At 49.5% G+C, this 115,343-nt stretch carries 100 protein-coding genes, 1 tRNA gene, 2 other RNA genes, 4 pseudogenes and 1 other annotated feature (1 of these 108 running past the window's edge); of the genes and pseudogenes, 18 read left to right on the top strand and 89 right to left on the bottom strand.

From position 1 onward, the window contains the following. The first annotated feature begins 1,186 nt into the window (after positions 1 to 1,186). Both FD32_RS01440 and FD32_RS01445 read left to right on the top strand, forming a co-directional pair. Positions 1,187 to 1,582: a hypothetical protein gene (locus FD32_RS01440; RefSeq protein WP_047769397.1), complete on the top strand. Its 396-nt coding sequence runs from the start codon at positions 1,187 to 1,189 to the stop codon at positions 1,580 to 1,582. A gap of 347 nt (positions 1,583 to 1,929) precedes the next feature. Further along, a complete protein-coding gene (locus FD32_RS01445; protein ID WP_053003065.1) occupies positions 1,930 to 2,481 on the top strand; it encodes a hypothetical protein in 552 nt (183 codons plus the stop codon). A 281-nt stretch (positions 2,482 to 2,762) separates the two neighbouring features. Here FD32_RS01445 and ssrA read toward each other — a convergent pair. From ssrA to cdaA, 10 genes are all read right to left on the bottom strand, one after another. Further along, positions 2,763 to 3,138, bottom strand: a transfer-messenger RNA (tmRNA) gene (gene ssrA / locus FD32_RS09700). Between the two features lie 82 nt (positions 3,139 to 3,220). After that, a complete protein-coding gene (apf, locus tag FD32_RS01455) occupies positions 3,221 to 3,817 on the bottom strand; it encodes an aggregation-promoting factor (RefSeq protein WP_047769393.1) in 597 nt (198 codons plus the stop codon). 317 nt (positions 3,818 to 4,134) lie between these two features. After that, positions 4,135 to 4,941: a Cof-type HAD-IIB family hydrolase gene (locus FD32_RS01460; RefSeq protein ID WP_047769391.1), complete on the bottom strand. Its 807-nt coding sequence runs from the start codon at positions 4,939 to 4,941 to the stop codon at positions 4,135 to 4,137. Next, on the bottom strand, positions 4,938 to 5,288 hold the full coding sequence (locus FD32_RS01465; protein ID WP_047769389.1) for a MarR family transcriptional regulator: 351 nt from the start codon (positions 5,286 to 5,288) through the stop codon (positions 4,938 to 4,940). The genes FD32_RS01460 and FD32_RS01465 overlap by 4 nt, the downstream gene beginning before the upstream one ends. Before the next feature lie 12 nt (positions 5,289 to 5,300). Continuing rightward, on the bottom strand, positions 5,301 to 7,136 hold the full coding sequence (locus FD32_RS01470) for an acyltransferase family protein (RefSeq protein WP_047769387.1): 1,836 nt from the start codon (positions 7,134 to 7,136) through the stop codon (positions 5,301 to 5,303). 191 nt (positions 7,137 to 7,327) lie between these two features. Beyond that, the gene (locus FD32_RS01475) at positions 7,328 to 7,639 is read right to left on the bottom strand and encodes a hypothetical protein (protein WP_047769386.1); all 312 of its coding nucleotides are present in this window, start codon (positions 7,637 to 7,639) and stop codon (positions 7,328 to 7,330) included. Positions 7,640 to 7,880: 241 nt separating this feature from the next. After that, on the bottom strand, positions 7,881 to 9,701 hold the full coding sequence (gene glmS, locus FD32_RS01480; protein WP_047769384.1) for a glutamine--fructose-6-phosphate transaminase (isomerizing): 1,821 nt from the start codon (positions 9,699 to 9,701) through the stop codon (positions 7,881 to 7,883). Between the two features lie 302 nt (positions 9,702 to 10,003). Next, on the bottom strand, positions 10,004 to 11,359 hold the full coding sequence (gene glmM, locus FD32_RS01485) for a phosphoglucosamine mutase (protein ID WP_047769382.1): 1,356 nt from the start codon (positions 11,357 to 11,359) through the stop codon (positions 10,004 to 10,006). A 16-nt stretch (positions 11,360 to 11,375) separates the two neighbouring features. After that, positions 11,376 to 12,218, bottom strand: a complete 843-nt coding sequence (locus tag FD32_RS01490; RefSeq protein WP_047769378.1) for a CdaR family protein — start codon at positions 12,216 to 12,218, stop codon at positions 11,376 to 11,378. Next, positions 12,205 to 13,056: a diadenylate cyclase CdaA gene (cdaA, locus tag FD32_RS01495; RefSeq protein ID WP_047769376.1), complete on the bottom strand. Its 852-nt coding sequence runs from the start codon at positions 13,054 to 13,056 to the stop codon at positions 12,205 to 12,207. Before cdaA ends, FD32_RS01490 begins: the two co-directional genes overlap by 14 nt. Before the next feature lie 99 nt (positions 13,057 to 13,155). On the opposite strand from cdaA, the gene FD32_RS01500 reads away from it, so the two are divergent. Beyond that, a complete protein-coding gene (locus FD32_RS01500) occupies positions 13,156 to 13,812 on the top strand; it encodes a DUF1361 domain-containing protein (RefSeq protein WP_053003064.1) in 657 nt (218 codons plus the stop codon). Positions 13,813 to 13,864: 52 nt separating this feature from the next. On the opposite strand, the gene rbsK is transcribed toward FD32_RS01500, so the two are convergent. Together rbsK and murB are read right to left on the bottom strand one after the other, a co-directional pair. Further along, a complete protein-coding gene (gene rbsK, locus FD32_RS01505; RefSeq protein ID WP_047769372.1) occupies positions 13,865 to 14,788 on the bottom strand; it encodes a ribokinase in 924 nt (307 codons plus the stop codon). A gap of 152 nt (positions 14,789 to 14,940) precedes the next feature. After that, positions 14,941 to 15,834 carry a UDP-N-acetylmuramate dehydrogenase gene (gene murB, locus FD32_RS01510; protein ID WP_047769370.1) on the bottom strand — a complete coding sequence of 298 codons (894 nt, stop codon included), beginning with the start codon at positions 15,832 to 15,834 and terminating at the stop codon, positions 14,941 to 14,943. A gap of 126 nt (positions 15,835 to 15,960) precedes the next feature. Between murB and FD32_RS01515 the strand changes: the two genes are divergently transcribed. Both FD32_RS01515 and FD32_RS01520 read left to right on the top strand, forming a co-directional pair. Next, a complete protein-coding gene (locus FD32_RS01515) occupies positions 15,961 to 16,497 on the top strand; it encodes a 3'-5' exonuclease (RefSeq protein ID WP_047769368.1) in 537 nt (178 codons plus the stop codon). 12 nt (positions 16,498 to 16,509) lie between these two features. Next, a complete protein-coding gene (locus FD32_RS01520; protein ID WP_047769367.1) occupies positions 16,510 to 16,932 on the top strand; it encodes a PAS domain-containing protein in 423 nt (140 codons plus the stop codon). Positions 16,933 to 16,976: 44 nt separating this feature from the next. Here the strand turns inward: FD32_RS01520 and FD32_RS01525 are convergent, their stop codons facing one another. From FD32_RS01525 to FD32_RS01540, 4 genes are all read right to left on the bottom strand, one after another. Beyond that, positions 16,977 to 17,465 (bottom strand): GNAT family N-acetyltransferase, encoded by a 489-nt coding sequence (locus FD32_RS01525; RefSeq protein ID WP_047769364.1) that lies wholly within the window; start codon positions 17,463 to 17,465, stop codon positions 16,977 to 16,979. Next, positions 17,466 to 17,909 (bottom strand): tRNA (adenosine(37)-N6)-threonylcarbamoyltransferase complex ATPase subunit type 1 TsaE, encoded by a 444-nt coding sequence (gene tsaE, locus FD32_RS01530; protein ID WP_047769412.1) that lies wholly within the window; start codon positions 17,907 to 17,909, stop codon positions 17,466 to 17,468. It abuts the gene before it with no gap. Between the two features lie 156 nt (positions 17,910 to 18,065). After that, positions 18,066 to 19,037, bottom strand: a complete 972-nt coding sequence (gene pta, locus FD32_RS01535; protein ID WP_047769363.1) for a phosphate acetyltransferase — start codon at positions 19,035 to 19,037, stop codon at positions 18,066 to 18,068. 26 nt (positions 19,038 to 19,063) lie between these two features. Further along, positions 19,064 to 19,786, bottom strand: a complete 723-nt coding sequence (locus tag FD32_RS01540) for a uracil-DNA glycosylase (RefSeq protein ID WP_047769361.1) — start codon at positions 19,784 to 19,786, stop codon at positions 19,064 to 19,066. Between the two features lie 152 nt (positions 19,787 to 19,938). On the opposite strand from FD32_RS01540, the gene FD32_RS01545 reads away from it, so the two are divergent. Beyond that, a complete protein-coding gene (locus FD32_RS01545; RefSeq protein WP_047769360.1) occupies positions 19,939 to 20,484 on the top strand; it encodes an LURP-one-related/scramblase family protein in 546 nt (181 codons plus the stop codon). Positions 20,485 to 20,756: 272 nt separating this feature from the next. Here the strand turns inward: FD32_RS01545 and smpB are convergent, their stop codons facing one another. The 11 genes from smpB to gap form a co-directional block, all read right to left on the bottom strand. Then, complete coding sequence (smpB, locus tag FD32_RS01550) at positions 20,757 to 21,230, bottom strand: SsrA-binding protein SmpB (RefSeq protein ID WP_047769358.1); 474 nt, start codon at positions 21,228 to 21,230, stop codon at positions 20,757 to 20,759. Positions 21,231 to 21,248: 18 nt separating this feature from the next. After that, the gene (rnr, locus tag FD32_RS01555) at positions 21,249 to 23,618 is read right to left on the bottom strand and encodes a ribonuclease R (RefSeq protein WP_047769356.1); all 2,370 of its coding nucleotides are present in this window, start codon (positions 23,616 to 23,618) and stop codon (positions 21,249 to 21,251) included. Further along, a complete protein-coding gene (locus tag FD32_RS01560; protein ID WP_047769354.1) occupies positions 23,602 to 24,378 on the bottom strand; it encodes an alpha/beta hydrolase in 777 nt (258 codons plus the stop codon). The genes rnr and FD32_RS01560 overlap by 17 nt, the downstream gene beginning before the upstream one ends. A gap of 68 nt (positions 24,379 to 24,446) precedes the next feature. Beyond that, positions 24,447 to 24,686 (bottom strand): preprotein translocase subunit SecG, encoded by a 240-nt coding sequence (gene secG / locus FD32_RS01565; protein WP_047769351.1) that lies wholly within the window; start codon positions 24,684 to 24,686, stop codon positions 24,447 to 24,449. A 64-nt stretch (positions 24,687 to 24,750) separates the two neighbouring features. After that, a complete protein-coding gene (locus tag FD32_RS01570; protein WP_047769349.1) occupies positions 24,751 to 26,292 on the bottom strand; it encodes a ClC family H(+)/Cl(-) exchange transporter in 1,542 nt (513 codons plus the stop codon). A gap of 117 nt (positions 26,293 to 26,409) precedes the next feature. Continuing rightward, positions 26,410 to 27,792, bottom strand: coding sequence for an amino acid permease (locus FD32_RS01575; protein ID WP_047769347.1), 1,383 nt, complete (start codon positions 27,790 to 27,792; stop codon positions 26,410 to 26,412). A 193-nt stretch (positions 27,793 to 27,985) separates the two neighbouring features. Next, the gene (ptsP, locus tag FD32_RS01580; RefSeq protein WP_047769346.1) at positions 27,986 to 29,710 is read right to left on the bottom strand and encodes a phosphoenolpyruvate--protein phosphotransferase; all 1,725 of its coding nucleotides are present in this window, start codon (positions 29,708 to 29,710) and stop codon (positions 27,986 to 27,988) included. Between the two features lie 171 nt (positions 29,711 to 29,881). Then, positions 29,882 to 31,204 carry a phosphopyruvate hydratase gene (gene eno / locus FD32_RS01585; RefSeq protein WP_047769344.1) on the bottom strand — a complete coding sequence of 441 codons (1,323 nt, stop codon included), beginning with the start codon at positions 31,202 to 31,204 and terminating at the stop codon, positions 29,882 to 29,884. Positions 31,205 to 31,292: 88 nt separating this feature from the next. Beyond that, positions 31,293 to 32,045, bottom strand: a complete 753-nt coding sequence (tpiA, locus tag FD32_RS01590; RefSeq protein WP_047769342.1) for a triose-phosphate isomerase — start codon at positions 32,043 to 32,045, stop codon at positions 31,293 to 31,295. Positions 32,046 to 32,199: 154 nt separating this feature from the next. Then, positions 32,200 to 33,405: a phosphoglycerate kinase gene (locus tag FD32_RS01595; protein WP_047769340.1), complete on the bottom strand. Its 1,206-nt coding sequence runs from the start codon at positions 33,403 to 33,405 to the stop codon at positions 32,200 to 32,202. A gap of 85 nt (positions 33,406 to 33,490) precedes the next feature. Further along, positions 33,491 to 34,504, bottom strand: coding sequence for a type I glyceraldehyde-3-phosphate dehydrogenase (gene gap, locus FD32_RS01600; RefSeq protein ID WP_047769338.1), 1,014 nt, complete (start codon positions 34,502 to 34,504; stop codon positions 33,491 to 33,493). 251 nt (positions 34,505 to 34,755) lie between these two features. Here gap and FD32_RS01605 point away from each other — a divergent pair. Further along, positions 34,756 to 34,827, top strand: a tRNA-Arg gene (locus FD32_RS01605). A gap of 111 nt (positions 34,828 to 34,938) precedes the next feature. Here FD32_RS01605 and FD32_RS10400 read toward each other — a convergent pair. Continuing rightward, a complete protein-coding gene (locus tag FD32_RS10400; RefSeq protein WP_261313294.1) occupies positions 34,939 to 35,070 on the bottom strand; it encodes a hypothetical protein in 132 nt (43 codons plus the stop codon). Positions 35,071 to 35,714: 644 nt separating this feature from the next. On the opposite strand from FD32_RS10400, the gene clpP reads away from it, so the two are divergent. After that, positions 35,715 to 36,308, top strand: a complete 594-nt coding sequence (gene clpP / locus FD32_RS01610; protein WP_047769336.1) for an ATP-dependent Clp endopeptidase proteolytic subunit ClpP — start codon at positions 35,715 to 35,717, stop codon at positions 36,306 to 36,308. 67 nt (positions 36,309 to 36,375) lie between these two features. On the opposite strand, the gene FD32_RS01615 is transcribed toward clpP, so the two are convergent. The 24 genes and pseudogenes from FD32_RS01615 to FD32_RS01730 all read right to left on the bottom strand — a co-directional run bounded on the left by FD32_RS01615 (position 36,376) and on the right by FD32_RS01730 (position 66,025). Next, complete coding sequence (locus FD32_RS01615; protein ID WP_047769334.1) at positions 36,376 to 37,029, bottom strand: histidine phosphatase family protein; 654 nt, start codon at positions 37,027 to 37,029, stop codon at positions 36,376 to 36,378. A 24-nt stretch (positions 37,030 to 37,053) separates the two neighbouring features. Further along, the gene (fba, locus tag FD32_RS01620) at positions 37,054 to 37,920 is read right to left on the bottom strand and encodes a class II fructose-1,6-bisphosphate aldolase (protein ID WP_047769332.1); all 867 of its coding nucleotides are present in this window, start codon (positions 37,918 to 37,920) and stop codon (positions 37,054 to 37,056) included. A gap of 16 nt (positions 37,921 to 37,936) precedes the next feature. Next, positions 37,937 to 38,710 (bottom strand): triose-phosphate isomerase, encoded by a 774-nt coding sequence (gene tpiA / locus FD32_RS01625; RefSeq protein ID WP_047769329.1) that lies wholly within the window; start codon positions 38,708 to 38,710, stop codon positions 37,937 to 37,939. A 15-nt stretch (positions 38,711 to 38,725) separates the two neighbouring features. Next, entirely contained in the window at positions 38,726 to 40,501 is a 1,776-nt protein-coding gene (locus FD32_RS01630) for a right-handed parallel beta-helix repeat-containing protein (RefSeq protein WP_047769327.1), read from the bottom strand. Between the two features lie 22 nt (positions 40,502 to 40,523). After that, positions 40,524 to 42,905: a phosphoenolpyruvate synthase gene (gene ppsA / locus FD32_RS01635; protein WP_056962091.1), complete on the bottom strand. Its 2,382-nt coding sequence runs from the start codon at positions 42,903 to 42,905 to the stop codon at positions 40,524 to 40,526. A 348-nt stretch (positions 42,906 to 43,253) separates the two neighbouring features. Continuing rightward, positions 43,254 to 44,192, bottom strand: coding sequence for a DNA-binding protein WhiA (gene whiA, locus FD32_RS01640; RefSeq protein WP_047769323.1), 939 nt, complete (start codon positions 44,190 to 44,192; stop codon positions 43,254 to 43,256). A 14-nt stretch (positions 44,193 to 44,206) separates the two neighbouring features. Beyond that, positions 44,207 to 45,193, bottom strand: coding sequence for a gluconeogenesis factor YvcK family protein (locus FD32_RS01645; RefSeq protein ID WP_047769321.1), 987 nt, complete (start codon positions 45,191 to 45,193; stop codon positions 44,207 to 44,209). Positions 45,194 to 45,207: 14 nt separating this feature from the next. Beyond that, a complete protein-coding gene (gene rapZ, locus FD32_RS01650) occupies positions 45,208 to 46,077 on the bottom strand; it encodes an RNase adapter RapZ (protein WP_047769410.1) in 870 nt (289 codons plus the stop codon). A 77-nt stretch (positions 46,078 to 46,154) separates the two neighbouring features. Then, the gene (locus tag FD32_RS01655) at positions 46,155 to 46,670 is read right to left on the bottom strand and encodes a 2-thiouracil desulfurase family protein (RefSeq protein ID WP_047769318.1); all 516 of its coding nucleotides are present in this window, start codon (positions 46,668 to 46,670) and stop codon (positions 46,155 to 46,157) included. A gap of 75 nt (positions 46,671 to 46,745) precedes the next feature. After that, complete coding sequence (gene uvrA, locus FD32_RS01660) at positions 46,746 to 49,610, bottom strand: excinuclease ABC subunit UvrA (RefSeq protein ID WP_047769316.1); 2,865 nt, start codon at positions 49,608 to 49,610, stop codon at positions 46,746 to 46,748. Positions 49,611 to 49,624: 14 nt separating this feature from the next. Beyond that, positions 49,625 to 51,670, bottom strand: a complete 2,046-nt coding sequence (gene uvrB / locus FD32_RS01665) for an excinuclease ABC subunit UvrB (RefSeq protein ID WP_047769314.1) — start codon at positions 51,668 to 51,670, stop codon at positions 49,625 to 49,627. A 203-nt stretch (positions 51,671 to 51,873) separates the two neighbouring features. Next, on the bottom strand, positions 51,874 to 53,601 hold the full coding sequence (locus FD32_RS01670; protein WP_047769312.1) for a phospho-sugar mutase: 1,728 nt from the start codon (positions 53,599 to 53,601) through the stop codon (positions 51,874 to 51,876). Positions 53,602 to 53,936: 335 nt separating this feature from the next. Next, positions 53,937 to 54,869 (bottom strand): thioredoxin-disulfide reductase, encoded by a 933-nt coding sequence (gene trxB, locus FD32_RS01675; RefSeq protein ID WP_047769310.1) that lies wholly within the window; start codon positions 54,867 to 54,869, stop codon positions 53,937 to 53,939. Between the two features lie 135 nt (positions 54,870 to 55,004). After that, positions 55,005 to 55,913 (bottom strand): UTP--glucose-1-phosphate uridylyltransferase GalU, encoded by a 909-nt coding sequence (gene galU, locus FD32_RS01680; protein WP_047769308.1) that lies wholly within the window; start codon positions 55,911 to 55,913, stop codon positions 55,005 to 55,007. A gap of 62 nt (positions 55,914 to 55,975) precedes the next feature. After that, entirely contained in the window at positions 55,976 to 56,992 is a 1,017-nt protein-coding gene (locus tag FD32_RS01685) for an NAD(P)H-dependent glycerol-3-phosphate dehydrogenase (RefSeq protein WP_047769306.1), read from the bottom strand. Between the two features lie 16 nt (positions 56,993 to 57,008). Continuing rightward, positions 57,009 to 57,830 carry a prolipoprotein diacylglyceryl transferase gene (gene lgt, locus FD32_RS01690; RefSeq protein WP_047769304.1) on the bottom strand — a complete coding sequence of 274 codons (822 nt, stop codon included), beginning with the start codon at positions 57,828 to 57,830 and terminating at the stop codon, positions 57,009 to 57,011. After that, positions 57,830 to 58,783: an HPr(Ser) kinase/phosphatase gene (hprK, locus tag FD32_RS01695; RefSeq protein ID WP_047769302.1), complete on the bottom strand. Its 954-nt coding sequence runs from the start codon at positions 58,781 to 58,783 to the stop codon at positions 57,830 to 57,832. The genes lgt and hprK overlap by 1 nt, the downstream gene beginning before the upstream one ends. Before the next feature lie 13 nt (positions 58,784 to 58,796). After that, the gene (locus FD32_RS01700) at positions 58,797 to 59,153 is read right to left on the bottom strand and encodes a phage holin family protein (RefSeq protein ID WP_047769300.1); all 357 of its coding nucleotides are present in this window, start codon (positions 59,151 to 59,153) and stop codon (positions 58,797 to 58,799) included. Next, entirely contained in the window at positions 59,153 to 59,494 is a 342-nt protein-coding gene (locus FD32_RS01705; RefSeq protein WP_047769298.1) for a PspC domain-containing protein, read from the bottom strand. Before FD32_RS01705 ends, FD32_RS01700 begins: the two co-directional genes overlap by 1 nt. A gap of 56 nt (positions 59,495 to 59,550) precedes the next feature. Continuing rightward, positions 59,551 to 60,667, bottom strand: a protein-coding gene (prfB, locus tag FD32_RS01710; protein WP_420323856.1) for a peptide chain release factor 2 whose coding sequence is annotated in 2 segments (ribosomal slippage) — positions 59,551 to 60,594 and positions 60,596 to 60,667 — 1,116 coding nt in all. Because the reading frame shifts where the segments join, the coding sequence is not laid out codon by codon here. Between the two features lie 81 nt (positions 60,668 to 60,748). Next, positions 60,749 to 63,112: a preprotein translocase subunit SecA gene (gene secA / locus FD32_RS01715; RefSeq protein ID WP_047769290.1), complete on the bottom strand. Its 2,364-nt coding sequence runs from the start codon at positions 63,110 to 63,112 to the stop codon at positions 60,749 to 60,751. A 243-nt stretch (positions 63,113 to 63,355) separates the two neighbouring features. After that, positions 63,356 to 63,898, bottom strand: coding sequence for a ribosome hibernation-promoting factor, HPF/YfiA family (gene hpf / locus FD32_RS01720; RefSeq protein ID WP_047769288.1), 543 nt, complete (start codon positions 63,896 to 63,898; stop codon positions 63,356 to 63,358). A 132-nt stretch (positions 63,899 to 64,030) separates the two neighbouring features. Next, a complete protein-coding gene (locus FD32_RS01725) occupies positions 64,031 to 64,705 on the bottom strand; it encodes a ComF family protein (protein ID WP_047769287.1) in 675 nt (224 codons plus the stop codon). Then, positions 64,686 to 66,025: pseudogene (locus FD32_RS01730) on the bottom strand (ATP-dependent helicase ComFA). The gene FD32_RS01725 and the pseudogene FD32_RS01730 overlap by 20 nt, the downstream one beginning before the upstream one ends. Before the next feature lie 66 nt (positions 66,026 to 66,091). Between FD32_RS01730 and FD32_RS01735 the strand changes: the two are divergent. After that, positions 66,092 to 66,736, top strand: coding sequence for a YigZ family protein (locus tag FD32_RS01735; protein ID WP_047769285.1), 645 nt, complete (start codon positions 66,092 to 66,094; stop codon positions 66,734 to 66,736). A 46-nt stretch (positions 66,737 to 66,782) separates the two neighbouring features. Here FD32_RS01735 and FD32_RS01740 read toward each other — a convergent pair whose 3' ends face one another. The 5 genes from FD32_RS01740 to FD32_RS01760 form a co-directional block, all read right to left on the bottom strand. Then, on the bottom strand, positions 66,783 to 67,043 hold the full coding sequence (locus FD32_RS01740; RefSeq protein WP_047769283.1) for a hypothetical protein: 261 nt from the start codon (positions 67,041 to 67,043) through the stop codon (positions 66,783 to 66,785). 13 nt (positions 67,044 to 67,056) lie between these two features. After that, positions 67,057 to 68,895 carry an APC family permease gene (locus tag FD32_RS01745; RefSeq protein WP_047769281.1) on the bottom strand — a complete coding sequence of 613 codons (1,839 nt, stop codon included), beginning with the start codon at positions 68,893 to 68,895 and terminating at the stop codon, positions 67,057 to 67,059. Positions 68,896 to 69,083: 188 nt separating this feature from the next. After that, on the bottom strand, positions 69,084 to 70,703 hold the full coding sequence (gene groL, locus FD32_RS01750) for a chaperonin GroEL (RefSeq protein ID WP_047769280.1): 1,620 nt from the start codon (positions 70,701 to 70,703) through the stop codon (positions 69,084 to 69,086). Positions 70,704 to 70,762: 59 nt separating this feature from the next. Further along, on the bottom strand, positions 70,763 to 71,047 hold the full coding sequence (gene groES / locus FD32_RS01755; RefSeq protein WP_047769278.1) for a co-chaperone GroES: 285 nt from the start codon (positions 71,045 to 71,047) through the stop codon (positions 70,763 to 70,765). Between the two features lie 229 nt (positions 71,048 to 71,276). After that, positions 71,277 to 71,918 carry a redox-sensing transcriptional repressor Rex gene (locus FD32_RS01760; RefSeq protein WP_047769275.1) on the bottom strand — a complete coding sequence of 214 codons (642 nt, stop codon included), beginning with the start codon at positions 71,916 to 71,918 and terminating at the stop codon, positions 71,277 to 71,279. A 231-nt stretch (positions 71,919 to 72,149) separates the two neighbouring features. Between FD32_RS01760 and FD32_RS01765 the strand changes: the two genes are divergently transcribed. Beyond that, entirely contained in the window at positions 72,150 to 74,087 is a 1,938-nt protein-coding gene (locus FD32_RS01765) for an ABC-F family ATP-binding cassette domain-containing protein (protein ID WP_047769273.1), read from the top strand. A 76-nt stretch (positions 74,088 to 74,163) separates the two neighbouring features. Here the strand turns inward: FD32_RS01765 and FD32_RS01770 are convergent. Both FD32_RS01770 and FD32_RS01775 read right to left on the bottom strand, forming a co-directional pair. Then, positions 74,164 to 75,304, bottom strand: a pseudogene (locus FD32_RS01770) (aminotransferase class I/II-fold pyridoxal phosphate-dependent enzyme). A gap of 12 nt (positions 75,305 to 75,316) precedes the next feature. Further along, the gene (locus FD32_RS01775; RefSeq protein ID WP_047769272.1) at positions 75,317 to 76,102 is read right to left on the bottom strand and encodes a carbon-nitrogen family hydrolase; all 786 of its coding nucleotides are present in this window, start codon (positions 76,100 to 76,102) and stop codon (positions 75,317 to 75,319) included. Positions 76,103 to 76,304: 202 nt separating this feature from the next. On the opposite strand from FD32_RS01775, the gene proC reads away from it, so the two are divergent. Beyond that, positions 76,305 to 77,072 carry a pyrroline-5-carboxylate reductase gene (gene proC, locus FD32_RS01780; RefSeq protein ID WP_047769270.1) on the top strand — a complete coding sequence of 256 codons (768 nt, stop codon included), beginning with the start codon at positions 76,305 to 76,307 and terminating at the stop codon, positions 77,070 to 77,072. 101 nt (positions 77,073 to 77,173) lie between these two features. Here the strand turns inward: proC and tsaD are convergent, their stop codons facing one another. From tsaD to tadA, 19 genes are all read right to left on the bottom strand, one after another. Next, positions 77,174 to 78,199, bottom strand: coding sequence for a tRNA (adenosine(37)-N6)-threonylcarbamoyltransferase complex transferase subunit TsaD (gene tsaD, locus FD32_RS01785; protein ID WP_047769268.1), 1,026 nt, complete (start codon positions 78,197 to 78,199; stop codon positions 77,174 to 77,176). Positions 78,200 to 78,204: 5 nt separating this feature from the next. After that, positions 78,205 to 78,771, bottom strand: coding sequence for a ribosomal protein S18-alanine N-acetyltransferase (rimI, locus tag FD32_RS01790; RefSeq protein ID WP_047769266.1), 567 nt, complete (start codon positions 78,769 to 78,771; stop codon positions 78,205 to 78,207). Further along, positions 78,755 to 79,480: a tRNA (adenosine(37)-N6)-threonylcarbamoyltransferase complex dimerization subunit type 1 TsaB gene (tsaB, locus tag FD32_RS01795; RefSeq protein ID WP_047769407.1), complete on the bottom strand. Its 726-nt coding sequence runs from the start codon at positions 79,478 to 79,480 to the stop codon at positions 78,755 to 78,757. Before tsaB ends, rimI begins: the two co-directional genes overlap by 17 nt. A 272-nt stretch (positions 79,481 to 79,752) precedes the next feature. Further along, the gene (gene galE / locus FD32_RS01800; RefSeq protein ID WP_047769263.1) at positions 79,753 to 80,748 is read right to left on the bottom strand and encodes a UDP-glucose 4-epimerase GalE; all 996 of its coding nucleotides are present in this window, start codon (positions 80,746 to 80,748) and stop codon (positions 79,753 to 79,755) included. Between the two features lie 122 nt (positions 80,749 to 80,870). Then, positions 80,871 to 81,815 (bottom strand): Ppx/GppA family phosphatase, encoded by a 945-nt coding sequence (locus tag FD32_RS01805; protein WP_047769261.1) that lies wholly within the window; start codon positions 81,813 to 81,815, stop codon positions 80,871 to 80,873. Beyond that, the gene (locus FD32_RS01810; RefSeq protein ID WP_047769259.1) at positions 81,799 to 84,054 is read right to left on the bottom strand and encodes an RNA degradosome polyphosphate kinase; all 2,256 of its coding nucleotides are present in this window, start codon (positions 84,052 to 84,054) and stop codon (positions 81,799 to 81,801) included. The genes FD32_RS01805 and FD32_RS01810 overlap by 17 nt, the downstream gene beginning before the upstream one ends. Positions 84,055 to 84,056: 2 nt before the next feature. Further along, on the bottom strand, positions 84,057 to 85,568 hold the full coding sequence (locus tag FD32_RS01815) for a hypothetical protein (RefSeq protein ID WP_047769257.1): 1,512 nt from the start codon (positions 85,566 to 85,568) through the stop codon (positions 84,057 to 84,059). 155 nt (positions 85,569 to 85,723) lie between these two features. Then, positions 85,724 to 86,494 carry an acyl-[acyl-carrier-protein] thioesterase gene (locus FD32_RS01820; RefSeq protein ID WP_053003063.1) on the bottom strand — a complete coding sequence of 257 codons (771 nt, stop codon included), beginning with the start codon at positions 86,492 to 86,494 and terminating at the stop codon, positions 85,724 to 85,726. Positions 86,495 to 86,496: 2 nt separating this feature from the next. Beyond that, positions 86,497 to 87,369, bottom strand: a complete 873-nt coding sequence (rsmI, locus tag FD32_RS01825) for a 16S rRNA (cytidine(1402)-2'-O)-methyltransferase (protein ID WP_047769256.1) — start codon at positions 87,367 to 87,369, stop codon at positions 86,497 to 86,499. An 11-nt stretch (positions 87,370 to 87,380) separates the two neighbouring features. Continuing rightward, positions 87,381 to 87,734, bottom strand: a complete 354-nt coding sequence (locus tag FD32_RS01830; protein WP_047769254.1) for an initiation control protein YabA — start codon at positions 87,732 to 87,734, stop codon at positions 87,381 to 87,383. Positions 87,735 to 87,747: 13 nt separating this feature from the next. Next, entirely contained in the window at positions 87,748 to 88,761 is a 1,014-nt protein-coding gene (gene holB / locus FD32_RS01835; protein ID WP_152666531.1) for a DNA polymerase III subunit delta', read from the bottom strand. Positions 88,762 to 88,774: 13 nt separating this feature from the next. After that, positions 88,775 to 89,098, bottom strand: coding sequence for a cyclic-di-AMP receptor (locus FD32_RS01840; protein ID WP_047769249.1), 324 nt, complete (start codon positions 89,096 to 89,098; stop codon positions 88,775 to 88,777). 22 nt (positions 89,099 to 89,120) lie between these two features. Further along, positions 89,121 to 89,762, bottom strand: coding sequence for a dTMP kinase (tmk, locus tag FD32_RS01845; RefSeq protein ID WP_047769247.1), 642 nt, complete (start codon positions 89,760 to 89,762; stop codon positions 89,121 to 89,123). A 17-nt stretch (positions 89,763 to 89,779) separates the two neighbouring features. Continuing rightward, positions 89,780 to 90,028 (bottom strand): YaaL family protein, encoded by a 249-nt coding sequence (locus FD32_RS01850; RefSeq protein ID WP_047769245.1) that lies wholly within the window; start codon positions 90,026 to 90,028, stop codon positions 89,780 to 89,782. 4 nt (positions 90,029 to 90,032) lie between these two features. After that, a complete protein-coding gene (gene recR / locus FD32_RS01855; RefSeq protein WP_047769243.1) occupies positions 90,033 to 90,632 on the bottom strand; it encodes a recombination mediator RecR in 600 nt (199 codons plus the stop codon). Between the two features lie 4 nt (positions 90,633 to 90,636). Beyond that, complete coding sequence (locus tag FD32_RS01860) at positions 90,637 to 90,945, bottom strand: YbaB/EbfC family nucleoid-associated protein (protein WP_047769241.1); 309 nt, start codon at positions 90,943 to 90,945, stop codon at positions 90,637 to 90,639. 20 nt (positions 90,946 to 90,965) lie between these two features. After that, positions 90,966 to 92,789, bottom strand: coding sequence for a DNA polymerase III subunit gamma/tau (gene dnaX / locus FD32_RS01865; RefSeq protein ID WP_047769234.1), 1,824 nt, complete (start codon positions 92,787 to 92,789; stop codon positions 90,966 to 90,968). Positions 92,790 to 92,960: 171 nt separating this feature from the next. Beyond that, an RNA gene (gene ffs / locus FD32_RS09710) (signal recognition particle sRNA small type) lies at positions 92,961 to 93,047 on the bottom strand. A 41-nt stretch (positions 93,048 to 93,088) separates the two neighbouring features. After that, complete coding sequence (gene tadA / locus FD32_RS01870; protein ID WP_047769231.1) at positions 93,089 to 93,589, bottom strand: tRNA adenosine(34) deaminase TadA; 501 nt, start codon at positions 93,587 to 93,589, stop codon at positions 93,089 to 93,091. Positions 93,590 to 93,823: 234 nt separating this feature from the next. Here tadA and nrdH point away from each other — a divergent pair, with 234 nt between their 5' ends. The 6 genes from nrdH to pgtP all read left to right on the top strand — a co-directional run bounded on the left by nrdH (position 93,824) and on the right by pgtP (position 102,346). Beyond that, on the top strand, positions 93,824 to 94,045 hold the full coding sequence (gene nrdH, locus FD32_RS01875) for a glutaredoxin-like protein NrdH (protein WP_047769229.1): 222 nt from the start codon (positions 93,824 to 93,826) through the stop codon (positions 94,043 to 94,045). A gap of 91 nt (positions 94,046 to 94,136) precedes the next feature. After that, on the top strand, positions 94,137 to 96,308 hold the full coding sequence (gene nrdE / locus FD32_RS01880; protein ID WP_047769227.1) for a class 1b ribonucleoside-diphosphate reductase subunit alpha: 2,172 nt from the start codon (positions 94,137 to 94,139) through the stop codon (positions 96,306 to 96,308). 89 nt (positions 96,309 to 96,397) lie between these two features. Next, positions 96,398 to 97,417 carry a class 1b ribonucleoside-diphosphate reductase subunit beta gene (gene nrdF / locus FD32_RS01885; RefSeq protein ID WP_047769226.1) on the top strand — a complete coding sequence of 340 codons (1,020 nt, stop codon included), beginning with the start codon at positions 96,398 to 96,400 and terminating at the stop codon, positions 97,415 to 97,417. A 289-nt stretch (positions 97,418 to 97,706) separates the two neighbouring features. After that, positions 97,707 to 100,346, top strand: a complete 2,640-nt coding sequence (adhE, locus tag FD32_RS01890; protein WP_047769224.1) for a bifunctional acetaldehyde-CoA/alcohol dehydrogenase — start codon at positions 97,707 to 97,709, stop codon at positions 100,344 to 100,346. A 189-nt stretch (positions 100,347 to 100,535) separates the two neighbouring features. Beyond that, positions 100,536 to 100,907, top strand: coding sequence for a large-conductance mechanosensitive channel protein MscL (gene mscL / locus FD32_RS01895; protein ID WP_047769222.1), 372 nt, complete (start codon positions 100,536 to 100,538; stop codon positions 100,905 to 100,907). Between the two features lie 128 nt (positions 100,908 to 101,035). Further along, the gene (gene pgtP / locus FD32_RS01900; protein ID WP_047769220.1) at positions 101,036 to 102,346 is read left to right on the top strand and encodes a phosphoglycerate transporter protein PgtP; all 1,311 of its coding nucleotides are present in this window, start codon (positions 101,036 to 101,038) and stop codon (positions 102,344 to 102,346) included. An 85-nt stretch (positions 102,347 to 102,431) separates the two neighbouring features. On the opposite strand, the pseudogene FD32_RS01905 reads toward pgtP, so the two are convergent. The 4 genes and pseudogenes from FD32_RS01905 to FD32_RS01915 form a co-directional block, all read right to left on the bottom strand. Further along, positions 102,432 to 103,335, bottom strand: a pseudogene (locus FD32_RS01905) (metal ABC transporter solute-binding protein, Zn/Mn family). A gap of 345 nt (positions 103,336 to 103,680) precedes the next feature. Further along, positions 103,681 to 103,905: pseudogene (locus FD32_RS09715) on the bottom strand (RNA-guided endonuclease InsQ/TnpB family protein); the annotation flags it as partial. Between the two features lie 60 nt (positions 103,906 to 103,965). After that, entirely contained in the window at positions 103,966 to 105,186 is a 1,221-nt protein-coding gene (locus FD32_RS01910; RefSeq protein ID WP_047769218.1) for an NAD(P)/FAD-dependent oxidoreductase, read from the bottom strand. A gap of 15 nt (positions 105,187 to 105,201) precedes the next feature. Next, positions 105,202 to 106,104 (bottom strand): prenyltransferase, encoded by a 903-nt coding sequence (locus FD32_RS01915; RefSeq protein WP_047769216.1) that lies wholly within the window; start codon positions 106,102 to 106,104, stop codon positions 105,202 to 105,204. Positions 106,105 to 106,168: 64 nt separating this feature from the next. Here FD32_RS01915 and FD32_RS01920 point away from each other — a divergent pair, with 64 nt between their 5' ends. Then, positions 106,169 to 107,155, top strand: a complete 987-nt coding sequence (locus FD32_RS01920; protein ID WP_047769214.1) for a polyprenyl synthetase family protein — start codon at positions 106,169 to 106,171, stop codon at positions 107,153 to 107,155. A 14-nt stretch (positions 107,156 to 107,169) separates the two neighbouring features. Here FD32_RS01920 and cydC read toward each other — a convergent pair whose 3' ends face one another. The 7 genes from cydC to FD32_RS01955 all read right to left on the bottom strand — a co-directional run. Continuing rightward, positions 107,170 to 108,921, bottom strand: a complete 1,752-nt coding sequence (cydC, locus tag FD32_RS01925) for a thiol reductant ABC exporter subunit CydC (RefSeq protein WP_047769212.1) — start codon at positions 108,919 to 108,921, stop codon at positions 107,170 to 107,172. Continuing rightward, positions 108,914 to 110,632 carry a thiol reductant ABC exporter subunit CydD gene (gene cydD / locus FD32_RS01930; RefSeq protein ID WP_047769210.1) on the bottom strand — a complete coding sequence of 573 codons (1,719 nt, stop codon included), beginning with the start codon at positions 110,630 to 110,632 and terminating at the stop codon, positions 108,914 to 108,916. Before cydD ends, cydC begins: the two co-directional genes overlap by 8 nt. Continuing rightward, complete coding sequence (gene cydB, locus FD32_RS01935) at positions 110,632 to 111,648, bottom strand: cytochrome d ubiquinol oxidase subunit II (protein WP_047769208.1); 1,017 nt, start codon at positions 111,646 to 111,648, stop codon at positions 110,632 to 110,634. The genes cydD and cydB overlap by 1 nt, the downstream gene beginning before the upstream one ends. After that, positions 111,649 to 113,082 (bottom strand): cytochrome ubiquinol oxidase subunit I, encoded by a 1,434-nt coding sequence (locus FD32_RS01940; protein ID WP_056962092.1) that lies wholly within the window; start codon positions 113,080 to 113,082, stop codon positions 111,649 to 111,651. Positions 113,083 to 113,502: 420 nt separating this feature from the next. After that, a complete protein-coding gene (rplL, locus tag FD32_RS01945; RefSeq protein ID WP_047769204.1) occupies positions 113,503 to 113,868 on the bottom strand; it encodes a 50S ribosomal protein L7/L12 in 366 nt (121 codons plus the stop codon). Between the two features lie 62 nt (positions 113,869 to 113,930). Next, positions 113,931 to 114,431 carry a 50S ribosomal protein L10 gene (gene rplJ, locus FD32_RS01950; protein WP_047769202.1) on the bottom strand — a complete coding sequence of 167 codons (501 nt, stop codon included), beginning with the start codon at positions 114,429 to 114,431 and terminating at the stop codon, positions 113,931 to 113,933. 31 nt (positions 114,432 to 114,462) lie between these two features. Next, positions 114,463 to 114,581 (bottom strand) — a sequence feature (ribosomal protein L10 leader region). Positions 114,582 to 114,628: 47 nt separating this feature from the next. Continuing rightward, positions 114,629 to 115,343, bottom strand: the 3' portion of a protein-coding gene (locus FD32_RS01955) for an ABC transporter ATP-binding protein (protein ID WP_056962093.1). The gene runs 1,049 nt beyond the window's last position; the window shows 715 of its 1,764 coding nt (coding positions 1,050-1,764); its start codon lies beyond the right edge, outside the window; the stop codon is at positions 114,629 to 114,631.

The following is a 115,343-nucleotide window of genomic DNA, read 5'->3' on the forward strand; positions in this document are numbered from 1 at the left end:
TTTTCGAAAAAATACGAAAACTGACGGGCTTTTAATGAACTATGAATAATTCAGGAGATCAACTTCTCATTTCTTATTATAAAAAGCACCCAGCTTTTACACTGGATGCTTTCTTCATATGGCAAACACTTTGGCAAACAAACATGTTATTTTTAATGATTTGACCAAGTTTTAACACTACCAAAATGCCGATATATCGCGTTTCCAACTCTAAGTAACATTACAATTCTATTCGTTTTCAATAATCGAAACCTGGCACAGTGGATGGCAGAGAGCAAAAAGGATTACCATTTTAGAGCTCGCCACAAGGACCAGGCAGACAAGACGGTAGTTAGTTTCGTGTATTCGGACCAAGTGAAGAAAGACAGGCGGTTATATTGCGCTTGTCGTGTCCTATATGACCATTACCAAGAATATTGCCAGCAGCAGGAGCTAACGCCACTTAGCAACCGACAGTTCAAGCACAACATAGAGTTGCTAGGGTTCGTATACCAGAAGCACCATCGTTTTTACGCCGGGTATTACGGTAACAAGGTAACGACCGCATATAAGAACATTGGTCTGGTGCATACAAAATAATAGAGTGCATACAAAACACACCCAAAAACGTTCCATGCAATTCACAACTATTAGGGATTGCCTAAACGTTGATATGGCAGCAATGCAGTACCAACAGCACTGGGCAAAAGTGGACATTATCGAGAATATTTGTAGTTACTGGAATGTAGAAAAATGTCGGAATTATTTTTTGATAAATGTTCCATACAATGTGAACCATACAGGCAATGCCCTAATGACTGGTACAACAGTAATTCTTGTAATAAATGGTTGCCTAAAATGACCAGATGCGGGAGATATTCGTAGTTAATTGAATGTTAACAAATGTTAACGTTGCTATATGGTTCGTAGTTACGTTGAACCCGACAAAACCTGACATTCGCTTAGTGGCCAGTGTCTTTCACGTTTCGATAGCAACGGCCTACTGAAGCCGGAATAATAGTTGCTATCGTCCTGGTATACTTAATTAAGCGGTAGCAACAAAAAAGACCCGTTGAAATTAACAACAGGCCAAAAAAGCAGCGCCGCACCACTGACACAGCTTCTATATAAATCAAACAAATCATTATATCGTTTAATTTATTTACCCTTACCGGGCATTACTAAATTGTATTGGAGTGGTAATGCCATGTCAATCATCCCCACCATTGACGAAAAGGCCGCTGCTAATAGTGCCAAAGATTACTTAAAGCAATTCAAGGGCTGGCAGCTAGTATCACTTAGACTGGACGACAACAACCCTAGAGCTACCGCCCAGGCTCAACGGGAACACGTTAAAGCCATGTTTGAGTTACAAGAGCGGCAGAACATTATTAAAGCAATCAGCAAAGACGACCAGGCCAGCGGCATCATCTTAGATCAACGGTTTATTAGGCAGCACAGCACCAAAAGGACACTGGCAGAGCTGGCAGCCAAGCACCACAGTATTACAGAGGGTAACTTTTATCATCGTCAACGTAAGGCACTATTGATGGCCTACTACCTCATCCCCACTGACCAGGTGAAATTAGTAAGGTGTGAATAGGTATTAACACTGGCGTTAATAGGGTCTATACGTAAACAAAAGAAAAGGCGGCCCTCACATAGCCACCTTTACAAATTACCATACACAAACATTTTAGCATGAACCCCCGCCCCTCATTGCTATCAAAAAGAGTGCACACATTGCCATTGTTTTATCTACAAGCAGTAATTTTGAAATTTTACGGTAGGGGGGCTGCTAATTGCTGATTATTGAAAAATCAGCATTTTAGCAAGACAAATGGAGCAAAATAATGGCCGTTTTAGAAGATTTTGGGAAGTTCTTTCCGATTAGCTTGCCTAATAGGTGCATAATAGAGTTGTAAATGTTTATGTTGGGGGTATTTCAGAATGAAAAAGATAGGTTTATTTTGTATCGCTATCCTAGCAGGGCTTAGCCTCGCCGGGTGTAATAATCTGGCGTCACAGTCACACAAGGCGGCCAGCAGCAGTTCGTCCACTAAGGTAGTTAAGCACCACAAGGACAATAAGAAAGCTAACCGGGCCAGCCATAAGGATAAGCAATCATCATCCAGTAGTAGTCAAGCTATTAATAATAGTAGTAACACTACTAGCCAACAAGGTGGCAACAGCAGTCAGCAGACTACCGCTCAATCTAATAGTAATAATAGTAACGGTGGCCAGCAACAAGCGCAGGGCAGCTCACAGAGCAACGGCAGTATAAATAATGCAGATCAAGCACTCGCCGCTGCTCGTGCTAAGTATGGCGATGGTAACGGCAATTACCATTGGACGGTAATGTATGATGCAAGCACTGGTCGGCCAGCCCGTAACGCTGATGGTTCGTATTTCGTTAAAGCTATTGACCCAACACAGGGGACAATGACGGGCACCGCTCAAAGTGTTAATGTTTACCCAGACGGTTCAATGACGAATAATTAAACATCAATCAAGGGGAATGGACCTAATATGGTTCGTTCCTTTTTCTATGCTTAATGCTTACATTGCTGACACCCTAAAAGGGGATTTTGTCGCAAACATTGTGAATAGCAAAAATAAAAAGCCGCCCAAACAGACGGCCCCGTGCTGGAGAGAAGTTCTTAAAGTTTGTCGCAATTTTGTCGCAGTTTTCAAAATTAATACGTTTTTCAGTGTTTCCAGAAAAAGAAAAATGCCTTTAATATCAACGTTTTGCGCTGATATAAAAGCACCGGAAACCCCAATTATGGAGATGACGGGAGTCGAACCCGTGTCCAAGCATATCGCCATTTCAACCTCTACGTTCGTATCTCAACTATTTAAGTTTCACTAGTCAAAACGCCGTTGATCAGGGCAACCATGGCTAGCTAGTTTGATTGGTCTCTTCTTACTGCTTCAAACGGGAGCAGGAAGCGTAGTCCACTAACATATAAAACCTACATTCGCATCATGGACGAACCCGAAGTAGATCTACGCGCGCTACTTGTTAGGCAGCGTATGCGTAAGCGTTTAAATTATTGTTTGCAGTTATAATTTAAAACTGAGCGTTTTTACGAAGACGCAACCTTCGAAACGCAGTTGAAACTCGACCTATACCTGTCGAATCCAAAAAACATCCCCGTTACACTAAGTATCATATCATACTTAGTCTTAATCGCATAGTAAAAAGGACCGCGCCATCGCACGATCCTTGTAAGATTTATTACCACCAACCATTGGCTTCCCAATGGGCCTGGGCCGCTTGCCATGAGCCGTAGCGGTTTTGCATGTATTGTTGAGCAACTTCTTCTTGGTGTTGTGGTGAAAGGTCACCACCAAGGTAAGCCAGGTCAAGCTGGTAACGACCATAGTAGCGACCGTTTTGGGCGGTGTAACTACCACCAGACTCGTGTTGGGCAATCCATTCCTTCGCTGCTTGGTCAGCACTGAAAAGGTTATTGGATTGACTAGCCTTGTCCGCGGTATTGTCACCAGTCGTGTTGTCCTTATTTTGTTGGGTGTTATTTGTCTGGGTAGCCTGCGTATTCTGGGTATTCATCGTCGAGATTTCCCCGTCACCCTTAATCAGTAGCTTTTGGCCAACTTGCAGGTGGTTAACATCTGACAAGTTATTGTCCTTCGCAATTTCGTTAATTAAACTGTTGTCCTTGGCGAACTTGTAAGAAATACTCGAAAGGGTATCACCACTTTTTACGGTGTAAACCATGTCGGCGTTTGCAACAACTGCTGTTGAAGTAACACCCAAGGCTACAGCCCCAAGAGTAGCAAAAGCTTTTACAAAGTTTTTCTTAGTATTCATAAACTAAACAACCATCCTTTATCATTCTGATTTATTTCGTTCATTCAACAGCTCTTATGGTACACGGTGAATATTACTAGCCTGTAACAGCTTCTTTTCGCTTTCCCCCATTTCGCCAATATAATGTTACTTGATTGTAATATTGACTACCCCCACGTTTTCAAGAAGAGCGGCAAAAGCCATTAGGACAGGATTTTTCAGGTGCCCTAACTTTTTCATAAAATCTTCAAAATTCAACTAAAAAAAGTCAAAAATTCCGGAGAATCCTTGAGATTCCACGGATTTTTGCCTTTTTAACTATCTTTTTGGTGCTTATATTACAGTTGTGTTGCAAAAAAACGTTCGCAATACGTGGCCACACCGTCATCATCATTCGAGTCGGTAATCGCCGTGGCGGCCTTCTTGACTGCCGGCAAACCATTGGCCATGACAATTCCCTGCCGGGCCGCTTCAATCATTTCGAGGTCGTTGTCGGCATCCCCAAAGCTCATCAGGTTGCTGAAGTCGTCACCGAAGTGCTTGAGCAGGACCTTAAGGCCAGCCGCCTTATTAACCCCAATCGGCAAGAACTCCATGATCATTGCCTGTGACTGCACGGCGTGATAATGCTTCTTCAGGTCGGCCGGAAGTTCCTTGATGATTGGTGTGAGCTTTTCCGGCGAAATTGCCATTACGGCCTTGCTAAAAGTCTCTCCCGGCAGCTGAGCCGCCTTAATGTTCCTAAATTTAATATGTTTCAGAACTGACCGATAGATTGAGCCAGGAAAGTCATTCAGTTCGAAAACCTGGTCAAAGTCCAAAACATTTAACGGGATATGGTGGGCGTTGACAAAGTGTAATAATGGTGCTAAGTCATGCTTGTCCATCCCCATTTCAAACAGGTGGTCCTTCGTCCGGTTATTGATTACCAGGCCCCCGTTGAAGGTGATCGTGTAGTCATCTGGTTCGGTTAACCCCAACTGCTCGATGTAGGGCCAGATAGCGTTGATTGGCCGCCCCGTGCACAGGACAACGTGGATCCCTTGCTGGTGGAGCTTCCTCAAGACCGCCTCATTGCGCGGTGAGATTTCCTTCTTGCTGTTGAGCAGCGTGTTATCAAGGTCTAATGCAATCATCTTAATCATTTTGATTCATCCTTCTCCTTGTTTGCCTGGACAATCTGTTGGTTAAATTCGGAAAGGAGGTCCAATAATTTAGCCCCCCGGTCTGCCGGGTCCTTTTTCTGGATAACGTAGTGATTTGTCAACAGCACCTTCAGCTGCCGGGAGACGGCACTACGGGTGACCCCCCGTTCTTTTGCAATGTCCATCAACTTTACTCCCGGCTGGTGGACAATACTGCGTAAAATCAAGTATTGCTCAAAGGACAGGGAAAAAGCTGCCGAGGGCTCAGAGATAAAGGAGCCGAGTCCCTTTAACCCGGTTAGGTAAAGGTCGATTGCCTGGTCTAATAAGTGTTCATCCTCAGCCACGACCGTCGCTCCTTACCGGTGATTCAAAATTGCCTTGGCAACCATCCGCGTGTAGTGGATGTTCCCCTGTTCATCCATGTGAACATTATCGTCAGCAAACCAGTCCGCGTGGTTATTGCTTTCTGCCGACCAATCAATCACGTGGACATTCTTATGCTTCTTGGCTGCAGCCTTGATTTCCCGGTTAACGGTCTGCTGCCATGGCTTAGTTGGCACGTGGGCGGTTAGCCAGTAGACCTGGCGGTTAGGACCAATCCCAGACAGAATCTCGTTAACCGTCTCCTTGGTCATTGCCCCGTTCGTTCCCAGGTTCAGCACCACGTTCTTATTCAGGTGCCCATCTGACTTTAACTGGCTAATGACCGCCGGCGCTTCTGAACCCTGGCGGCCAACTTTAGCATCAACATAGGCCTGGGGCATCAATTCCTGAATACTATTGGCGGCATCGGCCATTACCGAATCACCGATCGCCGTAACCTTGGTATTTTTCAGTGCCTTAACCTGCTGGGCAGTTAGGTTATACTCCCTTTCCAGTTTGCCGGACTTCTCCGTTGACGTCTTCTTTCCCTCCGCAAGCTGCTTATTATGTTGAGCAGCTAGCTGGTGGTTACGTTCAATCCGGGCCTGGACCGCCGGCTTAGCAGGCTTGTGGTCTGGTTGACTCAAGCCGAAGAGGGCAATTCCCAATGCGATAACACTAAAGGCCATTTTAATTCCTCCCTGAAGTGAAATTGTCTTAATACTATGTAAGTCTTGTCTAATATTTGTCCAATCATAGTGAGCCAGTGGCTTTTCCAAAAGTTGGTAGGAAAGCTCACTAACGATCCCGATAATCACCAGTTCAATCAGTGAATTGATGACCGGGTGGATACCAACATGTATTGCCCGTTCATAAAAGGCCATTACCGGGTACTGGTAAACGTAAATCCCGTAGGACCGCTTGCCGACCCAGGTGAATACTGGGTTGGTCATCCACCGATTCATGCTGGCTCCCGGGTGCAAAATCATTGCCGTGGTGATCATACCAACGAAGCTGTAGAAAAACATTCCCCCACGGTAGGTCGCCGGATTCTGCCCATTCAAAGTGAAGAATCCGATGATGGTGATGATAATTGAAGCAATTCCTAACCCATTCAGCAGGTTTATGTCAGGCTGGATCAGATTTTTACGCAGGCGGTTGAGTGGCCAGGTCAGGCCCAGCCAAGAACCCAACAGGAGGGAAAAAGCCCGGGTATCGGTCCCATAGTAAACCCGGTTGATATTTGCCGGGTCATAGAGGAGGGCCATTTCTACCGCCGAGGCAATTGCCAATAAGAGGACCACGCGGGCCACCCGCTTCTTCTTTCCCAGAATACGGAAAAGCAGGATTAAAATTAGCGGCCACAGTAAGTAGAACTGGGCTTCTACCCCCAAGGTCCACAGGTGGGTGAACGGCGAAATGCCACCAAATTGGTCAAAATAGGACTGGCCATTTTTTATTTCCCACCAGTTATAGACCCATAGCAGGTTAGTAAGGACAATTGCCTTAATGTGGTGCAAAAGCGGCCGGGCAAACAGGGTAATATACGCTGTTGTCAAAACCAGCATTGCAATTAGGACTGGGTAAAGGCGCTTAAACCGGCGCTTATAGAATGCCCGAATATCAAAGAAACCGTCTTGCATTAGGTGCTTGGATATCTGATAAGTAACAAAGTAACCGGATATCAACAGAAAAAGGGGAACCCCCAAGTAGCCCCCTTGCAGTACATTTGGTAAAAGGTGGTAAACAATGACCCCCAATACCGCCAACGTACGTAGACCATCAATGCCAGTAATATATTGACGCTGTCTACGCCTAGCTGATCTCATTTCAACAACCTCCACTTTTTGTAATCCTCATAAAATTATACTGGCTGAAATGCCTGGTGTATAGCCCTTTCACAAAAAATAAGGCCGGAAAAGGCGAAAAATTTTCTCTTTTCCAGCTTTATTCGCTAATTTGAGAACACCGGACTTACTTTCACCACCGCTGGTGCCCAATTAAAACTGTGTCAGTCGTCTTAACCAATATGGTTTTCTTTCAAAATATCAGCGACCACCTTGTCCATCTCGGGTGTCCGTTTCCATTCTTCCCAGTGGTCCATCGACTCGTCCTGCATCTTGTAGTGACTGTTGATGTAGTCCTCGTACTTGGAGACGTTACGTGAATGGGGAATATTTAATTGGAGGATGCGGACCTCCTTAATGAAGCCGCGTTCCGCTGCCAATTCGGCCCGTCCATTATGGACCATGTTACCAATCTCATAGTAGGTGCTCCCGTCGTTTCTGGTAATCTCTTCAATTAGTGTTAAAACTTCGTGTTGCTTTTCCAAAGTACGTTTCCCCCTTCTTACCTAATTAATTATACCGATTCAAAACAAAAAAATCACCGTCGCGATGACGGTGATTGGCATAAGAGAGAAAGAGAATTGATTAGAAGGTAAATACTTAATACCTTGCAACTATTATGATAGCGGTTTCACCAACGGAAGTCAATACAAAATTCTAAAAAATGTCAATTTTTAGAATTAAAAAAGCCGCAACGGTCAACGATGACCATTGCGGCAATTGGTTTTATTGAACAGTAACTGACTTAGCGAGGTTCCGTGGCTTATCAACATCCAGGCCCTTCCCCAGACTAGTGTAGTAGGCCAGCAGTTGGGCCGGTATTACACTGAGCAGTGGTGTCAAGTATTCGTCAACATCAGCCAAGACGATTGTGTCGTCTTCTTGGGCCAGGTGCCGGGAAACGATGGTAATCGTACTTGCCCCCCGGGCCTTGGTTTCGTCCAGGTTACTCCGGGTCAAACCAGCTGTCCGGTCCTGGGTAATGATGCCGATGACCGGTGTATTCTTTTCTATCAGGGCAATCGTCCCGTGCTTCAGTTCACCGGATGCGAAGCCTTCTGCTTGGACATAGGAAATTTCCTTCAGCTTCAACGCTGCTTCCAAGGAAACACTCCAGTCAATTCCCCGCCCGATATAGAAGGCGTTCCGTGGCTTAGAAAGGTAACGTGCGGCCACTTCTTCAATCTTCTTCTTACTATCGGTGATGGCTTGCATCCCGTTAGCAACTAACCCGAGTTGGTGCTTAACGTCAAAGTCCTTGGCGGGCTGCTTGCCCAGGTATTCACCCAAGGCCTTGGCCAGAATTGCTTCAACGGCGATTTGGGCCGTGTAAGCCTTCGTTGAGGCCACAGCAATTTCCGGACCAGCATACAGCAATTCGGTGAATGTTGCTTCACGCGAAAGGGTCGACTTATCGACGTTAGTAATCGTCAGGCTTGGCCAGTTATTCTTATTCACGTTTACCAGTACCTGCCGACTATCAGCGGTTTCACCACTCTGGCTCAGGAAAATAAAGAATGGCTTCTTGGACAGCAGTGGCTGTTCGTAGGCAAACTCTGAAGAAATGTGCACACTGGTTGGAACCCCACAGAGCCGTTCAAAGATCCGGGCACCAACTAAGCCGGCGTGGTAACTAGTTCCGGCCCCGACAATGTATAAGTGATCAGCATCGGCCATTGACTTCAACAGCTTTTCGTCAATTTGCGGTTGTCCATCCTTACCGAAGTACTTTTGAACCAGCTTCCGCATTACTGCCGGTTGTTCATCGATTTCCTTCAGCATATAGTATGGGTAAGTTCCCTTGTCAGCGGCGTTTTCATCCATATCAACCTTAAACGACTTACGGTGCTTTTCGTTGCCGTCAAAGTCCTTAATGGTGACGTGGTCGGGCTTAACGATTACCAGTTCATGGTCATCGATTTCCATGAAGGTGTTCGTCTGCTTAATCATGGACATCGCATCGGATCCCACCATGTTGTAGCCGTCTGCCAGGCCAACCAACAGTGGTGACTTATTCTTGGCAACGTACAGGGTGTCCGGTTGTTCTCGGTCAATCATTACGAAGGCGTAGGAAGAATCAGGGCTGATTAAGCGCAGCACCTTTAAAAGGGCTCCTTCAGTTGACATCTTATTTTCAACGACAAACTTATCAACCAACTGAACAATTACCTCAGTATCGGTTTGGCTAGTAAAGTGAACCCCTGCCAGGTATTCCTTTTTCAGTTGGGCATAGTTTTCAATAACCCCGTTGTGAACCAGGTAGAAGCGGTCGTCTTGGGAGTATTGCGGGTGTGCATTGGCCTCGCTTGGTTCCCCATGAGTTGCCCAACGGGTGTGACCAATCCCGGAAAGACCGTGAACGTCGTCCGTTAAGGCTGCTTCCAGGTTACTGATCCGTCCCGGGCGCTTCACGAGGTAGTCATGCCCCTGTTGGTCATTTAAATAAACCCCTGCTGAGTCATAGCCCCGGTATTCCAGCCGCTTAATCCCCTCAATTAAGATTGACAAACTCTGGTCAGTACCGGTAACTCCAACAATTCCACACATAATTTATTCCATCCTTTTTTATTTAAGTTTCATTTAAATTGGTATAGATAACTTTAAAATCGTTAGTTTCTTGGCTAACTGTATTGTATAGTACAGGTTTTCAAATTGATTGTCAATCGGTTGCACTCGATTGGTATAGGTATTGCCAAAAACATAACGACTTTCCTGGGTTGCGCATATTACACCATCGTTTTTAAGAAAAAGCGCGCCCCTGGTGGCTAGTTACGGACAATCAACAATATATTCGTACCAATGATTGTCTTCAATTAGTCATCCGGAGCGCGCTCGAATGCACAGTTTAATTATTTAACTTCTAGTTCTGCCCGGGCAACGTCACCAATCTTTTCAACATACTGGTGAACCAGTTCCTTAGTTGGGGCCTCGGCCATAATCCGGAGAAGTGGTTCCGTCCCACTTGGCCGGACAAGAACACGACCGTTACCAGCCATCTCGTCTTCGACCTCTTTAATGACCTTCTTAAGGTCCGCGTTTTCCATTGCTGCTGCCTTGTCAGCAACCTTGATGTTCAACAGTTCCTGTGGGTAGGTAGTGACATCGCTAGCCAATTCGGCCAGAGTCTTACCGGTTTCCTTGACCACGGACAGCAATTGCAAGGCGGTCAGCATTCCGTCACCAGTGGTGTTATGGTCGAGGAAGATAATGTGACCGGATTGTTCACCACCAAGGTTATAACCGTTCTTCAGCATCTCTTCGACAACGTAACGGTCACCAACCTTGGTCTTAACACTCGTCATCCCGTGAGCTTCTAAGGCCTTGTACATCCCCAGGTTACTCATGACGGTCGTTACCACGGTATCCTTCTTCAGGGTGCCCTTGTTATCCATGTACTTCCCACAGATGTACATGATCTTATCACCATCGACAATGTTACCGTCAGCGTCAACCGCGATGCAACGGTCACCGTCACCGTCGAAGGCCACCCCGAGGTCAGCACCGTTTTCAACAACCGCCTTCTGGAGTCCAGCGGAGTGGGTTGACCCACATTCAAGGTTGGTGTTCAACCCATCTGGCTGGTCATTGATTGGCACAAAGTCAACGTTCATGTCCGCAAAGAGGTTGGAAACAAAGCCGCTCGTGGCCCCGTTAGCAGCGTCAACAACGACCTTTAAGCCACTCAAGTCGGTTGAAACGGTTTGCTCCAGGAAGGAGGTGTACTTCAAAGCCCCCTCGTGGTAATCGGTAACCATTCCCAGGCCTTTATCGGATGGCCGCGGCAGGGTATCCTCATCCGCGTCTAACAATTGTTCAATCTCATATTCAAGGTCGTCAGACAACTTGAAGCCGTCCCCACCAAAGTACTTGATTCCGTTGTACTTAATTGGGTTGTGACTGGCCGTGATCATGACCCCGGCATCGGCATCTTGGGCCCGGACCAGGTAGGCAACTCCCGGAGTGGTAACGACCCCTAAGCGGAGGACTTCAATTCCCACGGAAAGAAGGCCAGCTACCAGGGCATTTTCCAACATTTCACCGGAGATCCGGGTGTCACGAGATACCAGGACCTGCGGCTGCTTGCGTTCAGAATGCCGGGTTAAGACGTAACCACCGGCCCGGCCAACACAAAAGGCCAGTTCCGGACTTAGATCTTGGTTTGCGACCCCACGGACACCATCTGTACCAAAATACTTTAATTTCATTGTTCTTCTCCTTCAATTAATTATTAGTAGAACTTGTACTACTTTCTTTCGTCGTGCTATTCGTTATGTCGTTACTATCCTGATTCCTGCTCGAGGAAGAACTGCTAGAATCTTCACTACTGGAGCTGCTGGAATTATCACTACTCCGGCTAATCGGGATCGTCACGTTTGTTGTCTTCGGTGTAATAACCACGTTCAGAGTCTGGCCATTCTTATCCAGTGCCTGTAAGGTTACTTGCCGTTGCAGGTCATTCTTAGCGTCACTTGGAATAGCGACAAAGGCCACTACCCGGCTGACCCGGTCAACCTCTTCTCTTGAGCCGGTGACCTGGACAACATCCGTATCCAGCCGTGGCCGGCCAATCGTGTAGCCATTGTCTAATGTCCGTGAATTCAGCCGGACACTAACCCGCATACTAATGGTCCGCCGCGGCTGAATGTTGACGTTAATGTACTGTGGCTTGGTTGTGGCGCGCAGCTCGGAATTAAGGCCACTGGTCTTGACCTTTACCCGGTGGGTTCCGGGCGCAAGTTTACTCAGGTCCAGGTAGGCTCGGAAGTTCTGGGTATTGTTAGTAGTGGTCACTAAGGCCGATGGTCCATTGACCCGCACCTTGACCGTTTGGGGATAACCGGTGACGACGTACTTCGCATTGTCCACGGTAATGTTGAGTGGCATCTCAATTGTCGCCGACTTGTTGGACATCAGGGCACTATTGCGGTTACTGTCCCGGGTATTCTGACGTAAAAAACCATTCTTGCTGCCGTTGACGTACACGAAGAGAAAGATTGCCAGGACCAAGGCCGTTAACCGTAGTACCCACTTACGGCTGAAAAAACCGTCGTTATTTTTGTTCATGACGACCACCTCCGTTGCGACCAAGTAAGCTGAACAACTTAGTCAGCAGGTTTCCGCTATCTTGGGGAACCTTCTTGTAAAGCTGGGCCCGCAAGAATTTCAGGTAATCACTCTGGGACATATTGCGGATCAACTCGTTATCCTTGGTGATGGAAACCTCACCAGTTTCTTCTGAGATAACGATCGTCAGGGCGTCCGTAACTTCACTGATCCCGACCGCTGCCCGGTGCCGGGTCCCCAATTCCTTGGGGATCAGCTTACTATCCGACAACGGTAGGTAGGCAGCAGCCACCGCAATCCGGTTATCCTTAATGATAACCGCCCCATCGTGCAGTGGCGTGTTGGGGATAAAGGTATTGATCAAAAGCGCCCCGGAAATGTCCGCATCCATTGGAATCCCGGTTTCAATGTACTCTTCGAGGCCCGTATTCATTTGAATACTGATCAGGGCCCCGATCCGACGCTTTGACATGTATTGGATTGCCTGATCAAGTTGCTTGATCATTTCCTCTTCAGTCTCATTCGCTGTTTGATGAGCCGTAAAGAATGAACCACGCCCAAGGTGTTCCAGTCCCCGCCGAATTTCTGGCTGGAAGATAACCACGATTGCGATTACTCCCCAGTTGATTACCTGGTCCATCAACCACGAAACGGTACTTAAGCCAAAGTACCAACTGATGACCTTGACCAAGATGATGATCAGAATTCCACGGAAAAGCTGCACGGCCCGTGTCCCGCGAATCAAGATTAGCAACTCGTAAATCAAAAACCAGATGACAAGGATATCGATGAGGTGGATCAAGTTCTGCCACGTCAGAAGCGAAGCAATAAACTGCATAGCATTCACCATCCTCCAAATTCACGTTCATATTATATCATTTTCACCGGTAAAAGTCTGGTATGCTAGTAGTATTGACTAAATCAAGGAGGCTGTATTTTGCAACGGATTTCTTTTCAGTGGAAAGTACGTATCTTCTTTCTGGTACTAATTGCCTACCTATGGCTAACGGTTAAGCCACCGTATAACTTCATGGCCTTTAACACCTTCCTCGGCTACCTACCGATTGAGTCTGGCTTTCAGATGCGGCGCTTTAATGACCGCCGGGCCCTGGCCTTTTGGGTTACCCTCGTCCTGTGGGTAATTTTTTACCCAAACGCCCCGTACGTCAGCACAGACCTCTTCCACCTTTCCTGGCTCCGGCCCCATACCAGCATTAACGGCATCCTCAAGAGTGATCCCCACATCTGGCTAATCTTTGTTCTAATGATTGTTTGTGCCTTCTCATGCCTCATTCTGGGAACCATTAGCCTGCAAAATACCGCTGCCCAGTTGACCCGGCTGACCAGTCCGCACCATCCGCAACTGCAAGCCTGGTGGATGCTCTTCTTTTGCTTTACCTCCAGCGTGGGAATTTATATTGGGCGTTTCCTTCGCCTGCACTCCCTCTACCTGCTCTTTACCCCCTCGTGGTTTATTCGTCAGCTCCTCGGTATCTGGTCCAAGCCAATGCTAGAATTCACCATCATGTTAACGGTCATGCAGCTTATTATCTATGGGCTTCTAAACTGGGTCCAACGTCTTCCTAAAGATTAAAAAACGACCACTGGCTTTCGCAAAAACGAATACCAGTGGTCGTTTTTTATTATTATTTTTCTGCTAAGGCCGCTTTAACCTTGTCGGCTGTTGGAATTGAAGGCATTGCCCCCATCTGTTGAACCGTCAGGCTAGATGCCCGCTGTGCGTATACCAGGGCATCGGCAACATTACTCAGGTCATCCTTTAGTTGGGAACTGAGGGCCCCAATAAAGGTGTCACCAGCTGCGGTGGTGTCAACCGCCTTGACCTTAAATGCTGGAACAAGGCCGTGACCTTCTGGCGTAGCGTAGAAGACGCCCCGCGAACCAAGCGTGATCAATAGGTGCTTAACGCCCCGCTTCTGGAAGTACTCCGCACTCTTCAGCATTGATTCTTCGTCCGCAACTTCAATCCCCGTTAACAGGGCACATTCGCTTTCGTTTGGGGCAATCACGTCCGTATAAGAAAGCAATTCAGGAATGATGTCATGGGCCGGTGCCGGGTTCAAGATTGTGGTAACCCCGTGTTCTTTAGCCAACTTAAAGGCCGCCAGAGTAACCTCTTGAGGAGTTTCAAACTGACTGATCAAGAAGTCAGCACCATCCAAAACATCTTCAATGCCCGCCAGAACATCGGTGGTCATCGCCTGGTTGGCACCCCCGTAAATCATAATGTCGTTCTGGCCATTAGCATCCAGCGTAATAGCAGCGGTTCCCGTACCATGGTATTTGTCGACCATGATGTGGTGGACATCAATGTTGTTTTCTTTGAGGGCTTCTAGCATGTATGAGCCTTCGTTATCGGAACCAACCGCACCAACAAAGGATGTCTGTGCACCCGAGCGAACAGCCGCAACGGCTTGGTTAGCACCCTTACCACCAGGTGCAGAACTTTTGCTCTTTGCCGAGATCGTCTCGCCTGGTTGCGGGAAACGTTCAACGTGGTAAGTGGTATCAACGTTAATACTTCCTAAAACTACTACCTTATTCGCCATTTTCATTCTCCTTTATCTGTAAGATTCTCTTGATTTATTCTATGATACCATACGACAAAAACGATTACAAAGCTTATTGCAACAATAAGTAAAACGTTTTGATAATTTTATAAAATTGTGGGAAAGAGATTCACATCCCTTTCCCACAATTTCTAGTTACGGCCGATAATTCGGACTTCCGTCTGCAGGGCAACGCCATACTTCTTCTTGACGGTTGCCTGAACGTGGTGGATTACCGCAACGTAATCCGCCGCCGTCCCGTGGTCAATGTTGACGATGAAGCCGGCGTGCTTCTTAGAGACCTGGGCGCCACCGGCAGTGTAACCTTGCAAGCCCGCGTCGTGAATCAGTTTACCAGCAAAGTACCCCTGGGGACGCTTGAAGACACTACCGCAGGATGGTAAGTCAAGGGGCTGTTTAGCGGTCCGGCGGTCATTCAACTCCTTCATCTTGGCGGCAATTTCGTCATGGACACCGGCTTGGAGGGTGAAGGTAGCATCCAGGACAATCCCGTGGGAATCCTGAATACTACTGTGACGGTACCCAAAGTCCAGTTCCTGGTTACTCATTTTTTTGATTGTCCCATCTGGAAAAAGCACCGTTGCCGAAGACGCCACCATCTTCGTTTCGCCACCATAGGCACCGGCGTTCATAAAGATTGCCCCACCAACGCTGCCGGGAATTCCCGCTGCGAATTCAAGACCCGTCAGGCTGTGGTCACGGGCAACCTCAGTTGTCTTGATGTATGCGGCCCCCGCCTGAGCGGTTACCTCGTTGTGGTCAACGGTGATTGCATCCATCTTCGTCAAGATCAGGACAAGCCCTTCAATTCCGCCGTCTTTAACAATCAGGTTGCTGGCGTTGCCCAGGACGGTCAAGGGGACCTGGTGAGTACGGGCATAGTCAACCAGTTGCTTGACCTCGTCCACATTCTTTGGGAAGGCGAGCCAGTCAGCAGGTCCGCCGGTATGCGTGTAGGTATAGTACATCAATGGTTCGTCTTGCTTGATTTCGATACTAGGAAACTCATTCATTAAATTAGCCATTTCGTTATTCCTCATTTTCTGATTATTTCTCTTCAACTTCCTATAGTATTGTAGCATTTAATTGCAAAAGCCGGTGACCGTTTGTACAATTATAGGTATCATCAAACAGATTAGGACGGTGTTTAAATGAACTTTGTTGCCATGGATTTTGAAACCGCTAGCGGTAAGCGGTACAGCGCCTGTTCTCTGGCCCTTTCAATCGTCCGCAACGACCAAATCGTCGACGAATTTTATTCCTTAATTAACCCCCACACGGACTTCTTCTGGCGCAACATCCAGGTCCACGGGATCCATGAGCGTGACGTTGCCGACGCCCCCTCGTTTCCCGCCGTCTGGGATCACATCAAGGAATTCTTCACCCCTGACAAACTGGTCATTGCCCACAATAACCGCTTTGACAACAGTGTGTTAAAAAGCACTCTGGAGCACTATGGCATCCAGCCACCGGCTTATCAAACTCTGGACACGCTGACCACAAGTCGGCGCTTAATCCCGGGGCTAAGCAACTATAAACTCAACACAGTGTGCGACGCCCTCAGTATCGACCTTCATCATCACCACAACGCCTTAGACGATGCCCAGGCCTGTGCCAATATTCTGCTCTACCAGGGTCACCACTTTAGCCCCCAACAGCTTAGACCCTTTATCAAACTTATCGGTTAGGAGAATCTTATTATGCCTAGTGTTAACCTTCACGGTGGTCAGCTTTCTTTAGACGAGCTGAACGCCATTTTTGCTACCATTCCCGTTGAATTCGACTTCATTGACAAAGACGACATCATTCGCTGGTCATCGGCAAACCACCACCGGTTATTCAAGCGAACTGATAAGGACCTCGGCAAGCACGTTTTGAATGTCCACCCGGGGCACAGCCAAAAACGGGTCAAACAGGTTCTTGCTGAGATGCACGGTGGCACCCGTGATTCGATCAAAATCCTAATCAACTACCACCAGCAACCGGTCAGCATTGCCTTCTATGCCCTCCACAATGACGATGGTCAGTACATCGGCTGCGTTGAGGTTACCCAACCAGTGGGTGACTTCCAACAACGGGGGTCACTCTGGCGCAATATCAAGCAGATGTTCAATAAGAAATAATAGAAAGACGCACCTGATATTTCAAAAAGTCAGGTGCGTCTTTTTTACTCTTCTGGCTGGTACTCCATCACGAGGGCGGGACGGCCATCTTCTACCGCCGTTCCCGTTTCTTTGAAGTGTAGCTTCTTGTAAAGGGCAATTGCTGGTGAATTATCTGCGAAAACCGACAAAACGAGCTTCTTTAGGCTGCTATAGTTTTCGAACCAGTACTCAGCCTCGTCGACGAGTAGCTGACCAATACCATTTCGCCAGTACTTTTTTTCGACGACCACGCCCAGTTCGCCCACTTCGGGATGGTCAGCGAGCATCATAACGGTAATGATGCCCACTGGTTCATCCCCGAGTATCGCCAGCATCACTACACAGTCGTCGAACTGGTTGATTGTCTTGATGTTCTCGGCTTCTTGTTCCAAGCTTACGTCCAGCAAGTGGGGAACCTGGACGGCGTTACTTTCCGTAGCTGCCTGCCGCAAAAAGGCCAGGACCTTGGCAGCGTCTTCCGGGCCCGCCAGCTTAATTGTGACCGCGTCCATTTAGGCCACCACGTCCTTAACCATTTGCACAAAGTGGTCACCATGGGGTTCAAATTCCAGGACCCGCTTGTTTTCATCATCAGTCCGCCGGAAGTGGATGGCCAAGAAGTCATCCGGCAGTTCATCTTCCACAAATTCGGCCCACTCAACCACGCTTACGCCGTCGCTATCGAAGTATTCCTCAAGGCCCAGGTCCTCTGCACCCCCGTTCTCGAGACGGTACGCATCCATGTGGTATAGTGGCAATCGCCCATCGTGGTATTCGTGAATAATCGTAAAGGTCGGGCTCTTGATAATGTCCGGAATGTCGAGTCCCTTCGCTAAGCCCTTAGTAAAGGTCGTCTTCCCCGCGCCGAGGTCACCATCCAGGACCAGGACATCACCGGCCTGGAGCTTTTGACCAATCTTTTCGCCCAGGGTGATGGTTGCCTCCCGACTATCCATCTTTACTTTCTCTTCCACCAGGATCACCTCATTTTCATTATTGCTGTTTATTATTGTAGCTTATCAGCGACTGGAAAACAAAAGCTGGATTGACGTGTTCAGCCAACCCAGCTTTACTTTTAAATTTTCAACGCTAGCACGTGCGCCGTGACGATTTTATGCCCGTGCAGCGGTAATCAAGGCAACGTCGTAAACGTCGTCTTCGTTGCATCCCCGTGAAAGGTCCGCGATTGGGGCGTTCAGGCCTTGCAGAATTGGGCCCACTGCCGTGAAGCCACCAAACCGTTGGGCAATCTTGTAGCCGATGTTACCAGCTTCCAGGCTTGGGAATACGAAGACATTGGCGTGACCAGCAACCTTAGAGTCTGGGGCCTTCAGTTCACCAACTTCGGGAACAAAGGCCGCATCAAATTGAAGTTCACCATCAGCCGGCAGGTCCGGTGCCATTTTGTGAACCTTCTTCGTTGCCTCGGCAACCTTAGTGACCATGTCACCCTTAGCAGAGCCCTTCGTGGAGAAACTCAGCAGGGCAACCTTAGGGTCAATGCCAAAGAGCTTAGCAGTATCAGCACTTTGCACAGCGACTTCGGCCATGGTCGGGGCATCCAGTTCAATGTTGATGGCACAGTCAGCAAAGATGTAACGCTGGTCGCCCTTGATCATCAGGAAGGCCCCACTAATCCGGTGGGCACCAGGCTTGGTCTTAACAATTTGTAAAGCTGGACGGACTGTTGAACCAGTGGAGTGAACGGCACCAGATACCATCCCGTCAGCCTTACCCATATAAACGAGCATGGTCCCGAAGTACGAAACGTCCTTGAGCATTTCCGTAACTTGTTCAGGAGTGTTCTTGCCCTTCCGCCGTTCAAGCAGTGCATCAAACATTGCCTTCTTGTCTTCTTCGGGGTATTCAGCGGGGCCCAGAATGCTTAAAGCAGAAATGTCCCAGCCGTTGTCCTTGGCGGTCTTTTCAATGTCTGCCCGCTTACCAAGCAGGATTGGCTTGATCAAGCCGTCGTTTTGCAGACGAACAGCAGCACCGAGGACCCGCTTGTCTTCACCTTCTGGGAACACAATCGTCTTGTTTTGTCCCTTAACCTTGGCAGCAATTTCATCAAATAATTCCATTATGCAAGTACCTCCTCAATTGATCCTTAAGCATTTTTTGGCAACTGATTAGTTGTCCCTTCATCCGCCACCGGATTTTCCGGCAGCTGCCAATCAATTGGCTGTTCTCCCATTGCGCGAAGTGCTTCGTTGGTCTTTGAAAACGGCCGTGAGCCAAAGAAACCACGGTTAGCAGACAGCGGACTTGGGTGGGCTGATTCGAGAATAATATTGGTATTCGTGTTAATCAGCTTCTTCTTGTCCCGGGCTGCCCGCCCCCACAGGATAAACACCACGGGCTTCGGGCGCTCAGACAATGCATGGATTGCCGCATCCGTCAGCTTTTCCCAGCCGTGTCCCCGGTGAGAAAAGGCCTGTCCCGCCCGCACGGTCAAAACCGAGTTAAGCAGGAGAACGCCCTGGTCAGCCCAGTGCTTTAGGTAGCCATGGTTCACGGGCTTAAAACCCACATCACTCTGCAATTCCTTATAGATATTTTGCAAAGATGGTGGAACCGCCACTCCTGGTAATACTGAGAAACTGCATCCGTGTGCCTGGTGGGGGCCATGGTAAGGGTCCTGCCCCAGAATAACCACCTTCACCTTACTAAAGGGAGTCCACTCAAACGCCTCAAAGATATGATGCATTTCCGGATAAATTGTCCGGTGGGTGTACTCCTCCTTTAAGAAGTCATGAAGCTGTGAATAGTATGAACTTTCGAACTGGGGCTCAAGGACTGGCCACCAGTCATTGTGGATTAATTGTCTCATCAGTATTATGCACCTCGTCTTTTATTCTATCATATCTAAATAGGTGGTAACAGTGCTATTGGAAACGCTTTTTTTGTAATTAGATTATTAGGCATTTATTGGGCAAACTGGTAAAATAGGTTTAATAACTAATTGAGGATGGTGGTGAGTTCGTGCGTAAGTTGTACCTTCGTGATCATTCAACCGACTTGCACGGGACAACGGTAGTTCGTGATGACCAGGGACGGTCCTGTTACCTCCTGGCCGGTAAGTGGGGAATGCACCACGACGTTTTGTCGTTATACGCCATTAATGGTGAGTTACTGGCGGAGGTCAAGCAGCTTTCCCTTGGCCTCTTGCCAAAGTTTGGCCTGTACGAGCACCGCCAGCGGGTGGGGACCGTTGGTAAGTCCTTCGGTTTTGTCCGTCAGGTTGTTTATATCCGGGGACTTAATTGGATTATCGTCGGGTCCCCCCTGAGTAACCGTTACCGGGTCTTTGGCGCCGGTAAACTGGTCTTTGCCTTTAAGCCGGTCCAATTTTCCGGTTCCTATTGCCACGAGCTCCGGGTCACGAGGAAAGAAGATGAGCCCCTGGCCATCCTGGTTGCCAGTGTCCTCGACCACTGGGCCCGTGGCGGTCAGTTTGACGTCAATAAGGTCCAATTCAAAAACCGATCCCTCTCCGATAGTTTTGGGATGGGGTACCGGCTTAAATAAGTTCATAATACTCAGAAGCTGGGAAAAAAGCATCAGAGTGCGCCTTTGGCTAGTATAGGACAATCATTGGCACGGAACGGGCCAATGATTGTCCATAATCAATGGACTTGCTTCGCGGCGCTAGACACTAGGAGCACGCTTCGACGCAGAGCAAGCCTATTTGGTTTTTCCGCGATTACTGTGTAATATTCGAAGAACTAAAAGTTTAATAAAAGAACCGTCTTCAATCCTGACCGGCTTTTTTTGGTCAGTCCTTGAAGACGGTTTTCATTTTAGTAGTGCTTCATTACCCGTTCAATCTCACGGTTTTGCTCACGGCGTTTAATTGCTTCCCGCTTATCATATTGGTGCTTACCTTTGGCAACGCCCATCAAGACCTTGGCATAGCCATGCTTGATGTACATCTTGAGGGGGATCAGGGTGACCCCCTTGTCCTGTAGCGCCCCCATTAGGCGGTGAATCTCTTTCTTATGAAGAAGGAGCTTCCGGTTACGGAGCGGGTCTTGGTTAAAGATGTTCCCGTTGTCGTATTCACTAATATGAACATTCATCAACCAGGCCTCGCCGTTTTTTATCTGGGCAAAGCCATCCTTGAGGTTAACTCGGTGGGCCCGGACAGACTTAATCTCCGTCCCGGTCAGCACCAGCCCTGCCTCAACCGTGTCCGTCACAAAATAGTCGTGACGGGCCTTTTTATTTTGGGCAATCAAGTTGTCATTATTCTTTTGTTGGGATCTTTTTGCCATTTTATCCCTCCGTTAATTTTAATGGCGCCGCCCTTGTGAATGGTGGTCGCGTGAATTATTGTGGTGACGCGTTTGCCCCCGGTTAATCTGCCGGTTATTAACGTGCCCATTGTGCTGGTTATGATCATGGCGCTTAACGTGACCATGGTTGCCCCGCCGCCGGTTCCGGTTTCCGCGACGACGGTTGTCGTGTTCGTGGGGAACCCGAATCTTGGTCTTCGGTGCGTCCTGCGGGTTAACCAGCTCAAAGTCGATTTCCCGCAGGTCCTTGTCAACCCGCAGTAACTTAACCTTTACCGGTTGACCGATTTGGAAGATCCGGTGGGTCTTGCGCCCAATCAAAGCCATGTGTTTTTCGGAGTATTCATAGTAGTCATCCGTCATCACGCTAATGTGGATGAGTCCTTCAACGGTGTTTTCCAGTTGAACAAAGAGGCCGAACTTCATGACGGAGCTGACCACGGCATCGAAGGTTTCACCAACATGGTCTTCCATGTACTCAGCCTTCTTCATGCTGTCGACATCCCGCTCGGTGTCAATTCCCCGCCGCTCGGTGACGGACGTGTGTTCAGCAATCTCTGGCAACTTATCGCGCCAAGCAGCCTTGGCCTTTTCACCCTTACCGTGTTGGGCATACCACTTTATCAGCCGGTGAACCGTGTCATCCGGGTACCGCCGAATTGGCGACGTAAAGTGGGTGTAATACTTAGCGCCCAGGCCAAAGTGCCCCAGTTCCTCGTCAGAGTACTTGGCCTGTTGCATACTCCGCAGCATCGTTACCTGAACCATCTGCTCTTCCGGCTTTCCGGCAACGTCTTTCAGGACGTTTTGCAGCATCTTGGGCTTAACATTGTTCACGTCACCATGGACGTTGATCCCAAAGACACTCAAGAAGTCAACAAACGACTTAATCCGGTCCTTATCCGGGGCCTCGTGGATTCGGTAAAGGAAGGGAACGTGCTCATCAAAGTAGTGGTGGGCAACCGTTTCATTGGCCGCCAACATGAATGATTCAATCATCCGTTCAGCCAGTCCCCGTTCACGGAGCTGGATGTCAATTGGGTGCCCCTTATCATCAACAATAATCTTTGCTTCCGGCGCTTCAAAGTCAATTGCCCCCCGCCGTTTCCGATTCTTCAAAAGAATCTTGTGAAGTTCTGCCATGGTTTCAAACATTGGCACGAGGTCCTTGTAGCGGTTAATTGTCTTTTGGTCATGGGCTTCCAGGATCCGGTTAACGGCCTTGTAGGTCATCCGGGCATGAGATTTCATGACACTGGGGAAAATGCGGTGCTTAACAATCTTCCCTTGGTCGTTGATTTCCATTTCACAACTCATTGAGAGCCGCTCTTCACCCGGGTTTAAGGAACAAATACCATTGGACAGGCGCTTCGGCAGCATCGGGACGACCCGGTCCGTCAGGTAAACCGATGTCCCCCGATTGAAGGCTTCCTTGTCGAGCGGGGTCCCCGGTTGAACATAGTGGCTGACGTCCGCAATATGAACCCCAAGGTGGTAGTTACCGTTATCAAGCTTCCAAGCAACGACAGCATCGTCCAAATCCTTGGACTCAATGGCATCAATGGTTACCAGGGGCTGGTTGGTAATGTCCTTGCGCCCCTTCTTTTCTTCGGGCAGAACGTGCAACGGAATTTTATTTGCCTGCTCCATTGCTTCCTTAGGAAATTCATGGGGAACATCATGAGCATAGATAACCGAGAGAATATCAATTCCCGGTTCATCCTTGTTCCCGATTACCTCTGTAACGGCCCCGGTGAGGACCTGGGGTGACTCGTCGTCGGGATAGGTCTCAACGGTCGCGGTCACGACCTCGCCGTCCATGGGCTTGAGACCCTTGTCAGTGACAAAGAAGCGGAACTGACTTAGTTTCTTATCCTTCAAGAGGATCTCACCGATGTAGTTACCAACGGTTTCCTGCTTGAATTCACCCACGACCCGTTCGTAGTTGTGTTCCAGGATCTTGGTAACCATTGCTTCTGGGCCCTGGCCCGCTGCGGGGTCACCGGCCTTCAAGGCCTTGACTTCCACCTGGTCGCCATTAAGGGCATGCAAGGTGTGGTCGGGATTAATAAACATGTCAGGCAAGTCGGGGTCGTATTCTACGAAGCCGAAGCCCTTGTCGTTTCCATGGAACGTCCCCGTAATCGGTTCTTGTTTAATAACCGCCTCAAACTCGCCCTTATCGGTTACCCGGACCTTCTTATCCCGTTCAAGCTGGGCAAGGGTCTGGACGATTGGCGTGAATTGCTCGGCATTATCCATATCGAGCGCGTGCGCAATCCGCTCAGCGGAGTAACTGATTCCGGCGTTCTTCGTCAGGAAATCGAGAATATTGTCTTTTAATTTCGTCTTATTGTTGATTGTCATTTGTTACCTCAAATAAATTATTCAAATAGTTTTCAACGTCGCTAAAGAGCTGACGGTGTGCTGAATTTACGGTTAGTAAGTGGGTGGCATCCGGATAGTAGTGAAAGTCAACTGGTGTCCCCTGGGCAAGTAAACGGTCACGGAGCTGGGCCCCTGAATTGGGGTCAATCATTTCGTCCTTACCGCCCTGGGCAATAAAAAACGGCCGGTGAATCCGGTTAAGGTTGACGGCCAGTTGACGGGCAAGCTTTTTAATATCATTGAGCTGGGCGGGTAACCGCTCATTAAGACATGCTAACCGTTCACTAATCAATTCCGGCTCTGTATGTACCCGCCGGTAGTACTTTTCGGCGAGTGTCGGAAAATATTGGGGAACATTTGAATCTCCCCAGGTTGTTATTGGTGAGGCAAAAACACCCCCACCAAGTAAGGACGGGTCCTCTTCTAAGGCCCACGTTGCCAGTAGGCCCCCTAGTGAAAGGCCAAAGATGGCAATCTGGTCCACCCCCGTGTCCCGCAGGTGGAAAATAGCCATCCGGGTATCATCCTGCCAGTCAGCCGGGCTCCCCTTTTTGAGGATCTCGCGGGGATCGCCCCCGTGTCCCGTAAAAAGTGGTGCACAGACCGTGTAGCCAGCCCAGTTAAGCTGCCGACCAAGCATCCGGACGTCGTTGCTATTACCCGTGTAGGCATGCAGCAGGATCACTCCCTTCTTCCCGCTGTGCGGAAAGAAGAAGGTTTCACCAGTATAGGTCTTCATCTCACCATCCCCACTTCTTAATAAAAAGGCCCCCTGAAACTGCTCCAGGAGGCACAAACTTAGAAAACCTAATGTGACGATACGTAAACTAAGGCAAGCGCCAAGATGAAGAAAAGTGCCCCACAGATTGTGGTCACAATTTGCATGACGGCTTCAAATCCCCGGGCCTTGCGCCGGGAGAAAAGATCACCGGCACCACCAGTCAAGGCAGACATCGCATCGTTATCGTTTTTAGCTGGTTGCATCATTACACATGCAATCATGATTACACATACAATTAAAAAGATTGTCATTAAAGTATTATACAAGGATCTTCCTCCTAATTTATACCGGCTATATCTCTAATATCATATCATATTACAACCGTGATTTCTATACATTCGCATAGTGCGCCGCCCGGCTGATCCGTTTATAGGCCTGGTTATTATTTGTTTGGACGGCGTGAACGATGATTGTGTCACCGGCAGCAAGAACCGTCTGGCCATTCGGAATAATCCGCTCTTCACCCCGGTAGATGGTCGTGACGATACTCGAGTACGGCCAAACAAAGTCGGCAATTTTCTTACCGTCCAGGCTGGATCCCGCGTAAATCGTCACTGACATCTCAACCTCGTGTTGAACAGCAGGGGTGTGCTTACCGATAAAGTTATTGAACATTGCGGTATAAACCGGCTCCCCATGAAGGCCATCAACAACCAGGTAAGCGACCATGGCCACGATTGCCAGGGGCATCAGGTGGGCCAGTGAGCCAACCATTTCCGTAATCAGCAAAATGGCGGTAAAGGGGGCCTTACTGATGCAGGCAAAGTAACCAGCCATCGCGTAAATAATAAAGTTCGGTAGGTAGCGAACCGGCAGCAAGCCCAAGCGAACCATCAAAGCACAGTAGACGGCCCCCAGTACAGCTCCCAGGGTCAGGATCGGTAAAAAGATTCCCCCGGGAAGCTGTGAGCTATAACTAATCATTGAAAAGACAAAGCGGAGGACGAAAAGTCCGACAAATAGGCTCAACGAAAACGGGAGGTTGGTCAGCCCGGTGATCAGCTGGTTCCCCCCACCCAGGGTGAGCGGGAAGTACCAGGCAACCGGCATGACTAACAGAAACGGTAATACGGGATACGCGTAAGGGGGAACCCACTTCAGCTTCCCGGTCCACTTATCAAGGTTCAAAATGATCACCTGGTAGAAACGCCCTAACAGGCCCAGTACCAGGCCAAGGACGACCAGCTGCCAATAGAGGCCCGTCGGTAGCATGTGGTGATAGGGCACCGCTAATACCGGCCGCAAGCCAAAGAAGGTCATCGACACCATGTTGGAGCACAGGGAACTGACAAAGGTCGCCAGCCAAATCAAAGGCGAAAAGTTGTGGTAAACCTCCTCCAAGATAAAGATCGTGCTGGCAATCGGGGCGTTAAAGGCAGCGGCCAAACCGGCAGCGGCCCCACTGGCAATCCCCAGCTGGCGGTTTAGCTTGCCAGCGTGGAAGCTCTCGGCCAACCCCTGGCCAACTGCGGCCCCGAGTTGGATTGACGGTCCTTCCCGACCGAGGTAGAGCCCGGACCCAATCGCCAGGATTCCCCCGATGAACTTTCGCCAGAGGACCGGCCACCATTTTTCGTCAAACTGACTAGTCAACTGCCCCTCAATCTGCGGAATCCCGGACCCCTTGATATTCGGGTAACGTTGGGTCATGATTCCCAGGATTAGAGCCAAAATCACGGAAGCCAGTGCCCACCAAATCAGCCCCGTTGGGTGGTGGTGAAAGTAGCGGAAACTAACCGTGACAAAGCCCAGCAAGTGTTGGATGGATAGGCGAAAGACGCTAACCACGAGGCCCGTCAAAAGGCCAATTAAGATGGCGCGCAAAACCTGGACGAGCTGGTTATGACGATGAATAAATTCTCCTCTGTTCATAAATAGGTCCTTTCAGAATAAGCTAAAGGATATTGTACTACAAAAGCGGCCAAGTGCCACGCCCCCGCAAATAAAAAAGAGCACCGTCATTATACTAGTGCTCCTTAGTCTAAATTTTTAAGCCTTTTCCCGGCTCAAGCCATGCCGCAAGAGGTAAATCAGGACTGCCAGGATGAGAACCACTGCCCCCACAATGACCGATACCCGGGTATCCGGGTTGATGAACATGAAGACCACAATGACGATCAACATGATAAAGGCGAAGTAGTTCGAGAATGGGTATAGTGGCAGTTTAAAGGGGTGGTCCGTCATCAAGTCGGGGTTGTTGTGCCGGAAGCGCAGTTCCGCCAGCAGGATGACAAACCACGGAATCATCCCCGGAAGAACGGATGAACTGAAGACAATCACGAACATGTCTGCCGTGGACTTGCTGTAGATGGACGCAATGATGTCAATGATAAAGCCAATCAGGATCCCACCAGAAATTCCTAGGATAGCGGCATCCGGAACGACCCGCTTGGAAAGACGACCAAAGATGCTTGGCGCATCCCCTTCGTGGGCCAGCTTAAAGAGCATTCGGCTGGAGCTGTAGATTCCTGAGTTAGCTCCCGAGAGCGCCGCCGTCAGCACAACAAAGTTAATAATGGAAGCAGCCGCGGTAATTCCCACCTTGGCAAAGGTAGAAACGAATGGTGAACCAACGCTGCTCAGCTTGTTCCACGGGTAAATTGTGACAATTACGAAAATTGCCCCAATGTAGAAAATCAGGATCCGGAACAAGACGGACTTAACGGACTTAACAATTGCCTTTTGGGGGTTGGCAACTTCACCAGCGGAAATCCCCAACAGTTCGATTCCTTCGTATGAGCCAACAATGATTGACATGGAGAAGAAGAACCCGCTCACCCCACCGGTGAAGAAGCCACCGTGGGACCAGAGGTTGCTGAAGCCAGTTGGTCTGCCACCGTTACCGAAGCCAAAGAAAATTACCAAGAAGCCGAGGATAATCATAAAGATGATTGTGATCACCTTGATCATCGCAAACCAGAACTCCAGTGAACCATAGGCCTTTGCACTGGCAAGGTTGGCTAAAACCAAGAAAACAATAATGACAATTCCGGCAATCCAGGTGTGCATGTGTGGCCACCAGTATTTAAGGTATTCCGTGGCGGCCACCACTTCCGACATCCCAACGACAATGTATTCGAAGACGTTCGCCCACTTGGCGATGTAACCGGCTAAGGGGTGAACGTACTCGGTTGCGTAATCGGCAAATGACCCGGTCCCGGGGTTGATATAAATCATCTCGCCGAGTGCCCGCATCACGATATACAAGATTAAACCAACAAAGGCATACGCCAGCAGAACAGACGGTCCCGTCCACTTGATTGTGGAAGTGGCCCCCATAAACAGGCCGACCCCGATGGCACCACCAAGTGAAATCATTTCCATTTGGCCGGCAGTCATCGACCGACGCAACTTTGGTGCTGAATTCTTCATACTAATCGATTCCCTTCCGTAATCACTTAACAGTTACAAAGTATATTATAGTTTCCCGTGATTTTCTATATTTTTCTCATCATTTTTTAACTTATTAGGAGAAATTTCAGCTATCACTTTATTAAAAAAAGAAAACAGCTGGTGAAACTAATTTAAATTAGCTTCACTAGCTGTAATTATCATTTTTATTCGCCTAGTTGTTGGCCAGCCGGTCACGGACCAGCTGCTCAACTTCCTCATTGGTGACGCAGTTATTAACCGCCTCATTAACCAGGTCACTGCACTTCTGTGTATCGAGTTTACTCATCATCATCCGGGTCCGGAGAATTGAGGAAGCGGACATGGAGTATTCGTCCAGTCCCATCCCCATTAACAATGGCAGTGCCAGACGGTCACCAGCCATCTCACCACACATCGCGACCTTGGTATTGTGACGGTGACCGGCGTCGATCACGTGTTGAATTACCCCTAAAAAAGCTGGATTAAGTGGCTGGTAGAGGTCTGCCACCGCATCGTTTCCCCGGTCGGCAGCAAAGCTATACTGGATCAGGTCATTCGTCCCGATGCTAAAAAAGTCAACTTCCTTTGCAAACTGGTCGGCATTGATTGCCGCTAGCGGAACCTCAATCATCATTCCCAACTTGATGTCGTCACCGAGTCCCGGCTGGTCCGCCTGGAGCTCTGACCGGCACTCATTGAAGATCTTTTCTGCCGCCCGCAGTTCAGCAATCGTTCCAATCATCGGGAACATGATGGAGAGGGGCCCAAACTGGGACGCCCGGATCAGGGCCCGTAGTTGGGTTTTAAACATATCGGGATGCTTGAGGCTAATCCGGATGGCCCGGTAGCCCAAGAAGGGGTTCATCTCCCGTGGTAGAGGAAGGTATGGCAATGGCTTGTCGCCCCCAATATCAAGGGTCCGCACCACAACGGGTTTGCCCCCCATTCCGGTCACCGCTTGACGGTATGCAGTAAACTGCTCTTCTTCGGTGGGCATATGGTCACTCCCCATGTAGAGGAATTCCGACCGGAAGAGGCCAACCCCATCGGCCCCCTGCCGGGTAGCATCTGCGACATCATCAGGGTTACCAATGTTCGCCTCAATGGCGAAGCGCTGGCCGTTTTTCGAGACGGACGGGGCGTTAACCAGCTGGGCCCAGTTTTGCCGCTCTTCTGTTAATTCGTGGGCCTTATCCCGGTAGCTCGTGACCTTATCCTGGGTTGGTTCGACAAAGGCCACCCCGCGGAGACCATCAACGACCATTAGTTGGCCATCCCGGGTTAACTCGGCCGCGTGCTCTGTCCCGACCACCGCTGGGATCCGCAGTGTCCGGGCCATGATTGCGGCGTGGCTTGTCCGGCCACCAACATCCGTGACGATCCCCTTAATAAATTTCTTATCCATCTGCGAAGTATCAGAGGGGGTCACTTCATGAGCGACAAGGATTACCGGATGATTGATTGTTGAAATGTCCGGGAGCTTCTTGCCCATCAAGTTGGCCATGGCTCGTTTAGCAACGTCCTTAACGTCACCAGCCCGTTCCTTAAAGTAAGGGTCGGTCATCTGGACCATGGTCTGGGCAAAGCGGCTAGTTACCTGGTCAACCGCCTCTTCGGCGCACAGTTGTTGCTGGTCAATCAGCTGCTTGACCTGGCCCAGTAGCTCGGGGTCCGCAAGAATAGCAATATGGGCATCGAATACTTGGAGGTCTTCGTCAGAGAGTCTTCCGCGGGCGTTTTTCTTAATGCGCCGTAATTCATCGGTGGATTCGTTAAATGCCTGTAACACCCGCTTGTATTCTGTCAGGGTATTATTGACCCGCCGCTTTTGGTAATGTAGGTCAGGTTCCACCAGGCGGTAAACTGGGGCAATCCCGATTCCCTCGCTGGCAGCAATTCCCTTAATCTCTTTGGCCATATTTCTCCTCCTCTGTTGGTCTTAATGACCATTCCCTAACATTATAGCGCAGGTCAGGGTAAAACGAAGCGGTTTCATCAATTTTATCCGCACGTTTTTAAAATACAATAGGTCCCCTCCCCGGTAAAATTCCCGGGATGGGGACCTATTCAATGGTTAATTATTATTAAATTAACGGTTTTCGATGTCTTGACGAGCTTGTTCACTCAGGTTGTAGAAGGAGTGAATGCCCTTGTATTGAGCAACATCGCCAAGGTTGTCTTCGATCCGCATCAATTGGTTGTACTTAGCAAGACGGTCAGTCCGGCTCATGGAACCAGTCTTAATTTGGCCGGCGTTAGTAGCAACAACCAGGTCAGCAATCGTGGTATCTTCAGTTTCACCAGAACGGTGGGAAACGATGGCCGTGTAGCCGGCTTCCTTAGCCATTTCGATAGCTTCAACAGTCTCAGTCAAAGTACCGATTTGGTTCAGCTTGATCAGGATGGAGTTAGCAGCGCCCATCTTAATACCCTTCTTCAGGTAGTCCGTGTTGGTTACGAAGAAGTCATCACCAACTAATTGAACCTTCTTACCAAGTTCCTTGGTCAGGGTTACCCAGTCATCCCAGTTGTTTTCGTCAATTGGGTCTTCGACAGAAACGATTGGGTACTTTTCAATGATACCGGACAGGTACTTGATCCATTCTTCAGTGGTGTATTCTTCACCAGTGGACCAACGAAGCTTGTACTTCTTGGTGTCGTCGTCCCACAGTTCAGAAGCAGCCACGTCAAAGGCAATGGCAATGTCCTTACCTGGCTTGTAACCGGCATCCTTGATAGCCTTGATCAGGTATTCGAATGGTTCAGCGTTGTTAGCAAAGTCAGGAGCAAATCCACCTTCGTCACCAACAGAGGTTACCTTACCAGCGTCTTCCAATTCCTTCTTCAGGGCGTGGAAAGTTTCGGAGCCCCAACGAATGGCTTCACGAACAGTTGGTGCACCAACTGGCATGATCATGAATTCTTGGAAGTCAACCTTGTTATCGGAGTGGGCACCACCGTTGATAACGTTCATCATTGGTGTTGGCAATACGTGCGCATTGAAACCACCAAGGTAGTTGTAAAGAGGTACTTGCAATTCATCAGCAGCGGCCCGTGCAGCAGCTAATGAAACGGCCAAGATAGCGTTGGCACCAAGCTTACCCTTGTTAGGAGTACCGTCTAACTTAATCATTGCCTTGTCGATGGCGATTTGGTCAGTAACTTCCATCCCCACGATTTCCTTAGCAATGATGTCGTTAACATTAGCAACGGCCTTCAGTACACCCTTGCCGCCAAAACGGTTCTTGTCGCCGTCACGAAGTTCAACAGCTTCGTGTTCACCAGTGGAAGCACCTGATGGAACAATTCCACGGCCAACACCGCCAGCTTCAGTGTAAACTTCAGCTTCAACGGTTGGGTTACCACGTGAATCAAGAACTTCACGTGCATAAATATCTGTAATAAGTGACATTTGATGAATCTCTCCTCTGTCTTAAATTCGATAGCTATCGCGCTACTTCATTAACATTGTATTATTTTGCACAACTAAAAACAAGCATTTAATGGTTAACTATTTCTAAAAAAGTTTTCGCGTCCAGGCTATCCGCACCGACCAGGACACCGTCAATGTCGGCGGTTGCCATCAGCGCGCTAGTGTTTTCAGGAGTGACACTTCCCCCATAAAGGATCCGGACGTCATCGGCCACCGCATCACCGTACATGTCGCTGATCGTTTGGCGAATCAGGTAGCAGCCCTCCTCCGCCTGGTCAGGATCGGCACTCTGGCCACTACCAATTGCCCAGCTGGGCTCATAGGCAACGGTAACTTTACGAATGTCGTTGGGGCTTAACCCCTTTAAGTCGGCAAGGATCCGACCGACAACCCAATGGACCTTGTCGTCCTTGGCAATTCGCCTTCCCATTGTGTCATCACAGCAGACAATCGGGCAGAGGCCATTGTCAAGGGCCGCTTTCACCTTTTTATTAATCAACTCATCGTCTTCATGGAAGTACTTCCGGCGCTCAGAGTGGCCAAGGATAACGTGGTGAATTCCGGCCTGGTAAAGGGCAAAGGGACTTGTCTCCCCTGTATAGGCGCCGGCATTCTTGTAGAAGCAGTTTTCAGCCATCAACTTCAGTGGCGAGCCAGCTGCGGCATGCATCATTGGCATCAGGCACAGGGTCGGTGCCGCCAGGGCCGTTTGCAACTGGGCAGCGGGCGGCAGCTGATCCTTAATCTCTTTAACGAACGCAACGGCCTCATCAACGGTTTTGTTCATTTTCCAGTTACCGGCAATAATCGGAATACGCATAAAATTCCCCCTATTTAATGGATGGTCAGCCCCTGGGCAGCGGGCCCCCGCTTTACCATTGTTAATTACACAAACGGGTCCCACCGCTTTTGCATCAGCGATGGAACCCCGTTTATCAACCTAAGCGACCAGTGCGGCCCCTTAGTCTAGTCAATTATTTTTCAGAAATTGCGGCAATTCCTGGCAAAGTCTTCCCTTCGAGGTAGGTCAGTGAAGCACCACCACCAGTGGAAATGTGGGTCAACTTGTCAGCAACACCCAATTGCTTTACGGCAGCGGTGGAGTCCCCACCACCGACAATGGTGGTTGCGTCATCCAGGGTACCAAGGAACTTACCGATTTCCAGTGTTCCCTTAGCAAAGTTAGGCATTTCGAAGACACCCATTGGGCCGTTCCAAACAACCGTCTTAGCGTCCTTCAAAACGTCTTCGTACTGCTTGATCGTCTTAGGACCAATGTCAAGGGCCATCCAACCATCGTCAATGTCGCCTTCAACAACCTTGGTGTCGGCGTCGTTGTTGAACTTGTCAGCGACAACGTTATCGATTGGCAGTACCAGCTTGTCGCCAGCCTTGTCCAGGATTTCCTTAGCAACGTCAATCTTGTCCTTTTCAACTAAGGAGTTACCAATCTTAATTCCCTTGGCAGCGTAGAAGGTGTAAGCCATCCCACCACCGATGATGATCTTGTCCGCCTTGTCCAGCAGGTGGTCAATAACACCAATCTTGTCGGAAACCTTGGCACCACCGAGGATGGCAACGAATGGACGTTGTGGGTTGTCGACAGCGTCACCTAAGAACTTGATTTCCTTTTCCATCAGGTAACCAGCAGCAGCCTTACCAGGCATGTTAGTGGCAATTCCGACGTTGGAAGCGTGCTTCCGGTGGGCAGTACCAAAGGCATCGTTGATGAAGACGTCACCGAGAGAAGCCCAGTACTTGCCTAATTCAGGGTCGTTACCGGATTCGCGCTTGACGTATTCGCCATCCTTAACATCTTCGTAACGGGTGTTTTGAACCAGCAGAACATCACCATTGTTCATGTTGTTAATGGCATCTTCGAGTTGCTTACCTTCAGTTACGGGAACAAAGGTAACCGGCTTGTTCAGCAGGTTGGAAAGCCGTTCAGCAACTGGACGCATTGACAGACCTGGCTTGTCTTCTTCCTTCTTAACCCGACCTAAGTGGGAGAAAAGGATTGCCCGACCGCCGTGTTCAATGACGTACTTGATCGTTGGCAAAGCAGCTACGATCCGGTTGTCGTCGCCAACAACGCCATCCTTGATTGGCACGTTAAAGTCAACACGCATTAATACTTTTTTACCTTCTAATGGTAAATCTTCAACAGTAAGTTTAGCCATGTTTATTAGCTCCTCCTTTAAGAAAAAAAGTGGTTGGAGTTTCCTCCTCCCACCTTTTGTTTAGTACTTTTAGCTAAATGTCGGATTAGAGTTCAGCAAAGTGAAGCAGGGTCCGAATCATGTTGCTAGTAAAGCCGTTTTCGTTGTCGTACCATGCAACGGTCTTAACTAATTGAGTACCATCTTCGCCTTCCATAATTTCAGTTTGAGATGGGTCAAATACAGAACCGAAGGTAGAACCAATGATATCACTAGATACGATTGGGTCTTCAGTGTAACCGTAAGCAGGGTTGTTCTTAGTAGCTTCCTTCATAGCGTCGTTAACTTGGTCAACAGTGACCTTCTTGTTCAGAACAGAAACAAGTTCAGTCAAAGAACCAGTAGGAACGGCAACACGTTGTGCGTGACCAGAAAGCTTACCGTTCAATTCAGGGATAACCAGGCCGATAGCCTTAGCAGCACCACTTGAGTGAGGAATAGTGTTAATAGCTGCGGCACGGTTGTTACGGAACTTCTTACCACGTGGTTGGTCAAGAACAGCTTGGCTACCAGTGTAAGCGTGGATAGTAGTCATAGTACCAACCTTGATACCGAAGTTCTTGTTAAGGAAGTATGCCATTGGAGCAAGGCAACTAGTCGTGCAAGAACCAGCTGAAACGATCTTGTCGTCAGCAGTAAGGGTGTCCAGGTTAACACCAGGAACAACAGTTGGGATGTTACCAGCAGGTGCGGAAATCAGAACACGCTTTGCGCCGGCATCCAAGTGAGCTTGTGACTTTTCTGCAGAAGTGTAGAAACCAGTACATTCAAGGACAAAGTCAACACCGTCGTTCTTTACCCAAGGGATGTTACGTGCGTCACGTTCTGCGTATACAGGGTATTCCTTACCGTCAACAACGATACCCTTGTCAGTGGATGAAACTTCACCATTGAACCGACCTTGGGTAGAGTCGTACTTGAGTAAGTAAGCCAACATTTCTGGTGAAGTCAAGTCGTTGATAGCAACAACTTCGATGTCATCAGTGTTGAGTTCGTGAATACGACGGAATGCTAAACGACCGATACGGCCGAAACCATTAATACCAATTTTTACAGTCATACTGCAAATTCCTCCTTTAGGAAAAACATAATAAGTGTCTCATCTAACGAAATTAGTGGTTGAAATCACCACCACATTTCGTCAAACAAGGTACAAAACCTTACGCTCTTAATAATACTCATCTTGTTTGGAATTGTCTATTCAATCACCTCAGAAATTTGCTTTTTTCTTGTGAAAACGTTATCTTGATTAAAAAATTCAAATAATACTTGCAATTTAATATGTGATGGGATATTATAATATTCGTTGACGCGCCCTTAGTGTAATGGATCGCACGTGAGATTCCGGTTCTCGAGATCCGAGTTCGACTCTCGGGGGGCGCATTTTTTATTTAAGAAAAGCTGACGGGAATAATTTCCCGCCAGCTTTTTTGTTTTGCAAAAGGTAAACAAAAAAGGCAGCACGCCAAAACGTGCTGCCTTTTTATAGTAAGATTACTTTTCTTCAGCTGGCTTTTCCTTAGCCCACTTACGAATAGCTTCAATCTTCTTTTCTTTTAATGCTCGCTTGTACTTAGGAGCAACTGGGCGACGGCCTTGTACGCCGTATGGGTGTGCTTTACGCATAGCTATATGCCTCCTTATTGTGTTCGTAAATGAATTAACGTTCCAATTATACCGGGCTGCAGTATAAAAAGCAAGTCCTGGTGAAATTATGACCCCTAGTAGTAAATTTTCTCTTCAGTAAACATTAATTTTTCAGCAACGGCAACCCTTACCAGACAATGCTTCAACCAGGTTGCCTAGACCAATTTAGAAAATGATTCCAAAAATATTGATATATTAAGCATTGTAAATCAGACCAATTTAGTGTACTATTCTAAATGAACTTAAAGAGCGAACAAAAATAACTAACTGCTCCAGGAGGATTTTATTATGACTAACACTAATGAATTAAATGTTTTTGTAACCACCACTGATTGGAAGGCCCTTGACCACCAAAGTGCGAACGCCGAATTGAACCTGTTATGCGCTGATATCAATAAGGACTAATAAAGATCAGCAGCTGGCCCGCGTTGGCCAGCTTTTTTTATTATCATTTGGTAAAGGACGACCATCTTTCTTCCTTATTATGGGTAAAGATGGCATAATATTAGCGGTCAGCATAAATAGGTGGCAAATTATTTGACCTTTTTTGACCAATCGAGTATAGTATTAATATCAGTTAGCAACTGTTGCTAACGAGTGCTAATTAACAAGGAGGCCACAATATGAACTTAGTTCCAACTGTCATTGAGCAGTCTTCACGTGGCGAACGTGCCTATGATATCTACTCACGGCTTCTGAAGGACCGGATCATCATGCTTTCTGGTCCAATCGAAGACGACATGGCAAACTCAATTGTTGCGCAGCTCCTCTTCTTGGATGCGCAAGACTCAACTAAAGACATTTACTTATACATTAACTCACCTGGTGGTGTTGTTACTTCCGGAATGGCCATCTACGACACGATGAACTTCATCAAGTCAGATGTGCAAACGATCGTTATCGGGATGGCGGCTTCAATGGCCAGTGTACTGGTTTCATCCGGAACAAAGGGTAAGCGGTTTGGCTTACCACACTCCCAAGTCTTGATTCACCAACCATCTGGTGGTGCTCAAGGTCAACAAACTGAAATTGAAATTGCGGCAACCGAAATTCTGAAGACCCGGAAGATGATTAACGGCATCTTGGCAAAGAATTCTGGTCAACCAATTGAAAAGATCAACCGTGATACCGAACGTGACCACTACTTAACTGCTCAAGAAGCGGTTGACTACGGTCTGCTTGACGGAATCATGGAAAACAACTCCAGCTTGAAGTAATCTGATTACTAAACTGGAAAAGATAAGCGGGAAGGAAATCTGAAAAGGTTTCCTTCCCGCTTTTTTATTATATTGCGAACTGATTATAGCCCGCCACGCATGCGTTATGGTCTTCGATAATTAACTTCATTAAGGCCCCGTTAGCGGGGTTTTCGTACTGGTCCCGATCACCAAACACCGTTGCCAGGTACTGGATGATTGAACCATGACTGGCGACAACGACATTACTGTCTGGCGGTAAAGACGCGAAGAGATCGAGCATCTGCCCTACCCGGTGGTCCAATTCGGCACTATCCTCCGCCAGATGGGCCGGGTCGGCCTGCTTGAGAAGATCATGGGCCTTCTTGACCCCAAACTCATCCACTAAATCACCAATCCGGCGGAACCGTTTGCCGCCGAGGTAACTGGCCCAAATTGCCCCCTCTTCATTACTGTGCCCTTCGAATGACCCGTAGAAGACCTCCCGAAAGCATTTTTTCTGCGTTGGGTGACTGATATTAGGGAATTTAAGCTGGTCAATTATGATTTGGGCGGTGTCAATCGCCCGCTTCAAATCACTGGAAAAGAAGTAGTCAATCTTCAATGGTGCCAGCACCTTGGCGATTTTGACCGCGTCATCGTGTCCCTTAGCGGTCAATGGGGTATCTGACCACCCCTGGAGCCGGGCAAAGCGATTAAAGTAGGTCTCCCCGTGTCGAATAAAATATACAGTTGTTGCCATCGTTATTCTTCCTCCACAAGTTGATTAAGCGACCGCGGGGGTCCCCAGCCACTCGATCATTTCCTTCATCTTATTGGTAATTGCTTCCGTCCCCGGTAAGAGCAACTTCCGCGGGTCATATCCCTTGTGGTCCTTGTCAAGGTCGCGGGCCGCCTCAATATAGGCCCGGGTGGCATCTTGAAAGGCCAACTGGAACTCAGTGTTGATATTCACCTTTGCAATTCCCATTGAAATTGCCTTTTGAACCTGTTCCTTGGGGATTCCTGAGCCGCCATGCAGGACAAGGGGGATGTCAACAGCATCCGCAATGGCAGCGAGGCGGTTAAAGTCCAGCCCCCGCCAGCCAGCGGGATAGATTCCATGGATATTACCAATCCCACACGCCAGCTTATCAACCCCCAGGTCAGCAAACGCCCGGGCATCCTCTACTGAGGCCAGTTCCCCACTGTTGGTGTCCTGGTTCTCACCAACCTTACCAATCTCGGCCTCGACGGAAATTCCTCGCTGGTGGGCTGCATGGACAACCTCCTTTGTCCGCGCATAGTTCTCCTTTACTGGTAACTTATGTCCATCATACATCACTGAGGAATAACCGAGTTCAATACATTTCATGGCCGCGTCATAGTCACCGTGATCAAGGTTCAAAATTACCGGGACCGTAATGTCCATCGCGTCCATCTGGTCGGCAACCATGTCACGGACAAACTTAAAGCCACCCATGTACTTTGCCGCCCCCATGGATACCTGGACCAGGACGGGCGTCTTAGTTTCGTTTGCGGCTCGTAAAATTGCCCGGGTCCACTCCAAATTATTTATATTGTAGGCCCCTACCGCGTAGTGCTTTGCCCGGGCGTCCGCAAAAATCTTGTTACCATTATCAAAGTATGCCATTATGTTATTTCCTTTCTTACATCACATTTGTAACTGGTTGTTGCCAGTTCACCATTTCCAAGAAGTCATCAGGCCGCAAACTAGCACGACCAATCAGAGCGCCATCCACGTCCGGTTGGGCCATGATGGTACCAATATTTTGTGGGTTTACGCTTCCCCCGTAAAGAATCCGCACCTGGTCAGCGAGCAGGCTACCATATAAGTTAGCAACGGTTTGCCGAATCCGATGACAGCCCTGCTGAGCAACTTTGGGATTCGCGGTTTGGCTGCTTCCGACTGCCCAACTCGGTTCATAGGAAAGGACAATCTTTTGCAGGTGGGCCGGGTCCACGCCCTTTAATACCCCCTTCAGCTGGTCAAAAACGTAGTGAATTTCCCCGTTGACCTCCGCCTGGACCATCTTGTCATCAGTGCAGATAATTGGGGTGATTCCCGTCGTCAGCGCTGACCGGACCTTCTGGTTGATAATCTGGTTGTCCTCATGAAACAAGCGCCGGCGTTCCAAGTGCCCCAGCATGACATAGGATGCCCCAGCATCTGCCAAGGAACGGGCACTGATTTCGCCTGTATACGGTCCCGCCAGTTCACTGGCAGCATTCTGGGCAATGATTTGGAGGCTGGTACCCTGGGCGGTCTGTTTCATGCTCGACAGGGCTACCGCCTGGGCCGCAATCCCCACTTCTTCATCTGCCACTTGGGGGAGGGCCGCCTTAATCTGGTTAATAAAGGCGACTGATTCTTCAATGTTCTTATGCATTTTCCAGTTTGCGATAATAAATGGTTTGCGCATTTTGTTCTCCTTCAGTTAGGCCATTGCCCGAAACAGGCAGGACGTGTATTCAGCCTTACGGTCTAAAGGACCTGGGGTTACCCGGTAGCCTTCCCGGTGGTGGCCAGCGAAGTCAGTATCAATGGTCCGCGCTGACTTCTGGCCCGCCATGGTGAGAAGGCGGCAACTGTCTTCGGTTAACGCTTGACTTAGGTCGCCCTTTAAGAAGAAGCCCCGCCGCCGGTTCTCAACCACCAGTTTGACCGGCCGCGTAGCACCAACAAAGCAGTTCCCCTCCTTGTTGGCATTGAGCCGGACCAGTTGGTTATCTCGGGTGGCGAAGAACTCATTTGGTCCTTCTGCTTGCCTCAGCTTTTCATGGTGTTGATCGGCCTGTTTACCAATCAGTGCCTTCATCGCCGAACGCAACTCCTTCTTAACAAAGAGATTGTTGTAAAAGTAGGAGGTCAACTTATTTTGCACGTCCCCCTGGTTGATACGGTGGTAAAGCGGGTCACCGGCCTGCTCAGCCTGGTTGGACTGCCAGGCAACTCGTCCGTTAATAAGGTTGTGCGTCAGCAGGATTTCATAACTTTCCAGGCGAAGGGCACAGTCTGACAGGAGGAAGTTATTATCAATGGTCGTCAGCCCCACCGAATTTTCTACCTGAATATCCTCACCCAAGCGGGCCAGCAGGTCCTGCTGATTCTTGTTGGTTAGTTTGAAGTTACCGGGTAGGCTGTTGTTGTACATCAGGTTCCGACTAATCTGCGTCTTTTCTACCCGGCCGCCCAGCCAGATTCCCCGTGTGCAATCGTGGATGCAGTTCCGCAGGATCTGGGCACCAATTGCCGGAAGCAGGTTAATGGCGCTGACAGTTTCGCCAACAAGGTTGAAGCGGGTATTGATGCGGAAGAAGTGGTTATGTTCAATCGCTGGTGCTGGGTTACCGTCAACGCCCAGGACCCCGGCTTGGCCGCAGTCAAAGATCCGGTTGTTCTTAATGTAATGCTTAATCGGGTGACCCTTCAGCTCCTCATCAGCTGGCACTACTGGGTAGCGTCCGAGTGAGATCCCGGCACACTTAGCGTGGGAAATGTTGCAGTTCAAGATCTTCCAGCCTTGGGCATGGTTAGTCCCAACAACCGCCTTGTTGTAGTCGGCCCCGGCCCACTGACTGGCTGCCTTGGTCAAGGTGAAGCCGGAGAGTACCAAAAAGTCAACCTGTGCTTGCTGGGGGTAGAAACAGGTCTCACGGAAGGTTACCTCCACGTTTGACCGGTTGGGGTCCTTCCCCTGGAAGTTGGCATAGATGACCGTCGTGTTCATCTTCTGGTCCTGACATGTGTACCAAACATACTGACGGTCTGGATTTTGGTCGATTGCGCCCATCTGCGGTGCCTTAACTTTAGCTAGGCTATCGACCTCGTAAAGGGCCCGGTTGTTCAAGAAGACTTCCCCGGTATGTTGGAAGTCACTATCTGTCTGAACATGGATCGTGTAGGGGTTATACTTACCGAAACGCTGGTTAGCAATCACGGTCCGCCAAACATCGACCCCGACCGGTTCCCAGTCGTCAACCTTTTCGGCACCAGTGATAATCGTTAAGTTCTGCTTCACCGCTTGGTAAAGGATAGGCTTATCCTTAGTCCCCGCAAAATGCGGATCAACGCTTTCCCGGTAAACACCGGGCATTACCTTAACGAGGTCTCCGGGACGGGCAATGGCAGCTGCTTCCTGGATGCGTTTGAATGGTAATTGCTTGGTTCCATTTCCATCGTGTTCAGCATGAGCATCAACATAAATTTGCATTTTTATTTTCCTTTCTTCTGTCTTACCAGTTAATTTCACTATCTAATTGCCGGCCACGACCAGTCGCCTGGTCAAGGAGGAGCCGTTGCTCAAAGTGGGCCACGTTTTTCTTAGTTTCCTTGACCATATCTGGATTGACGGATACGCAGTCGATCCCGCTACGAATCAGGAACTCAGTAAATTCTGGATATTCCGAAGGGGACTGGCCACAAATTGAAACCGTCTTGCCATCGCGGTGGGCAACCGTGATGAGGTGGAAGATGGCCCGCTTGACTGCTAAGTTCCGTTCATCGAACAGTGGCGAAACGTTGTCGTTATTGCGATCACAGCCAAGGATCAGCATCGACAAGTCGTTAGAACCAATCGAGTAACCATCAACGTAGCGGTTGAACTGGTCCGCCAAGATAATGTTGGATGGGATCTCCGCCATCATGTAAACCTTGAAGTCAGCACTTCGCTTCAGACCATTTTCAGCCATTAATTCAGTTATCTTGGCCATTTCATCGACCGTCCGGACAAAGGGAATCATGACGTTTAAGTTGGTCAGGCCGAGTTCTGTCCGGACCTTCTTCACCGCCGCCAGTTCGAGTTTGAACGCTTTGATGAAGTGAGGATCGTAGTAGCGAGCCGCTCCCCGCCAGCCGAGGAGGTCGGCAGGTTCATGCGGTTCAAACTCTTCGCCACCCTTTAAGTGGCGGTACTCACCGGACTTAAAGTCCGAGAAGCGGAGGATCATTGGCCGGGGCGCCATCGCCCGGGCAACCTTCGCAATTCCGGCGGCAAGGCCATTGACAACCTTTTCCGGATGCCCCGTCTTGATTAGGTAGAGGGGGTGTTCATGAATGGTGGTTGTCCAGATGAATTCTTCCCGCATCAGGCCAATCCCGTCCGCCGGCTGACTAGCATACCGTTTAGCAAGGTCGGGGTCACCCAGGTTCATCATTACCCGGGTAGCTGTCGGGGCAAAGTATTCGACTGCCGCTGCAGGTGTCGTAGATATTTGCTCCTTTGGTGCCAGTTCCTTCGTGAGGTCCCCAGTATAGACAACCCCGTTTTTGGCATCCACCGTTACCTGGTCACCGTCATGGAGGACATCCATCGCCGCGGTCCCACAAGCGGCGGTCCCTACCAAGCATGGAATCTGCATTTCCCGCGAAACAATTGCCGCGTGACAGGTCATCCCCCCGTTATTAGTAATAATGGCGGCCGCCTTCTTCATCGCGGGAACCCAGTCCGGGGACGTCATTTGGGTCACCAGGACCTCGTCATCTTTGAAATTATCAATGTCTGCTGGGTCGGCAATTACGTGAACCTTCCCACTGGCTAAACCAGGGCTGGCTGGTAATCCCTTTAGAATTGGCTGGGCATCCTTCATCATTTTCTCCCCCGTTTCCTTCTTTTCTTTTTTCTTATTCGACCACACCGTTTCTGGACGGGCCTGCACTAGCCATAACTTGTTGGTTGGTCGGTCGAGGGCAAATTCCATGTCCATGTAACAGCCATAGTGCTTTTCAATCTGCTTGGCGTAACCGGCAAGCTCTTTGACCTGGTCGTCGGTAAGGGCAGGCTGGCTAGCGCGGTCGGCTGGTACTTCCTGTTCAAAGGTGCCACCGCCGGGACTTTGCAGAAGTTCAACGGGCTTGTTAGTAATTGTCCGGTCAATAATCTCCCCGCTATCCTTATCGATGACGTAGTGGTCCGGGGTCACCTTGCCCAGGACGATGTATTCACCCAGGCCCCAGATGGCGTCGATTACCATCTGCTGGTCATTCCCGTTTGCCACATTAACTGAGAACATGATTCCCGCTGCTTTAGAGAAGACCATCATCTGGATTGCGGCTGATAGGGCCACCTTTTCGTGAGGGAAATGCTGCTTATGCCGGTAGTAAGTTGCCCGGTCAGTAAAGAGCGATGAGTAGCACTCCTGGACCTTCTTAACAACCAGGTCGGCTCCCTGAACGTTGAGGTAGGTTTCCTGTTGACCAGCAAACGACGCATTTGGAAGGTCCTCAGCGGTGGCACTGGACCGCACCGCCACGAAGGGGTCCGTTTGCCCCATCTTGACCGCCAACTGCTGGTAAGCTTTCTTAATCGTCGTTGCTAGCTCGGTTGGCATTTCCGCATTGACAATCAGTGAGCGGATATTGGCACACACCGTATGCAATTCATCAGTATCCTCATAGTCCTTGATTGTCGCCAGCAACTGGTTGATTTGTTCGTTCAAACCAGTTGCCGTCATAAATGCCTTGTAAGCATAGGTCGTTGTCGCAAAACCGTACGGTACCGGGATCTGGGTCGCCGAGGTTAGCTCCCCGAGAGAGGACGACTTACCACCAACGAGGTCTACATCCTGGCGATGTAATTCATCAAACCATAAAACATCCTTTTGCTCTCGCTCTACCATTGCAGCATCTCCTTTTCTTGAGTGTGCTTATTTCCTAACTGGTATTTGCCAAACTGTCAACTATATTCTTTAAAAGTGTCTATTTGGGCAACGGTTTGCACTGGCGTGGTGACACGATGGGAAGATTAGTAAACTTTTTCTTTTTTTACCATTTTTACCGGGTCTTGTTCATTTAGTAATTTGGATTCTTTTCCAAAAAATATAATTGGTATGGTTGAATCTTCTTTATTTATCAGTGAAATAAATGAATTGGTCTAATTAGCAGTACGTAATAAAGTAAAAAAGACGCCATGGACTTGGTAAAATTTCCAATCCATGACGTCTTTTATAAGGTGTCCTGAGTGATTATTAAATTGTCTTGCTTGTCCGCAGCTCATCAGCGTACGCATTTAGCTTCCGCAAACGGTGGTTGACCCCGGACTTCGAGATGGGCCCACCAGGAACAAGCTGCCCAAGCTCCTTCAGACTAACCTCCTGGTGGTTCAGCCGCGTCTGAGCAATCTCGCGGAGCTTATCCGGTAGGCTTGCCAGTCCAACTGTATTCTCAATCAGCTTAATGTTTTCAATCTGCCGCGTTGAGGCGTTGGCAATTTTATTCATATTGGCGTTCTCGCAATTAACTAGGCGGTTAACTGAGTTCCGCATATCCCGAACGATCCGGACGTTTTCAAACTGGAGCATCGAATTTGTCGCCCCAATGAGGGACATGAAGTTAGCAATCTTTTCGGCTTCCTTCAGGTAAACGATGTAGCCACTTCGTCGGGCCGTCGTTTGGGCGTTCAGGCCGAACTTGTTCATCATCTGAGCGATCATCTCGTTGTGTTCCTCATACAAAGAATAAATCTCCAGGTGGTAACGGGAGGTCTCCGGATTATTAACCGATCCCCCAGCAAGGAAGGCCCCCCGCAGGTAGGAGCGGACCATCCATTCGTCCTTCAGCAAGTCTAACGGTACCCGTTCCTTGATCTGCAGGTTCTGTAAGATCCCCAGATCATCTAAGACCCGCTGGGCGGAATAACGAAGGCGGACGATGTACTGGTTGTTCTTTTTCAGTTTCATCTTCCGGCGAACCACGATATCACTCTCCACGTGGTAAAACTGCTTCAGCAGGGAGTAAATCCGCCGGGCAATTGCCGGGTTTTCCGTCTGAATATTAAGGACCAGCTGGTGGTTGGCAATGGCAATGCTACCGTTCATCCTAATCAGCGCCATCAGTTCCGCCTGCGCATTCTTTTGGTGAACCTTGATTGACGTTAATTCCTTCTTGACATCACTGGCGTATGACAAGGCGGTCCCCTCCTTTAATCGTGGACTTCATGCAAGCGATTCAGTAATTCAGCAACGACCCGGTCACGGTCATGAAAGGCTCCGTTGTCTTTTAAGCGTAGGAAGTTGGAGCTGATTACCCGGCAACCTTGCTGGCGCAGTCCTTGGAAGTCATGACCGACCGGCTGTGAAATCTCATTCCACTGCTTAAAGTCCAAGTAGTTCTTCGGTACTGGCTGGATGTTTACCAGGACAGTATCAATAAAATTCTTCCCCAGGTGGTCGTTTAAGACCCGGACGTGGTCGGCATCGGTAAAGTGGTCCGTCTCGCCCTTTTGGGTCATGATGTTACAGATGTAGACGACTTCCGCCTTGCTCTGACAGACCGCGTCGCCAACCTCCTTAATCATCAAATTGGGCAGGATACTGGTAAACAAACTCCCGGGCCCGATTACAATCTGGTCAGCTTCATGAATTGCCTGAATGACTTCAGGAACCGGTTTAACCGGGTGGCCATCCTGGTCGTTGGAAGGGGTGACCCAGACTCGCTTGATCTGCTTGTGGGCGGCGGAGATTTCTGATTCACCGCTGAGCTTCGTGCCGTCGGTGAACTCCGCATTCAGGGTCAGCGGCTCATTGGCTACCGGATAAATGTGGCCCCGGATCCGCATCATACTGGATAGTTCTTGAACGGCGGGGAAGATACCGTCTTTCATCTCCGAAAGGGCCGAAATAATTAGATTACCGATGGCGTGACCAGCAAAGAACTGGTCCGAACTCCGGAAGCGGTACTGGAAAACATCCAATTCCAGCTGGGGTAACTCCGATAAAGCCACCAGGACATTCCGGATATCACCCGGCGGGACCACGTTGATATAATTACGCAAGATTCCTGACGACCCACCATCATCGGCAACGGTAACAACGGCGGTCACGTCCGCATCCTGGTCTCTTAAGCCCCGCAAGATGACAGGTAACCCCGTTCCACCACCAATCACCACTATTTTCGGTTTATGGAACATTAAATCTCTCCTTCCTATTTTGCCTTGTCCGCGTCACGGTGGTACAAGTTAACATGGTACCCAGCCGTTTGCAGGTCCTTTGCAAGCCGGTTGGCAATTGTCACTGAGCGGTGTTGCCCCCCGGTACAACCGATGGCGACCGTTAAACTACTCTTCCCTTCCCGAATGTACCCTGGTAAGGCATTTTTCAAAAGAGAGAGGAGGTGGGCATAAAACTCCTGGGCCCCCTTATTTTTCATCACGTATTCCTGAACCGCCCGATCATTCCCGGTCAGGTGCTTGAGTTCCGGAATATAGAAGGGGTTCGGCAAAAATCGCACGTCCATCACAATGTCGGCATCCAAGGGGAGCCCGTATTTAAAGCCGAATGACATCACTTCGATGAAGAAGTTGCTACCTTCACCATGACTAAAGAGCTTATTAATCCTTAACTTAAGGTTCCGCGGGGTTAGGTCAGTCGTATCAATGATCACATCCGCCCGGCTCTTTAACTCGGTCAACAATTTTCGTTCCCGTTCAACCCCATCCAAGATTCTTCCCTGGCGTGCCAAGGGGTGGAGACGGCGCGTTTCCTTATAACGGGAAACCAGGGTGACGTTATCGGCATCGAGGAAGAGAACCCGAACGGCCAGGTCATCGCGCTGGCGCAGCTTTTTCAGGCTCGGTAAAACCTGGTCATAAAAACCACGGGAGCGTAAATCGGTAACCATCGCAATCTTATTGAATTCCCCCGATTCTTCAATCACGTCTACGAACTTTTCGGCTAAACTAGGCAACATATTATCAATCACGAAGTAGCCAAGGTCCTCAAAGATGTGGATGGCCAGTGTCTTACCGGCACCACTCATCCCAGTGATGATTACGACTTTCATTTTCTCCGTCATCATCAATCCCCTCTCCTCTTAATACAATACTTAGCAATTGTAACACATCATGCCGGGCGTGTCCTCTCCGGACCCCCTTATGACCGTAAATTATCGTTTCCCAGCAGGTCAACCGTCCCCTGGTCCAAGTATGGTCGTAAGGTATCAATAGTCAGGTCTTCATCGCCGAACACCGTAATTCCATTTTGGTGGAGCAGGGCCGCCGTAACCCCAAAGCCAGGAATCCGCCGGCCGGAGAAGGACCCGTCATAGACAAGCTTGGTTCCACAGGCGGGACTCTTTTGCTTCAAAAAGGCCACCTGAACATCATTATTCTGGGCAATCTGCAGGACCCGGTGGGCGCTGACGAGGTAGCGTTTTGTGACGTCGACCCCGTCACGGCTAACTACCCGGGCGCGACCAGCGAGGACATCATCCCCCGTTCCCCCCTGGATTTCTGCTGGGGTCCGGGGTGTCTTTAGCCCGCCCATGATCTCTGGACAAACCGTAATCGCCTTTCCCAACGCCACCAACTTAACCGCTAAGTTGTTTTGCGCGTTTCCACCATCGTAGCGGACGTTAAAGCCTGCTAAACATGCACTAATCAAAATCATTTCTTGGCCACCCTGTCATTAGAAAACAAGCCCCAGTGTTTGTGGATACCAAACATTGGGGCTTAACTTACTTGCTTACTTTTTCTTCTTTGCTGCCCGCTTTTGGGCCCACTCACTGTCTCGTTCCAGCATCTTCTTCAGGTACTGGCCGGTGTAGCTTTCCTTAACTTGGGCCACTTCCTCGGGTGTTCCGGTCGCCACAACGTAGCCACCGGCGTCCCCACCTTCTGGTCCCAGATCGATCAGCCAGTCGGCCGACTTGACCACATCGAGGTCGTGCTCAATTACCAACACGGTGTTGCCAGCGTCAACTAATCGTTGGAGGACACTCAGCAGCCGTTTGATGTCATCCATGTGCAAACCGGTTGTGGGTTCATCCAGGATGTAGAAGCTCTTTCCGTGGGACTGACGGTGCAGTTCGGCGGCCAGCTTCATCCGCTGGGCCTCCCCACCAGACAGGGTCGTTGCCGGTTGTCCCAGGTGGACGTAACCGAGGCCGACGTCTTCAATGGTTTGCAATTTCCGCCGAATCTTTGGGATTGCGCTGAAGAACTTGAGGGCCTCAGACACTGTCATATTCAGCACCTGGGCAATGTTCTTCCCCTTGTATTCCACTTCCAGGGTCTCGGAATTATAGCGGGTGCCGTGACAGACCTCACACGGGACGTAGACATCCGGGAGGAAGTTCATCTCAATCTTGAGGATTCCATCACCATGACAGGCTTCACACCGGCCGCCCTTAACATTGAAACTGAAGCGCCCCTTGGTGTAGCCCCGTACTTTCGCCTGGTTAGTCTGGGCAAAGAGTTCCCGAATATCATCAAAGACACCCGTGTAGGTTGCCGGATTACTGCGGGGGGTCCGCCCAATCGGTGACTGGTCAATATCAATCACCTTTTCAATATTCTTGATTCCGCTAATCGAGCCATACTTTCCTGGCTTGGCGGAATTGTGGTTAAGCTTTTGGGCCAGCACCCGCTTGAGAATCAGGTTGACCAAAGTTGACTTCCCAGAACCAGAAACTCCCGTGACGCAGATGAACTTCCCCAGTGGAAAGTCCACATCAATTTTCTTCAGGTTGTTGGCACAGGCCCCCTTCAAAATCAGGTGCTTGCCATTGCCTGGGCGTCGCTCTGTGGGCACCGGAATGAATTTTTTACCCGCCAGGTACTGACCAGTCAGCGACTTGCGTGACCGCATGACCTGCTTCGGGGTGCCAGCAGCCATGACCTGCCCACCGTTTTCCCCGGCGCCCGGGCCAATGTCAATGATGTAATCAGCTGCCCGCATTGTGTCCTCGTCGTGTTCAACCACAATCAGGGTATTACCCAAATCACGCATGGCCTTTAAGGATGAGATCAGACGGTCATTGTCTCGCTGGTGGAGTCCAATTGATGGTTCGTCGAGCACGTACATTACCCCGGAAAGGTTGGAACCAATCTGGGTCGCCAGCCGAATCCGCTGGGCCTCCCCACCGGAAAGTGTCCGCGCCGACCGGCTTAGTGTCAAATACTCAACCCCGACATTCTTCATAAAGGTCAGCCGGTCGAGGATCTCCTTTAGGATGGGACGGGCAATCTGCTCGTTTTGTGCCGACAGTTTAACCCCCTTGAAGAAGTCAATTGCCTTACTAATTGAAAAATCGGAAACCTGACCAATGTTTTTCCCGTCAATCTTGACGGCTAGTGCCCGCTGGTTTAGCCGGTAGCCGTGACAAGCTGGGCATGGCAGCTCGGTCATGTACTTACGCATCTGTTCCCGGGTAAAGTCAGAATTAGTCTCCTTGTAACGGCGGCTAACGTTATTAACGACCCCTTCAAACGGGACATCAACGTCGCGAACGCCCCCAAAGTCGTTCTCGTAGTGGAAGTGGAACAGCTTGTCACCATTCCCGTAAAGGACCTGCTTCTGCTGCTTCTTAGGCAGCTTGTTAAACGGCGTGTCCATGTCAATCCCAACTGACTGACAGAACTGGGCTAACAGGGCCGGGTAGTACTGGGACGAGATGGGGTTCCACGGGACCATTGCCCCTTCGTTAAGGGTCTTTGTCCGGTCGGGAACAACCAGGTCAACATCGACCTCCAGTTTTGAACCGAGCCCCTCACACTCCGGGCAGGCCCCCATTGGTGCGTTAAAGGAGAACAGACGGGGCTCCAACTCGCCAACCGTAAAGCCACAGATTGGGCAGGCGTACTTCTCGGAGAACGGAATCGGGTCGCCCCCGATGACGTCGGCAATTGCGTATCCACTGCTCAAACGCAGGGCTGCCTCAAAGGAGTCAAACAGGCGCGAACGGATTCCATCCTTCACAATGGTTCGGTCGATTACCACGTTGATGGTGTGCTTCTGGCTCTTATTAAGTTCGGGAACCTCATCCAAATCGTAGGTCTCACCATCGACCTGGACCCGGACAAAGCCCTCCCGCTTGATGGTCGCGAGTACTTTCTTTTGGGTTCCCTTCTTCGCCCGAACAACTGGTGACAGGATCTGCAGGCGGGTCCGTTCGGGTAATTCAAGGACCCGGTCCACCATCTGTTCGGCGGACTGGCTGCTAATCGGGATGTGGTCGTTTGGACAAATGGGCGTCCCCACCCGGGCCCACAGGAGACGAAGGAAGTCGTTAATTTCCGTCACCGTCCCCACGGTCGACCGGGGGTTATGGGAAGTTGTCTTTTGGTCAATCGAGATTGCTGGTGAGAGGCCATCAATCGAGTCGACATCTGGTTTATCCATCTGTCCTAAAAACTGCCGGGCGTAAGCGGATAGGCTCTCCACGTACCGGCGCTGCCCTTCCGCATAAAGGGTATCAAAGGCCAGCGAGCTCTTTCCGGATCCCGATAGACCGGTGATGACCACTAGCTTATTCTTCGGAATCTTAACGTCAATGTTTTTCAGGTTATGAGCCCGGGCCCCATGGATTATGATCTTATCATTTGCCAAGAAGTATCTCTCCTTTACTTAACCTTCCGACCAGGTTTGGTCTTCTTTCCCGTCATCTGGGCCTTTAATTCCATTACCGTATCACGCAGGGTCGCCGCCTGCTCAAAGTCGAGCCGCTTAGCTGCCGCCTGCATCTGCTCAGTCAGTTCAGCAACCATTTTTTGTTGGGCATCCTTAGATAACTTAGCGAAGTCCTTGGTCGTAAACTCGCTCTCGTCTTCCTTCTTGCCGGTGTCTTCCGTCTTCTTCGTTGCCGAGATGGCCTCTTGAATTGGCTTGACGATCGTGTGCGGCGTGATGTGGTGCTCTTCGTTGTACTTCATCTGAATGGACCGCCGCCGCTTGGTCTCGTCAATCGCCTTCTGCATTGAGTCGGTTACCGTATCGGCGTACATAATCACTGCACCGTGTTCGTTTCTGGCGGCCCGCCCAATCGTTTGAATCAGGGACCGCTCGTTCCGCAGGAAGCCTTCCTTATCCGCATCGAGGATGGCAACCAGGGAGACCTCGGGAACGTCTAGTCCTTCCCGGAGCAGGTTGATTCCGACCAGGACATCGAACTTACCAAGACGGAGGTCACGGATAATCTGCGTCCGCTCCAGGGTCTTGATATCGCTGTGCAGGTACTTGACCTTTAAACCGAGGTCCTTCAGATAGTCCGTCAAATCCTCAGACATCTTTTTGGTCAAAGTCGTCACGAAGACCCGCTCATGGCGTTCAACCCGCTTATTGATCTCACCGACTAAGTCATCAATCTGGCCCATTACCGGCCGGACTTCAATTGTTGGGTCCAAAAGACCGGTTGGCCGAATAATCTGTTGGGCAACGTGGTCGGTCTGGTTTAACTCGTACGGTCCCGGAGTTGCCGACATGTAAACCACCTGGTTGACCCGTTGTTCAAATTCATCAAGCTTCAGCGGCCGGTTGTCAAGGGCACTGGGTAAACGGAAGCCATAGTCAATTAGCATCTGTTTCCGGGCTCGGTCCCCGTTGTACATCCCCCGAACCTGCGGCATCGTCTGGTGCGATTCGTCAACCACCAGCAGGAAGTCCTTCGGGAAGAAGTCCAGGAGGGTAAACGGCGGCTCACCAGGTTGGCGACCATCCATGTAGCGGGAATAGTTTTCGATACCGTTCGTGTAACCCATTTCCCGCATCATCTCAATATCATAGGTGGTTCGCTGTTGAATTCGTTCGGCCTCCAAGAGCTTCCCCTCGTCGGTAAACTTCTTGACCTGCTTCTTCATGTCCTCTTCAATTTCTGGAAGGGCCCGGTCCATGACCTCATCACTGGTCATAAAGTGGGTAGCGGGGAAAATGGAAACCTTATCACTGTCACCAATGACTTCCCCGGTCAGGGCGTCAACCTCCCGAATCCGGTCAATCTCGTCACCAAAGAACTCAATCCGCAGGGCCCGCTCGTCACGCGAAGCTGGAAAGATTTCCACAACGTCGCCATGAACCCGGAAACGGCCCCGTTGGAAGTCAATGTCATTCCGGTCAAACTGGATGTTGACGAGGTCGCGTAACAGTTTATCCCGTTCAATCTGCTGACCAACGTGAAGGGAAATAACACTGTTCTGGTATTCCCGAGGATCCCCCAAACCGAAGATACTGGAAACGGAGGCCACGACGATTACGTCATTGCGTTCCAGTAAGGAGGTCGTGGCGGCATGACGAAGCTTATCAATTTCATCATTAATCGAGGCGTCCTTCTCAATATAGGTGTCACTAGAAGGCACGTAGGCTTCTGGTTGGTAGTAGTCATAGTAAGAAACGAAGTATTCAACCGCATTGTGGGGGAAGAACTTCTTCATTTCGCCGTAAAGCTGCCCAGCCAGGGTCTTGTTGTGGGATAAAATCAAAGTCGGCTTATTCACGTTAGCAATCACGTTGGAAATGGTGAACGTTTTCCCTGTCCCGGTAGCCCCCAGCAGGATCTGGGCCTTATCACCGTCCTGGATTCCCTTGGTTAACTGGGCAATTGCCTCCGGCTGGTCCCCGGTCGGCTGATAATCGGAAACAAGTTCAAACTTTTTATCTGGTTGTCGGTAAATCACAAAACTTTCCTCCCCAAAGCCAATTTTACTTTATTCGCGAACGGTCTAAAGGGCTGATTTCTCAGTCATTTATCCCCTTTTGCACCATTTAAGTTTATCATGCAAACATGCATTCGTCTATTAATCTGCAAATCTGAAAAACGCCAGTATTCGGCGAAAAACCGTTTACTGACGTTGCGATACTATTTAGTTAATAAGCTGACTTATTCTTCGGCGAATGCCTGCAGGGCCTTCTCGAATTCAGCTAGTTTTGCGTTGGCCTTGTCCAGTGAATCGTCGCTTGTCCCAATGTAGAACTTCAGCTTTGGTTCCGTTCCTGATGGACGGATAGCAATCCAGGTCTCATCATCAAGCAGGTAACGAAGTACGTTGGATTCTGGAATTCCCAATTCACTAACTTGACCGTCAGCTGTTGTCTTCGTTCCCTTAGAGAAGTCTTCCGTAGCAACAACCTTGTGACCAGCAAAGTCAGCCGGTGCTTCCTCCCGGAATTTCTTCATCAGTCCCTGAATCTTTGCCGGACCGTCAACCCCAGCGTAGGTGTTCGCAATCGTCTTTTCACGGAAGTAACCGTACTTCTTGAAGAGTTCTTGCAGGCCATCGTACAGGGTCATGTTCCGACTCCGGTAGTATGCAGCAACTTCAGCCAGCAGGGTCAGTGATTGGATGGCGTCCTTATCACGAACAAATGGCTTAATCAGGTAACCATAGCTTTCTTCAAAACCAAACATGAAGGTGTGGTCGGCCTTCCCGGTTTCGTATTGGTGAATCTGGTCCGCAATCCACTTGAACCCGGTCAGAACGTTGATCATTGAAACACCATAGCTTTCCGCAATCTTGGCAGCAAAGTTGGTGGAAACAATTGACTTAACAGCCGCCGCGTTCTTAGGCAGGGTTCCTGCCTGCTTGTGAGCTTCCAGAATGTAGTGCAGCATGATTGAGGCAATCTGGTTCCCGGTCAGCGGTTGGTATTCACCGTTTGGTTGCCGAACAGCACAGCCCAGGCGGTCAGCATCGGGGTCGGTTGCGATCAGAACATCGGCATCGATTTGCTTGCCGAGTTTGATCGACCGGACAAAGGCCTCCGGGAATTCTGGGTTCGGGTGCTTCAAGCCTGGGAAGTCACCGTTTGGTTGGGCTTCAGTTGGCTCAATCGTAAAGTTGGTAAAGCCAGCCTGCCGCAGTGCCCGTTCACCAAGCATCCGCCCGGTCCCGCAGAGTGGTGTGAAGACAAACTTCATGTCCTTACCATATTCCTTAGCCAATTCGGGGTTAACCGTTACTTCTTTGGCGTGTTGCAGGTAGGCATGGTCAACGTCTTCTCCCATTACGGTTTCCAAACCACTGTTCAACATTTCCTGTTCATCTGCCAGCTTGATATCAAAGATGTCATCAATCTTGCGGATGTAGCCAGTCATCATGTCGGATTCCTTCGGTGGCATCTGGCCACCATCTTCACCGTAAATCTTGTAACCATTGTATTCCATTGGGTTGTGACTAGCAGTGATCATAATCCCTGCGTAGGTCTTATTGTGGCGAACAGCGAAGGAAAGTTCTGGCGTTGGCCGAACGTTGTCGTAAATGTAAACTTTGATTCCGTGAGCCCCTAATACCCGGGCAGAATCATGGGCGAATTGGTAAGAGTTATGACGGGAATCGTAACCAATTGCGACTCCACGTTGCTTGACTTCATCCCCTAATGATTCCATCAGGGTTGCCAATCCCTCGGTAGCCTGGCGAACCGTGTAGATGTTCATCCGGTTAATGCCGGGGCCCATCAGTCCCCGCATTCCGGCAGTACCAAATGACAGTGGGCCATAAAAGGCGTCCTCAATTTCCTTGTCATCGCTCATTGCGTCTAATTCTTGCTTAAGCTTAGGATCGAGGTCGGTCCGTTCTTTCCATACTTGGTAGGTGTCTTTCCAGCTCACAATAAAGTCTCCTTTACTTCTTTAATCTGTAATCAGTATACCGCATCTTGGGGCTTATGCGCGTCTTTACTGTATATTTTACTAAACTTTTACTACGCAAAGAGGCTGGGAGAAAAATTTGTTTTCTCACCAGCCTCACTTTTGTCTCCGAATATTACACAGTAATCGCGGAAAAACCAAATAGGCTTGCTCCGCGTCGAAGCGCGCTCCTAGTGTCTAGCGCCGCGAAGCAAGTCTATTTGATTACGGACAATCGCTGACCCGTACCGTGCCAACAATCGTCCTATACTAGCTATACGGAGCGCTCTAGTGCTTTTTTCCCAGCTTCTAATTTCTTATTTTAGTTCCTTAATATATTGATAAACCTGCTGACCAGCGATGGCGCCGTCACCAACAGCCGTGGCAATCTGCCGGAGTGGGGTCTCACGTACATCCCCAATTGCAAAGATGCCGGGAACAGCTGTCTTCATCGTTGAGTCCGTCTTAACCCAGCCATCACCATCAAGAATACCAAGGTCACTAAATGGCTTGGTCATCGGAATATTGCCGACGTAGATGAAGATCCCATCGGCAGCCATTTCCTTATCTTCACCAGTTTGGTTATTGTGGGTCTTTACCCCCCGTACCTTGACGTCGTCACCAACGATTTCGGTGACACTGGTGTTGTATACGAAGGTCATCTTGTCATTCTTAGCCGCTTCATCCTGAAGCATCGGTTGCGCGCGGAGTTCCCCCCGACGGACCAGTACCGTTACCTTGGAAGCCAGTTGCGTCAAATATAACCCTTCCTCGACGGCCGAGTCACCCCCACCGACAACAACCAGGTGCTTTCCCTTAAAGAAGGCACCGTCACAGACAGCACAGTAGGAAACACCACGACCACTAAACTGTTCTTCACCGGGGACCCCGAGTTTCCGGTGATCAGACCCCGTGGCAATCACAACAACCGGGGCGGTAAAGGTATCGCCCATGTCCGTGGTAACTTCCTTTAGCTGCCCATTCGTAGCAACCTTAGTTACCGTCCCGTAAGCATATTCGGCCCCAAATTGAGTTGCCCCCTGGTACATCTTCTCCGCCAGTTCGGGGCCCTGGACATCTTTGAAGCCGGTATAGTTGACGATGGATGCTGTATTATTCAGGTTACCACCGTAGGCTCCCCGGTCAAGCATCACCACTTTTAAGTTTGCCCGGGATGCGTAAAGGGCCGTCGTCATCCCACCGGGACCCGCACCAATAATAATTACATCGTATTTCTTACTTTCGGCCATTTTTCTTCCTCCTCGCCTTTTTACTATCGCTATCATACCCGAGCCGGTAATGATTGTCTAGATTTTTGCTTATTAAAAGTAAGAGGTTGGCGGATTACTATCCGCCAACCTCTTACTTTTAATAATGTATAAGGATTACTTCTTAGCCTTCTTGTCTTGGGCCGTCAACTTAGCACCTAAGTTCTTGATATAATCCCGTAATTCATCCTTAACTTGTGGGTGGTTAAGGCCATATTCAATGTTGGTCTTAATCCAGCCAAACTTGTTACCAACGTCGTAACGGTCACCCTTGTATTCACGGGCAAAGACACGTTGGGTTTGGTTCAGCGTGTCAATGGCATCAGTCAGTTGAATTTCGCCACCCTTGCCTGGCTTAGTCTTTGCCAGCACATCAAAGATTTCTGGAGTGAAGACGTAACGGCCAATAATAGCCAAATCACTCGGTGCGTTCTTCGGAGCTGGCTTTTCAACAAAGCTAGTAACGTTGTAAAGACCAGGTGTATCTTCCTTGCTGGGGTTGATAACACCATACTTAGCAGTGTCTTCATGTGGGACCCGCATAACTGCCAAAGTGGAAGCACCAGTCTGGTGGTAGCTTTCAATCAGCTGCTTGGTCAGTGGTTCACCGTTGTTGTTGATGTTGTTCAGGTCGTCACCGAGCATTACAACGAAGGGTTCGTCACCAATGAAGTCCCGGGCCGTCAATACGGCATCCCCTAAGCCCCGTGGATGAGATTGACGAATGAAGTAGATGTTGATGTCGGTCGTTTCTTCAACTAGCTTCAGCATCTCGTCCTTGTGCTTAGACCGTAAGTTATCTTCCAGTTCGGGGTTCGAATCAAAGTGGTCTTCAATTGACCGCTTATTCTTGCCGTCGACAACAACAATGTCTTCGATTCCTGACTTCCGAGCCTCTTCAACAATAAATTGAATGGTTGGCTTATCAACAATTGGCAGCATTTCCTTAGCAAGTGCCTTCGTTGCGGGAAGAAAACGGGTTCCTAAACCAGCAGCAGGAATAATTGCCTTTCTAACACGTCTCATAACAACATAATTCCTTTCATACTTCAGTTTCTCTCAAATCTTCAGTATGTATTTTACCATACTTATTCGTTTTCTGATGTCAAGTCACGGTCCATTAACTGATCAATTGCCGTCTTAATTGACTTACCATTATATAAAACATCGTACAGGGCCTCGGTAATCGGCATCTTGACCTGCCGTTTCCGGCTTAGCTCGTAGGCGGCCTTGGTTGTGTAGACCCCTTCGATTACCATGCCCATGTTTGCAACCACGTCTGCCAAATTTTGGCCTTGGCCCAGCTGGTAGCCGGCCCGCCAGTTTCGTGAGTTCTTACTCGTTGCGGTAACAACAAGGTCCCCCACTCCGGACAGGCCAATGAAGGTCATCGGGTTGGCCCCGAAGGCAACACCCAAACGCCGAATTTCCGCTAATCCCCGGGTAATCAGCGCTGCCCGGGCATTATCGTGGTAGCCCAGCCCCTGCAGGGCACCAGCGCCAATGGCAATGATGTTCTTTAGGGCCGCACCAAACTCGGCACCGATCACGTCATCGTTGGTGTAAACCCGGAAGTAAGAATTACTGAAGAGCCGTTGGACCCGCTCAGCTGCTGCTAGATCAGCGCTCGCGGCGGTAACCGCCGTCATATCCTTAATAGCAACATCTTCAGCGTGACTCGGTCCGGAGAGAACAACGATGCTAGCCCGGTTTTCTGGAGCAATTTCCTCTTCGATCATCTGTGATGGCCGCTTGTAAGTATTTTGCTCCAATCCCTTGGTTGCGTGAATAATTAATGGTCGTTGGCCCAATTCGGCAATAATGGTATTCAACTTACCAGCTACTTGGCGCAGGCCCTTGGTTGGAATAACAATCAAGATAACGTCGGCACCCTTCACTGCTGCTACCATGTCCGTAGTGGCAACCAGTTTATCAGAGTATACAAGGTTCTTCATGTATTCCGGATTGATGTGTTCCTTATTCAACTGGTCGACCTGAGCCTGGTTGCGGGCCCACAGCTTGACGTCATGACCATTTTCCACCAACATGTTTGCCAATGTACTGCCCCATGAGCCAGCACCTAAAACCGCAATTTTTTCTGCCATAATTATTCTCCTCAATTTAATTCTTGTTACTCGACCAATACCACGCTAGGTTTGCCCTTCGCCGCCGGACTACCATAATCAGGAGGGCACTAACGAAGAAAAGCACCGACAGGACTTGGGAAATCCGGAGGGGCCCCAGCATTAAGCTATCCGTGCGCATTCCCTCAATTACGAAGCGCCCCGCCGCATACCACATTACGTACGACAGGAATACCTCACCTCGCTTAAAAAGGTGGGGCCGGTGGCGCAAAAGCATCAAGAGTGCGAAGCCGGTCAGGTCCCACAGTGACTCGTACAGAAACGTCGGTACCCGGTAAGCACCGCCAATGTCCATTTGCTGGATAATCCAGTTCGGGATGTGCTGGGCAACCAGGGCCGCCCTGGTCGTTACCCGGCCAAAAGCCTCCTGGTTCATAAAGTTACCCCAGCGGCCAATCCCCTGGGCCATTATCAGGGTTGGGGCAATAACATCGACCATTGTCCACATCGACAGGTGCCGGGCGCAGCAAAAGCAGTAGAGGGTCAAAAAGCCACCAATTATCGCCCCGTAGATAGCAATTCCCCCATCCCAAATCGCGATTATTTCGCCGGGATGGTGCACATAATAAGGCCACTGGAAGGTAACGTAGTAGATGCGGGCACAGATGATTGCCACGGGAATCGCCCACAGGAGGTAGTCGTAAAAGTAGTCCTCCGCGATTCCCTGTCGCTTACCTTCCCTAATGGAAAGGATGAGGGCAAGAACGACCCCGCAGGCAATAATTACCCCGTACCAGTGAATCTCTACCGCACCAAGCTTTACTGCAATTGGGTTGAGGGCCCCAAGAAGCGTTGCCATTACTTCCCCTGCTCCTTACTGTCACGGGCGGAGTTTTGCTTAATCAACCGGTTAAGGTTTTCGTCAAACGTCTTGGTAGCATCGTAACCCATCGTTTCGGCACGGTAGTTCATTGCTGCCGATTCAATGATGATTGCCAGGTTCCGCCCGGTCTTAACAGGGACCGAGACCTTCGGAACGATTACTCCTTGAATCGTTTGGTTATCACCCCGGTCACCCAGACGGTCAAACTTAACATCAGGCGTCCAGGTTTCCAGGTGGACAATTAAGTTGATGTTGTCCTCGGGCATGATTGCCCCGGTCCCGTGAAGGGTGGACACATCAATAATCCCGATTCCCCGAATTTCCATCAGGTGTTGAAGGATCGCTGGGGCAGTCCCCACCAGCGTCTGTTCATCCCGGGCATAGACTTCAACCCGGTCATCGGCAACTAGCCGGTGTCCCCGCCGCACCAGTTCCAGTGCGGTTTCACTCTTACCAACACCAGAATCACCGGTAATCAGGACACCAACCCCACTGATATCGACTAGCACACCGTGGAGTGACTTCCGGGGAGCCAGACGCCCCAGCAGGTACGAGGTCATGTTACTGAGAATTTGTGAGGACGTCAGGTGGGTCCCCAGAATTGGGATCTTGGCATCCTCAGCCGCCTGTTTCAGTTCTGCTGGGATTGGCAGATTGGTAGAAATCACAAAGCACGGCGTCTGGGGAGTACACATCCGGGTCATGTATTCGGTCATTTGGTCATGGGTAAGGTCCTTGGAAAAGGAAATCTCCGTAATCCCCAGGAGTTGAATCCGCATGGCCGGATAGTGTTTAAAGTAGCCGGCAAATTCGAGGGCCGGCCGGGAAATGTCACTGGTCGTAATTGTCCGGTTTAAGTAGTCATTCCCCTGTAAAACTTTTAATCTTACTTTATCAACTAATTCTTGAACGGTAACATGGTTTGCCATGTTCAATCACTCCTTAGTATTCTGACTGGTGACTGGTGATCACCGTGTTGCAGATGGCCATGATGATTGCAATCAACATGGCAGACCAAAACGATGAAAAATGAAAAAAGGCGGGGCCAACAAACATCGACGTTAGCTGTAGCATTGCCCCATTAATCACAATGCTGAATAGGCCTAAAGTCAGAATATTAATTGGCAATGACAAAATAACCAAGATTGGTTTAACCAGCACATTGAGAATTGCCAGGACAAAGCTTGCTAACAAGGCAATCCAGGCACTACTGATGTAAAACATCCCCGTTCCCGCAAACAAACCGGCAAGGGCAATGAATAAAATCGTATCAATTAAAACTCTTTTCCAAAAAGTCATTATGATCTTCCATTTCTTTTAATATCTTTCTCTTCAACATCCGTGAGCGTTCGCCGTGAGCGGGAGTCCGCAGATGTTGAGTCACTTCCCTGCTGCATATCATTAATGGCCCGAAAGAAGCCTAAAATGCCGGGATGGGTCGGATCAGGCGGAATAATAACCATCATAATGATATAGATGATGATTCCCGGAACGATTCCACTCAAGATGCTTAAAATAACGTAAGCAACCCGGAAAATATTTGGCGAACAGTTGAAGTACTTACCAAAGCCACCAAACACACCCGCGAGGATCCGGTCGCTTGCTGACCGGGTTAATTTTTTATGTTGACTTTCACGCATCAAAACACCTTCCTTTTTTAATACTACCTGCTTTTATCCCCAACTGCAATCGGCCTTTATTGGGGATTCTTCTGGCTTAATTTCCACTGGAGGTAAGCATTGATAAACGGGTCAAGGTCGCCATCCATTACCGCCTGACCATTGTGGGTCTCATAGTTAGTCCGGTTATCCTTAACAAGGGTATACGGGTGGAAAACATAGGAACGAATCTGAGATCCCCAGCCGATGTCCAGCTGTTGACCTTCGATTTCTGCCCGTTTCTTTGCCTTCTTCTCCTCTTCCAATTCATATAGTTTTGACTTCAGCATGTTCATCGCGGTCACCCGGTTTTGCAGCTGGGAACGTTCAGCTTGCGATGAGGTTACAATTCCCGTTGGCAAGTGGGTTATCCGGACCGCCGATTCGGTCTTGTTAATGTGCTGTCCACCGGCCCCACTGGAACGGAAGGTATCAACCCGCAAATCAGACGGGTCAATGTCGATGTGGACACTGTCATCCAATTCGGGCATCACATCAACCGAGGCAAAGGAGGTGTGACGACGACCGGCCGCATCAAACGGGGAAATCCGCACAAGCCGGTGGACCCCCTTCTCGCTCCGCAGGTAACCGAACGCGTTGTGCCCCTTGATAAGGAGGGTGACACTCTTTATTCCCGCGGTTTCACCAGCCTCATAGCTTGCTGTTTCCACCTTAAAGCCGTGCTGTTCGCCCCAGCGAATGTACATCCGCAAGAGCATGGCGCCCCAGTCCTGAGCTTCGGTCCCCCCAGCACCGGGGTGGATTTCAAGAATGGCGTTGTGACTGTCATACTCCCCATCCAGGAGCTGGTTGAGGCGGTACTGTTCAAGCGCCTTTTCGGTATGAACAAAGGAAGTTTCAAATTCCTCCTCGAGGTCCGGGTCGGCTTCCATTTCCAGAAGTTCAACGTTCGTCTGCAGGTCGTCAATTTGTTGCTTTAACTGCACATAGGTGTCCCGCTTATCCTTGAGTTCATTGGTCTCGTTAATCAGCTTCTGGGCCTTGACATTATCGTCCCAAAAACCGGGTTCGGCCATCCGGTGCTCGTCTTCAGCAATCTGCTCGTCTAAAGCATCGAGGTCAAAGAGACCTCCCGAAGCGGGCAACCTCTTGTTGCATTGCTTCTATCTTTTTCTTTGCTTCACTTAATTCCACAAACTATTCCTCCAATTACAAACATACGGCAGCGGTACCGCCATGGGTTACCTTACTGCCGTACCTAGTAGCAATTTTCGATTAACGGGTTACATTCTGCCGGATTTCCGACTTCATGAATAACCGAGTTGTTTCATATTCAATGTCCGCAATCATCTGCTCAAACATGTGGTAGCCGGCCGTCTGGTATTCAACCAACGGGTTCAGCTGACCGTAACCACGGAGCCCTACTGATTGCCGGAACTGATCCATCACGTCAATGTGGTCTGTCCAGTGGGAATCAACCACCCGCAGGAGAACGACCTTTTCAAATTCGAGCATTTGTGAAGGGTCATAAAGGATCTTCTTCTTTTCGTCATAGATCTTCTTGGCAAAGCCCATTAGGAAATCAGTGATTTCTTCCTGGCTCTTCCCTTCCAAGTCCTTGACGGAAATGGTGTCCGGCTTAACAATTACCTCCTCGGCAAAGTCGATGATTCCTTGCAGGTCCCATTCCTTGCGGTCCCCCAGGGTATGTTGTTCCACTTCCCGTTGGATGGTCCGCTTAAAGATTGGCATCAAAACCCACTTCAAAGACTTGGTCTCAGTGATAACCTGCTGACGTTCCTTGTAGATGATTTCCCGTTGTTCACGCATTACATCATCATATTGCAAAACGTTCTTCCGGGAGTCGTAGTTGTTCCCTTCAACCCGCTTCTGGGCAGATTCAACCTGCCGGGTCAAAAAACGACTCTTAATCACTGCGTCGTCACCTTGGACCTTCATCCGGTCAAGAAAGGCCTTAATCCGTTCACCACCGAACCGTTTCATCAGGTCATCTTCCAGTGACAAGTAGAATTGGGAAAGGCCCGGGTCTCCCTGACGACCAGAACGTCCACGCAGCTGGTTATCAATCCGCCGTGATTCGTGCCGTTCTGTCCCGATAACTGCCAGACCACCAAGCTCACGAACACCGGGTCCCAACTTGATATCAGTTCCCCGTCCGGCCATGTTCGTCGCGATGGTAACTGCACCCCGTTGACCGGCATTCTTAATGATCTCGGCTTCCTTAGCATGGTTCTTCGCGTTTAAAACAACGTGGGGGATATGTTCTTGATCCAGCAAGTGGGATAGGTATTCAGAAGTTTCAACCGCAACCGTCCCGACCAGGATTGGTTGCCCCTTTGCATGGAGGCTCTTAATCCGCTTAACAACCGCCGCAAACTTGCTTTGCAGGGTCGGGTAGAGGAGGTCCGGTTCATCCTTTCTGGCCACTGGCCGGTTCGTCGGAATGGTGATGGTTTCCATGTTGTAAATTTCACGGAATTCTTCCTGCTCAGTCTTTGCCGTCCCAGTCATCCCGGAAAGCTTATTGTACATCCGGAACAAGTTCTGGTAGGTAATGTTGGCCATGGTCTTGTTCTCTTCCTGAATCTTAACGCCTTCCTTGGCTTCAATTGCCTGGTGGAGGCCATCGGAGAACCGCCGGCCTTGCATAACCCGACCGGTGAAGGAATCAACGATCAGGACTTCACCATCGGAAACTACGTAGTCCTTGTCCAGGTGCATGATGTAGTTAGCACGCAGAGCCTGGTCAAGGTGGTGGGTCAAAGCGGTGTTCTCCGGATCATACAGGTTCTTCAGGTTGAAGTACTTTTCTGCCTTCTTGATCCCCTCATCGGTCAGGGAAACGGTCTTGGACTCCAGGTCCACCTTATAGTCGACTTCGTTCTTCAGCTGCTTAACGAAGCGGTCCGTTTGCTTGTAAAGCTTAGAGGTTCCCGTCCCCGGTCCAGAAATGATCAGTGGTGTCCGGGCTTCATCAATCAGGATCGAGTCCACTTCGTCGACGATGGCGTAGTTTAGTCCCCGCTGAACCTGGTCCTCTTTGTATACCGCCATATTGTCACGGAGGTAGTCGAACCCGATTTCACTGTTGGTCGAGTACATGATATCTGCCTGGTAGGATTTCCGCTTCTCGTCCGGACTCATCTCGGAGTTGTTGATACCAACGCTGCAGCCCAACCAATTGTAAAGCTGTCCCATTTCGGTTGCGTCACGTTTGGAAAGGTATTCGTTAACCGTAATAACGTGAACACCCTTCCCGGAAATTGCGTTAAGGTAAACCGGCATTGTAGCGGTCAAGGTCTTCCCTTCACCGGTCTTCATTTCCGCAATGTTACCTTCGTGGAGGACGATTCCCCCCATAATCTGAACGTGGAATGGGTAAAGGCCGAGGACCCGCTTGGCTCCTTCTCTGGCAACCGCGAATGCTTCGGGGAGCATCTTATCCAGTGATTCACCCTTTTGGTAGCGCTGACGGAATTCATCCGTCTTTGCTTTTAATTGATCATCGCTCAAGTCAGCCATCGGTTTTGCATAGGCTTCAACTTTATTTGCGATTTTATTAATCCGCCGTAATTCACGGCGATCGCTTTCAATCCATTTTTTTAAAATGTTGGCCATAAAAGCGTCCTTCCTAATTTATTTGGCTTGTTAGGTATGAAAAATACACTACTCAAGCCAATTATATTTTTAATTCTAACTGTAATATTTTAACACGTTGAAGGAGGATTGAAAACTAAATCAAATCGATGTTAACAATGTTTCTGAATTGCAGCCCTGTTAAATAAAATAGACCCCGGCAGTTGGGAAAATCCCCCCACCGAAGTCTATTTATAGTGAGACTAAACTCACCGATCAAGCGGTTTATTCCGCTTCGATTAAGCCGTAACGGCCATCACGACGCCGATAAACAATGCTGGTTCCATCAGTTTCTGCATCTTGGAATACAAAGAAATCATGACCTAACATGTCCATTTGCAGGACGGCTTCTTCAGGATCCATTGGTTTCAATGAAACTTGCTTTGTCCGCACAATCTTTAATTCATCGCCATTGGCTGCTTCATCGTCAGATGGCACAAATTCAAGGTTCTTAAATCCTTTTTCACGGGACTTGCGGTTAACCTTGGTCTTGTACTTACGAATTTGACGTTCCAACTTATCAGTAACCAGGTCGACACTTCCATACATGTCGTTAGAAGTTTCTTCAGCCCGTAAAGTTAAGTATGGTAATGGGATAGTAACCTCAACCTTGTAAGTACGGTTAGGATAAACCTTCAAGTTCACGTGGGCGGTAGCTTCAACACTATCCTCAAAGAATTTTTGAAGCTTGGTAATCCGCTTTACAACATAGTCACGGATTGCATCAGTAACTTCGACATTTTCACCACGAATATTGAACTTTAACATTGTACTTCTCTCCTTTCAGTCCAAGCAATCGCTTGATCTGATATCAGAAGGACCACTCTTCTCATATCCTACTTTTATTATAGTGTACTTGTGATTAATTAACAAATTTATTCACAAATCCTTTAAAAGAATTTAACGCGCTAAAGAAATACTTATAACCTCCCGGGCACCGGCCTTGTGAATTAACGCGGCGGCATGGTAGAGAGTCCGCCCCGTCGTGTACACATCATCGACAAGGAGGACCGTCTGATCGACCAACTGGCAGTCATCTACCAGGCAAAACGGCTGCTTGGTTGCTAACCGCTCCTGGCGGGTTTTCTTTGACTGCGCTTGCTTGCTTTTCTGGCGGGTTTGCAAGCATTCAGTGATCTTTACCCCCGTTAGTAAGCCACCCACCTGGTTAAAGCCGCGCGTTTTCATCGTAGTCGGCGTCACCGGGATCGGCACTACCCGGTCGGCTTTAGCGGCCTGAATTGCCTGCACAAACTCATCATGGAAAACGTGGCGCATCATGTAGTCCCCATTGAACTTGTACTGTTGCATAAACGCCTTCATTGCGTCGTTATAGCGATAAAGTGCTCGGTGTTTGAGGTGCCAACCATACTTTTCTTGCCAAGCCTGGCACTCTGCACAGAGCATGGCTGCCTCCTTGGGCCGACCACAACCGGGGCACCGCCCGGCCCCAATTTTGGCAAAGCCCTGCTGACACTGCGGGCAAATAACCGGAAAGCTGATTTTGTCCGGCCAGAGGAGGTCCTTGATTGTTAAGCGGTAGGTCAGCGCTTTTTTACAGATGAGACACTTCACTTTGGCAATCCCGCCCCTTCCTGTTCATCGAGTTAATCTGCCTGACGGCCTGCTGAACGTTCTTACGGTGGGCACTAACCCAGAAGCCAACGTGACCCGTAGGGCGTTTAGCAGACCGGCCTGCCCGTCCCGCAATTTGTACCAGTGCTGCGGTAGAAAAGATTTCGTCATCTGCCCCCAGAACCAGGACATCAATCTCCGGAAAGGTGACCCCCCGTTCCAGGATGGACGTCGTAATTAAGAAAGTGTACAGGTGATCCCGCATCCCCTGAACCTTGCTCAAGCGATGAGGATCGCTCGCGTGAACGGTTGTAAACTTTAACCCCGTAAGTGACCGCCGGCAGGCCGCCGCAACGGGGGCTAAGTCATCAACGTGGGAGACAAACAGGAGAAAGCGGTGTTTATTAGCCACCGCTAACCGCATTCGGCGCAAAAGACTTGCCGGCAATGTCCCCTTTTTGACCTGGTGCCGCCACCGGGGAGCTAAGTAGCGGTGAATGATGGGCAGCAAGGCCCCGTGATAACGCAAGGGTAAGTAAGTAACCGCTAGTTGCTGGCGGCGAACCTGCTTAATCATCCCCGTGCTCGGGGTTGCCGTCAAATACAAAATTCCCCCATTTTTCTTAACTGCCTGCCGACTGGCAAAAAATAAGGCCGGGCTAGCAGCAAAGGGAAAAGCATCCACCTCGTCGATAATCAGGTTGTCGAATGCGTGGTAGAAGCGTAACAACTGGTGGGTCGTGCAAATCGTCAGCTGGGCATAGTGGTACGGCAACTCCTGATGGGCATGTAGAATCGCCATATCCGTATTAGCAAAGGCTGCCTGGAGGCGCGGGTAAAGTTCCAAAAAACGTCTACCCGGGGTGAGGCAATCGCAATTCGTTCCCGTCGCGCCAGACAGGCTGCCAGTCCTTTAAACATCATTTCGGTTTTACCGGCCCCCGTCACTGCCCACAATAGCTGTCGCTGGTGGTCCTTCATCCGTGACGCCACCTGCTTTGCCGCCCTTTCCTGAAGCGGCGATAGCTGGCCGTGCCAGCTTAAGACGGGCTTCTTAACCGTAAATTGATTTGGTTCTAGAACATGATAAAATTTATCTAGTGTTGACACCCGTCCTAAATTAATGCAGTGGGGACAATAATACTCGCCATTAGGCAGTGCTGCCAACCGTTTGGGCGTTTCGGTATTACACCGGTAGCAGCGAATGGTCTGGGCATGAACCGCGATTGTCGGTAAGACTTTAATTGCCGGATCAGCCTGCTGTTGCTGGTCAACCCAGTTCACCAAGACCCGGCGGCCGTAATAATTACTCTTATCCATTTAACCCCCTCCACTTATTAATTACGTTAACAAAATAATCATGCACGAAAGAAGAGCAACCAAATTATGAATGAACCATTTTTGACCATTGCCAAAGACACTGCTTTTGAGCTGGTAATTAAAAAGTCCCGCTTCATCTGCTCACTGAAGCGGGTTAATAGTGAAACTGCTGCTCAAGAGTTTATTAAGGAAATCCAAGCGCAAAATAAAAAGGCGAATCATAACTGTTTCGCCTATATGATTGGTGATAATGACCAGGTCCAGCGAGAGAGTGACAACGGAGAACCCAGTGGCACAGCCGGGGTCCCCATCCTTGAATCCCTCCAGTTAGCCAAGTTACACAACGTCGTCGCCGTCGTTACCCGTTACTTTGGCGGAATCAAGTTAGGGGCCGGTGGCCTAATCCGGGCATACAGCAACGTCACGACAAAGGCCATCCACCAGGCGGGCCTCGTCCAGCGTATCCAGCAAGCAACGCTGAACATTACCGTTTCTTACCGCCAACATGACCCCCTGCTTTATTATTTAAAGGAAAAGCAGCTTGAGATTGCTAACGAACAGTACGGGGCTAACGTTATCACAAGCGTATTCGTCGATACGGATCAAGTTAAGACCACTATTCAGGACCTAACGAACCGCTTTAACGACCAATTAGAAATCAGTGAGGGTGAGAAACGTTTCAACGAGCTCCCTTTTGAATCACAAAAATAATTCAGCATTCAAAAAAAGGATTGGCGCAAAGTTTGCCAATCCTTTTTTAAGCTAAGACAACTTCTAGAATATCAAGAACAATGATGAAGGCGAGTAAACTGCCCAGTCCCCACAGCAAGTGGCGGTCATGAGAGTTACCTGCCTTAATTTTTTGCCAGTTAAAGCCCACATATGCAGCCAGAATCAGCACACAACCAACAATTCCATACAGTCCGGAATGAAAGCCGCGGTTATCAATCGAGTAACTAGCGGTGAACACTAGTCCCAGCGCAAATGCAAGCCCAAATAGCGTCTCTTTTATCTTCATGTTTGACCACCAACTATTCATGCAAGTGGTAGTTGTAACTAGCAACAATAATATTTTCCCGTGAATTCAGCACTGCCCGCAGGCGAACACTGGTCTGGTTGTGCAGTGCCAGTTGCCATGGGTGCTTAGGAATAAACTGGGGAACCAGAACCGTGGTTGAATAGTTCCGGGCCTCCGCCCGCTTAGCAATGACATCGACAAACCGCAATGTTGGCTTGGCAATCGACCGGTATGAGGAGTGGATATCCACAAAACGAACGTCGGGATATTCTGCCTTAAACTCGTTGGCGGTCTTATGCTCCTTCCCCGGGTTCTCATCAAACGAGACGTGCATGGCAATGACATAGTCACCAATTGACCGGGCGTAGTTGATTGCCCCCCGGGTCACCCGGGTAACGTTACCGACCAGGACAATAACCGTGGCCCCATCATAATCGTGGAGCTGGACCTTTGTCTTTTCGGCCACCAGGAGTTGGGCGGCAACCTTAATGTAGTGCGAATGAATCCGGTGGAACATGTACAACAGCAATGGCATGATAATCAGGTAAGGCCATACGTTATTGAAGTGTTGCCAGAACAGGAAAGCCACCAGGCAGAAGGAAATTACGGCACCGACAAAGTTAATAAAGGCCTTGGCGGGCCAAATTCCTTGCCGGGTCCGGAACCAGTGGATAATCATCCCTGATTGCGAGAGCGTGAACGGTACAAAGACCCCGACGGCATACAAGGGAATCAGGTTGTTCGTTTGCCCATGGAAAATCACAATGAGGACAATCGCCCCAATTGCCAGGGAAATAATTCCGTTAGAATAGCCAAGCCGGTCCCCGCGGTCCATGAACGCGTGGGGCATGTACTTATCCTTGGCCATGTTGAAGGCCAGAATTGGGAAGGTAGAAAAACCAGTGTTAGCGGCAACTGCAAGAATCATCGCCGTTGACAGTTGTAGCAGGTAGAAGCCAAGGCCGTGGCCCCCAAAGATTGTCAGGGCAATCTGCGAAAGGACGGTTGTCCGACCATTTGGGACGATCCCAATGAAAAAGCTGAAGAAGATAATGGCAATGAAGAAGGTTGCCAGGATGGCACTCATAATTGCCAGAGTTGTTGCCGCGTTCTTCTCCTTCGGCTTATTAAAGTTTGGCACGGCATTACTTACCGCTTCCACCCCCGTCAGTGAGGATGAACCAGCCGAGAACGCCCGAATAAACAGGACGTAAGACATTCCGGCAACCGGAGTTCCATAGTCCGCCGGTGCCTGGTAATGGATATGGCCAGTCATGATGTTGTAAATACCGACCGCGATCATGATGAAGATCATGATTACGAAGAAGTAGACGGGCACCATCAGGAAATTAGCACTTTCACTCATCCCCCGTAGGTTCATAAACATGATTAGCAAGACAATAATAATTGCGATGGGAATCGAGAACCGGTATAAGGCGGGGACGGCCGAGGTAATCGCCTCAACCCCAGAGGTCGTTGAAACCGCAACGGTCAACATGTAGTCAACTAGTAGTGATCCCCCGGCAAACAACCCCCCGTTGCTTCCCCAGTTTTCAGTGGCAACCACGTAGGCTCCACCGCCACTTGGGTATGCATGGATAATTTGTTGGTATGACAAAGTAATGGCCAACAGTAAGACCAGCACGATTGCTGCAATGGGGATTGAGTACCACAGTGCCGCTGCCGATAGCGTGATCAAGACCGTTGTAATCTGTTCAGGACCATATGCAACTGACGAAATAGCATCTGACGAAAGCATTGCCAAAGCCTTAAACTTCGTAAGGTGCGTCTGACCCTCATCAAGGGTCTTTAACGGTTTCCCAATTAATACACGTTTAAGATAACGCCACATAGCTATCCTCCCTACACATATATTTTTACTTCAATATTATTAATCCTTATGACTGAACAATGTTACAACTAATTATCCTACTTTGCAATTATCATTGCGACGATTATTTTTCTTTTTTCGAAAAATTTCCCGGGAAATAAAAAAAGGACCGTCAAAGCAGTCCCCTTTTTTGATAGTTAAGTTGGCAATTACATCATAGCTGGGCCTGGTTGTGCAGGTGCTTGTGGCTTGTCGTTTGCTTCTGGCTTGTCAGCAACAACGGCTTCCGTGGTCAGCAGGAGTGCGGATACAGAAGCGGCGTTTTGCAAGGCAGAACGGGTAACCATTGTTGGGTCAACGATTCCGGCCTTAACCATGTCTTCGAACTTGCCATCAGCAGCGTTGTAACCAATACCGTCGTCTTGGCCCTTCAGTTCGTTTACAATAACAGAACCTTCAACCCCGGCATTTTCAGCGATTTGACGAACAGGTGCTTCCAAAGCAGAAGTTACGATCTTGACACCAGTTAATTCGTCCCCAGTTGCGTTGATCTTTTCCAGAGCAGAAATGACGTTTACTAAGGCCGTACCACCACCAGGAACGAATCCTTCTTCAACGGCAGCCCGGGTAGCGTTCAGGGCGTCTTCAACACGGTACTTCTTTTCCTTCAGTTCGGTTTCAGTAGCAGCACCGACCTTAACAACGGCAACACCACCGGAAAGCTTTGCCAAACGTTCTTGGAGCTTGTCCTTGTCGAAGTCAGAAGTGGTCTTGGCAATGGCTTGCTTGATTTGGTCAACCCGTTCAGCAATGGCTTCCCTTGCGCCGGCACCATCAACAATGGTAGTAGCGTCTTTAGTAACCGTAACCTTGTTAGCTTGTCCTAATTGATCAATTGTAACATCCTTCAGGTTCATGCCCAAATCATCGGAGATAACAGTACCACCGGTCAATACGGCAATATCTTGTAATTGAGCCTTCCGCCGGTCACCAAAACCAGGAGCCTTAACGGCACATACGTTGAAGGTACCACGAATCTTGTTCAAGACAAGGGTTGGCAGTGCTTCACCAGTAATGTCATCGGCAATAATCAACAGTGCCCGACCTTGTTGAACAACACTTTGCAGTAATGGCAAGATGTCTTGAATGTTACTGATCTTCTTGTCAGTAATCAGGATGTATGGGTTGTCCAGATCAGCTTCCATCTTGTCATTGTCGGTTACCATGTATTGAGACATGTAACCACGATCGAAGCTCATTCCTTCAACAACGTTAACGCTCGTGTCAACACCACGGGAGTCTTCAATGGTGATAACACCATCGTGACCAACCTTTTCCATAGCGTCGGCAATCAACTTACCAACTTCAGGGTTAGCAGCTGAAATAGAAGCAATTTGTTCGATATCACTCTTGGTCTTAACGTCGTGTGACATCTTCTTCAATGCTTTAACAGCAACTGCCGTGGCCTTTTCAATCCCCCGACGAATGCCAACCGGGTTAGCACCAGAAGTAACGTTCTTCATTCCGGCGTTAACAATTGCTTGGGTCAAAACAGTGGCAGTGGTGGTCCCATCACCGGCAATGTCGTTGGTCTTGGAAGCAACTTCGGCAACCAACTTAGCACCCATATTTTCAAATGGGTCTTCTAATTCAATGTCCTTGGCAATCGTAACACCATCGTTAGTAATGTTTGGGTTACCGTACTTTTGACCTAAAACAACGTTCCGACCCTTTGGACCCATGGTGGTCTTAACAGTGTCAGCTAACTTATCAACACCGGCAAGCATTGCGCTCCGTGCGTCTTCAGCAAATTTAATATCTTTTGCCATTAATTGTCACCTCAAAATAGAATAGATTTTATTTAAGCGATTATATTATGATTCAACAACTAGTCGAGAACTGCGACTAAGTCCTTTTCGTGAACAACCAGGTACTTTTCACCGTCGTATTCAACTTCATTGCCGGCATACTTGTCAAACAATACCCGGTCGCCTTCCTTAACAGCTGGAGCAAGCTTTTGTCCATTGTCGAGGGTCCGACCTTCGCCAACAGCAATAACCTTACCAGTAGTTGGCTTTTCCTTTACGTTGGAAGCAAGGACAATTCCGCCAACTGTCTTTTCTTCTTCAGTTTCAGCTTTAAGAACAACGCGATCTCCTAATGGTTTTAACACGTTAATCCCTCCATCTTGTTAATTTAGTATTTGCTTTTAGCACTCTTGCTTGTTAAGTGCTAACCACAATTTCTACTATACCATCTTTTTTTCAAAAAGCAATAATAAAGTTTGACTAATTTTGACTTTTAACTTTATCCCCGAAATAAAAAGGGCCCTGGCACCCAGAAAATACTGGCTACTAGCGCTCTTTTAAGTTAGGAAGGACAAACGAGGGTCCGTCGGCTTCCTAGTCGTTGTCATTAGAGTAGTTCTTAATAAAGTAGATTAAGGTTTGAAGTTCGTTTGTCAGATCAATGTTTTGAACTTGGACACCCTTCGGCACGGACAGGCGAACAGGTGAGAAGTTCAGGATTCCCTTTACCCCAGCATCAACCAGCTGGTCGGTAACGTCCTGAGCCTTGTCCCCTGGTACGGTCAGAATAACAATATCAATCTGCTGTTCCTGGAGTTGCTTTTTAATGTCACTGGCCGGGTATACCGGGATTCCACTCTTGATCTTGTTTGCCAGTTCCGGCTTGTTGTCAAAAGCAGCACTGATCCGCAGGTTAGTGTCTTGGTGGAAGTTGAAGTTCAGTAAGGCACTTCCTAAGCTGCCGACCCCAACCAGGGCGACACTGACCAGAGAGTCCTGGTGCAAGATTCCTTTAAAGAATTTCAAAAGGCTGGCAACGTCATAGCCGTAGCCCCGCTTTCCGAGTTCCCCAAAGTAAGAGAAGTCCCGCCGAATGGTTGCAGAATCAACTTGAACGGCCTCTGATAATTCAGTCGAAGAAACCCGTTCCTTCTTTGCGTTTAGCAGTATCGTCAAATAACGATAGTAAATTGGTAAGCGCCGTGCTGTTGCGCGTGGTATTTTTTTGGTAGCCATCTTTGTCCCCCTGTTTCTTTACTCCAACCATTATTATTCTCCCGGCCAATCGCCGGATTCTTGGGATTTTTGACTGGTTGGGTGCACTTGTGAAATTCATTTCCTAATTATTCTAGCAATTTTCATCAATTTTGTGAAGCGGTATACAAAACAATTTTACCTTTTTAACTAAATTGAAATGAAATCTGCTAAAATAAACACTGTTATCATATGATTTAGCGAGGTTTCAAAATGATTCTTTTGCAAGCAAATGATGTCATGCGTCGTTTTGGCGCGGACGTATTGTTTCATAATATTAACCTGCAAGTCCAGGACCACGGGCGAACTGCCTTAGTGGGTCGCAATGGTGCAGGAAAAACGACCCTTTTAAAAATGATTGCCGGAATTACCACTCCCGACGAGGGGACCATCAGTAAAGTCAAAAATTTAAGCATCGGTTACTTGGCCCAGGATCAGGGACTTGATAGCCAAAACTCAATTTGGGCTGAACTGGATACCGTCTTTGCTCCCCTCCACGAGCAGGAGAAGGAGATTCGCCAGTTAGAGGAACAACTAGCGAGTCTTGATACTACCAGTTCCCAATACCAACAAGTCATGACTACCTATGACCGCCTGCAAACTAACTACAAGAAGGAGGGCGGCTTTGAATATGAGTCCCGGATGCGGGGAATCCTGACGGGCTTTGGTTTTGGCGAGCAGTATTATAATACCCCCGTCAACGCCCTCTCCGGTGGTCAGAAGACGAAGTTAGCACTGGCCAAGATCCTCCTCCAGGCCCCTGACCTGCTGATCCTTGATGAACCAACCAACCACCTGGACATGAACGTCTTGGCCTGGTTGGAAGACTACCTGAAGAGTTACCAGGGAGCCCTACTGGTCGTCTCTCACGACCGTTACTTTTTGGACCACGTCGTTAAGGACGTCTACGACCTGGATAACCGAACGCTGGTTCATTATACCGGTAACTACACCCAGTTTACCCACCACAAGCAAGAACGGCTGAAGGCAGAATGGAAACACTACGACCAGCAACAAAAGAAAATTGCCAAGCTGGAAGACTTTGTCAACCGTAACATCGTCCGTGCTTCAACCACCAAGCAGGCCCAGGCTCGTCGAAAACAACTCGAGAAGATGGACCGGCTTGAGCGGCCAAGCACTGATGACAAGTCCATTCACTTCCATTTCCACAGTGACAAAGCCAGTGGTAACGAAGTGTTAGATGTTGACCATTTGAAGATCGGCTACGAAAACCAAGTCCTGGCCGGTCCCCTCTCCTTCGCCGTGCGGAAGCCCCAGCGGATTGGGATCATTGGCCCCAACGGGATTGGTAAGTCAACCCTCTTAAAGACCATCCTGCACCGCATTCCCGCCATCAGCGGGACCATCAAATTGGGTGCTAACCTTGATATCGGCTACTACGATCAGGAGCAGCAACAACTGCACACCAACAAGACGGTTCTCGATGAGGTGTGGGACGATCATCCAGAGGTTCCCAAAAAGGATATTCGATCCCTACTGGGCAGCTTCCTCTTTGTGGGGGACGATGTTTACAAGGTTGTCCACGACCTCTCCGGGGGTGAAAAGGCCCGGTTGGAATTGACCAAACTTTCCTTTAAGCCAATCGATTTCCTGATCCTTGATGAACCGACCAACCACCTGGATATCGACAGTCGGGAAGTGCTCGAAAGTGCCATCAATGAATTCCCCGGTACGGTTCTCTTCGTTTCCCACGACCGGTACTTCATCAACCAGGTAGCTACCGACATCCTTGACATGCAAAGGGACGGCGTTACCCACTATGTCGGCAACTACGACGACTACCTTGCCCAGGGGGCAACGGCACCGACGCCAACAACGACAACTCCCGGTAGCGAAAAAAAGGCTACGGTCTCAAAAGGTAAGCAATCCTACAAGCAAAGTAAGGAGCAGCAGCGGGCCCGGCGGAAATTGCAACGGGCCGTTGACAGTCTGGAGGACCAGATGGGCCAGCTTGAAGAGCAGCAACAGGCGATTGAGAAAAAGATGGCTCAACCGGAAATTGCCACCGATATTGGAAAGCTTACCGACCTCCAGAAGCAGCTCGACCAGCTGAAGAAAAAGTCAGACGAGGTTGAACTGGACTGGACGGAAGCCGCCGAAAAGCTGGAGGAGTTTGACCAGCAACATTAAATTAAATCATTACAAAAGGGAATTCTAGTGTTCGGAAAAGCCGAGCACTAGAGTTCCCTTTGTATTTTCTACTTTCTTAGAATAAATTCAACTTACCAATCCGGGCAACCGCTTCTTCCAGCCGCTCAGGTGCCATCAAAAGGCCGATGCGGACATAACCCTCACCGTGCTTCCCAAAGCCATTTCCCGGTGCCACTGCCACTCCCCCCTTCTCCAGCAGGAGGTCAGCGAATTGCTCACTGGTGTAGCCCTTAGGAACCGGCATCCACGCGTAGAAGGTCCCCCGCGGCACAAATGCCTGCCAGCCAATCTTCTTGGCCGCGTTCACGAAGGCGTTCCGCCGCTCTTCATAACGGTGGACAATCTGGGCAACCGCTTCGTCTCGTGCCGGATCCTTTAAGGCATCAATAGCCGCGTACTGCAAGGCCGGGAAAAGGCTGACGAAGAGGTGGTCCTGAATCAGGTTGAGGGCCCCAATAATATCGGCATTGCCGACCGCGAAGGCCACCCGCCAGCCGGCCATGTTAAAGGTCTTTGAGAATGTGTAGAATTCAATCCCCACGTCCTTAGCCCCCGGCACCTGCATGAAGCTGAGCGGCGCCTTGCCGTCAAAGCCAATTGCCCCGTAAGCAAAGTCGCTGATGATACCCACATGGTACTTCTTGGCCCAGGCAATCAGCTCTTCGTAAAACTCACGAGTTGCGACTGCCCCCGTCGGATTGTTTGGGTAGTTTAGGTAGAAGAACTTGGCCTTCCGAGCGACCGCTTCTGGGATGGCTTTAAGGTCAGGAAGATAGTTGTTTTCTTCCAAAAGGGGAACGGTAGTAAATTTCACGTCCCCCAGCGCTGCACCGGAGAAGTAATCCGGATAGCCCGGATCCGGCAACAAGTAAGTGTCCCCCGGATTCATCAGTGCCCACGGTAGTTCCACCAGGCCAATCTTTGAACCCCCGAAGATGGCAACCTCACTTTCCGGATCAAAGTGCGCCCCGTACTTCTCCGCGTAAAAGTCGGCAGCTGCCTGCTTAAAGGCCGGCAGACCTTGGAATGGTGAATACTTATGGGTCTTAGGGTCGGCAACCCACTTCTGGGTACTCTTGACGATGTAGGTTAATCACGTCGACCCCCTCGCTAATTTTCTGGTTGACCTTAGCAACCAGGTTAGCAAAAAACTGTTTTGGTAATGTATCTAATAGGTGTGATTGTGCAAATTCCATCCGTTATCCCTCCTACTTATAAAGTTCCGGGCGGCGGTCAACAAAGACCGGAATCGGTCCCCGCACCTTCTGAAGTTGGTCCAGGTCAATTTCCGCCATCGTCAAGTCATCCTTCTCACCAGCATCGACAATAATTTTTCCCAAGGGGTCAATTACCAGGGAGTGACCGTTAAAGTGGTTGTCAGGATCGTCCCCAACCCGGTTAACGGCCACAACGAAGGCCTGGTTTTCCACGGCCCGCGACTGGAGCATTATCTTCCACTGCTCAATTCGCTGGGCGGGCCATTCCGCAGGGAAATACAGGATGTCAGCACCATGCCGCGCTACTGTCCGGACCCATTCAGGAAAGCGCAGGTCATAGCAAATAAAACTGGCACTGGGCACCCCAGCCAAGCGGAAATAGTTTTCCTGGTCACCAGCAGTTAGGTACTTGTGTTCATTCATTAGGTGAAAGAGGTGGACCTTGTCATAGCGCCCCACGACCTGGCCAACGGGATCAACCACCAGGGTGCGGTTGAAGAAGTGGTCACCCTCCTTAACCGCAACGGAACCACCAACAATCCCGACCTGGTATTGCCGGGCGAGCTTATAGAATAACTGCTCAGTTTCCTGGCCCTGCTCGTCAGCAAGTTCATTTAGCTGGTCGAGTGCGTAACCGGTGTTCCACATTTCAGGGAAAACCACCACGTCCGCCGCTTTCTTTGCCGCGGCTGCGGTTAACTCCGCAACCCGTTCACGGTTCTTTTGTGGCGCCGCAAAGGAAATATTAAACTGGGCCAATGCAACTTTGACTTTCATTTTGTCACCTCATTTTATTGCTATCAGTGTGGAAAGCGGCCGGTCAATTCCCCGCCGCTCCTCCTTTATCACTTAGCACCTTCCTGTAATCATTAAGTGCATTCTAATTATTTTCTAATCAATTGTCAACCAATTACTAATGATTCCCGTCCCCGCTATTTTAAGTTACAATAGGAAGTAACTAATCAAGGAGGCGTGGGAAATGGAAATCGCTATTATTGGTGTTGGTAACATGGGCTCGGCAATCATCCGTGGACTGGTCAACCAACACCAGGACACCATTGTTGCAATGAACCCGGAAAATCCCCGGGTAAGTAGTCTGGCAAAGGAACTGGGCTTCAAACTCTTCAACCAGTATGACCAGCTGGTGGCTGACCGACCAGACATTGTTATTCTGACCACTCCGGCCTCGGTCACAACCAAGGTTGCTGGCCAGTTATCCGATCTTAAGTCGTCGACAATTGTCATCTCTTCAGCGGCCGGCGTTAAACTCGCCGATCTGGCTAAGGTCTTGCCCAACCGGTCCTTAGCGGCAATTATCCCCAACACTCCGGTTGCCGTTAACGCCGGCGCAATTGGCTTGGCTTACGGTCAGGACCTTTCCGCAGACGTTAAGGAAAAGATCCAAAAAGCCCTGGGCCAGCTTGGGGACCTAATTGTTGTTCCCGAAGACCAGTTGGACATCGTCGGGATTGTCGGTGGCTGTGGTCCAGCCTTTGTCGATGTCTTCATGGACGCAATGAGCGATGCAGCCGTTAAGTATGGCCTGAGTCGACAAACCGCCTACCAGCTCGTTGCCAGTATGGTAAAGGGGAGTGGTAAGCTCGCCGCCGATAGCAAACAATCGCCGGCCTTATTACGTGACCAAGTAACCTCCCCTGGCGGCACCACCATCCGGGGCGTAGAGGCCCTCGAGAAGGCCGGCTTCCGCTACGCCGTAATCAATGCGGTCAATAAAGCTAATGGATAGTCATTATACCCAAACGATGAGTAATGGAGCTCTACCCAAAAAAGGAGTCTAAGCAGCGTCACGTGCGCCTTTACTTAGACTCCTTTTTTATCAAATTAATTTTACTTCATCCGGTCAAACATCAGGCCCGGCACCGCATTGAGGTCCCAACCGGCCCGGTCGCCATGCAGGTAATTGATATAACCAGCGGCGCCAATCATTGCCGCGTTGTCACCGCACAGCTTTAGTGGTGCCTGGAGCATTGAAACATCCGGGTGGAACTTCTTCATGTCATGGTCCAGGCGGGTCCGCAGGCCGTGATTAGCGGCCACCCCACCAGCCAAGATCAACTGCTTAACGGGGTAACGGTTCAGTGCCCGCATTGTCTTTTCCGCCAGAACATCAATCACGCTCTGTTGGAAACTAGCCGCCAAGTCGTTCTTATCAAGCTTTTCACCACGCTGGTCCGCATTGTGGACGGTGTTGATAAAGGCACTCTTCAGCCCACTGAAGCTAAAGTCATAGTTAGCTTCCTTTTCCATTGCGCGGGGGAAGTGGAAAGTATCCTTTCCCTGTCCGGCCCATTCGTCAATGGTCTTACCAGCTGGGTAATTGACACCTAGCACCCGACCAATCTTGTCATAGGCTTCGCCGGCCGCATCATCACGGGTTTCACCAATGATTTCGTATTCGTGTTCCCGGGGCATGTAGACCAGTTCCGTGTGCCCACCAGAAACCAGCAGGGCCATCTGGGGGTATTTGAATTCACCCACAAAGCAGGCAGCATAGAGGTGTCCCGCCATGTGGTTAACTGGAACCAGCGGTAAATGATGGGCCCAGGCCACGACCTTGGCTGCCGTCACGCCGACCAGCAGTGAGCCCACCAAACCGGGCCCATAGGTAACAGCAACCGCATCGAGGTCTTCGTAACTAACCCCGGCTTCTGCCAAGGACTGGTCAATACACCGGGTAATCCATTCAATATGGTGCCGGCTGGCCACCTCTGGCACCACCCCACCGAAACGCTGGTGGCTATCAATTTGGGTTGCGACAATGTTGCTTAAAATTTTTGTCCCGTTTTCAATTACGGCAACACTCGTTTCGTCACAACTTGTTTCAAAGGCGAGAATTAAATTCCGCTCTGCCATACTATTTATTTTCCTCCTCTGCTCAATAAATCCGCTTGCATATCAACCGCGTCTTCATGGTTATCAACGTAATAGCGGTGCTTAATCCGGTGTTCGCGAAAGCCCAGCTGCTCGTAAAGCTTACGGGCAACCAGGTTGTGAACCCGGACCTCCAAACTCAGCGACCGGAGCTGCAGGTAACGGGCATAAGCAATCGCCGTTCGCATCAAGTAGGTGCCGATACCATGCTGCTGGTAACCCGGGGTCACCCCGATATTGGTAATGTGGAGGTCCAGGTGGTACCAATCAACCGCCATCCCCATGAAAGCGATGATCTGACCATCATTGACCACTGCCAGGTACAGGCGGTCGTGGGGGCGCTGAATTTCAAGTTGAAAAGCGGCATAACTCCACGGGGCCTTCCCGTAAATCTGCTCCTCGATCTGGACTAGGGAGCTGATATCGCGGTCGTTGACTTGGCGAACCACGTACTGGTGTTTCCTGATCATAACGACCCGCCGGTCAAACTTTAATATTGGTTGCCGGCGGGCGTTCACCTTACAGTGATACCAGCTTTTAAACTTCTCGAACATAATTCTTTCTTGTTTCTCCCGGGTGTAGCTTCTGCCAGTTGGCCTCAGCCTCAGTTATCCGGAGGTAGTGGGGAACGAACGGATCGATTTCCTTAACCGCTGACAGGCCCTCACCAGCCAACGCCAGCTGGTATGTAGACGGAATTCCGTATGTCCGGGGAGCAAGGGTGACGTTTTCTGGTAATTTCTCAAGTTGGTCACTAATCCGCTTGGTCATGTGCCCTACCAGAATTACTGGCCGCTCAATCTTTGCCAGTTGGTCTAGCAAGGTCGTCATTGCCAGGTGCTGGTCTTCAATCTGGTTGGTAAGCTTTCCTTCTTCCCACTGGTAGGCCCCAGCAAAGACGTTTCCCCGCCGGGCATCAAAGAACGGTACAATGACCTGCTTACTGGTTGGCAAAACGTTGCGGGCAATTACTGCCAGACTGGATACCCCTACTAAGTCCACGTCAATTGTGTCCGCAAGGGTTTTCGCCGTAGTTGCGGCGATCCGGATTCCGGTGTAGGAGCCCGGTCCCTGGGCAACAACGACCCGGTCAATGTCCGTTGGTGCCCACTTAACGAGCTTAAACAAGCGGTCAATTGTTGGCATCAAATAAATACTGTGGTTACGGACCATGTTCAATGTGGTCGTTGCCAGCAGTTGATCATCTTCGACTAAGGCCACACTCATCGGATGGTTCGAGGTGTCAATGGCTAGTACTTTCATTTCAATCATCCTTTCAATCACTACCAATCTTATCACAACCGCCTGCCTTTTGCCTTGGGAAGCCTAAAAATGGGAGTGAGACAGAACTAGCTTGCTAGTTCGTTTTTCGACGCGAAGCTAGCCTGTAGGGAACCCCCGCAAGCACAAAGAGGACTCTAGCGTTCGGATTTTCCGAACACTAGAGTCCTCTTTGTGTACTGCGCCGTAGTATTTCCAACTATATAGGAGACTTATGTCACAACCTCATTTTGACTATTCACATATTTTCTCTTCTAGTCGCGATCATCATAGCCCTTTGGGTGGGTTGAGTGCCACTTCCAAGCGGTGGCAATAATGTCGTGAACATCATCGTACTTTGGCTTCCAGCCGAGGATTTCCCGGGCCTTGTCACTAGCGGCAACCAGTGAACCAGGGTCCCCGGGACGCCGTGGAGCCATCTTAGCAGGAATTGGTTTACCAGTAACCTCACGAGCAGCTTCCAGCATCTGTTTGTTGGAGAAACCTGTGGATGAACCAAGGTTAAAAGCGTTACTCTTGTTGCCAGCTTCCAGGTACTTGATTGCCAGAATGTGGGCATCAGTCAGGTCCATGACATGAACGTAGTCACGAACATTGGTGCCATCTGGGGTATTGTAGTCATCCCCAAAAATGCTTAATTCTTTCCGCTTTCCTTGAGCAACTTGCAGGATGATTGGGACCAAGTGGGTTTCTGGACCGTGGTCTTCACCAATCGTTCCATCCGGAGCTGCACCGGCAACGTTGAAGTAACGCAGGGCAACAAACTTGATACCGTATGCCTTATCAGCCCAGGCCATCATCTTTTCCATCATCAGCTTACTTAAACCGTAGGGGTTGATTGGCTTTTGCGGGTCAGTTTCCTTGATTGGCATGTGTTCTGGAACACCATAGGTTGCAGCGGTTGAGCTGAAAACGATGTACTTGATTCCGTGGTCGTGCATTGCTTCCAGCAGGGTGATCATACCACCAGTGTTGTTGTCGAAGTACTTCAGTGGCTTGCTCATTGATTCAGGAACAATTGAGAAGGCCGCAAAGTGAACAACCGCGGTGATGTCTTCGTTATCAAAGATCTTGTCCAAGAACTTACGGTCCCGGATGTCCCCTTCGTAGAACTTGGCCTTTGGATTAATGGCCTTCCGGTGACCAGTTGAGAGGTTGTCAGCTACAACAACATCTTCACCATATTCAACTAAATTTTTAACCATGTGGGAACCGATGTATCCAGCTCCACCAGCAACTAAAATTGCCATGTTGTCTCCTCCTTATTCCAACTATCGCCAGCAAATAATGGCGCTTACATTTTCTTCACTATGATTGTAGCACAGACTTACTAAAAAAATCAGTAAATTTTAGTAAAAATTAAGTAAAGAGACTAATTAAAGTTAATTTCATGTTCACGGTACTTAAATAATAGGCCCTCACGAAGTCCACTATTACTAAATTGGACCTCATCAATAGCCAGCTGCCGCATCAAGGCTAGCAACGGGAGGAGGCCGCCAATAATGACGTCTGCCCGTTCCGTATTGATCCCCCGAATTTTAGCCCGTTCAGCCCGGCTATATTCCAGCAGCTCGTGCATGATACCGAATGCAGTCTGCGAAGTCATCGTTAAACCGTGAACGGGCGCTGGTTTGCCGTCAACCGCGTTCCGCCAGCGAAAGACCTTGGCCAGGGCCCGGTTAGACCCTCCAAGAGCCACGATTTCCGTCCGGCGGAAGCGACTCAGCCAGCGCTGGTGTGACAGGGCTTCATCAACTTCCACCATCGCATCAAAGAGGTTGGCCGCGTTAATCTGGTCATCGAGGTGGTAGCGCTGGGATAAGATCACCGACCCCATCGGGATACTGACCGTTTCTTCCGCGGCACCGTTGTCGACCGCGACCAGCTCCATGCTGGCCCCACCGGTATCAATAATCAGGCCATGCTTAAGCGGGAGGGTATTGCTGACCCCCACATAGTCCAGGTAGGCCTCCTGGGCCCCGGAGATAACCTTGATTTTAAAGCCCGTTTCCTTCTTAACCCGGTCAAGGAACTCTTGCTGGTTCTCGGCCTGACGGACCGCCGCCGTCGCCACCGCAACGATTCGCGCGTTCGGGTAGTCATTACAAACAATCCGGAACTCCTTTAGAGCGGCAATTGTCCGTTCTACCGGTTCAGGCTTCAACACCTTTTCCGGGCCCATCTGTGATGACAGGCGGACATAGCGCTTGAGGTACTGCTTAGTGACTGCGGACCCATCCTCCATTAGTTCGCTGATTTTTAAACGGACGGAGTTAGAGCCCAAGTCGATTACGGCGAGGTTATTCTTCTTTGCCATTGGCATCTCCCTTTCCTTTCAGGTGCAATGATGGAACATGCTTCGAAAGCGTCTCAAAAACAGTCGGAAAGTGCCGTTTAGCTTTCTCCTTGTTAGTTTCCTCCTTATTCAAGCTGACCGCTTCCTTAACAAAGTAGTCCTGAGAAGAGAACGGAGCATCTTCTCCCCGGTCAATCCGCTCGTAGTGGTCGCCCACAAGAACCCGGGCCTTCACGTTATCCTTCCACATTGTGTCAAAGATGTGAATTGCCCGGGCCTTGGTGTCGTCTTGGCGAACCGGGAAGAGTTCTTCAACCCGCCGGTTAAGGTTCCGCGTCATCATGTCCGCACTTGCCAGGTAGATCTCCTGGTGACCATTACTCTCAAAGTAGTAAATCCGGGAGTGCTCCAGGAAGCGACCAACAATTGAGTGGACCTCAATGTTACCGTGCAGCTCGGGGAGGTCGTTGCGTAGGCAGGTAATCCCCCGGACAATCAGCTGGATCTTGACCCCATTGGCAGCGGCATCGTAAAGGTGGGCAATAATCTGCTTATCGGATAGAGAATTCATCTTCATCCGGATTAATGCTGGGTTACCAGACTTAGCAACGGCAATCTGCTCGTCAATTTTCTGGTTAATGAACTCCCGAATTCCGTCTGGGGAAACCCGCAGCTGATAGAAGTACGGTGGCCGGGCAAACCCTGACAACATGTTAAAGAGATTAGTCATGTCGACGCCGAGTTCGTGGTCACAGGTGAACATCCCCATGTCGGTATAGAAGTGAGCCGTGACGTCGTTATAATTCCCGGTTCCCAGGTGCATGTAACGACGGAGGCCGTCCTCATCCCGCCGGATCACCAGGGCCACCTTACAGTGGGTCTTGAGCCCAACCAGGCCGTAGATAACGTGGCAGCCCATTTGTTCCAGTCGTTGCGCCCAGCGAACGTTATTCTGTTCATCAAACCGGGCCTTGACTTCAACCAGGACCGTGACCTGCTTTCCCTGCTGGGCAGCCATCCCCAGGTACTTAATGATTGGTGAGTTTCCGGAAACCCGGTAAAGGGTCATCTTAATCGCCAACACGCACGGGTCAATCGCTGCCTGGTGGATAAAGTTAGCCACGGCTGCGAAGTTATCGTACGGGTGTTGGACAAGGTAGTCGCGCTGACGGATGGCTGCGAAGATATCATGTTCCATGTCTAATGCTGGGTTCAGATAAGACTTAAACGGCTTGTAGCGGAGGTCATCATGACCGTCGACCATCCCCGACAATTTCTTCAAGAAGGTCAGGTCAACCGGACCGTTAACCCGGTAAATTGACCGCTCACTGACATGGAGGTTATCAATCAGCTGGTCTTCCAGCCAGGAATCAATATCGTGCTCCACTTCTAGCCGCATGACCTGGCCGTGCTCTCTTTCCCGAAGCTGGTGCTTAACCGCCCGCAACAAGTCTGAGGTATCTTCTTCCGCCACATCAAGGTCCATGTCCCGCATGACCCGGTAGGTCGCGGTTGCCAGAATTTGGTAACCAGGGAAGAGCTGTTTTAAGAACTCCTTGATTAGTTCATCAATCAAGATGAAGTTATTTTCACCTGGTAAACGCACTAAGCGCTTGTAGATTTCAGGAACACGGACCGTCGCAAACTTAATGTCGGCTTCCTTCCGGTCATCGTGAGGCTCAGCCTGGGGCCGGTCGACTTCCTGGTCTCCTTCCAGGGTTTCGTGGCCATGGTGTTGTTGGCTAGCGGGGTCCCGCCGCAAGCTGATGGCAATGTTCAAGGAACTATTTGAAATTAACGGAAACGGCCGGGAACTGTCGTCAGCCATCGGCGTTAAGACCGGCATCAGTTCGTCATTAAAGTAACGCTTGATGAATTCGTACTGCTTTTCATCGAGGTCATTAATGTGCAAAATATTAATATTCTGCCCAGCCAGCTGGGGAATCACCTGCTGGTTATAGATTTCGTAACGTTCCTTCACCATCCGGTGTTCCTTCTTGTTGACCGCATTCAACTGCTCTTCGGGAGTCAGGCCGGACGCATCGGTCGTTGTGACGTTGGCCGCGGCCAGCTTGTGGAGTGAGGCCACCCGGATCATGAAGAATTCGTCAACATTACTCTGGGTAATCCCCAAGAAATTAGCCCGTTCCAGCAGGGGGTTACTCATGTCGGTGGCTTCACCCAGGACCCGACCATTGAAGTCAATCCAACTTAATTCACGGTTTACATAGTTTTCTGGTTTATAAAAGTCTTTGTACATCATTATCCCCTCTCAATCAGTACCGGTTTAATTCCATAAACATCAGTAAAGAGCTTGGCCTTTGTACTAAATGACCACTTCTCCAAAACCAGGTCATCGTTAGCGGTTGCCTTAATTTTTAACCGGCCGTCATCCGTCAGCTTTAGGCTGATCTTCTTAATCTTCTGTTGGCGGGAATCGTCTAAAGAATCCACTACCCGTAAGATTGCAGCCAACTTAGCAACCGTTAGCTGGATATCATCATCAAGCCGGCGGTAGTGGGGCTGGAAAACGGTTGGCGACTCGGCACTATGGTAGCGAGCCACCTCCGCAATGATTTGGTTATCATCGTCAGAAAGACCGATCCACGGGTTGGCTTGGAGAATATATGCTGAGTGGCGGTAGTGACTCCGCTGGTTAATGAAGTTTCCAATATCGTCAACCTTGCAAGCAATCTCCAGCAGGAGGCGCTCGTGGTTACCCAAGCGGTGAATTGGCCGCAGTTGGTCAAAGAACTGCAGGGCAAAGTGGGTCACGAAGTGTTGGTGCGCCGTGTCGACCCCGTAGCGTTGTGCCAGGTTGTCGGCTGACGTCCTAATCATCGTCTGAACCTGCTGGCGGGACTGGTCGTTATTGACAGCAATTCCATTGGTCAAGCCGTCCATCACCGAAATATTCGTAACGTAAGCCTTCTGGGGGTGAATCAACTGCGCTGCCCGCGCAATCACCATGTAGTTCGGCACGAGCAGGTTCTTCCGGTAATTCTCTACTGCCAGGCCACTCCAGAAGCCCTTCGATGGTGCCAGAAGATCAACCGGTTCATCAGCCTTGTCAAACAGGTCCAACGGAATCTCACCCAGGTGGCTCCCCCGGCTAACGTAGCGTTTACCCAAGACAGGGGCGTTTTGAATTAACAAGGTCGTCTTCTTCTTTTGAATCAGCTCGGGGGCAATATAGCCAAGCTTACTACTGATATAGTCTTGGATGATTTCCTGGGGGTTGGTCGTCGTCTGCCGAAGACGGTCAACCAGACGGCTGATTTGGGCCCCACCAAGGTCTAGTTCCCACAGGGTCTCAAAGTTTCCGTGGTGGAAAAAGGCCAGACTCAATGAATCCAGGCCCAGGCTTACCAGGTAGAGGCAGTGCTTACTGAGGTTCTTAAATTCAGACAGGTGGTTAACAACACAGCTCATCGACTGGGCCATCAGTTGGTTATTGTTCAACCAGGTGATCTCCAGTCCGGTCCGCACCTCCAGCTGGTCAGCAACGTAACGGGCCGTTACCTTATCAAGGTCTTCCAGGGCGCCATAGAAAGAAACTTTCTTCACTTGGTAATCCTTGATCTGCTGCTTGAAGCCATCGATATTGTTGACGATGGCGGCCATGTTTTCGACGTAGTTGGCTACCCGGTTGGTCCCAACTACCAGTTCACCTGATTCGACATTATTAACTATTCTTAACTTTGGTAACTCTAGTATTCGTAGACTTACCCGGTCAGGCTCCAGATAAATCACGGCAATTAACGATTGTTTCACTTTAGCCCTCCTCCGCTTCTTACTAATTTAATTATAGCCCATAAGTTGCGTTCGCCAAAGTTTGTTTATTCTACTAATTACCGGTTGACTGTCTATTAATAATTTAAACAGAAAAAGACCTTCGTGGTTCACTCTAAACCATGAAGGTCTGTTTACTAACCATTATTCACGGGTGCCCAGGTAATTTCAGCGCTAGTGCAGCACTCGCCACCGGACCAAACTTCATGTTGGGATGTCGTGGTACCGTCATCTTGGATGCGGGCCAAGCGACTTTCCACCGTGGCGTTTTCCTGGACCTCATTTTGGTACTGAATAGTAAAGGCAACCGGCTGGTGGTGGCGCAAGAACACCGCCCCCAGGGGGTCCGTCAGCCAGTCAAAGTAGCGGGCGTTATTGACGTGGTGGTTAACGTCAATGTCGTAGTACCGCACCCGGTACTGCTGGCTGGTAAAATTGCCGGAGAGCTTACCCGGCTTCTTGGGCTTATCCAGCCGTTTTTGGACTGGTGATTCGAACGGGGCCAGTAGTTCATCCGGGATTTTCATCAGGCGTCGCTTTTGCAGGTTCATCATCACAAAGAGGGCCTTGATATGGGCGTAGTGATGGTGGTGCAGGTCGTCCATCCAGAACTCACGTAGGGCAAAAAAGGCGTTACTAGCCGTTGCCCGGGTCCCCAGGATTACCTGGTCACCATAGCGCGGCTGATTGGCACTTAAGTGGCCCTCATACGAGATTACCACCCAGGCGCCCCCACTCTGTTCAACCTTCTGGCGGTCAAGGCCCATAAAGATGGAGTGGGCATCCGAAACCATCGTCATCATGCTCATCAGCATGCTGAGGCCAGGATGACCAGTGTCAGTGCACTCATAGTACTTAAGTTGGTGCAACATCTCATAGCAATTTGCGGTCTGTTGAAGTTCTGTCACAATTATTCTCCTATATGGTGGTACTGACGGTAAAGTTGCTGACGGTTAAGGCCGTTGCGTTTAGCGACTAGCTTGATCGCCGCGTTAGTCGACAGACCCTTCACGATTTCCTGGTCAACTTGCTCCAATGGGGATAAGTCACTGGCCGGCTGGGTGTCCTCTTGAGGGTGCGGGTTTCCAGCAACCAAAACCACGAACTCACCGCGCGGGCTGTGCTCAGTAAAGTAGGCCTGCAACTCCCCGAGTGACCCCCGACTGAATTCCTCATAACGCTTAGTAAGTTCACGCGCGAGAACCGCCTGGCGGCCGGCCCCTAAAACCTCCGCCAGGGTTGCGAGGGTCTTCTTCAGCCGGTGAGGCGCCTCGTAAAAGATCAGCGTTTCCGGCCGGTTGACCATTGCCTGCAACTCGGTCACCTGCTGCTGGTGCTTCCGTTGCAAAAAGCCGTAGAAGTAAAAGGGCTGCGGGGCCAGGCCCGAGGCAATCAAAGCGGTCAGGCCGGCGTTGGCACCGGGGAGGGGAACAACCGGAATCCCCGCTTTGACCGCGGCAGCAACCAGTTCCTTACCCGGGTCCGAGATGGATGGCATCCCCGCATCACTGCACTGGGCGATGGTTACCCCATTTTTGAGCTTCTCAATCAGTTCTGGGATCCGTTGCTCCGTATTGTGCTCGTGAAAGCTGATTTCCTTTGTATCGATCTCAAAGTGGTTAAGCAGCTGCTGGGTGTGACGGGTATCCTCAGCTGCAATCAGGTCCACTTCGCGTAGGGTTTTAACTGCCCGGAAGGTCATGTCATCGAGGTTACCAATCGGTGTTGGTACCAAGTAAAGCCGTCCTGTATCACTATTTTGAAAACTACTAATTTGTTGCATCCACTTACCCCTTATTGTTTCTGTTGGTCATTGATTCCACTAAAAATCGCCTCGTCACAGAAAATGCAGCTTTCGTGCGGGGCAAGCCGTTCACCAAAGTGCTTCCGGCAAACATGAAAGCCCTGGTGGTAAAGCTCATTGAGCGTTCGCCGCCCCGTCGACAACTGCTGTTCTCCCCGCTGGTCACGGAGCTTCTTGATTGCCTGTTGGAGGTGGTTATTTTCAATCGTCAGTTCCGCGTTCTGGGCCAGGACGTTGTTCAGTTGCGTTTTCAAGTCCGCCAATTCGCTCGTCATCTCACCCAGCTGGTTGCTGAGTTTCCCTAAACTATCATAAATGCTGTTTCGCTGCTGATCATCGTTCATGATCGCGCCTCCATTAATCTGTCAATGTCTGGACAATGCGAATCGTCAATTCTTCCAAAATATTTTGAAAGCTAATATTTTGCTCTAAGTAGTGGCGGGTGGCTAGGGTTAACTGGCTAACCGTCAGCAGGTCGGCCATCGAATAGTGTTGCCCCACAGATTTAATCGCCGTCAATTCTTCAACAAAGTGAAAGCGGTCCTGGTCCTCAATCCCGTTTGCTGCCAAGAGGGTATCCCGCCAAATCAGGGCTGCCAGGTCAAGTAAAACGAGCTGGTGGTCCCGATTATGGGCCCCGAGCTTGACCAGGTCCGTCTGTACGCCGACAAAGGCCATCATCTTTCCCTGGCTAACCTGGTGGTACCACTGGAGAATTCCGGCAACGGCCTGGTCGAACCAACCATCCTGGCACCAGTCCACCACCGTCGTTACCGAGTCTGTTAGGCCAATTGCAATCCGGGCCTTTTTCTCCGTTACCCCCTGCTCTTGCAGGGCACTGAGCAACTCCTGCCGGTTCAGGGGAGCCATTTCGAGCACCTGGGTCCGCGACTGAATTGTCGGCAGGATGGCACTCTTGTTGGTTGTCAACATCAGGATGTAGATCCCGGGTCCCGGCTCCTCGATGAACTTTAACAGGCTGTTTGCCGCACTCGTGGTCATCTTTTCGGCATCCTTGATAATGAAAAGTTTCTTATTGCCCTCCATTGCGCTCTTGGTAAACTCACTTTTCAGGCGCCGGATGGTATCGACCTTAATCTGCCGCCCCTCAGCCTGAGCAAGGACAATGTCGGGATGGTTTTCACTCAAAATGCGCTGGCACTCCGGACAGGTGCCGTCGGGTTCCCCGTCAACCGGGTGCAGGCAAAATAGCCGCAGTGCCAGCCAACGGGCCACCGTTTCCTTGCCGGAACCACTCGGCCCCACTAACAAGTAGGCGTGCGCCAATTCTTTATTTTTGATTACCCGTTTGAGCTGACTAATCAAAACTGGCTGGAGTTGCTCTGCCCGGGTTACCTCCGCTGCGTTCACCAATACCACCTACTTAAAACTTGAGAAACTGTTCCACCGGCATCACGAAAACGGTGGCACCACCGATGCGGACATTAACAGGAAAGGCCGAACCGCCCTCGACGTCAATGTGCATCTGAGAAGTGACGTATTGTTCCCGTGACTCGGCATTTTTCTTAATGATGTCAAGCACTTGTTGGACCTTTTCATCCTTGACCCCAATCAAAAAGGTGGCGTTTCCTTCACGCAAGAAGCCCCCCGTTGTTGATAACTGGGTCACCTGAATTTCGGCCTTGTTAAATGCTTTTCGTAAGCGATTGCTGTCCTTGGATTGCACAATGGCAATAATCATCTTCATAGTAATCACTCCTTAGATCTTCTTAAAATAGGTCGGGATAACGCGTATGAATGACCTGCCGCACGTCTGTAATTACCTGATCAAGCGGTTGACTGGCATCAACGAGCTTAATACGGTCCGGGTCATTGTGGTACATGCGGAGGTAGGCCTGGCGAACCGCCTGGTGAAAGGCCAGTTTTTCTTTATCAAGGCGGTTAACCTGGTCTGACCGGTGCTCTGCAATCCGGCGGAGGCCAATTTCCGATTCGATGTCCAGATAAACCGTGAGTTCCGGCATTACCCCATCAATTGCAAACTGGTTTAACTGCCAAATCTCCTTTTCACCCAGCTGCCGACCAGCTCCCTGGTAAGCGACTGAACTGTCAACATAGCGGTCACAAAGGATCACCTTACCCGCATTTAAGTCCGGCAGGATCTCCGAAATGACGTGCTGACGCCGGCTGGCGGCAAAAAGGAGGGCCTCTGTCCGCCCGTCCATGTCGCCATTAGCAGCGTTAAAAAGGAGCTGGCGAATCTGTTCAGAAATACGGTCCCCACCTGGTTCCCGGGTATACACAACCCGGTCTTTTCCCAGCTGGTCCTCCAGGTCCGCTTGAATCTGGCGGAGGACACTCGTCTTTCCTGCGCCATCTGGGCCTTCAAAAGATATGAACTTTCCTTGCATTTTATTTTCACCTGTTCCTAACGACTAATGACACCATGGTTGAGCTGGCCATGGACTTTGTACTTCCGGGCAATCTTATAAAGATATAAGTACTTCTGTTCCTGGATCTTGGTGCGGTCACGAAGCTCGCTGCTAACGTTGGCTTCATAGACCGCCCGCTCAGTTTCCTTAGCATGGTCCCAGCTGGCCTTCGTATCATAAATAGCGTTTAGTAAACGCTGGTTACGCAACTGGGCAACCCGATCTTTTCGGCGACCAAATAGCACTCTCTCACATCTCCGTTCGTCCTTGAACTGCCTTGAAAAGGGTCATTTCGTCTGCATAGTCAATATCCGCGCCGACCGACAAGCCGTGGGCCAAACGGGTAACCTTGATCTTAGCGGGCTTGACCAGCTTTGCCAAGTAGCCGGCCGTCAGTTCGCCGTCCGAGGAGGCGTTGGTTGCAATGATGACTTCCTTGACCTCTTCATTCTTTTGCAGGCGCTTGATTAGGCTCGCAATATTAATATCCTCAGGCCCGGTACCCTCGACCGGAGAAATGACCCCGTGCAAGACATGGTACAAGCCATGGTACTCATGCATCCGCTCCATCGCCATCACGTCCTGTGACTGCTCAACAACGAGGATCTTAGTGCGGTCACGGGTCTTGTCCCGGCAGATTGGGCAGGGATCGTCCTCCGTAATGTTGCCACAGATACTGCAATCGTGCAGGTCACGTTTGGCGGCCAACAAGGACTTAGCGAAGTCGGTGACATCATCCTCTTCCATCCCCAGCGTATAAAATGCTAGGCGGGTAGCTGACTTTTGCCCAATACCAGGAAGCTTAGTATAACTTTCAATCAGTTTTGCTAGTGGTTCTGGGTACTGCATCTAGTTACATCCCCATGCCACGTGTGTACTTGCCCAGTTTTTGTTGGGTGGCGTCGTCAACCTTCTTCATCCCATCGTTAACGGCAGCAACTACCAGGTCCTGCAGCATATCGATGTCATCGGGGTCAACTGCTTCCTTGTTGATCTTCAGGTCGAGGAGTTGCTTATCACCATTGAAGGTGGCGATCACCATGTCGTCTGGCGCCTTGCCGACAAATTCTTGCTTGGCCAGTTCTTCGTGTTCCGCCATCATTTTCTTTTGCATGGCCTTAGCCTGCTTCATCATCTGTTGCATGTTCATTCCGCGCATCATAATTACATCATCCTTTACTATTAATTATCTTCTACTTTAACAATGTCTTCGCCAAATAGTTGTTGGGCCTTTGTGACCGGGTCTGCCGACGTGGCCGCCGATCCTGCATCACTTGGCGCCGGTTGGGCCGCTGGGGCCGCATCCGGTGCTTTAGCAGGAGCAGTATCTTGCTTGGCCGGAGCCTGACTCGGCGCTGACCCCCGCTTATCGAGACCATGCTCCTTAATGTATTCCCGCCGGATCGCTGGCCACTTGTCTTTAGGAACAAACACTACCCGGCGTTCCTCGCCAGTTAGCTCCTGGAGACCTTGCTCCATGCTCGTCAACAGGGCCTCGTCATCCATCGCCTGTTGGAAAAGGAAGGCGTAGTCAAAGGCAACGATTACCCCATTCTTACTTGCCGCGACTGGCTTAGAGACGTGCAAAAGCGACCGCTGGGGAACACTGAGCTTTGACAGTAGTTCTTGCCACAGGCCCTGAATCTCAACCAGATCCCGACGTGTGGCCTTCCCCAAGACGGGATTGATTGCGCTGAGCTTAACCTCAACATTATGCTGCTGAACCCGCGGTTGCTGGGGGGCTGCTTTGGTAACGACCGAACTCTTGGTATTCAACTCACTCTGCAGTTTCTTGACCGTTGCCTGAAGCTGGTGAACCTCGTCTTGAAGCTGAGAAACGGCTTGCTTATCAGCTTGGTCGCCGCCTGTGGATGGCACACTCGCCGTTTGCCTTGGCGGGGTCTGCTGGGTATTACCCTGGACACCAACCTGGGCGAGCTTAACCGTCAGAACTTCCAGGTAAACATCCGGGTGGGTGGTAAACCGCATCTCTTCTTGAATGCCATTCAGTTCGTCAATCATCTGGTAGAGGGCCGTTGCGGAGGCGGCGGCGCTCATCTTCTGGAAGTCCTCATCTTTCAGGCCAGTACTCTCAACCATGATCAGTTTGGGTGATTCCTGGTAGAGAAGGATGTCCCGGATAAAGGAGATTAGGTCCTCAATGAAGCGTTGGCCGTCCTTTCCCTGACCGAGAATATCCTTCATCGTATCTAAGGCAGCCGCGCTTTCGTGCCCACTGACTTCAAAGAAGTACTTTTCCAAGAGCTGCTTGGTAACACTCCCGGTGACCACTAAGGCGTCGTCAAGCTTTACCTGGTTATCGCTGAACGAAAGGACCTGGTCCAGGATACTGAGCGCATCCCGCATCCCCCCTTCGGCAGCGTTGGCAATCACCCATAAGGCCTTTTCCTCATAGTCAACCTGCTTTTGGTCCAGGATATACTTCATCCGGTTAAACGCGTCCTGCGCGGAAATCCGCCGAAAATCAAAACGCTGAACCCGGGAGATGATGGTTAAAGGAATCTTATGGGGTTCCGTCGTTGCCAGGATAAAGATCACATTTGCCGGTGGCTCTTCCAGGGTCTTAAGCAGGGCATTAAATGCCCCGGTTGACAGCATGTGGACTTCATCAATGATGTACACCTTATAATCCGCCTGGGTGGGGGCGTACTTGGCCTTATCACGAATGTCACGGATCTCCTCGACCCCGTTATTAGAGGCCGCATCGATTTCAATCACATCGTTGAGTTGGCCATTCGTGATTGCCTTACAGATATCACACTTGTTGCAGGGCTCACCGTCCTCTAGGTGGTGACAGTTAACCGCTTTTGCAAAAATTTTGGCGGCAGACGTCTTCCCTGTTCCCCGCGGTCCGGCAAACAGATAAGCATGACTGATCTGGTGGGTGATAATGGCATTCTTAAGGGTTTGCGTGACCACTTGCTGACCCACCAACTCATCAAAGCGCTGTGGACGCCAAACCCGGTACAGTGCTTGATAACTCATCACGGGGCTTCCTTTCTATATCGTACAAAGTCTAAAACATTACTTTAATATTATACTAGCTTTCTGCGCCATTGGACTATCAAAAAGGGGCCGTCCTAAAATTCATTAGTTACCGCCCCCCTGAATAAAAAGAAGCTGGAAAAAGTTTTTCCAGCTTCAGCTAATTATCATTCAAACTTAGAGCACAAGATGCAACAAACTTAGTGCTGCTTCCTTCCGGACCTGACACGGTTCGTAAGCGCGTCCTTGCTCTAAGGCCTTTCGGCATATAGTATATTACACTAAATCAGCGACAATTGCTAGTCTTTTACCCGACGTTTTTTGTGAGCCGCCTTGCGCTGTTTACGAATTGCCTGGAAAAAGTCACTGAGCATTTGCCCGCATTCCGCCCCCAAGAGGCCACTCTCAACGTTAACCTGGTGGTTGAGGCGGGAATCGTTAAGGAGGTGGTAAAGGCTATCCACAGCCCCCGCTTTTGGGTCCTTAGCACCGTAATAAAGGTTTTTGATCCGGCCATTGAGGATGGCCCCGCTACACATGATACAGGGTTCCAGCGTGACGTACAGGTCACAGTCTTCAAGACGCCAGCTATGCAGGTAAGCACACGCCTCAGTGATGGCTAGCATTTCCGCATGATAAGTCACATCTTGGAACCGTTCACGCATGTTGTGTCCGCGCCCAATCACTTTTCCGTCGTGGACAACGACTGCCCCAATCGGCACCTCGTCAAGTAATGCCGCCTGGTGGGCCTCTTCAATTGCCATTCGCATGTATTCTTTTTTTAAATTTTCTTCTTCCATCTTCTCCATCCTTCTGATTCAGTGTATAATTACTTCTTAGTTTAATAAAGTTTATCTAGCGATTAAGTAACCAGGCAAAAAGTTTCACGGTTCTTAATTCCCATTATTATTACCATATATTGTGTTTCACTACCTAGTGAATGGCAATATATGGTATTTTTGGATTGACTTTTCCTCATTTCTGACTATACTTAATAACATCAATAACGAATTAATTCTCTGGGAGGCACCACGATGATTACAATTTTCTCAAAGAATAACTGTATTCAGTGCAAGATGACCAAGAAGTTTTTGAAACAACATAAGATTAACTTCGTCGAGCACAACATTGATGAGCAGCCGGAATACATCGATCAATTGAAAGCGGCCGGCTTCATGGCAACGCCAGTCGTTAAGTTACCGAACGGCAGTGCTTTTTCTGGCTTCCGACCGGACCGGCTCCAACAGTTAGCATAATCGACGACGTTATTTTTAACCAGGCTGCATTCGCCAAACGACTGTTAGCCTGGTTTAATTTTGAAAAAAGACAGGAAAGTGAGTTTTAACCATGGCTTTATCTGACATCGACATCACTAAAGTTAAATACTACGACCTTAACAATGAGGTTAACATCCCCCGCGACGGGAAGATCCAACTAGATAAGGATCAAGAAGCCCTAGAAGACTTCATTAATAGCAACGTTAAGCCGAACACCAAGCATTTCCCTTCATTAAAGGAACGCTTTGAATGGCTGGAAGAAAACGACTATATCGAAGAAGGCTTCATGGATAAGTACAGTCTTTCTTTCATTGAAAAGCTGTATGACTACCTGAAGGACCAGGACTTCCACTTCCACTCCTTCATGGCAGCCTACAAATTCTATGCACAATACGCCATGCGGACCAACGATAAGGAATACTACCTAGAAAACTACATTGACCGGGTGGCCATGAACGCCCTGTACCTCGCCGATGGGGACGAAGACCTGGTCATGGACCTCGCCGATGAAATCATCCACCAGCGCTACCAACCGGCAACTCCCACCTTTTTAAATGTTGGGCGCAAGCGCCGGGGAGAATTCGTCTCCTGCTTTGCTATTCAAAGTACTGATGATATGAACACCATTGGGCGGGCCATCAATTCAGCCCTCCAGCTCTCTAAGATCGGCGGTGGGGTCGGCATTAACCTCAGCAACCTCCGTGAGGCGGGAGCCCCCATCAAGAAGATCAAGGGGGCGGCAAGCGGGGTTGTTCCGGTAATGAAGCTCCTGGAAGATAGTTTCTCATATTCTAACCAGCTCGGCCAGCGGCAAGGTGCCGGGGTCGTCTACCTGAGCGTCTTCCACCCCGACATCATCGCCTTTCTCGGTGCCAAGAAGGAAAACGCCGACGAAAAGATTCGGCTGAAGACCCTTTCGCTGGGGGTCACCGTTCCCGATAAGTTCTATGAACTAGTTGAAAAGGACGAGGATATGTACCTCTTCAGTCCATATGATGTGGAACGGGTTTACGGCGTTCCCTTCTCCTACGTCGATATTACCAAGGAATACGACAACATGGTCGCAAACGATGAGATCCACAAGAAGAAGCTCAACGCCCGCGACCTGGAAGATGAAATTAGTAAGCTCCAGCAGGAATCCGGGTACCCATACATCATCAACATCGATACTGAAAACCGTGACAACCCGATTGACGGGAAGATCGTAATGAGCAACCTCTGCTCAGAGATTGCCCAGGTCCAGGTCCCTTCCAAGGTTGCTGATGACCAATCCTACGAAACGCTGGGAACTGATATCAGTTGTAATCTTGGTTCCACCAACATTGCCAACATGATGGAAAGTCCCGACTTTGGCCGGTCCGTCCGGGCAATGATGCGCGGTTTAACCCATATCAGTGACGTTGAAAACCTCGACGTTGTGCCGAGCATCAAGCGGGGGAACGCCCTCGCCCACTCTGTCGGCTTAGGCGCTATGGGTCTACACAGTTACCTGGCTAAGCACCATATTCAATACGGCAGCCCCGTCGCAATTGAGTTTACGGGGGTCTACTTCATGCTATTGAACTACTGGTCACTCGTTGCCTCTAACGAGATCGCACGCGAACGGCAAGAAACTTTCCACAATTTTGACAAGAGTACCTATGCGGATGGCTCATACTTTGCCAAGTATACTTCAAAAGATTGGGGTCCCCAGTCCGACGTTGTTAAGGAGCTATTTAAGGGCATCTTTATTCCAGGAATCAAGGACTGGGAAAAGCTCAAGGAAGACGTTAAAAAAGACGGCCTCTACAACGAATACCGGCTCGCCGTTGCGCCAAACGGTTCGACTTCTTATATTAACGATTCAACTGCCAGTCTGACACCAATCATCAACCGAGTCGAGGAACGGCAAGAGAAGATGATTGGGAAAATCTACTACCCCGCACCGTACCTGTCTAACGATACAATGCCATACTACCAGTCAGCCTACGACATCGACATGCGGAAGGTAATTGACACTTACGCTGCTGCCCAGCAACACGTCGACCAGTCAATGTCATTGACCCTCTTCATGCGGTCGACGATTCCAGACGGCCTATACGAATGGAAAAACGGGCGCACCAATAAGATGACCACCCGTGACCTGAATATTCTTCGTCACTATGCATATCAGCATGGTATCAAGTCGATTTACTATATCCGAACATTTACGGATGACAATGATGAAATTGGTGCTAACCAATGTGAAAGTTGTGTTATTTGATTTTCAATAAAGAGACTGCTACAATTTTATTGCTATTACACGAATTATAGGGCGATTAATATTCTTGATTAAGGAGAACAGCTAGTTAAATGAAACTTGAAGAATTTAAACCATTAAGCAAATATAAGGCAATCAATTGGAATAAAGTTTCCGACATGATTGACAAGGCAACCTGGGAGAAGCTGACAGAGCAGTTCTGGCTTGATACTCGGATCCCCGTTTCCAACGATATGGACGACTGGCGGGCACTAGATGATGACCACCGCTGGACTGTTGGTCATGTCTTTGGGGGACTGACCCTGCTTGATACGGTCCAATCCGAAGCAGGACTGACCGCACTAAAGAATGACGTCCGGACCCCACACGAAACGGCGGTGCTGAACAATATCCAATTCATGGAATCGGTCCACGCCAAGAGTTACTCCACCATCTTCTCAACCTTGAACACTCCTGATGAAATCAACGAAATTTTCGACTGGTCTGATTCGGAAGAGTACCTGCAAAACAAGGCAACTAAGATTGCCAACATGTACCTGGACCCCGAAGAGGACCCGCTGAAGAAGAAGGTTGCTAACGTCTTTTTGGAAACTTTCCTCTTCTATTCTGGTTTCTACACCCCGCTTTACTACCTTGGCCATAACGAGCTAAACAACGTTGCTGAAATCATCAAGCTGATCTTGCGGGACGAATCCGTCCACGGAACCTACATTGGTTACAAGTTCCAACTTGGTCTCCGTGACCGGACCGAAAAGCAGCAACAGGACATGAAGGACTGGATGTACAACTTCCTCTACGATCTTTACGACAACGAAGAGAAGTACACCCACCTGCTCTATGACCAAATTGGCTGGACCGACGATGTCCTCGTATTTATCCGTTACAACGCCAACAAGGCCCTGATGAACCTCGGTCAGGACCCACTCTTCCCTGACACGGCTGCGGACGTTAACCCCGTCGTCATGAACGGGATCTCAACTTCCACCTCTAACCACGACTTCTTCAGTCAAGTGGGTAACGGTTACCGTTTAGGGGCGGTTGAAGCGATGAACGATGATGACTACCACATCATGGATCCTAACGCCGGTAAGGATAAAAACGCACGGGAATAAATAACTAAGGCAACTGGAATTTTCCGGTTGCTTTTTCATTTTAAAGTGTTGTGAATTGGTGATCACTATCATGTGTGCAAACGGTTGCTCAAATCACCGACTTAGCAAAATTTATACCAATCTTTTTTGCCGTCATTGCAAGCTTAATTTACCATATTTGTAAGCGAATTCATTGCTTTAAACCATTGTTAATCTTATCACAAACTCCTTGCAAGGTCTAAGAACATCCTGTATTATTAACCATGTTCAAAAGGTAACAAGCATTAAGCTATGAAGGAGAAACTTGATTATGGCAAATTCCAAGAAACACCAAATTGAGCCAAAAGAAACTGAACAAGACAAGCAACAGGCTGCCGAAGAACTGATCGGTGGCTTGGTTCGTAAGAGTCAAGCAGCTTTCGAGCAGTTGCGTAACTACACCCAGGAACAAGTCGACAACATCTGTCAGGCAATGGCCCTGGCCGCTGAAGAGCACCACATGGACCTGGCCGTAGACGCTGCTAACGAAACTGGCCGTGGTGTGGCCGAAGATAAGGCAATCAAGAACATCTACGCCAGTGAATACATTTGGAACAACATTCGTCATGACCACACCGTTGGTATTATCGAAGACAACGATGAGGACCAAACAATCACTATTGCCGATCCTCTCGGTATTATTGCCGGAGTGGTTCCCGTTACCAACCCTACTTCCACAACGATTTTTAAGTCCATTATCTCCGCAAAAACCCGGAACACCATTATCTTTTCGTTCCACCCACAGGCCTTTCAGTCATCCGTAAAGACCGCGAAAATTCTTCAGGCAGCTGCCGAAAAGGCCGGTGCCCCAAAGGACATGATTCAATGGATTCCACGGTGCAGTCGGGAAAATACTAACGCCCTGCTGCAAAATCCTAACATCGCCACTATCCTGGCTACTGGTGGTCCCGGCTTAGTCAAGGCTGCCTACAGTTCCGGTAACCCGGCATTAGGGGTGGGTCCTGGTAACGGCCCGGCCTACATTGAAAAGTCAGCTAACATTGAACGGTCCGTTTACGACATTGTCCTGTCCAAGACCTTCGATAACGGGATGATCTGTGCATCAGAAAACTCGGTTGTTGTTGACGACGAAATCTACGACCAGGTTAAGGAAGAGTTCAAGAAGTGGAACTGTTACTTCGTTAAGCCAGACGAAATGCAAACCTTCTCTGATGGCTTTATCGATCCCGAGCGTCACCAAGTCCGGGGCCCAATTGCCGGACGCTCGGCCAACGCCATTGCCGGCATGTGTGGCCTGAAGAACGTTCCTGACAACACCAAGGTCTTAATTGCCGAAATTGATGGTGTTGGTGACGACTACCCACTGTCCGCCGAAAAACTGTCCCCTGTTCTGACCATGTACCGGGCAAGCTCCCGTGAAAACGCCTTTGATATCTGCCGACAACTCCTTCACTACGGTGGTGAAGGTCACACCGCCGCCATCCACACCCTGGATGATGACCTGGCAACCAAGTACGGGCTCGAAATGCGGGCTTCCCGGATCATCGTTAACTCCCCATCCGGAATTGGTGGAATTGGGAACATCTACAACAACATGACCCCATCACTGACCTTAGGGACTGGTTCTTACGGTGGTAACTCGGTTTCCCACAACGTTACCGACTGGGACCTCTTAAACATCAAGATAATCGCCAAGCGGCGTGAAAACCGTCAATGGGTCAAGATTCCCCCAAAAGTCTACTTTCAGCGGAATTCGCTAAAAGAATTGCGCGATATTCCAAACATTAACCGGGCCTTTATCGTTACCGGTCCTGGAATGAGCAAGCGGGGCTATGTTCAACGGGTTATTGACCAACTCCGGTTGCGGCAAAACGAAACCCCATTCTTGGTCTTCGATGACGTTGAAGAAGACCCATCAACTAACACGGTTGAAAAAGGGGTCGCAATGATGAACGACTTCAAACCGGACACCATTATCGCCCTTGGTGGGGGGTCACCGATGGACGCTGCCAAGACAATGTGGATGTTCTATGAACACCCCGAGACTTCCTGGTACGGTGTAATGCAGAAGTACCTTGATATCCGGAAGCGGGCTTACCAAATCAAGAAGCCAGAAAAGTCTCAACTGATTGGGATTCCAACCACTTCCGGAACGGGTTCTGAAGTCACCCCATTTGCGGTCATCACCGACTCCAAGACTCACGTCAAGTACCCACTGGCAGATTACGCATTAACACCGAACATCGCCATCGTTGACTCCCAATTTGTGGAAACTGTTCCAGCTAAGACAACCGCCTACACCGGTCTGGATGTTCTCTGCCACGCCACTGAATCCTATGTTTCCGTAATGGCAACCGACTACACACGTGGTTGGTCATTGCAAACCATCAAGGGGGCAATGGAATACCTGCCGAAATCCGTTAAGGGTGATAAGTTAGCCCGGCGGAAGATGCACGACTTCTCCACGATGGCCGGAATGGCGTTTGGTCAAGCCTTCCTAGGAATTACGCACTCCCTGGCCCACAAGATGGGTGGTGCCTTTGGCCTTCCTCACGGTCTCTTGATTGCCATTGCAATGCCACAGGTTATTCGTTTCAACGCCCAACGGCCACAAAAACTAGCTCTTTGGCCACACTACGAAACGTACCACGCAACGAAGGACTACGCTGATATTGCCCGCTTCATCGGTCTCCAAGGCAAGAATGATGAAGAATTGGCAGATGCATACGCCCAAAAGTACATTGACGTTGCCCATGAATGTGGCGTTACCCTGAGTCTGAAGGCCAATGGAGTTACTCGGGAGGAATTCGACAAGGTTGTTGACCAACTTGCTGTCCTCGCATATGAAGACCAATGTACAACCACTAACCCCGTTGAACCACTCGTTAGCCAGCTCAAAGAACTCCTTGAACGCTGCTACGAAGGCACTGGGGTTGAAGATAACAACTAGCTTTTAACCAATTTAATTCACCTAATATCAACCAATCCAAGAAGTGATGGTGGTGCCCATTTGTTGAACACCACCATCACTTCTTATTGCTTAAAATTTCTTAAATCTCAATAATCAACTGTAGTCACTAGTCTGATTCTATTGATAAAATAATAATAATACGAAAGATAGTTAAAAAGGAGGCTCATTATGCTCAAGGAATTTAAAGACTTTATTGCTCGCGGGAACGTTGTTGACATGGCTGTCGGGATCATTGTTGGGGCAGCATTTACTGCCATCGTTAATTCCCTGGTCAACAACCTGATTAACCCCCTGATTGGTCTTTTTATCGGGAAAATTGACCTTTCAAACCTCGTCTTAACCGTTGGCGACGCCCAGTTTAAATACGGCTTGTTCTTAAACGCCGTCATTAACTTTATCATCATCGCCTTCGTTGTCTTCCTGCTGGTTAAATTTATCAACCACTTCCACAAGAAGGAAGAAAAGCCGGCTGCACCAAGTCCCGAAGTTCAATACCTCAAGGAAATTGCGGAGACGTTAAAGAAACAGACAGATGAATGACCACTAACCAGAATTAATGGTTGATAAGGGCTCCCCCCATGGAAGCCCTTTATTTTTTGTCCTTAATTAAGGTAAACAGTAGTAGTACAATTAATGCTGAATAATTTATCAGTAAGGAGCAGTTATATATGGACAAGAGTAAAATCGACGCCACCTATCGTCGCTTGCGCCTGCAAGTCTTTATCGGCATTTTTGTTGGTTACGCCGGTTACTACCTATTAAGAAATAACTTTTCAATCGCCATCCCCGGATTAATCAAGGAAGGCTTCTCAAAGGGGCAGTTAGGATTGGCTCTCTCCGCCGTTTCCCTCGCCTACGGAATTAGTAAGTTCGTAATGGGGATTGTTTCCGACAAGAGCGATGCCCGAATTTTCCTTCCCCTTGGTCTGCTGCTGGTTTCTCTGACTAACCTGGCCTTCGGTTTCATCCCCGCGCTAACTAGTAACATCACGGCCATGTTCGTCATCTTGTTTATCATTGGTTGGTTTCAGGGGATGGGCTGGCCCCCATGTGGCCGGATCTTGGTTCACTGGTTTTCCCTTAACGAGCGGGGTGGTAAGACCGCCCTCTGGAACACGGCACACAATGTCGGCGGTGGTTTAATGGCACCCCTGGCTAACTGGGGGATTGTCCTGATTGCGGCAAGTTCTTTCGGTATCAAGAGTTTCAACGGGGCCTTCATTATCCCCGCCATTGCCGGAATCGTAATTGCCGTTATCGCCTTTATCCTGATGCGTAACAGTCCTGAATCGGTCGGCTTGCCACCAATCGAGGAGTACCGTAATGACTACCCCAACAAGAGTCACCAGCTCAACGAACACAACTTTACCACCAAGGAGCTCTTGTTCAAGCACGTCCTCAATAACAAGTGGGTTTGGGTTATCGCCTGTGCCAATATCTTCGTCTACCTTGTCCGTTACGGGGTGGAGAACTGGGTCCCAACCTACCTGACCGAGGTGAAGGGAATCACCCTGGGTAGCGCCAGTGCCTCCTACCTCTGGTACGAATTGGCCGGAATTCCCGGCACCCTGCTGGCCGGTTGGGTTTCCGACCACGTCTTTCACGGCCGGCGGGGTCCGGCCAGTTTCTGCTACATGGTCCTGGTAACCGTCTTCCTTGTGGTTTACATGTCGGCTAACAGCCTAGCAGTGATCAACGCCGCCCTGGTGGCGATTGGCTTTCTAATCTACGGCCCAGTCATGTTGGTCGGCCTGCAAGCCCTTGACCTGGTTCCAAAGAAGGCCGCCGGGACTGCTGCCGGGTTAACTGGTCTCTTTGGTTACTTCTTCGGGTCCTTCTCCGCCAACGCTGTCCTTGGCTGGGTCGTTGACATGGCCGGCTGGCACATGGGCTTTGTCTTGATCCTGCTTGCCAGCATCGTCGCCTGCCTGATCTTCTTGACGACCTGGAACGTCCGCGGACAAGAAGCCGTTAAATAAAGTAAATGAACTTAAGACAAAAGATCTCTAGTGTGTGAACATACACCGGGGACCTTTACTTTCGATTTGTGCCACAATTTCTCTTTTAGTTATTCTCTTTTTGAATTTTGGATAGTTCCTGGTACTGGTTCATCATCCATTCAGTATAAGTCATCTTCTGACTAGGTTTAGTTTCAGTCACCTTTAGTACGGGAACGTCGTTTTTCTTTGCCAAGGCAACTAAGTTTTTGACGACCCGGTCACTCGCCTGGGTATTATCAACAAAGAAAGCAATCTGATGCTTCCGAATTGCCTGCTGAAGCTGGTGAATATCCTTTGGCGAAGGATCTGTACCGTCCTCAACCGCCTTTTCAAAGTGCTTATCCATGACTTGGTATCCCATGCTCTCTAAAGCATAGTCGAAAACCGGTTCACTTACCGCAACTTCCTTTTTCTGTGGGTTAACCTGCTGCTTATCCTTAGCGATTTGTTGATCTAGGGGCTTGAGGGAAGCAATATACCGGTGCGCATTAGCGCGATACTCCTTAGCATGGTCAGGATCGATCTTACTATATTGACTGGCTAATGCGTTCGCTAATTGCTTGACGGTTGTCGGCCGGTACCATAAGTGTTCATTATCGCCATTTTTCTTGCCGACTACCTTACCGACATTTACAACCTTAGCGTCTTGGTTGCCGCTAGATTTGACCAGCTTATTCATCCAGTTATCATAACCAACACCGTTTTCGATTACAACATTGCTCTTGGTAACTTCCTCCGCCTGCTTAGCGCCTGGCTGGTAATCATGGGGATCAACCGCTGAACTGTTAAATAAAAGATGTTACTTGACCATGCTGGCCAGCGACCTGCTTAGCAACTTCGCCATAAAAGTTCAGCCCGGTTACCACCCGAATTGGTCGTTCACTGTTAGCAGATACTAAATTGCCCCACCCACAAACGAAGCAGACCACTGCTGCAATACTAATAAATATCTTTTGTAATTTACCCATAAAATACTCCTTTCATTAATCGTAATGATTACGATTAATGAAGTGAAATTTTACACGCTGGCGATTTAATGTCAATATGTTTTAGAATTGGTGCTCAATAAATTTACGACAAAAAAGGCAATAAAAAAGTAAAGCACCTATAACAAAATTAATTATTACAGATGCTTTACATCGATCAGTTAAATTAACGCCGGGCCATTGCCTCGTCGTAATTCTTAGTGCCAACGTGAACTACTTGACCATTAATGACCGAGCTTCTGGGAACATGGAGTAGTACTTAGGATATTATACCTGTATTCAAGATACCTAACTTACAGGACTCCACTCTATTACCATGGCTAGTCCCTAGCCGATAGCTTTTAATCCATAATGTAAGATATTAACTGCCGCATTAATATCGCGATCGTGATGGGTACCACAGCTTTGGCACGTCCATTCATGAATTTGTAACGGCTTTGGCCCGCTATGGTAACCACAGTGGCTACAAATTTGACTGGTATAGTTTGGTTTAACCACCACTAAACGTTTACCATACCAGGCACATTTATATGCCAACATAGTCCGATTCTGCTTAAAAAGGAACACCGCCGTTTGAGGCGATGTCCTTACTAGCTTAACAGGTATTCAATTCTAGTGGTAAAGGTCAAAGCGGCCCTTGGCAAAGAGCTCCTTAAAGCCCCCTAATTCCATCAGTGACTTGTTCATGATCATCTTCTTGAGGACCGAAGCAGGATAGCCCTTGAAGGAATGACCACTAGCCTCCCCGAAGGCCCGTGTGTTACCGACTGAGGCCACTGTTCCCAGTGACTTGTAGGTGTAAGCCCCTGGCCGGCTGGTTCCCTTTACACGGGCGGCAATATCCTTGGCAACGTAATTAGCCATCGACAAGGCAATCTGCGCCGTGGTTGGGTACGGGCGCTTACCATCGGGCGGCATTACTGCCGCAACGTCCCCAACCATGTAGAGCTTATCGTCTTGGGGGGCGGTCAAGTGACCACTGTCCATCACCCGGCCCCGCCGTTGCTGGAGTCCAGATTCGGCCACCACTGGACTACCGCTGACCCCGGTCGTCCAAATAATGGTGTTCCCCTTAATTTCGTGCAGGGGAGCTCCGTCTTCATCATTGGCCCCCTTATAAAGGACGGTTCCTGGCTTGATTTCTTGAATCAGGGCCTCCGTAATAACGTTGATGTCGAGCTTCTTCAACAGGTTAACACCATATTCGGCCAGGTCGTCGTTAAACATTGGCAACAGGCGCTTAGAAGCATCAATAATATCAATCGTTACCTTGTCAGGGGTCACCCCGGCGAGCTTGGCAAAACGTGGGCGAGCATCAGCCAGCGCCCCTGCCAGTTCGATTCCCGTGAAACCGGCACCGCAGATGACGATCTTCAGGTCGGCCGGGTTTTGACTCTGTTGATAATCCTTCATCCGGTCAATGATGTGGGCATGGATTGCTTCGGCTTCCTTAACGCTGGTCATCGGCAGGCTGTTTTCTTCGGCCCCCTTGATGCCAAAGGTTTCGGATACAAAGCCTAACGCAAAGACACAATAATCATACTTAAGTGGCTGGTGGTGCGCTAATTCAACCGTCTTTTCTGCTTCGTTGACCTTTTCAACATGGTCCAACAGTAAAGTTGTCATCTTTGGATCTAAGACATCCGTAATTGGGAAAGTGATCTTGCTAGCCGAGAGGTTTCCTGATGCCACTTCATGTAAATCAGTAGCCTCGTAGTGGTATGAATTCTCGTCGACCAGGGTGATCTCCACCTCACCTCGACACTGCTTTTGCAACTCAACGACTGTCTTTAGGCCAGCATATCCGGCCCCCAATACAACTACCTTCTTCATCGTTTCTCCTCCATTCTACAAAAGTATGCCAACCCAGTACGTTAATAGCTGGGCGACCGATCCGACTAAAAGTATTTTAACACCACAGATAAAGGTTTCGCGCTTAATCTGCTTGTGAACAAGTAACTTGTTCTGGTGATAAGTAAAAGGTACAATAACAAGTGACAAAATAACTGTCCATGGGGCAATCTTCAGTAAAGAAGAAGCAACAATCACTAAGAAAACGATAACATTTTTAGCACTAAACGCAATCAAAGCATTCCGCTTACCAATAAAATGGACGATTGTTTTACGGTGATTATCCTCATCCTCTTGCGCATCACAGATGTTATTGGCTAACATAAGGTTAGAAATCCACAGTTCATCTGGTAGGGCAATAACGAAGACCCGCCATAAGGTTGCCCAGTTCCACTGAAACTGTTGGTAAGCATTGAGGTAGACACTTAAGAGGACAATCATGAAGCCCATCGTAAAGCCCGATGCTAATTCACCAAATGGTAAGTTAGAAATGGGGTGGGGTCCCGAGGAATACAGGATCCCGATGGCAAAGCAAAAGATACCCATCCATAGCACCGGCCACCCAGCCAGGTAAACCAGAGAGAGGCCAAGCAGGGCCGCGGTTGCCGTGAAGATGACGAGCAGGCCTAATACCAGGTGGGGAGATAAATTTTCCCGACCGATGATATTGGTCTTTTGCTTGTAGTTCTGTTGGTCAACCGCGTGGTTATAGTCATTGTAGTTATCAAGCATATCAACTGCCATGTTAAATAGGAACATCGCTACAAAGAAGATAAGTGCTAAAAGCCAGTTGATAGAATGAAAATAATACAGGATAAATCCCATCCCCAAGAGGAAGGGGACGACGCTTGCCGTCTTGGCTTTGATTTCGACAAGCTCTAAAAATACATTTAGTGACACCAAATCACATCCTTTCGGTATAATTATAACTAAAGCATTTTTGATTAAAAGGAAAATTATTACGATGAAAAATAGATGGCAACATTACCCACTAATCAGCACACAGCTCCAGGCAGTCAATGACTGCATCCACCAGCGGATTGTCTGCAATAATCCGTCCCTTCAAGCGGCCCTTTTGGCAATGGCCGACAACGGCGGCAAGTACCTCCGCCCCGCCCTCCTGTTGTTAACAGCCCGGGCATGCAATCCACAAAGTAGTGAGCATGATGACCGCTTAGTGAAGGTCGCCGCGTCAATTGAAATTCTTCATATGGCGACCCTAATCCACGATGACATCATTGATGACTCGCCGAAGAGACGGGGCGCGGTCAGCATCCAGACCCGCTTTGGGAAGGATACCGCCGTCTATGCCGGTGACCTACTTTTCACAGTCTTCTTTGACCTCCTGATTGAGACAATGCCGGGGTCTAGCTACCTCACCACCAACGCCCGCAGTATGCGCCAAATTTTAAACGGTGAGCTGGGACAGACGGGGCAGCGGTTCAATACCCGGCAGGGGCTCAAGGACTACCTTAAGAACGTCAACGGTAAAACCGCCGCCCTCTTCCGCTTGGCCGCCCGGGAAGGCGCCCACTTCGGTGGTGGGGACGAACATTTGACCGGGCCCGCCGCAAAATTTGGTCAAAACCTGGGCATTGCCTTTCAAATGCTCGACGATATTCTCGACTATACCGGCGGACAGGGACTGAATAAGCCAGTCCTTGAAGACCTCACTACCGGTGTCTACTCCCTGCCCCTCCTTTTTGCCCTTCAACAGTCAGGTACGGCTGCCCAGTTGGGCCCGCTACTGGCTAAAAAAAGACAAATGACCCTCGCTGACATGCAGAGGGTCCAAGAAATTGTCATTGCGTCAGATGCAGTCAAGGCTAGTCGCCAACTAGCGGGGCGGTTTACCAATAAGGCAATCGAGAACCTTACTAAGCTACCTGATAACCGAGCCCGCCGCTTTCTTCACCAGATGGCAAACCAATTACTAAAACGTACCATGTAAAAGCCAGTTAGGGATTATAATCCCTGATCGGCTTTTTTTAGTTCACGGTAACGGGCATTGTTAGCCCACAGTTCGGCCGGCTTACCGTGCATCTCAAGCTGACCGTCTTCAATAAAGACAACCTGGTCAAAGCGCTCAATTCCCTGGAGGTGGTGGGTAATCCAGATCAGGTTTTTCCCCGCTAGCTGGTTCAGGATCGTATCAATAACCGCCTGCTCCGTGATGGGGTCCAGGCCAACGGTTGGCTCGTCAAGGAGGACGATGGGCGTATCCTTGAGCAAGATTCGCGCCAGGGCCAGCCGGTGACGTTCACCACCGGAGAAGCGAAGGCCGGCCTCATCAACCTTCGTTTCGATACCGTGGGGGAGGGCCTTAACCATCTCCGCGAGGCCGACCCGCTTGAGGACGTCCCAGACCTGGTCATCACTAGCCTCTTCGTTACCAAGGCGGATGTTATTTGCAACTGTCGTGTTAAAGAGGTATGGCTGCTGGTTGATAACCCCAATGTATCCGGCAATGTGGTCACCAAACTGACTGGTGGCAACACCATTTAGCGTTACGGCACCGCTAGTCGGGACCCGGTCACCCCGCAAAAGCGCCGCGAGAGTACTCTTCCCCGCACCACTCTTCCCCAGGATGGCCAGTTTCTCACCCGGCTTAATTGTTAGGTCAATCCCGCGTAGCACGGGCCGCTTAGTGTGGGGGTACGTGTAATGGAGGTCTTTGACCCGGATTTCGTACGGCCCCGCCAGTTGGGGAACGTTTGTCGTGGGAACTGATTGCCCAGCGTTCAACCCGTTCAAGCGGACAAGCGACTTAGTGTAGACATTGGTCTCCTGGGCCGCCGCCGGAAGGGGGGCAAACGCGTCAATGAGGGGAAAGACTGCCAAGACAAAGGCCGCAATCCAGTTTGCCGGGCCACCTGGTTGACCCCCAAAGCGGGCCGCTCCCCAAAAGAGCAGGCTGACCGCCATCAAGAGGACCAGCATCTGAACGAGAAAGTCACGCAGTCGTTCAAAGCGGTGCATGGCCTTTTCGGTTGCCAGCACCTGGAGCTCATTTTCGTCATGAAGCTGTAAGTATTCCTTACCCCGACCAGCAAGGACCCAGTCACCAACCCCCAAGACATTATCAGTAAGGTTGACGTAGAGGTCATCCTTGACCTGTTTTTCGTATTCCTGTCGGGCCCCGTTCACCAGGACCGACCACAGGGGGATGGCAATTATCATCAAAGCAAACACCAGGAGCATCCACAAGCCCATTAGGGGAGAAAGAATCCCCAGGGCGATGACGATGATGGCAAACAGGCCCCAAGCGACCAGCATTGGGAAGATCGTCCGCAGGTAGAAGTTTTGGATATGGTGGACGTCATCGGATAACAGCCCCAAGATATCACCTAACTGGTACTTGCTGTTAAAGATGGTGGCGTCCTCTTCCAGGCTGTCGTAAAGCTTCTGGCGAAGGCGCGAGGTCATCTTAAGAACCCAGTTGTGGCTGACCAGCCGTTCAACGTAGCGAAAGGCCGGGCGGGCAATCCCAAATGCCCGGGTCAGAACAATTGGCACGTAGACGAGAAGGATGTTTTCCGGGTGGGTTGCCGACTTACTAATCAAAAAACCAGCACAAAACATCAGTCCCCCACCACAGATAAAGGTGATGATCCCTAAAGAAATCGCCAGGATTAGCGTCTTACGGTAGTGGTGCAGGTACGGCCGCACCCACCGGTCGTGCTTGAGGGCCCTTAAGAGTGGTACTTTTTTAAACATTTTCCTTTTCACCTCGCATTTCGTTCATCAGCCGGGCAAAGTAGCCCTTCTTCTCCTGGAGCTTATCAAAGGTCCCCTGCTCCACCAGCTCACCATGGTTCATCACCAGGATATAGTCCATCTGCTTCATCCAGTGCAGACGGTGGGTCGCAAAGAAGACTAACCGGTGTTCCATCAGCGGCAGCATCCGCTTTTTCAGGTCCATCTCGGTCTCAATATCCAGGTGGGCGGTTGGCTCATCAAAAATCATGACCCGGCGCTTTTTATCCAGGAAGGCCCGGGCAAGCGCAATTCGCTGTGCCTGACCTCCAGAAAGCACCCGTTTCCCGTTACCAATCACGGTGTCAAGTCCTTCTGGTAAGTCGGCTAAAAGATCATCCAAGCCGACAACATGGATGGCATGACGGACCGCATCGTCACTAACGTCCGGTGTGTAAAAGGCGATATTGTCCCGCAGGGTAGCCGTAAAGACATACGGGTTCTGGGGAATGTAGAGGAGCTGCTGCTTCCACTCCGGGATGTCCAGCGTTGGCGCCGCCTGTCCCTGAACAGTCACCGTCCCCCCTGTCGGCGTTAAGAAACCACTGAGGAGGTTAATCAAGGTCGTCTTGCCGGCCCCACTCATCCCAATGATCCCCACCTTCTGGTAGCCCTGAATGGCAAGAGAGAAGGGCTTAATCGTTGTTCCATTGGGGTAGCGGAATTGGAGGTTGTCAACCGTTAACTTGTCCTCAGCCGTCCACGGATGAAGGGACAGGTCGACCGTCTTTTCAGCGGGGTTCGTGATTAGCTGGTGAATCTTCTTAAAGGCGTTCTTACCGTTTAAAGTGGCGTGAAAGTCCCCCGCAAAGTTACGGATCGGCAGGAAGTATTCAGGCGCTAAAATCAGGACCGCCAAAGCCGGGAACAGGTTGATGGTCCCGTTAATCAGGCCAAAACCGAGGTAAACGGCAATTACGGCAATTGAAAGAGTCGTAAAAAAGTCCAGGGCAAAGGTAGACAGCATTGCCACCTTGAGGACCCGCATTGTCCGTCCCCGGAACAGCTCACTAGAGCGGAAAATACTCTTGGAGTACCGCTTACTGAGACCCAAGTACTTCAAGGTATCAATTCCCCGCAAGGAATCAATGAAGTTGTTGGACAGCTTCTGAAAGTTACCAAACTGCTTTTCCGCCCGGGCCTGAGCGGCGTGCCCAAGGATAATCATGAACAGTACAATCAGGGGGTACATAATCAACAGGATAAGGGCAGACTTCCAATCTAGAAAGGCCGCGGCAATCAGAGCCAAAACGGGAACAATCATCATGGTAATGACCTTTGAGAAAGTCAATTTGACGTATTCGCGAACCTCGCTAATTCCGTCCACCACCATGGTGATCATACTTCCCGTCCCCTGCTTTTGCACCAGGGCGGGCACCATCACAAACAGCTTCTTTAAAAGTCGCTTGCGGAGGCTTTGGGCTGTTTTTCCGGCATAGTCATCCAGCCAGCGGTTACTTAACCAGGCCAATAACTGGCGGCCCGTAAAGCAAGCCGCAAATGCCAATAGCATCAAGTAGTTCAAGGTGTGGCCAGCCCATAAACGGGTAATGACCGCACTGAGGGCGAGCGCCTGACCAATAATTAAAAAGGCCTGCAGAACATCAAGTCCCGCAAGCCTTTTACTGATTGATTTAGCTCCCGCGAGTTGAAATAGCTCTCGATCAATCATTAATTAGCCTCCCCAACTTTAGGCATCTCAATCCGTTTCCGGAAAATCCAGTATGCCCAAATTGTGTAAGCCAGTACACAAGGTACCAGAATAACTGTCGCAATCGTCATCACAATCAAAGTGTAGTTGGATGAGGATGCGCTTTGGATAACAAGATCAAATTTCGCACTGATTGAAGAAATCATTACCCGTGGGAAGAGGCCACAGAAGATTAAGGCAACCAGTGATACCAGGGTCAAACCACTTGCTGCAAATGCGTACCCCTGCTTATTCTTGAAGGTCGAAACGTGGGCCCAAACAGAGAAGCCAACGATCAGGACCAGGCAAAGCAAGGTTGCAACGGGGTGAACCTTGATAAAGTCGGTTTGGAAGAGCAGCAGTAAGGCAAAGACCACTTCACCAACATAGAGGACCCAGTAAAGGGCCTGGGCAAAGTTCTGTGCCCGCTCAGAAACGGGGCCCTTGGTCTTTAAGGTGATGTAGTTTAAACCGTGCAGGTAAGTCAACAGGGCCAGGGCAATTCCACCGACAATTGAGAACCAGTTGAAGTAGTCAAAGAAGTGGGCGTGAATGTTACCAGCAGCGTCAATTGGCATCCCCTTAATCATTGAGATAAACATTACCCCAAATAGGAATGGTACTAAGAAGCTGCAGAAGGCCAGGATCCGGTCCCAAACCGGCTTCTTTTCATCCGAACTCTTAGCACGAAATTCAAATGAGACCCCCCGCAAAATCAGGCCAACCAGGATGAACAAAAGGATCAAGTAGTAGCCAGAGAAGAGGGTTGCGTACCAGTATGGGAAGGAGGCAAACATTGCTCCCCCGGCGGTAATCAACCAAACTTCGTTACCGTCCCATACCGGGCCGATTGTTCTAATGATTTGGCTCTTTTCACCTTCGTTGTGGGCAAGTGTGCCAACAGCCATCCCTACTCCGTAGTCAAATCCATCCAGGAAGAAGAAGCCGGAGAACAGGACACCAATTAACAAGAACCATAGTGCTTGTAGAAATGACATTTAGAAGGCCCCCTTTGCAAATGGATCAGTTGCTTTCTTGTCAGCCTGGGCGGCGTCCCATTCAACCGGATCGTTATGCAGGAAGCGGACGATCAGGGCAATCAGGACAATTGCCAAGCTGGTGAACAATACAAAGTAAATGATATTTGACGTCAGTAGTGAAGCAACAGAAACGTTTGGCGATACACTTTGCTTGATGGTGAACAGGCCATAAACTGTCCATGGTGCCCGCCCAAATTCGGTAATGAACCAACCAGCGGTGTTAGCCAGGAATGGTGAGAAGGTAAGAATGGCCATTACCCATAATATCCACCGGTGATTGTAAAGTGTCTCCTTGCCGCGCCTCGTCATTACCAGACCGACAATTGAAACGAGGGCAAGTAGTGCAGCAAATCCACACATTACCCGGAAGCTCCAGAACAAGGTGTTAACTGGAACGTAGTAGTTCATCTTTTGCCCATCAATGTGGGTGCCGTACTTCTTTTCTAATTGAGCGTTAACTTCTTCCATCCCGGTTACTGAACCAGAAGCCTTGTGGTAAGAAAGCACACTCAGCATTACCGGAATCTCAACCTTACCATTGACCTGGTGGGTCTTTGGATTAGCAATTCCAACTACCGTCCACGGTGCCGGACTCTTGGTTGTCTTGTAAACCGCTTCGGTAGCGGCAAACTTCATTGGCTGTTCCTTAATCAGGTATTGCATCTGCATATCCCCAGCAGTAATGGAACCGAGGGAGAAGATCAGCATTAACCAGAGGCCAACCCGCATTGTCTTGTGGTAAATCTGTTTATTTTCATCGGATATTGCCCGCTTCTTCAACAGTTGGAAGGCCGCCAGACCGGTGATGATGGTTGCACCTGTTAACAGGGCCCCCATCAGGACGTGGCTGAGTTCAAAGAGCAGTTGTGGGTTAGACAGCAGGGCCCCAAAGTTAACCATTTCGGCCCGGCCGTTACGAATTGCAAAGCCCACTGGGTGTTGCATAAACGAGTTCGCCGTCAAGATCCACAGGGCACTCGTAACCGTCCCAAACACGATCATCCAGATAAAGAATAAGTGCAAGCCCTTCTTAACCCGGTCCCAGGTAAATACCCACAGACCGATGAAGGTCGATTCAATAAAGAATGATAGCAACGCTTCAAAGGCCAGTGGTGCCCCGAAGATATCACCCATGAACCGTGAATAATCAGACCAGTTCATCCCAAATTGGAATTCCTGAATCAGTCCAGTTACAACCCCAACAGCAAAACTTAGCATGAAGATATTACCCCAGAACTTAGTCATTTTCTTATATGACGGGTTCTTGGTGCGGTAATACATTGTTTCCATGACTGCGACAACGAAGACCGTCCCGATTGAAAACGGAACGAAGAAAAAGTGAAAGACCGTCGTCATCGCAAACTGGAACCGCGCTAAATTAACAATATCCATTGTTAATCCCCTCCAGTAAACAAATAGCTTATCACATGTTTAACAATAATTGCTTATTACATTTTAAGTGTACAACTCATAGCGCTTTCTTTCAAGCAAGATTAAAATATTTATATCGGATTTTTTTATTTTCTGAACGGCCAACTTGCTATTCTTAAACATACTGCTAAGTAAGTGTTTATATTGGTGATTATTATTAGTCACATTTGGCTTGAATAATAATGATTTTTAAATAGCACGTTATAAACGAATCACCGCTTTATGCCATTTAACGGGTGATCATTTTTTTACTAAACATGACTCCCTTATGACCTAACAAGCAGTCCCCACAAGGGTTTACATCTTTTTTAGATTATTTTTAAACAACAAAAAAGGCTAGCGATTACTCGCCAACCTTTTTTGATTAAATTTATGAAGCGACTACTTAAGGGTAACAGTAGCACCAGCGGCTTCAAGCTTTTCCTTGATGTCGTTAGCTTCGTCTTCCTTAACGTCTTCCTTGATAGCTGAAGGAGCACCGTCAACCAGGTCCTTAGCATCCTTCAGGCCGACACCAGTGATGTCCTTAACAGCCTTGATAACCTTAACCTTAGCTTGACCAGCTTCAGTCAGTTCAACAGTGAAGCTGTCCTTAGCAGCAGCGTCACCGCCAGCAGCACCGGCAGCAGCTACTGGAGCAGCAGCAGAAACGTCGAATTCGTCTTCGATTGCCTTAACAAGATCGTTAAGGTCAGAAATTGATGCTTCCTTTAATGAAGCAATGATAGCATCCTTATCAAAAGCCATGTTTATTTCCTCCAATATTTAGGTAATTAATTTTGATGTGGTATTGAACCGATATACGGTAATTATGCCGCTTCGTCTTCCTTGTCGGCAACGGCCTTGACTGCACGGGCAATCTTCCGCATTGGATCTTGCAATGCAGATGCCAGCATGGACAGCAGGTCTTCGCGACTTGGCATCGTAGCGTATTCGTTGATTTCGTCGAGCGTCTTAACAGACTTTTCGATGAAGCCACCCTTAATTTCAAGAGCGTCGTGGTCGTCAGCGAACTTCTTCAGAATCTTAGCTGGGGCAATTGGGTCTTCGTTAGAGAAGGCAACAGCAGTTGGGCCAACAAAAGTACTCCGCAGATCTTCGTAATCAGTGCCTTCAACAGCCCGGTCAAGGATCTTGTTCTTAATAACGGACATCTTGACACCGGCGTCGCGAAGTTGCTTACGTAAGTCAGTAACTTCGGCAACCGTTAAGCCACGGTAGTCAACAACGATGGCTGATTCAGCGTCGTCAATCAAATCAACAGTTTGCTTAACGATTTCAGCCTTCTTTGCAATAGCTGCTTCACTCATGAATTTCACCTCCTGCAATGTATTTTTGATCGGATTTATAAAAAAATCCCTATGACCGCAGACATAGAGAAGGAATTTACATTTCTTCCTCGGCAGGTACGAATTAAGGCTTAATGCCACCTGAGTCTTAGGCAGAGTCATATTTAATCAACTATGAAAGTTTAACATGCCGCCCCCTCATCTGTAAAGGGATTTTCTCAATTTTCTTCCTCCTGGAGACGAACTAACTTGGCATAGTAACCATTCTGGGCCATCAACTCACTGTGCCGGCCCCGCTCGACAATTTCCCCGTCGCGGAGCACCAGGATCTTATCGGCGTCCCGGATAGTTGACAGGCGGTGGGCAATGGCAATTGTGGTTTGCTGACTACTCATTTTGTTGATGCTGGTGGTTATCATCTTTTCGGTGTGGGAATCAATATGGGCAGTAGCCTCATCAAGGATTAAAACTAACGGGTGGCGGGCCATTACCCGGGCAAAGGCAATTAGTTGCCGCTGACCAGCCGACAGGTTACTTCCCCCTTCACTCAGGAGGGTTTCGTACTTTCTGGGCAATCGGTTTATAAAACTAGCTGCGTTGACAACCCGAGCCGCGTCCTTAATATTAGCCTGGTCCTGCTCGTCACTGTACATCCCAATATTATGGGCAACCGTCCCGTAAAAGATGACCGGGTCCTGAACGACCAGGCCCAGCCGGTGGCGTAGTTCTTTCAATGGATAGTGACGAATATCCACCCCATCAATCAGGATCTGCCCCTCCTGAAAGTCATAAAAGCGCATCAGTAGGTTAATAATCGAGCTCTTGCCACTTCCCGTATGGCCAACCAGGGCCACCGTTTGTCCTGGTAAGACGGTAAAGGAAATATCCTTCAGCACCGGTTTGGCAGGGTCATAGCCAAAAGTGACATGACGA

Origin of the sequence: Limosilactobacillus panis DSM 6035, from assembly GCF_001435935.1 — a bacterium.
GTDB classification, from domain to species: domain Bacteria; phylum Bacillota; class Bacilli; order Lactobacillales; family Lactobacillaceae; genus Limosilactobacillus; species Limosilactobacillus panis.

Bases quoted from the DNA above. Each gene is read 5' to 3' on its own strand.
- FD32_RS01810 (WP_047769259.1), bottom strand. From the start codon at position 84,054: ATGTACAAAGACTTTTATAAACCAGAAAACTATGTAAACCGTGAATTA.
- recR (WP_047769243.1), bottom strand. From the start codon at position 90,632: ATGCAGTACCCAGAACCACTAGCAAAACTGATTGAAAGTTATACTAAG.
- rapZ (WP_047769410.1), bottom strand. From the start codon at position 46,077: ATGACGGAGAAAATGAAAGTCGTAATCATCACTGGGATGAGTGGTGCC.
- cydC (WP_047769212.1), bottom strand. From the start codon at position 108,921: ATGTTTAAAAAAGTACCACTCTTAAGGGCCCTCAAGCACGACCGGTGG.
- FD32_RS01830 (WP_047769254.1), bottom strand. From the start codon at position 87,734: ATGAACGATGATCAGCAGCGAAACAGCATTTATGATAGTTTAGGGAAA.
- ppsA (WP_056962091.1), bottom strand. From the start codon at position 42,905: ATGGTAGAGCGAGAGCAAAAGGATGTTTTATGGTTTGATGAATTACAT.
- FD32_RS01645 (WP_047769321.1), bottom strand. From the start codon at position 45,193: ATGTTCCATAAACCGAAAATAGTGGTGATTGGTGGTGGAACGGGGTTA.
- FD32_RS01860 (WP_047769241.1), bottom strand. From the start codon at position 90,945: ATGATGCGCGGAATGAACATGCAACAGATGATGAAGCAGGCTAAGGCC.
- glmS (WP_047769384.1), bottom strand. From the start codon at position 9,701: ATGTGTGGAATTGTTGGAGTTACCGGTACTGACCAGAGTTTGTCAATC.
- FD32_RS01740 (WP_047769283.1), bottom strand. From the start codon at position 67,043: ATGAAGATAAAAGAGACGCTATTTGGGCTTGCATTTGCGCTGGGACTA.
- nrdE (WP_047769227.1), top strand. From the start codon at position 94,137: ATGGCTTTATCTGACATCGACATCACTAAAGTTAAATACTACGACCTT.
- tadA (WP_047769231.1), bottom strand. From the start codon at position 93,589: ATGGAAGAAGAAAATTTAAAAAAAGAATACATGCGAATGGCAATTGAA.
- rsmI (WP_047769256.1), bottom strand. From the start codon at position 87,369: ATGCAACAAATTAGTAGTTTTCAAAATAGTGATACAGGACGGCTTTAC.
- FD32_RS01520 (WP_047769367.1), top strand. From the start codon at position 16,510: ATGCCTAGTGTTAACCTTCACGGTGGTCAGCTTTCTTTAGACGAGCTG.
- apf (WP_047769393.1), bottom strand. From the start codon at position 3,817: ATGAATACTAAGAAAAACTTTGTAAAAGCTTTTGCTACTCTTGGGGCT.
- tsaE (WP_047769412.1), bottom strand. From the start codon at position 17,909: ATGGATAGTCGGGAGGCAACCATCACCCTGGGCGAAAAGATTGGTCAA.
- FD32_RS01910 (WP_047769218.1), bottom strand. From the start codon at position 105,186: ATGAAGAAGGTAGTTGTATTGGGGGCCGGATATGCTGGCCTAAAGACA.
- rplJ (WP_047769202.1), bottom strand. From the start codon at position 114,431: ATGAGTGAAGCAGCTATTGCAAAGAAGGCTGAAATCGTTAAGCAAACT.
- cydD (WP_047769210.1), bottom strand. From the start codon at position 110,632: ATGATTGATCGAGAGCTATTTCAACTCGCGGGAGCTAAATCAATCAGT.
- FD32_RS01630 (WP_047769327.1), bottom strand. From the start codon at position 40,501: ATGCAAATTTATGTTGATGCTCATGCTGAACACGATGGAAATGGAACC.
- FD32_RS01805 (WP_047769261.1), bottom strand. From the start codon at position 81,815: ATGGCAAAGAAGAATAACCTCGCCGTAATCGACTTGGGCTCTAACTCC.
- tpiA (WP_047769329.1), bottom strand. From the start codon at position 38,710: ATGCGCAAACCATTTATTATCGCAAACTGGAAAATGCATAAGAACATT.
- cdaA (WP_047769376.1), bottom strand. From the start codon at position 13,056: ATGCAGTTTATTGCTTCGCTTCTGACGTGGCAGAACTTGATCCACCTC.
- FD32_RS01470 (WP_047769387.1), bottom strand. From the start codon at position 7,136: ATGAGATCAGCTAGGCGTAGACAGCGTCAATATATTACTGGCATTGAT.
- FD32_RS01920 (WP_047769214.1), top strand. From the start codon at position 106,169: ATGAAAAATAGATGGCAACATTACCCACTAATCAGCACACAGCTCCAG.
- FD32_RS10400 (WP_261313294.1), bottom strand. From the start codon at position 35,070: ATGCGTAAAGCACACCCATACGGCGTACAAGGCCGTCGCCCAGTTGCT.
- lgt (WP_047769304.1), bottom strand. From the start codon at position 57,830: ATGGCAACGCTTCTTGGGGCCCTCAACCCAATTGCAGTAAAGCTTGGT.
- nrdH (WP_047769229.1), top strand. From the start codon at position 93,824: ATGATTACAATTTTCTCAAAGAATAACTGTATTCAGTGCAAGATGACC.
- groL (WP_047769280.1), bottom strand. From the start codon at position 70,703: ATGGCAAAAGATATTAAATTTGCTGAAGACGCACGGAGCGCAATGCTT.
- galU (WP_047769308.1), bottom strand. From the start codon at position 55,913: ATGAGACGTGTTAGAAAGGCAATTATTCCTGCTGCTGGTTTAGGAACC.
- FD32_RS01525 (WP_047769364.1), bottom strand. From the start codon at position 17,465: ATGGACGCGGTCACAATTAAGCTGGCGGGCCCGGAAGACGCTGCCAAG.
- secA (WP_047769290.1), bottom strand. From the start codon at position 63,112: ATGGCCAACATTTTAAAAAAATGGATTGAAAGCGATCGCCGTGAATTA.
- tsaD (WP_047769268.1), bottom strand. From the start codon at position 78,199: ATGGCAGAGCGGAATTTAATTCTCGCCTTTGAAACAAGTTGTGACGAA.
- FD32_RS01840 (WP_047769249.1), bottom strand. From the start codon at position 89,098: ATGAAGATGATTATTGCCATTGTGCAATCCAAGGACAGCAATCGCTTA.
- FD32_RS01655 (WP_047769318.1), bottom strand. From the start codon at position 46,670: ATGATTTTGATTAGTGCATGTTTAGCAGGCTTTAACGTCCGCTACGAT.
- FD32_RS01685 (WP_047769306.1), bottom strand. From the start codon at position 56,992: ATGGCAGAAAAAATTGCGGTTTTAGGTGCTGGCTCATGGGGCAGTACA.
- FD32_RS01700 (WP_047769300.1), bottom strand. From the start codon at position 59,153: ATGACTTTTTGGAAAAGAGTTTTAATTGATACGATTTTATTCATTGCC.
- proC (WP_047769270.1), top strand. From the start codon at position 76,305: ATGGAAATCGCTATTATTGGTGTTGGTAACATGGGCTCGGCAATCATC.
- FD32_RS01615 (WP_047769334.1), bottom strand. From the start codon at position 37,029: ATGGCAACAACTGTATATTTTATTCGACACGGGGAGACCTACTTTAAT.
- tmk (WP_047769247.1), bottom strand. From the start codon at position 89,762: ATGCAAGGAAAGTTCATATCTTTTGAAGGCCCAGATGGCGCAGGAAAG.
- FD32_RS01735 (WP_047769285.1), top strand. From the start codon at position 66,092: ATGAATGAACCATTTTTGACCATTGCCAAAGACACTGCTTTTGAGCTG.
- nrdF (WP_047769226.1), top strand. From the start codon at position 96,398: ATGAAACTTGAAGAATTTAAACCATTAAGCAAATATAAGGCAATCAAT.
- FD32_RS01760 (WP_047769275.1), bottom strand. From the start codon at position 71,918: ATGGCTACCAAAAAAATACCACGCGCAACAGCACGGCGCTTACCAATT.
- FD32_RS01595 (WP_047769340.1), bottom strand. From the start codon at position 33,405: ATGGCTAAACTTACTGTTGAAGATTTACCATTAGAAGGTAAAAAAGTA.
- tpiA (WP_047769342.1), bottom strand. From the start codon at position 32,045: ATGCGTATTCCGATTATTGCCGGTAACTGGAAAATGAACAAAACCGTT.
- FD32_RS01490 (WP_047769378.1), bottom strand. From the start codon at position 12,218: ATGAACAAAAATAACGACGGTTTTTTCAGCCGTAAGTGGGTACTACGG.
- pgtP (WP_047769220.1), top strand. From the start codon at position 101,036: ATGGACAAGAGTAAAATCGACGCCACCTATCGTCGCTTGCGCCTGCAA.
- tsaB (WP_047769407.1), bottom strand. From the start codon at position 79,480: ATGAAAGTACTAGCCATTGACACCTCGAACCATCCGATGAGTGTGGCC.
- hpf (WP_047769288.1), bottom strand. From the start codon at position 63,898: ATGTTAAAGTTCAATATTCGTGGTGAAAATGTCGAAGTTACTGATGCA.
- pta (WP_047769363.1), bottom strand. From the start codon at position 19,037: ATGGAATTATTTGATGAAATTGCTGCCAAGGTTAAGGGACAAAACAAG.
- FD32_RS01515 (WP_047769368.1), top strand. From the start codon at position 15,961: ATGAACTTTGTTGCCATGGATTTTGAAACCGCTAGCGGTAAGCGGTAC.
- FD32_RS01570 (WP_047769349.1), bottom strand. From the start codon at position 26,292: ATGAACAGAGGAGAATTTATTCATCGTCATAACCAGCTCGTCCAGGTT.
- FD32_RS01445 (WP_053003065.1), top strand. From the start codon at position 1,930: ATGAAAAAGATAGGTTTATTTTGTATCGCTATCCTAGCAGGGCTTAGC.
- FD32_RS01540 (WP_047769361.1), bottom strand. From the start codon at position 19,786: ATGAGACAATTAATCCACAATGACTGGTGGCCAGTCCTTGAGCCCCAG.
- FD32_RS01460 (WP_047769391.1), bottom strand. From the start codon at position 4,941: ATGATTAAGATGATTGCATTAGACCTTGATAACACGCTGCTCAACAGC.
- rbsK (WP_047769372.1), bottom strand. From the start codon at position 14,788: ATGGCGAATAAGGTAGTAGTTTTAGGAAGTATTAACGTTGATACCACT.
- dnaX (WP_047769234.1), bottom strand. From the start codon at position 92,789: ATGAGTTATCAAGCACTGTACCGGGTTTGGCGTCCACAGCGCTTTGAT.
- trxB (WP_047769310.1), bottom strand. From the start codon at position 54,869: ATGGCCGAAAGTAAGAAATACGATGTAATTATTATTGGTGCGGGTCCC.
- gap (WP_047769338.1), bottom strand. From the start codon at position 34,504: ATGACTGTAAAAATTGGTATTAATGGTTTCGGCCGTATCGGTCGTTTA.
- glmM (WP_047769382.1), bottom strand. From the start codon at position 11,359: ATGAAATTAAAGTATTTTGGTACAGATGGTGTCCGTGGGGTCGCAAAC.
- adhE (WP_047769224.1), top strand. From the start codon at position 97,707: ATGGCAAATTCCAAGAAACACCAAATTGAGCCAAAAGAAACTGAACAA.
- murB (WP_047769370.1), bottom strand. From the start codon at position 15,834: ATGGCTAATTTAATGAATGAGTTTCCTAGTATCGAAATCAAGCAAGAC.
- smpB (WP_047769358.1), bottom strand. From the start codon at position 21,230: ATGGCAAAAAGATCCCAACAAAAGAATAATGACAACTTGATTGCCCAA.
- rimI (WP_047769266.1), bottom strand. From the start codon at position 78,771: ATGTTCGAGAAGTTTAAAAGCTGGTATCACTGTAAGGTGAACGCCCGC.
- eno (WP_047769344.1), bottom strand. From the start codon at position 31,204: ATGTCACTTATTACAGATATTTATGCACGTGAAGTTCTTGATTCACGT.
- fba (WP_047769332.1), bottom strand. From the start codon at position 37,920: ATGGCATACTTTGATAATGGTAACAAGATTTTTGCGGACGCCCGGGCA.
- FD32_RS01745 (WP_047769281.1), bottom strand. From the start codon at position 68,895: ATGTGGCGTTATCTTAAACGTGTATTAATTGGGAAACCGTTAAAGACC.
- cydB (WP_047769208.1), bottom strand. From the start codon at position 111,648: ATGTCATTTCTACAAGCACTATGGTTCTTGTTAATTGGTGTCCTGTTC.
- clpP (WP_047769336.1), top strand. From the start codon at position 35,715: ATGAACTTAGTTCCAACTGTCATTGAGCAGTCTTCACGTGGCGAACGT.
- FD32_RS01440 (WP_047769397.1), top strand. From the start codon at position 1,187: ATGTCAATCATCCCCACCATTGACGAAAAGGCCGCTGCTAATAGTGCC.
- rplL (WP_047769204.1), bottom strand. From the start codon at position 113,868: ATGGCTTTTGATAAGGATGCTATCATTGCTTCATTAAAGGAAGCATCA.
- FD32_RS01575 (WP_047769347.1), bottom strand. From the start codon at position 27,792: ATGAAGAATTCAGCACCAAAGTTGCGTCGGTCGATGACTGCCGGCCAA.
- rnr (WP_047769356.1), bottom strand. From the start codon at position 23,618: ATGACAATCAACAATAAGACGAAATTAAAAGACAATATTCTCGATTTC.
- FD32_RS01940 (WP_056962092.1), bottom strand. From the start codon at position 113,082: ATGGATATTGTTAATTTAGCGCGGTTCCAGTTTGCGATGACGACGGTC.
- FD32_RS01765 (WP_047769273.1), top strand. From the start codon at position 72,150: ATGATTCTTTTGCAAGCAAATGATGTCATGCGTCGTTTTGGCGCGGAC.
- FD32_RS01705 (WP_047769298.1), bottom strand. From the start codon at position 59,494: ATGCGTGAAAGTCAACATAAAAAATTAACCCGGTCAGCAAGCGACCGG.
- FD32_RS01775 (WP_047769272.1), bottom strand. From the start codon at position 76,102: ATGAAAGTCAAAGTTGCATTGGCCCAGTTTAATATTTCCTTTGCGGCG.
- ptsP (WP_047769346.1), bottom strand. From the start codon at position 29,710: ATGGCCAAAGAGATTAAGGGAATTGCTGCCAGCGAGGGAATCGGGATT.
- mscL (WP_047769222.1), top strand. From the start codon at position 100,536: ATGCTCAAGGAATTTAAAGACTTTATTGCTCGCGGGAACGTTGTTGAC.
- FD32_RS01560 (WP_047769354.1), bottom strand. From the start codon at position 24,378: ATGAAGACCTATACTGGTGAAACCTTCTTCTTTCCGCACAGCGGGAAG.
- hprK (WP_047769302.1), bottom strand. From the start codon at position 58,783: ATGGCAAACCATGTTACCGTTCAAGAATTAGTTGATAAAGTAAGATTA.
- galE (WP_047769263.1), bottom strand. From the start codon at position 80,748: ATGGCAATTTTAGTTGCTGGTGGAGCTGGATACATCGGTTCCCACATG.